Here is a 115,343-nt window from a genome sequence, read left to right as displayed (position 1 = left end):
CGGGCTGGGCAGGTCTTCCAACGTGTCGAGGGTCAGGCTGACCAGACGTCGCGACATATGGCGCATCCCCACAATAGGCTCGGTGGTGAGACCGGCATGGAACGACAGCGCCGCCTTCCTGCCCCCGACGAGCGATCGTACGCCGCCGATCGGCGATCCGGGAGGGGACGCGCAGATGCCCACCTCACCGGGGGACGCCGAGGGAGGGTCCGCCATGTGGTCGATCCGTCTCGGCGCCCCGGCAGCCGGGCCCTGAAGGATTAGGATCGACAATCGGCACCCCGCGCCGCCATGGTCACCGGCGGGTGGGGTACCCGGGGCGGGAGCCACCCGAGCAGCGATCGAGGTGAGGTCATGACCGGCACGACGCTCGACGACTACACCGACCGGTACGCCCGGCGGGTACGCGGGATGACCGCCTCGGAGATCCGAGCACTGTTCGCGGTGGCCAGCCGCCCGGAGGTCGTCTCGCTCGCCGGTGGTGCTCCCTACATCGCCGCGCTGCCGCTGGACGCGGTCGGCGAGATGCTCGGTCGGCTCGGCTCCGAGCACGGGGTGAGCACCCTTCAGTACGGCATCGGCCAGGGCACACTCGAGCTGCGCGAGCGGATCTGCGAGGTGATGGCGCTCTCCGGCATCGACGCCGCGTGTGGCGCCTCCCCGGAGGACGTGGTGGTCACCGTGGGCGGGCAGCAGGCGCTCGACCTGGTGGCCCGGCTCTTCCTCGACCCGGGTGACGTCGTGCTCGCCGAAGGGCCGACGTACGTCGGTGCGCTGGGCGTGTTCCAGGCCGCCCAGGCGCAGGTCGTGCACGTACCGATGGACGCGGACGGCCTCGTCCCCGAGGCGCTGGAAGCCGCCATCGCCGATCTCGCCCGGGCCGGACGCCGGGTGAAGTTCCTCTACACGATCCCGACCTACCAGAACCCGACCGGTGTGACGCTCAGCGAGGAGCGCCGGGAACGGGTGCTCGACATCTGCGAACGCGCCGGACTGCTCGTCGTCGAGGACGACCCGTACGGTCAGCTCGGTTTCGAGGGTGAGGCGCCGGCACCCCTGCGGGCCCGCCGCCGGGATGGTGTGTTCTACCTCAGCACCTTCTCCAAGACCTTCGCCCCCGGGCTGCGGGTCGGTTGGATCCTCGCCCCGCACGCGGTCCGCGACAAGCTGGTCATCGCCAGCGAAGCGCAGATCCTCTGCCCCAGCGGCTACGCCCAGGCGGCCGTGTCCACCTACCTGGGCACGATGCCCTGGCGGCAGCAGCTCAAGGTCTATCGCGAGGTCTACCGGGAACGCCGGGACGCCCTGCTCGACGCGATGACCGACCTGATGCCCGAGGGCACCAGCTGGACCACCCCGACCGGCGGTCTCTTCGTGTGGGCCACCCTGCCCGACGGGCTCGATTCCAAGGCCATGATGCCGCGAGCGATCGCCGCGCGGGTCGCCTACGTGCCCGGCACCGGCTTCTACGCCGACGGCACCGGCACCGGCGCGATGCGCCTCAACTTCAGCTTCCCGCCGCCGGAGCGGATCCGCGAGGGCGTCCGTCGGCTGTCCGGCGTGATGGAGCAGGAGATGGCGATGCGCCGGGTCTTCGGCGCCGTGGGCGGTGCCACCAGCCGGCGCGGCCGGGCCGGCTCCGACGCGCCAGGACCCGACTTGGCATGATGCCGGCATGGGTACGACCGCCGCTGAGCGCCTCCTCGTGACTGATTCCGCAGCCCCGCCCGACCTGCGCGTCGTGGTGCTCGCGGGCGGGCTCTCCTACGAGCGGGACGTGTCACTGCGCTCCGGCCGTCGGGTGCTCGACGCACTGCGTGCCGTCGGGTTGGAAGCCGAGTTGCGGGACGCCGACGTGGCGCTGCTACCGGCGCTCGCCGCAGATCCGCCGGACGCCGTGGTGATCGCACTGCACGGCGCGACCGGCGAGGACGGCTCGCTGCGGGGAGTCCTGGACCTCTGCGACATCCCGTACGTCGGCTGCGACGCCAGAGCCTCCCGACTCGCCTGGGACAAACCCTCGGCCAAGGCGGTGCTCCGCGAAGCCGGCATCCCCACCCCGGACTGGGTGGCACTCCCACACGATCGCTTCTCCGAACTCGGGGCGGTCGCCGTACTGGACCGGATCGTCGACCGACTCGGCCTACCTCTGATGGTGAAGCCGGCGCAGGGCGGTTCCGGGCTCGGCGGCGCGGTGGTCCGGGACGCCGCGGCGCTGCCCGCCGCGATGGTCGGATGCTTCTCGTACGACTCCACCGCGCTGGTGGAGAGGTACGTGCCCGGCATGGACGTGGCGGTCTCCGTCGTCGACCTCGGTGACGGTCCGCAGGCTCTGCCGCCGGTGGAGATCGTGCCGCGCAACGGTGTGTACGACTACGCCGCCCGCTACACGGCCGGACGCACCACCTGGCACGCTCCGGCCCGGCTCGACCCGGAGGTCTCCGCCACGGTCGCCGACGTGGCTCTCGCCGCGCACACCGCACTCGGACTGCGGGATCTCTCGCGGGTCGACGTGATCGTGGACGCGGCCGGGCAGCCACACGTGCTGGAGGTCAACGTCTCGCCGGGCATGACCGAGACCTCGCTGCTGCCACTCGCCGTGCAGGCGGCGGGGCTCGATTTCGGCCGTCTCCTCGGCACCCTGGTCAGCCGCGCGGCGACCCGCCTCGCCACGGCCTGATCGGTTCGCCACGGCCTGATCGGTTCGCCACGGCCTGATCGGTTCGCCACGGCCTGATCGGTTCGCCACCGCCTGATCGGTTCGCCACCGCCTGATCGGTTCCGCCGCCTAGTGCTCTGACCACAAACGTTGGCGGTGTTGGTGACACGCCGGCCTGAGTGAAGGGCTGGGCCGGCGTGAGGCCGTCAGGCTGTCGGGGTGGCAGAGCCGGTTCGGGTACGTCGATTAAGTGATCAAGAGGGTCAACGGCTGCAGCGTCTGGTGCGTCGGGGCACCGGCTCGGTCGTGCGGCTGCGCCGAGCGATGGTCGTGCTCGCCTCAGCTGGCGGCAACAGTGTGCCGGTCATTGCCCGGCTCGTGCAGGCCGACGAAGACTCCGTTCGGCAGGTGATCCACCGGTTCAACGAGATGGGGATGGCCAGCCTGGACCCTCAGTGGGCGGGTGGCCGTCCCCGCCGGATCAGTAGCGACGACGAGGCGTTCATCGTCGCGACGGCCAACACCCGTCCCGCCAAGCTGGGACGGCCGTTCACCTGCTGGAGCGTGCGCAAGCTCGCCGAATACCTCGCTGACAACCCCGATCGGAAGGTGATCATCGGGCGGGAACGGCTACGGCAGGTGCTGCGCCGCCACCAGATCACCTTCCAACGCACGAAGACGTGGAAGGAGTCCACGGACCCCCAGCGGGAGCAGAAGCTGGCCCGTATCGAGCATGTGATTGAGCACTTCCCGCACCGCACGTTCGCGTTCGATGAGTTCGGGCCGCTGACGATCCGCCCGCACGGTGGCGTCGGCTGGCAGCCGAAAAGCCGCCCACGCAGGCTCCCGGCGAACTACCACAAGCTGCACGGCGTGCGGCAGTTCCACGGCTGCTACTCGATCGGCGACGACACCCTCTGGGGTGTGGTCCGCACCCAGAAATCGGCGGCGAACACCCTCGCCGCACTCAAGTCGATCCGGGCCGCCCGCCCTGACGGCGCCCCGATCTACATCATCTTGGACAACCTGTCCGCCCATAAGGGCTTCGCGATCCGACGGTGGGCGGCCCGGAACAAGGTCGAGTTGTGTTTCACCCCGACCTACGCCTCCTGGGCCAACCCGATCGAGGCGCACTTCGGGCCGCTGCGCACCTTCGTTATCGCCGGCTCCGACCACCCCAACCACACCGTCCTGGCCCGCGGCCTGCACGCCTACCTGCGCTGGCGCAACGCCAACGCCCGCCACCCCGACGTCATGGCCGCCCAACGCCGCCACCGCGCCCGCATCCGCAGCGAACGACACCGCCGCTGGGGCCAACCCGCCAGCCGAGCCGCATGACCATCCCGGCCAACGTTTGTGGTCAGAGCACTAGGCGCGGATCCGCCTGGTCTGCTCGGCGGTGCAGGCGCGGATCCGTCGCCTGCTCTGTGGTCGGTCGAGGTCGCTGGGCCGTCGCACGGCCACGCGTGCCCGCCTTCCTGGGCGGGCACGCTCCCCCTTCCTGGCGGTGACCCCGTTACCGGCGACCCTCAATGGCGTCGTCGGTGGCACCGTCATCCGGGGTCTCATCCGGGTCGTCGAGGACCGAGCGTGCGTTGACTGGCGCTTCCACCGTGCCGGCGATTCCGGGTGCTGATGTGCGGGGCGTCGGGATGCCCGACGTCGGGCTGCCGAAGGCTGGAGTGGTCGGCGTCGGTGTGTCGGAGGACGCGCCCTCCGAGGCGTTGTCGGTGGATCCCGGAGCATCGGATCGGCTCGCCTGATCGATGCGGAGTGCGGCTGCGCCAGCCTCGGTGTCCCCGCCGAGCCCGGTCCTGTCGGCCTCGGTGTCCCCGCCGAGCCCGGTGGCGCGGGCCTCAGTGTCCCCGCCCAGCGCTGCCGCGTCGGGGGCTGGGCTGCTGGCGCCCTGGGCCGCCATGACGACGTCGGCGGCCGGATCCGGTGCCGGCTCGGGTATCTCCTCCGCCGCCTCGATGACCGAGGCAGCCGCTTCCGCAGCGGCCTCGACAGCAGCGGCATCCGCAGCAGCCGATTGGGCCGTCAGGCTGGACGGTGCCTGCCACTGGATGCGGGGCGGCTCGGCGAGCGGGCGGCCACCGAATTCGGCGAGCCAGGCGGCGACGAGCGCCAGATTCTCCCGCCACTGGGTCTCGGAGATCGGCGGCAGGATCGAGTCCCACAGGGACAGGAAGGTGCCTCGCAACTGAAGGCGGCCATACGGTCGGGCGAGGAACCACATGTGCAGGTGGGCTGAGCCGTCGCCCCATCGGTTGACGTGCACACGCGCCACGCCGTCGAGGGACCGGATGGCCCTCTCCAGACGGACGGTCATCACACCCAGCTCGGCAGCCAGAAGGTTCGGAAGGTCGCCCAGGTCGAGGTGAGTTCGCGATTCCAGGATGAGCACCATGGGCAGCCCGGTCGGCCGGTCCATGGCACGAACCCGCCACCGCTCTCCCACCCAGATGTAGGCGTCGTCCGGCGCGCTGCAGGCTGTGCATTCCCGGAGACCTTCGCCTTTCCGAGGCGGTTCGACCGGGACCGGGTCATCGAGTTGCTTCACGTAGAGGTCACCCTCGAAGGGGAACGACGGCCACTGGGTGAAGTCCGGCACTGAGGGAGGGGTGTCGTGCACGACGCTGACCCTAACCGAGTCTGGCACCCGTGTCCCTACCTGAACGACCGGTCCCGACAGAGCGGATCGGGACCAGCCGTAGGCCCGGTACGTCGGGCCGCCGACCTCCCGGTCGAGCGGTATCCACAGGCTGCCGAGATCACGAATACAGGCCGTCATCCACAGGCCCACACCCGCTCCCACGCGGTGTTTCACGTGAAACAACGCGTGCCTGTGGAAAACCGGTGTGGATAACTTTTCCGCCCGTGGGTCGTTGTCAGCGGACCGTCGAAGTGGGCTGCGGCGAGTGGTCGCCGCACGGCTCTGTGCTGCGTACTCCTTGCCTTGGCGGAGATTTTCGAACGCCGGCGGCACCCCTCCAACGATCATCGTCCGGACGGTCGGTGGAAGGTACGTAGAGGTCCTGCGGACGCAGTGCCCGGCATGTTTTCCACAGGGCTGGGGACGGTGGGAGCTTCCCGACGTTGGTGGCCTCTCTCTGGGGCGCATAGGGCCGGGGCGTCCCGCAGAACTGTGCGCTTCGACTGCGACCACCGTGAGATAGGTCTGTGGTGCTTGACGGGTCTGTGGTGATGACGCGGTCTTCCTAGGGAGTGGGTCGCCGCACATCCGCGTCGTGGCGGAAGCCCGGAAGGTGGAGGGCCCACCGGCGGGCCGGTCCCGCACATCCGCTTCCCTTCACAGAGTCGAGCCGCTCCAGAAGCGTCGCCGCGTACGCCCGGGCAGTCGGCGTTCCCGGCCGCGCTCATCGGCCAGATCCGCCGATGCTGTTGGGCGAGGAGTCTCGGCACTCTGTCCGCGTGGGTTGGCAGTCAGGGGGCGCTGTTTCACGTGAAACGGAGGCTGCCGACGCACGTGAGTCCTTGGGATGGTTCATTGTGTGCTTGCGCGCCGCTGAGTGGCCCGCTGCGGCCTCAAGAACGGCCAAGGGTGGCTGCGGTCGACCAGACCGCACGGCGAGCCGCTTCGGCGCTCCTGGGCGATCCGGCCACGAGAGTGCTGCGGCACTCCGAGGTGATCAACACGGTTTCCCGGAAGTAGGGGTATCGAAGGCGTCGGGATACCCCTACTTCAGCGAACTCGAGTCGATCACCCGTACCGACGAACGAGCGCAGCCAATCAGCCGGAGCGGCCACACCTGACGCACCGGAAAGCAACTGGCAGCACCCAACGGTTCCCCGCCGTTCCCGGGCAGAGGTGGCGCGGAGTCCGCCTGCAGGCCGCCCGACCGAAAACCCCGCACGCCCGCCCTCGGCCCGCCCGACTCGTAGGCCCTCTGCAGCACGGCCGAGAGTACGCGGATCGGTCTTGCGGCTAGGGCGCCACCCGCAGGCACTCCCATCGGGGGTTCCGACACTGCATGCCTTGGCAGCCGCGCACCCTCGCCACCCCGCACGCCCGCCTGCCCGGCACGCCTGTCCCGCACGCCCGCCCCCGCACGCCTGCCCGGCACGCCTGTCCCGCACGCCCGCCCCCGCACGCCCGCCCGGCACGCCCGGCACGACTGTCCCGCCCGCACGCCGTCCCCGCACGCTCCGCACGCGACTTCCGAGCCCGCAGCCCTCGCGAGGCCCGCAGCCCTCACGAGGTACACAAGCACCGCGAGGCCCACAAGCGCCGCGCAGAGCGCGCGTCGCATCCATCCCCCAGAGCAGCACCGGTACCGCTTCTGCTGTGGATCCCGCCGCCGCCCGACAAAGCCGACGGCACCGCGATCGCACGGACAGCGGCCGGTTTCACGTGAAACCGGCGATGGAAACAGAACGGCCGCGCACCCGATGGGGTGGCGCGGCCGTCAGCGAGAGGAGGGGTCAGCCCTCGCCCTCCTCCTGCTGCACACCGATGATCCCGACGATCCGCTCCAGGTCGTCCACTGTCGCGAACTCAATCGTGATTTTGCCTTTGCTCCGGCCGATGTCCACCTTCACGCGGGTGTCGAAGCGGTCGGAGAGCCGGTCAGCGAGATCGTTCAGCGCCGGCGCGTGTGCCTTGGGTCGACGCTTCGCCGCTTGGCTCTTGGCCGACCCGTCGTTGAGTGTCAGCGCCACGATCTCCTCGGTGGCCCGGACCGACAGGCCCTCGGCCACGATGCGCAGCGCCAACTGTTCCTGTGCCTCTGCCTCGTCCAGGCTCAGCAGTGCACGGGCATGGCCGGCCGACAGAATTCCCGCTGCCACTCGACGCTGCACCTGAGCCGGCAGGTTCAACAGCCGGATCGTGTTGGAGATCTGTGGGCGACTCCGACCGATCCGGCGGGCCAGCTCCTCGTGGGTCGCCCCGAACTCCTCCAGCAACTGCTGATAGGCGGCGGCCTCTTCCAACGGGTTCAGATTGGCCCGGTGGATGTTCTCGAGCAACGCGTCACGGAGCATGGCGTCGTCGCGGGTGTCCCGGACGATGGCCGGGATGTTCTCCCGCCCCACCGCCTGGGCGGCGCGCCAGCGCCGCTCACCCATGACGAGTTCGTACTTCTCGTCGTCGAGCTGACGGACGACGATGGGCTGGAGGAAACCGACCTCCTGGATCGAGGTCTTGAGTTCCTCCAGGGCCTCCTCGTCGAAGACCTGACGGGGCTGCTTCGGGTTGGGCAGGATCGCGTCGACCGGGATCTCGGCGAAGCGCGCTCCCGGCACCGGGCTGAGAGTGGGCTCCGGCTCGTGGACCGGCGCCCCGACGGGCACCGCGGGGACGGCTGCGGCAGCCACCTCCTCGTGCTCGGTGGCCGGTTCAGCCGTCCCGGCGCCGGCGGCACCCGGCTGCGGCCCGGTCGGGATCAGCGCCCCCAGGCCCCTACCCAGACCGCCCCGAGGACGGTTCTTCATGCCACGCCTCCCAGCGACTCGTCCGCACTACGCATTCCGGCCCACCGGCTCCTTGACGCCTCGCTCGGCGATCTCCTGGGCGGCCTCGAAGTAGCTCGTTGCTCCCCGCGAACCGGGATCGTAGGTCATCACCGACTGGCCGTAGCTCGGTGCCTCGGAGACCCGGACGTTGCGGGGGATGACCGCCTGGAGGACCTTGTCGCCGAAGTGGTTTCGGACATCCTGCTCGACGGCGTCGGCCAACCGGGTACGCCGGTCGTACATGGTCAGCAGGATCGTGGAGACGTCGAGCTTCGGGTTGAGGTGCTGGCGTACCAGGTTGATGTTGTTGATCAGCTGGTTGAGCCCTTCCAGGGCGTAGTACTCGCACTGGATCGGGATCAGCACCTCCTGCGCGGCCACCAGCGCGTTGACAGTGAGCAGGCCGAGCGACGGGGGGCAGTCGATGAAGACGTAGTCGAACTGGCCGGGGTAGGCGGCGATGGCACGGTCCAGACGCGACTCGCGGGCCACCACGGAGACCAGCTCGATCTCCGCACCGGCCAGGTCGATGGTGGCGGGTACGCACCACAGGTTGGGGATGCCCTCGACCGCCTGCGCCACCTCCACCAGAGGCACGCTGTTGATCAAGCAGTCGTAGACGTCCGGGATGCCGGTGTGGTGCGGGACGTTGAGCCCGGTCGAGGCGTTGCCCTGAGGGTCGAGGTCGACCACGAGCACCCGGTTGCCGTGCAGGGCGAGCGCCACCGCAAGGTTGACGGTGGTGGTGGTCTTACCCACGCCACCCTTCTGGTTGGCGACGCACATGACCCGGGTCCGGTCCGGTCGAGGCATGGTCACCTCGCCACTGGGATTCAGGATCTGCACGGCCCGCATCGCCTCCATAGCCAACGGTGGGTCATCCTCTTCGCGCGTCGGGGTTTCACGTGAAACGTACGTGGGGTCAGCGGCCACGGCTGCCAACGACTCGGTCGACGCGACAGGTGCTTCAGCGAACGTCGGCGCGGCATCCCGAGCGGCCGCTGCGGTGGGCTGCTGCGGGACCGCCGCTTCGAACCGAACCGCTGCGGCAGTGTTCCGGCGAACCACCACCTGCCGCACCTCGGCGACGTTCGCGGGTCGGCTCGACCCTTCCGCTGACCGACGGACACCCGCCGGGTCCCCGGTTTCCGGCCCGACTGGTTGATCAGCCGCAGCACCGTGCGCTGCCGGCGCAACGCCGTCGGCAGGTCGGGTGGATGGGTCGGTCGCACCGGGCGACCAGCTCGGGTAGTCGGTTTCACGTGAAACGGGATCGTTGCTCGCCCCGGTCACGTGTGGATCGTCGTACCTGCCGTCGTCATGCACCTGTCATCCCTGCCCGCTTCGGATGGTCGGTCCGCGCCCCGGTCAACTCGGCCGTGCCACGCTCGCAACCCGCGAACTGTACGGCCCTCGGGAGCGGTCGGAGACCCACGACGTCCACCGCCCGCTCCACACTATCGACGCGCGGCCAGCCTACGGCGGACGGGCGCGGCCGGTCCACGTCGGGTTCTCATCTCCTCGTCCATCCGTACCGGTACAACGAGGCAACCCGCCAGCCGGAAGCCCGATGGCGTGAAGTGTCAGCGTCGGCGGGAGCGACCGGCCCGGGTGCGCTTACCGGCCGCCGGTCGAGGGCCGATCATCCGCTCCCGCACGATCTCCACGACGGTGGTGGGGGGATCGATCACGTCCACACCGCACAGGTGCACGGTCGGCTCGCCGCCGCCGAGGCGCGTCACCACCTCGGCGTGCTCCTCGATCTCCGCGGCGGCGGACGATCCTTTGAGCGCCAGCAGACGGCCACCCCGAACGGCCAGGGGGAGACTCCAACCCGCCAGCCGGTCTAGTGGGGCGACGGCGCGTGCGGTCACCACGTCCCCGCTGATCGGGTCCCGACCGCTCGACCCGGTCGCCGCTTCGTCGGCCCGGCCGCGGAACACCCGCACCGACTTGGCCAGGCCGAGTCGCTCGACGACCTCGATCAAGAACGACGTACGTCGGGCGAGGGGCTCGATCAGGGTGACAGTGAGATCGGGGCGGGCGATGGCCAGCACCAGCCCGGGCAGACCGGCGCCGGAGCCGACGTCGAGCACCGTCGCGCCGGACGGAACCCGCTCGGCGACCGCGGCGCAGTTGAGTAGATGGCGATCCCAGATGCGGGGTGCCTCTCGGGGACCGATCAGACCACGGACGACCCCGTCGGTCGCCAGCAGTTCGGCGTACGCGGCGGCCAGGTCGAGACGGTCACCGAAGAGGGTCAGCGCGGCCGGTGCCAACCCGGGTGGCAGGGCCGCGTCGCTCGGCGAGGGGGAAGTGCCCGGTTCAGTCGCGGCGGCGTCCGAAGTAGCCGGCCGGACAGGGGACGGCCCGGACGGCGTACCGCCCGGGCCGGACACGGCGTCAGCCGTGCTGTCGTCGTGGGTCACCCGGTCAGTCCACCGGCCGTACGACGATGCGCCGGTTCGGCTCCACACCCTCGGACTCGCTGGCCACGCCGGACATGGCGTTGACCACGTCGTGCACACACTTGCGCTCGAACGCGGACATCGCCTCGAGGCGGACCGGCTCGCCGTACTCCTTGACCTTCTCGACGGCGTTCTTGGCGACGGCGGCGAGTTCCTTGCGGCGGTTGGCCCGGTAGCCACCGACGTCGAGCAGCAGGCGGCTCGGCGTGCCGGTCTGCCGGAAGACGGCGAGGCGGGTCAACTCCTGAAGCGCCTCCAGGGTGGCCCCGCGCTGGCCGACCAGATTCTGCAGACGCTCACCGACCACCTCGACCATCGGGCGGCCGGCGGCGACCAACTCGTCGATGTCGCCGTCGTAGTCGAGGATGTCGAGCAGCCCCTCGACGTAGTCGGCAGCGATCTCGCTCTGCCGGAACAGGTCGCCCTCACCGACGGCCTTCTTCGACCGGGCACCGGTAGCGGGGGCATCGGTGTCGTCGTCCTCGGTGCCGGTGTCGTCGCCGTCCACCTCGAGCGTCGCGGTCTCCTCCTCGTCCAAGGGCTGCTCGGTGCGGGGGATGCTGGTCTCGGTCACGGTCTCATCTCCGTACTCGCTCGGCCGGACCCTCGGTCCGACTGGTTTCCCGGGGCCGGCGGGAGGTCGCCGGTGCCCGCGGGCACGTCTGTACGGGCAGTGTCGCCCGTGGCCGCGCGGCGCGCGGTCGGTTCCCACCGGCGCCGACCATCCGGCGGCTGCACAGTGTGGAACGGGCCGCCGTCGGATCACCGGCGGCGGCCCTTGCGGGTCAGCCCTGCCGCTTGGCGGGGCGACCCTTCTTCGGGTTGTTCACCGGCTTGGCGCCCGGCTTCGGCCCGGCCACCTTGGGAGCGGCGGCCTTGACCGGCGCCGGCGGAGCCGTCTTACCCCGACCGAACAGGCCGCCGGTCTTGGCGGGCTGCACCGGGTTGCGGCTGGCGGCGGGTGCCACCGCCTTCTTGGCGGTCACCGGCGGCGGGAACTTGCGCAGCACCCACTGCTGCTGGCCCAGGGTGAACAGGTTGTTGGTGACCCAGTAGATGATCACACCGATCGGGAAGATCGCGCCGGAGATCAGCAGCGAAGCGGGGATGCCGTAGAGCATCAGTCGCTGGATCATCCGCTGCTGCGGGTCCTCGGCCCAACCGGTCTTGAGGATCATCTGACGGCTGGTCAGGTAGGTGGTCGCGATCATGACCAGGACCAGGACACCGGCGATGACCTTGACGGTGGTGCCGTTGGCACCGAGGCTGGCCAGCTCGTCGGCGGTGGAGCCGAACTTTCCAGCGATCGGGGCGGTGAAGAGCTTCGCCTGCGAGGCGCTCTGGAACTGGTCGGCGGTCCAGCCGTACAGCGTCTGGTTCCGCTTGTCCGGGTCGAGGCGGCGCAGCACGTGGAAGAGGCCGAGGAAGACCGGGATCTGAAGGAACATCGGAAGGCAACCCATCAGCGGGTTGGCCTTCTCCTTCTTGTACAGCTCCATCATTTCTTTCTGGAGCGTCTCCCGGTCACCCTTGTGCTTCTCCTGAAGCTCCTTGACCTTGGGCTGGAGCGCCTGCATCGCCCGCTGCGACTTGATCTGCTTGACGAAGACGGGGAACAGGATCACCCGGACGGTGACGACCAGGAAGATGATCGCCAGGATCCAGGCGAAGTTGGTGCCGATCACCGCGCCGACCGGCACCCCGATGGCGTCCCAGGCAGAGTGCCAGGTCAGCAGGATCCACGAAATCGCGTAGTAGATCCAGTCGAGACTCAATTCGGGGCTCCAGTCACATCAGCACGGCGGCGGCCGCCCGGCTCCGGTACCGGGTCATGTCCACCAGGGTGAAAGGGGTGGCAGCGCAACAGCCGCCGGACCGCCAGGACGGCTCCCCGGAGCGCGCCGTGCCGCACGACCGCCTCCTGGGCGTACGCACTGCACGACGGATAGAACCGACAGCGGGCCGGCAGTGCCGGACTTATCCACCGACGGTACGCGATGATGGGCGCGATCAGCACCTTGGCACCTGTTGTCGACGGGCGTGGGCTGGTCTGCCCGGTGCCGCTCATCGGTGCCGCCGCTCGCGGGGTGACCGGGCGACCGCGAGGGCGGCGTCCAGGTCGGTGGCGAGCCGGGGGTACGACGCCTGCGCCGCCGCGGGCAGCGCCCGGACGACGAGGGTGCTGCCGGGCGGCAGGTCGACCAGCCGTTCCCGGACCAGCGCACGCAGTCGACGACGGACCCGGTTACGGGTCACCGCGTTACCGACGGCCTTGGACACGACGAAGCCGGCACGGGACGCCACGGAGATCAGCTCCGCGTTGTCGTCCCGCACCGGCTGCGGCGAGATCGGTGTGCTGGGGTCGGCGTTCACCGGCATGGTCAGGTGGACCACGACGGCACCACGCCCGGCGCGCCGGCCACCACGGACCGCTGCGGCGAAGTCAGTGCTGCGCCGCAGTCGCTGTGCGGCGGCCAGCACGACTGCCCACGTCCCCTGGACCGGCCCGGTCGGCTCAGGCCGACAGGGTGGTGCGACCCTTGGCGCGACGGCTCGAGAGGATGGCACGGCCGGCACGGGTGCGCATGCGCAGCCGGAAGCCGTGGGTCTTCGCGCGCCGGCGGTTGTTCGGCTGGTAGGTGCGCTTGCTCACGTCAGGCTCTCCGTTTTCGTACGCGCCCCGTACGACGGAATCGCCGGGGTCGTGTGGTGGTCCAGGCCACCTCGACGGTGGCCCACGATCGGTGCTGTCCGGCGGAGCGGGACCTCGGCGGTGCGGGGATGCGACCGTGGACAGCAAGCACCCATCACCCTAGCAGAGGGCGCGAAAGCAGCCGTTCCAGCCTACGCAGGGGGGCAATGACCGTCAAACACCCCGAGCAGTACGAGAACGGGACGCGCCCGAGGCCGGAGGGTGGTTTTCGCTGATGCCGAGAACACCCCCGCCGCGTCGCCGGTTGATGGCGCAGGGACAACGCTGTTACCGTGCCCGATTGCGGTGAGCGTCGGAAGCTCCGGTCGTCGCAGAGGCAAGACCGGACAAGGTAGTGAATCGTTCGGCACGGTGAACCCGCTTCAGCGCCCGTTCAGGCAGGGGCAGGTCCCACCCGCGGCCGGCGGCGGCCACAATCGGTCGGTACACAGGCTGTGGATAACTTGTGGACGACCATCGGTCGACCGTCAGGTGGGTGTTGTTCCACCCGCGAACGCGGCGGGCCCGGGACGGCCGGCTGGCAGACAGCGGCGGCCGGGAGCAGAGGCGAGGGGGTGGCACGACGGTGGCCGGTACGACCGACCTTGCCGCAGTGTGGTTAGCGGCGACCGACGAGCTGGCCGACGAGATCATCTCCGCTCAGCAGCGTGCCTACCTCCGGTTGACCCGGCTGCGGGCGATCGTCGAGGACACTGCTCTGCTCTCCGTTCCGGACGCGTTCACCCGCGACGTGATCGAATCCCGGCTCCGACCGGCGATCACCGAGGCGCTCACCCGCCGACTGGGTCGGCCGATCCAGGTCGCGGTCACCGTCCGGGTCGCCGAGGACGCCGCGGGCCGACCCGCCGGCACCGTCTACCGCAGCACCCCGGAGACCGGGCCGTTCGACGTCGACGGCTCGTCCGTCGAGCCCTTCGGTGACGACCAGGGCGCTCGGCCGTCCGCCGACCCGATGATCCCCGAGCAGACCCACGCGGGGCGCGCGCCGGAGCCGGCCGCTCCACCGACGCCCACGGGTCCACCGCTCGCACCGGCCGTCGACGCGCACCGTCCCGGGATGATCCCCGCCAGCAGGGACGGGCAGGAGGCGTTGTTCAGCGCCGCCTTCGCGGAGCCGATGCGTACCCCCCGGCCGGGGCCCGACCGCCGTGGCTATGACGAACAGGCCGCCCGGCTGGACCCGCCGGGCCCGGACACCCGGCCCTACGAGCCCCGCTACCGGGAAGAGTCGGCGTCTCCGCGCGACCAGCACGTGATCCGCGCGCTGCCCCGGGACACCGGCACGGACAGCGGCCCGGGCCGCAGCGGCGTGGACCACCGCCCGGGTGGTCGTGACGAGCGCCGGTTGCCCGGTGCCGACGCCGGCGGCAACCGGCTGAACCCGAAGTACATGTTCGAGACGTTCGTCATCGGATCGTCCAACCGCTTCGCGCACGCGGCGAGCGTCGCGGTGGCGGAGTCACCGGCGAAGGCGTACAACCCGCTCTTCATCTACGGTCACTCCGGTCTGGGCAAGACGCACCTGCTGCACGCCATCGGGCACTACGCCACGACCCTCGGCAACGCCCGCTCGGTCCGGTACGTCTCGACCGAGGAGTTCACCAACGACTTCATCAACTCCCTGCGGGACGACAAAACCAGTGCGTTCCAGCGGCGCTACCGCGACGTCGACATCCTGTTGATCGACGACATCCAGTTCCTGGAGAACCGCGAGCGCACCCAGGAGGAGTTCTTCCACACCTTCAACACCCTGCACAACGCCAACAAGCAGATCGTGATCACCTCCGACCGGTCGCCGCGCCAGCTCGCCACCCTCGAGGACCGGATGCGAACCCGGTTCGAGTGGGGCCTGCTGGCGGACATCCAGCCGCCGGACCTGGAGACCCGCATCGCGATCCTGCAGAAGAAGGCGGCCCAGGAGCGGATGTACGCCCCGCCGGACGTGTTGGAGTTCATCGCCTCCCGGGTGTCGAACTCGATCCGGGAACTGGAGGGGGCGCTGATCCGGGTGACGGCGTTCGCCAGCCTGACCCGGTCGACGGTCGAGCTGTCCCTGGCCGAGGAGGTGCTCCGGGACTTCATGCCCGACGGCGCCGGGCCGGAGATCAACGCCGACCAGATCATGGCCTCGACGGCCGACTACTTCGGGGTGAGCCTGGAGGACCTGCGGGGCCAGTCCCGGTCCCGCGTGCTCGTCAACGCGCGCCAGGTCGCCATGTACCTGTGTCGGGAGTTGACCGAGCTGTCGCTGCCCCGGATCGGGCAGGCATTCGGGGGCCGGGACCACACCACTGTGATGCACGCCGACCGGAAGATCCGGCAGCAGATGGCGGAGCGCCGCTCGCTCTACAACCAGATCGCCGAGCTGACCAACCGGATCAAGCAGAACAGCTGAGGCGTACGCCGGCCGTCGGGACGGCGCACAGCCCGGGACACGCCCGGCCGGATCTCCGGCCGGGCGTACTTTTTCGGCTTCCGGCTGGACTCTCGACATGGTGTAGACCACAGGATCGACCCCGTGACCGTCTCGACTTCCACTCGTTGTCCACAACTCGTTGTCCACCGCCGGTGGATAACTACGGTCCGTCCCTCGCCGGTTACCCACAGGCTGTGGAGAAGCCCTGTGTACGGGGCTGTGGACGCCTGGGGACAACCGAAACGTTTTCCACCGGTGACCGACGACCTGTGTACGACCTGTTGAAGGTTCTGGGGATGACGGCAATGGTGATCTTCATCGTCGTCCACAGGCTTGGGGAGAAAGTCGGTGGATTACCGGTGGACAACCGGTGGATGACGGTGGACAACTGTGCACCGAGGGCGGGCTGTGGACACGCAGGCGGGTTGTACCAGTGGTTCTCCACAGCTAAATCACCGGTGGATAACCTGTCTGAGCTGCGCAGACCTGGCTTTTCCACAGTTTGCACAGGTGCGATGAAGACGATGAGTTATCTCTTCTAAGAGAACAAAAACCAATCATCACCGTTGGGCTTTCTGTGGATCGGGCCGAACGCTGCCGGATCAACCGGTCAGCATCGACACGATCCATGGGGTCGGGCGCACAGCCGATACCCCCGCGCCCTAAGGTGCGATGGGTACCCGCACGGTCGGGCGGGACGGTAGGCAGCGGTCGGCATGAGAGAGTTGTCGCTGACGTCGACGCGGAGGCATTGATGAAGTTCCGAGTGGAGCGCGACGCGCTCGCCGAGGCCGTGGCGTGGACCGCGAAGAGCCTGCCCAACCGGCCGTCCGTACCGGTGCTCGCCGGGGTCATGCTCCGGGTCACCGACGGCAACCTGAGGGTTTCCGGGTTCGACTACGAGGTCTCCAGCCAGGTGACCGTCGAGGTGCAGGGAGACGCCGACGGCGCCGCCCTCGTCTCCGGCCGCCTGCTCGCCGAGATCACCAAGGCGTTGCCGGCCAAGCCGGTCGACATCGCCGCGGTCGGCGCCCACCTCGAACTGGTCTGCGGCAGCGCCCGGTTCACCCTTCCCACCATGCCGGTGGAGGACTACCCGGCGCTGCCCGAGATGCCGCAGAGCGCCGGCACGGTGGACGCCGCCGCGTTCGCCACGGCGGTCTCCCAGGTGGCCATCGCGGCGGGCCGAGACGAGACCCTTCCGATGATGACCGGCGTTCGCGTCGAGCTTTCCGGCAGCACGCTGTCGATGCTCGCCACCGACCGCTACCGGTTGGCCCTGCGCGAGATCCAGTGGCGACCGGACGACCCCGACGTGAGCATCAACGCCCTGGTGCCGGCCCGCACCCTGAACGACACCGCCAAGGCGCTCGGCCCGCTGGGTGGCGAGGTCACCCTCGCGCTGGCCCAGGGTGCCGCAGGCGAGGGCATGGTCGGCCTGGCCGGTGGCACCCGACGCACCACCAGCCGTCTGCTCGACGGCGCCAACTACCCGCCGGTTCGGTCGCTCTTCCCGGCGGCCCACAACGCCGAGGCCCGGGTGCCGGTCAGCACCCTGATCGAGGTCGTCAAGCGGGTCGCGCTGGTCGCCGAGCGGACCACGCCGGTGCTGCTCAGTTTCAGCGCCGACGGTCTGGTCGTCGAGGCCGGCGGTTCCGAGGAGGCCCGAGCCAGCGAGGCCATGGAGGCCACCTTCACCGGCGACGCGCTGACCATCGGGTTCAACCCGCAGTACCTCATCGACGGCCTGGCAAACCTGGGCTCCCAGACGGCCGTCCTGTCGTTCGTCGACGCCTTCAAACCCGCCGTGATCTCCCCCGCCGGCGAGGATGGCGAGGTCATTCCCGGGTACCGGTACCTCATCATGCCGATCCGCGTCTCTCGCTGATCGCGCCCTGCAACACAGATCCACGGAGGTACAAACACATGCAGCTCGGCCTTGTAGGACTCGGCCGTATGGGCGGCAACATGCGGGAGAGGTTGCGCGCCGCTGGTCACGAAGTCGTCGGCTTCGACCACAACGCGCAGATCAGCGACGTCGCATCCCTCGCGGGCCTGGCGGAGAAGCTCGAGTCGCCGCGCGCGGTCTGGGTCATGGTGCCCGCCGGAGTCACCGACGCGACGATCGACGAGCTGGCCGCGGTGCTCGGCGAGGGCGACATCATCATCGACGGTGGCAACTCGCGGTTCAGCGACGACGCACCCCGGGCCGAGCGGCTCAACGAGCGGGGCATCGGCTACCTCGACGTCGGCGTCTCCGGCGGTGTCTGGGGTCGGCAGAACGGCTACGGGCTGATGGTCGGCGGCTCCCAGGAGCACGTCGACCGGCTGATGCCGATCTTCGACGCTCTCAAGCCGGAGGGCGAGTTCGGCTTCGTGCACGCCGGGCCGGTCGGTGCCGGGCACTACTCGAAGATGGTGCACAACGGCATCGAGTACGGCCTGATGCACGCCTACGCCGAGGGCTACGAGCTGATGGCGGCCTCCGAACTGGTGACCAACGTGCCGGGCGTGATCAAGTCCTGGCGGGAGGGCACCGTCGTCCGCTCCTGGCTGCTCGACCTGCTGGACCGGGCGCTCGACGAGGACCCGGAGCTGGCCGACCTCAGCGGCTACACCGAGGACACCGGCGAGGGCCGGTGGACGGTCGACGAGGCGGTCCGGCTGGCCGTCCCGCTGAACGTGATCACCGCTTCGCTGTTCGCCCGGTTCGCCTCACGACAGGACGACTCGCCCGCTATGAAGGCTGTCTCCGCGCTGCGTCAGCAGTTCGGTGGCCACGCCGTCCACAAGCGCTGAGCGAAATCCACACCCGGTGTACGTCCGACGGTTGGAACTGGTCGACTTCCGCTCGTACGAGCGGGTGGCCGTCGACCTCCAACCGGGGGCGAACGTCCTGATCGGCGCCAACGGCGTCGGCAAGACGAATCTCGTCGAGGCGTTGGGCTACGTGGCGACCCTGGACTCGCACCGGGTCGCCACCGACGCGCCACTCGTGCGGATGGGTGCCACGTCTGCGGTGATCCGCTGCGCGGTGGCGCACGACGGGCGGGAACTCCTGGTCGAGTTGGAGATCGTGCCCGGGAAGGCCAACCGTGCCCGGCTGGGCCGGTCTCCGGCGCGGCGGGCCCGGGACGTGCTGGGCGCCCTGCGCCTCGTGCTCTTCGCCCCGGAGGACCTTGAGCTGGTCCGGGGCGACCCGGCCGAGCGCCGCCGCTACCTGGACGACCTGCTGGTCAGCCGCCAACCCCGGTACGCGGGTGTGCGGGCCGACTACGAGCGGGTGGTCAAGCAGCGCAACGCCCTGCTGCGCACCGCGTACCTGGCTCGCAAGACCGGTGGGTCGCGGGGCGGCGACCTCGGCACCCTCGCCGTCTGGGACACCCACCTGGCCCAGCACGGCGCGGAGCTGCTCGCCGGCCGCTTGGAGCTGGTCGCCGCGCTCACCCCGCACGTCGCCAAGGCGTACGACGCGGTGGCCGCCGGTCGGGGCGCGGCCGGTATCGCCTACCGGCCCTCGATCGACCTGACCGAGCCGACCACCGACCGGGCCGCGTTGGCGGAGGCACTGGCCGCGGGGCTGGCCGCGTCCCGCTCCGCCGAGATCGAACGGGGCACCACGCTCGTCGGCCCGCACCGCGACGAGCTGGCGTTGACTCTCGGGCCGCTACCCGCCAAGGGGTACGCCAGCCACGGCGAGTCGTGGTCGTTCGCGCTCGCGCTGCGGCTGGCCGGCTACGACCTGCTGCGGGCCGACGGCATCGAGCCGGTGCTGGTACTCGACGACGTCTTCGCCGAGTTGGACACCGGCCGCCGGGAGCGGCTGGCGGAGCTGGTCGGTGGGGCGGGTCAACTGCTGGTCACCTGTGCGGTGGACGACGATGTGCCGGCTGCGCTGCGCGGCACCCGCTACCGGGTCGGCGAAGGGACGGTACGCCGTGTCGAATGAGTCAGGCGCCGACCGGCCCGAGGCGGGGCGGAGCGCGCGTACCCCGAAGGCGGAATCGGCGGGCGGTGAGCCGGCGGCGGCCGCGAGTGGGCCGGAGTTGGCTCGGGCGGTACTCGACGCGGCGTTGTCCAAGCGGCAGGCGGCGGCCCGCGCCCGGCGTACCCCCGGAGGTGCGGGCGGCGACGCTGCCGGCGGCTCGGGGCGGCGGTTGCGGGGTTACTCCGGCCCGGGCCCCGACCCCCGCGACCCGCAGCCGTTGGGTGCGGTGCTGAACCGGTTGGTGAAGGCGCGTGGCTGGCAGCAACCGGCGGCCGAGGCCACCGTGTTCGGCGCCTGGGAGCGGGTCGTCGGCGCGGAGGTGGCCCAGAACAGCCGCCCGGTCAAGCTGGAGAACGGTGAGCTGACCGTGGAGGCGCGGTCGACGGCCTGGGCCACCCAACTGCGGCTGCTGGCGGGATCGCTGCTCAAGCAGATCGCCAGCGAGGTCGGCCACAACGTGGTGCGCAAGCTGCACATCCACGGGCCGGCCGCGCCGTCGTGGTCGAAGGGGCCGCGCCGGGTACGCGGGCGGGGCCCGCGGGACACCTACGGCTGACGGGATCTCAGCTCCGTCGGGCGGCCTCGCGGGCGGCCCGCTTGAGTTCGCGTTGCTCCGCACGCGGTGCTCACCCGGTTGATAGCGGCGGCCAGCCGACCGACCGGCGGCGCTGCGGCCCAGGAGACCGGGTCGGGTCAGGCGTCGGCGTAGACGGCGAAACCGCGTTCCGCGCAGCGCCGGTAGAACGCCGCCAGCACACCCAGCTCGGCGCAGGTGAAGTTCCACTGCGGCGGGTCGCCGCGCTCGTCGCGCAGCGCGTCGAGGCGGCTCTCCAGCCACCGCAACTGCTGCTCGGCCAGCCTGCCGTCGCCGAGCAGGGAACGCAGCACCGTGCTGACCGACTCGAAGGTGACCGCCTCGCCGTACGCGCGGTGCCCCGCCACGAACCTCTCGATCCCGCTGGCGATCCAGGAGCAGCCGTCCGGATCGATCACCGGGTCCTCGTCCTCGGCGGCGGCGTCTGTGGCGTACAACACACCTTCCAGCCCCAGGAGCAGATCCACCAACTCGGTGTACGCGGTCGCCCGGATGGTGCCGGTCTTCGCGATCAGCTCGGCCAGGGCGGCAGTCGGCGCGGAGATCCGCGGCAGGTCGACGATCTCGCCGAAGTCGACGAACTCGGCCGGCGCCACCGGATCGTAGAAGCGGCCGGTCCGCGGCCAGTGCACCGCGACGTTGTCCAGCCCCATCTGTCACCTCTTAGAGAGCACGTGTCGGGTCGATCGGGTCGATCGTCCCGGTTCCAGCCCATAAAGATCAAGGGTGGGTTCCGGGGCGCCGCAAACGTACGGCACGGACGCCCGGGCCGCGACCCCCGACCCGCCCGGGCGCGGGTCAACCCGTCCGGCGGCGGCGCGTGCGATCCGAGCATGGCGTGTGGGGGGAGTCGCGGGCGACGGGGTTCTTCCGGCTACGGACTTCTCAGCCGCCTCTCCGAGGGTGCCGAGTGGTGGTTCTGTCCTCCGGGCACAGTAGGATTGACAGCGAGACGAAGACCCGGTGCGGAGGACGGGGGCCGGTGGCCCCAGGATCATTCTCCACGTCGGGTCGAGCCGATCGCGATCCGCGGGCAACCGCGGCGACCGGCGCGTTCGACCCGTGGTCCGGAGGTCTCCGGCACCGGTCCGCGCGCCGACGTCGCGTCCTGTCCGCCGAACCCGCGCCCGCTGCGCCCAACCGGCGCGGTCGACGCGAGAAAGTGGCCGAGGGTGGCAGCGCAGGAAAAGCAGGAGTACGGCGCAGAGTCGATCACCGTTCTCGAAGGGCTGGAGGCGGTCCGCAAGCGCCCCGGTATGTACATCGGGTCCACCGGCGAGCGCGGTCTGCACCACCTCGTCTGGGAGGTCGTCGACAACGCGGTCGACGAGGCGCTCGCCGGATACTGCGACACCATCGACGTGGTGCTGCTGGCCGACGGCGGCGTCCGGGTCACCGACAACGGCCGTGGCTTCCCGGTCGACCTGCACCCGAAGCTCAAGAAGCCGGGTGTCGAGGTCGCGCTGACCGTGCTGCACGCGGGTGGCAAGTTCGACGGCAAGGCGTACGCCGTCTCCGGCGGTCTGCACGGCGTCGGCGTCTCCGTGGTGAACGCGCTCTCGACCAGGATGGCCGTCGAGATCCACAAGTCCGGCTTCGTGTGGCGGCAGCAGTACACCAACTCCAAGCCCAGCCCGCTGGAGAAGGGCGAGGCCACCGACCGCAGCGGCTCGGCGGTCTCCTTCTGGCCCGACCCCGACGTCTTCGAGACCGTCGACTTCGACTTCCAGACCATCTACCGGCGTCTGCAGGAGATGGCCTTCCTCAACCGGGCGCTGCGCATTCACCTGCTCGACGAGCGGGTGGCCGAGGAGGACGGTCGGCAGCGCGAGGTCACCTTCTACTACGAGGGCGGCATCTCCGACTTCGTCCGGCACCTCAACGCCTCGAAGAACCCGATCCACAAGACCGTGGTCGAGTTCGGCGCCGAGGAGGAGGGCATGTCGGTCGAGATCGCCATGCAGTGGAACGAGTCGTACGGCGAGTCGGTCTACACCTTCGCCAACACGATCAACACGCATGAGGGCGGCACCCACGAGGAGGGCTTCCGAGCCGCGCTGACCAGCGTCGTCAACCGGTACGGCGCCGACAAGAAGCTGCTCAAGGGCGACGAGAAGCTCTCCGGCGAGGACATCCGCGAGGGGCTCGCCGCGATCATCTCGGTCAAGCTGGCCAATCCGCAGTTCGAGGGCCAGACCAAGACCAAGCTCGGCAACACCCCGGTGAAGAGCTTCGTGCAGCGGGTCTGCAACGAGTGGCTGGTCGACTGGTTCGACCGTAACCCGGCCGAAGCCAAGATGATCATCCAGAAGGCGTCCCAGGCCGCCCGGGCCCGAATCGCCGCCCAGCAGGCGCGCAAGCTGGCCCGGCGTAAGTCGCTGCTGGAGTCCGGCTCGATGCCCGGCAAGCTGGCCGACTGCCAGTCCACCGACCCGCGCGAGTCCGAGGTGTTCATCGTCGAGGGCGACTCGGCCGGCGGCTCGGCCAAGCAGGGTCGCGACCCGAGGACCCAGGCGATCCTGCCGATCCGCGGCAAGATCCTCAACGTGGAAAAGGCCCGGATCGACCGGGTCCTCAAGAACAACGAGGTCCAGGCGCTGATCACCGCGCTGGGCACCGGCATCCACGACGACTTCGACATCGAGAAGCTGCGGTACCACAAGATCGTGCTGATGGCCGATGCGGACGTCGACGGCCAGCACATCCAGACGCTGCTGCTCACCCTGCTGTTCCGCTTCATGCGTCCGCTGGTCGAGCTGGGGCACGTCTACCTGGCCGCCCCGCCGCTCTACAAGATCAAGTGGAACAAGAAGGGTGACGACGCGCAGTACGCGTACTCCGACCGGGAGCGGGACGGGCTGATCGCGCTGCGCCAGCAGAAGAAGGCCAACGCCAAGCCGGACGACATCCAGCGCTTCAAGGGCCTCGGCGAGATGAACTATCCCGAGCTGTGGGAAACCACGATGAACCCGGCAACGCGTACCCTGCGTCAGGTCACTCTCGACGACGCGGCGACCGCCGACGAGTTGTTCAGTGTGCTGATGGGTGAGGACGTCGAGGCGCGCCGGTCGTTCATCCAGCGCAACGCCAAGGACGTGCGATTCCTGGACATCTGACGGACCGCTGCGGATCGACCGGGCGCTGCCCGGTCGATCCGCCGGTCCACAGAGTTATCCACAGCATGGCCGGTATCCACAGCGGTTATCCACAGCACGAAAACGACACTGAGTCTGATAAGGGTATACAGTGACCGATTCTCCCGAGTCCACACCGAACGAGCCCGAGGTCCCCGCCGAGGCCATCGCCGCGGTGGTCGCGCACGACCGGATCGAACCGGTCGGGCTCGAGGTGGAGATGCAGCGCTCCTACCTCGACTACGCGATGAGCGTGATCGTCGGGCGTGCGCTGCCGGACGTCCGGGACGGGCTCAAGCCGGTCCACCGCAAGATCCTCTACGCCATGTTCGACTCCGGCTACCGCCCGGACCGCGGCTACGTGAAGTGCTCCCGCGTCGTCGGCGACGTGATGGGCCAGTTCCACCCGCACGGCGACTCGGCGATCTACGACGCGCTGGTCCGGATGGCGCAGCCCTGGTCGCTGCGTTACCCGCTGGTCGACGGCAACGGCAACTTCGGCTCGCCGGGTAACGACCCGGCTGCCGCCATGCGCTACACCGAGTGCAAGCTCGACCCGCTCGCCATGGAGATGCTGCGGGACATCGACGAGGACACCGTCGACCTTCAGGACAACTACGACGGCCGGGCCAAGGAGCCCACGATCCTGCCGTCGCGGATCCCGAACCTGCTGGTGAACGGCTCCGAGGGCATCGCGGTCGGCATGGCCACCAAGATCCCGCCGCACAACCTGCGCGAGATCGGCGCGGCCGTGCAGTGGTGCCTGGAGCACCCGGAGGAGGACGAGGAGACCACCCTCGAGGCGCTGCTGGGCATCGTCAAGGGCCCGGACTTCCCGACCCACGGCCTGATCGTCGGCACGACGGCGATCCAGGACGCGTACCGCACGGGTCGGGGTTCGATCCGGATGCGTGCCGTGGTGGAGGTCGAGGAGGACAAGCGGGGTCGGCCCTGCCTGGTCGTCAGCGAGCTGCCCTACCAGGTCAACCCGGACAACCTCGCCGAGCGGATCGCCGAGCTGATCAAGGAGGGCAAGCTCGCCGGCATCGCCGACATCCGCGACGAGTCCTCCGGGCGTACCGGTATGCGGATCGTGCTGGTGCTCAAGCGCGACGCGGTCGCCAAGGTCGTGCTGAACAACCTCTACAAGCACACCCAGCTCCAGGAGACGTTCGGCGCCAACATGCTGGCGCTGGTCGACGGGGTGCCGCGCACGCTCAACCTGGCCCAGTTCATCCGCTACTACGTCGAGCACCAGATCGACGTGATCCGCCGGCGGACGGCGTTCCGGCTCCGCAAGGCCGAGGAGCGGGCGCACATCCTGCGGGGTCTGTCCAAGGCGCTGGACGCCCTGGACGAGGTGATCGCGCTCATCCGGCGTTCGCCGACCGTGGAGGACGCGCGGCAGGGCCTGATCCGGCTGCTGGACATCGACGAGATCCAGGCGACCGCGATCCTGGACATGCAGCTGCGTCGTCTCGCCGCGTTGGAGCGGCAGCGGATTCTCGACGACCTGGCCAAGCTCGAGCTCGAGATCGCCGACCTGAAGGACATCCTCGCCAAGCCCGAGCGGCAGCGGAGGATCGTCTCGGAGGAGTTGGGCGAGATCGTCACCAAGTGGGGCGACGATCGGCGTACGCAGATCATCCCGTTCGACGGCGAGGTCTCGATGGAGGACCTCATCGCCCGCGAGGACGTGGTCGTGACGATCACCCGGACGGGGTACGCCAAGCGGACCAAGGTCGATCTCTACCGCTCCCAGCGGCGCGGCGGCAAGGGCGTCAGTGGCGCTACGCTGCGGCAGGACGACATCGTCAGCCACTTCTTCGTCTGCTCGACCCACGACTGGATCCTGTTCTTCACGAACAAGGGGCGGGTGTACCGGGCCAAGGCGTACGAGTTGCCGGAGGCCAGTAGGGTAGCCAAGGGCCAACACGTGGCCAACCTGCTCGCCTTCCAACCGGACGAGCAGATAGCGCAGATCATCGAGATCCCGAACTACCAGGTAGCCCCCTATCTGGTACTGGCCACGAAGAACGGCCTGGTGAAGAAGACGCGGCTCGAGGAGTTCGACTCCAACCGTTCCGGCGGCATCATCGCGATCAACCTGCGCGATGAGGACGAGCTGGTCGGTGCTGCGTTGGTTGCGCCGGAGAACGACCTGCTGCTGGTCTCCAAGAAGGCACAGGCGATCCGGTTCAACGCGTCGGACGAGGCGTTGCGGCCGATGGGCCGGGCCACCTCGGGCGTGATCGGCATGCGCTTCACGGACGACGACGTCCTGCTCGCCATGGAGGTCGTCCGAGAAGGTTTGGACGTTCTGGTGGCCACGAACGGGGGATATGCGAAGCGCACCCCGATCGAGGAATACCCGGTGCAGGGCCGGGGAGGTAAGGGCGTGTTGACTGCGAAGATCACCGAGCGGCGCGGTGGTCTGGTCGGCGCGGTGGTGATCGATCCGGACGACGAGCTGTTCGCGATCACCAGCAATGGTGGTGTCATTCGGACTCCGGTGAAGCCTGTACGCCGTACGCGTGACCGGAACACAATGGGGGTCAAGCTGATGGACCTCCCGGACGGCGTGACTATCGTGGCGATTGCTCGCAATGCCGACGAGCCTGACGAACAGGACTAGTTGAATGACGGAGACACAGGCGAAGTCGGGGAACACGGGGACCTCGGCCAACCCGGTCGACGAGGAGGCCGCCAAGGGCGGCACACCAGCGACCGGCCGCGCGGCCGTGGGCCGGGCGACGGTCCCCGCCGACGCGCCTGCCCCGAAATTCACGAGGGCTCCGGGCATGACACCCCCGCCGGAGCCGCCCGCTGAAGATGCCGGGTCGGCCGACAAGACCGAGGCCGTCAGTGCCGACGCGCCGACGTCGTCGACCGCCACCACCCCCTCGGGTTCGGCGACGGCGTCCTCCTCGGCGCGTCCGGCGACCACCCAGCCGATCAACGTCCGGTCCGGGCCGGCGGCGTCGACCGGGGCGACCGGCACCCAGCCGCGGATCACACCGGGCATGACATCGCCGCAGCCCGACACGGCCCGTACCGGCACCGCCGGCCGCCCGGCCAGCGGCGGTGGACTGCCGCCGGGCATCGGCAACGCGTCCGCCGTCGGGGCGGCGCGTGTCGGTGACGCGGTACGCGCCGCGCGTACCTCGGTCAGCTCGGCCGCCTCCCGCGGACCGCGCCGGGCCCGGCTGAACCTGAAGCGGATCGACCCGTGGTCCGTGATGAAGTTCGCGTTCGCCGTCTCGGTGGTGCTCTTCATCGTCGTGGTGGTCGCCACGTCGGTGCTCTACCTGGCGTTGGACGCGATGGGTGTGTTCCAGAGCGTCAACGAGAGCCTGAGTGACCTGGTGAACGCCGGCGGTGGCCAGAGCACCAGCGGCTTCCAGATCACCGCCAAGGGCGTGATCCTCAGCTCGGCGCTGATCGGCCTGGTCAACGTGGTGTTGTTCACCGCGCTGGCCACGCTGGGAGCGTTCGTCTACAACGTCTGCGCCGACCTGGTCGGCGGGATCGAGCTGACCCTCGCCGAGCGGGACTGAGCGACCGGGACACCGGGGCACCGCGCAATGCGGTCGCTCCGGTGTCCCGTACTCAGGTAGGTTGTGCAGGCGTCGACGGCCTGGCTCGTCCGGCTGGACCCCGATTTGGGGCTGGCTGAGCGGATGGGTTAATCTTGCTCGTCGCAACGCGGGGCTATAGCTCAGTCGGTTAGAGCGCAGAGCTGATAACTCTGAGGTCGCTGGTTCGATTCCAGCTAGCCCCACCGCATGTCGTCCGACGGTCAGTCGAGCGCAAGGGGTCGCCCGCATGTTCAAGAAGCTGCTGATTCTGGCTGGCGTCGTCGGCGTGGCCGCCGTCGTGTTCAACAAGATCAAGGCCTCGAACGACGAGCGCGCCCTGTGGCACGAGGCGACCACTGCGCCCGACCTGCGCTGACGTTCGGCCTACGGGCGATCCGACGCCCACACACGGGGCCCTAGCTCAACTGGCAGAGCACTGCCTTTGCAAGGCAGGGGTTAGGGGTTCGAGTCCCCTGGGCTCCACTCTCCCGCAAGTCAACGCCCCGTCGGTGTATTTTGCCGTGATCGAGGCCGGTGCAGCAGCAAAGTACAGCGGTAGACCGGCCAGGGTCGCAGCGGCGTGAGCGACACAGCGAAGGTGCGGACGATGGCTGACGAGTCGCTCGTGCGCAACTCACGGCTACTTGGCTTGTTCACCGAAATCGTCCAAGGCCCGGAGGCAACCCTGCGCGCCGTTGAGGCGGCCGGGCGCGGCATCGCTGCCGGGGCGCTGCTGCACGCTCGCCGTATTTGCCGACAAGCTGACCATCAGGTCCGGCAGTCGGGACGAGCTGATTGAGAACGCTCTTGCATCCGCCGATCGACTCATGGAGCTAGGGGAGATCGAGGACGACCTGAGCGAGCTGTGGTCCCGTCGCCGAAAGCGCGGTCTTGGCGACGAGGCTTTTGAGGCAAGCCTCCAGCAGATCGTCCTTCGCCTGGAGGCATGGCCCCTGTCCTGGTCGCGCCAGCCCGACTGATCGGCGGCTCGTAACAGCCGTCCGACGGCAGCCGCACTCCGATCAACGCTTGCGGATCTGATCGGCGCAGCGCTCTGGGCACTTCCACCTGTCGTACGGCGAGTCGCATGACGACGGTACGCAGCCGCCGCAGGGCGGTGTCCCTCCGCTGAGGGCGTGGTCCTCTACCTCATTCGTAGTGGTAGCGGCACTGCGCGATCTGCACTGTGTCGTCCATGATCCGGTATGCAAGGCGGTGTTCCTGGTCGATGCGTCTCGACCAGAATCCTGCCCAGTTTCCGCGGAGCTGCTCCGGTTTGCCGATGCCTTGGTGGCCGTTGCGTCGGATGTCCTCGATCAAGGTGTTCACTCGTTTGAGCATCTGACGATCTCGTTGCCAGGTCAGATAGTCTTCCCAGCCTCGGCTGGCGAACTGGACCTTCACGCTGCCGACGCCTCGCCTGAACCGGCGTCGGGGTCGATCAGGTCGTGCATCTCCCCACCCCCGTTGCGCAGCTCTTCGACGGCTTCATTCAGACGGCGCGCGTTGGCGGGGCTGGCCATCAGGTAGGCCGTCTCCTTCAACGACTCGTACTCGCGCAGCGAGATGATGACCGCGGCCTCCCGGCCGGAACGGGTGACCACCACTTCCTCGGCGTCGTCCACGACATGGTCGAGCATCTTGGCCAGGTTCTGCCGGACTTCTGAGTAGGGAACGGTGCGCATGCTGCTGCCTTCCAAGCGTTTGTCGGCTCCGCCTGAAAACTGACCCCGTGGTTCCGGCTGAATTTTGACCCCTTCCGGAAGCATCGGGAGGTGCTGAGCGTGGAGGACTGGGCGGAGATCCGTCGGTTGCACCGGGCGGAGCGGATGGCGATCAAGGCCATCTGTCGCCGGTTGGGGGTCTCGCGGAACACGGTGCGTAAGGCCTTGGCCAGTCATGAGCCGCCTCGCTATCAGCGGGCGGCGAAGGGCTCGATCGTGGACGCGGTCGAGCCGCAGATCCGGGCGTTGTTGGCGGAGTTCCCGGACATGCCGACGACGGTGATCATGGAGCGGGTTGGGTGGGCCCGCGGCAAGACGGTGTTCGCCGATCGGGTGCAGCAGTTGCGGCCGTTGTTCCGCCGCCCGGACCCGGCCCAGCGGACGGAGTATCTGCCGGGCGAGTTGGCGCAGTGTGATCTGTGGTTCCCGCCGGCGGACGTGCCGTTGGGCTTCGGGCAGGTCGGCCGGCCGCCGGTGCTGGTGATGGTGTCCGGGTATTCGCGGTGGCTGTCAGCGGTGATGATCCCGACCCGGCAGTCACCGGACTTGCTGGTCGGGCACTGGACGCTGATCTCCGGCTGGGGACGGGTGCCCAAGGCGTTGGTGTGGGACAACGAGTCCGCCGTCGGGCAGTGGCGGGCTGGCAGGCCGCAGCTGACCGAGGCGATGAACGCCTTCCGCGGCACCCTCGGCATCAAGGTGATTCAGTGCCGACCGGCGGACCCGGAGGCCAAGGGCCTGGTCGAGCGGGCCAATGGCTATCTGGAAACCTCGTTCCTGCCCGGACGCCGTTTCGCCTCGCCCGGCGACTTCAACACCCAGCTCACCGACTGGCTGGTGGGGGCGAACAACCGCCAACACCGGATGCTGGGCTGCCGCCCGCTGGACCGGTGGGACGCCGACCGGGCCGCGATGCTGTCACTGCCACCGGTCGCGCCGGTGGTCGGCTGGCGCCAGGCCACCCGGCTGCCCCGCGATCACTACGTCCGCTTGGACGGCAACGACTACTCGGTGCACCCATCCGTGGTCGGCAGGCGGGTTGAGGTCACCGCCGACTGCGACCACGTGACGGTGGTCTCCGACGGCCGGCCCGTGGCCCGACATGACCGCTGCTGGGCAAGCCATCAGAGCATCACCGACCCTGCCCACCGGCAAGCCGCCGCCGACCTGCGCGTCGCTGCCCAACACAAGCCGACGACCGCGGTCGACGCCCAGGTCGAACGCCGGCCGTTGAGCGACTACGACCGCATGTTCGGCCTGGACGTCGAGGTGGCTGCGTGATGGTCGCCAAGACCAGCCGCAACGTCGCCTCGGAGATCGCGTTCCTCACCCGCGCCCTCAAGGCGCCGTCCCTCGCTGCCTCCGTCGAACGCCTGGCGGAGCGGGCCCGGGCCGAGTCATGGACGCACGAGGAGTTCCTCGCCGCCTGCCTGCAACGCGAAGTCGCCGCCCGCGAAGCCCACGGCGGCGAGGGACGTATCCGGGCAGCCAGGTTCCCCGCCCGCAAGAGCCTGGAGGAGTTCGACTTCGAGCACCAACGCTCTCTGAAGCGGGAGACGATCGCCCACCTGGGCACCCTCGACTTCGTGGCGTCGAAGGAGAACGTCGTCTTCCTGGGCCCGCCCGGCACCGGCAAGACCCACCTGTCCATCGGCCTGGGGATCCGGGCCTGCCAGGCCGGACACCGGGTCGCGTTCGCCACCGCCGCCCAATGGGTGTCCCGCCTCGCCGACGCCCACCACGCCGGCCGACTGCAAGACGAGCTCGTGAAGCTCGGCCGGATCCCGCTGCTGATCGTCGACGAGGTCGGCTACATCCCCTTCGAAGCCGAAGCGGCGAACCTGTTCTTCCAGCTCGTCTCCAACCGCTACGAACGAGCCTCGCTGATCGTCACCAGCAACAAGCCCTTCGGCCGCTGGGGCGAAGTGTTCGGCGACGACGTCGTCGCCGCAGCCATGATCGACCGCCTCGTCCACCACGCCGAGGTCATCTCGATGAAGGGCGACAGCTACCGGCTTAAAGACCGCGACCTCGGCCGCGTTCCCGCAGCCACCAAGACCAACGACTGAACATCAACAACCAGCGAGGGGGTCAAAATTCGGCCGGAACAGAGGGGTCAAAGTTCAGCCGGCGTTGACAGCGTTACGTACAATAAATTGTACAAGCTCGCCGGGGAGCTGCTCGTCAGATGGTCCGACGTCTGGCCTTGAACTGTCGATCAGGCTCAGGAGCGGTGCGGCGTAGCGGGAGCGGATCACCGGTGATCGTGGCGACGTGGTTCGCATGGTGATACCTCCGGCCCACCAGCACTTTCCCCGGTTGATCTCGATCTGAGTACAGCCATTTGTACAGCCAAGTCGGTCATGCCGTCCCCTCCTGGCCGAGAATTCGGTCAATGGCCGAGGCAGCCTGGCGAGCCCGCGCCGGCAGAACGTGGCCGAGGCGTACCGCAGGTCGGGTAGGTGCAGCCAATCCAGCCCGGCCATGCGGCAGTGGAGGCTCGACCAGTGCGTCTTCGGCGGCACGAACGCCAACCCCTGTTCCGTGCGCCCGGAGGGTCTGCCGCACGGATCAGTGATCAAGCCGTACCGAACTCCCCTGGCTCAGCCGGATCCGGACAAGAAGGCGCGAACAGTGTCGGCGAGCCGTGTTTGAGCGTCGTGATGCACCACGTGACCGGCGGGCAGCTCGGCAAGGCGAGCGTGGCCGGCGCGACGGGCGACCATTTCGCGAGCGTGGTCGGCCGCCAGTTCATCGCTACGCGTTCCACGAATCAGGAGAGTCGGGCAGGTCACCGAAACCCAATCCTGCCAGTGGTCACCGTTGAGTGCCTTCTGGGACGCCACCGTGTCATCGATGTCGAATGAGAAGCCCCAGCCGTCGTTGCGCTGACGGAAGGAACATGCCAGGTAGGGTGCCGCCGCGCCGAGGGCCGCGGTCAGCGCGTCGCGGGATGGCGCGTGACGGGGGAGGCTGGTCGTGAACGACCAATCAACGTCTAGGACCGCGCCGGCATCCTCGACGATGAGCGCGGTGACCTGGTCGGGGTACCGCCCGGCGTACTGGTAGGCGTTCACTCCGCCGAGCGAGTGGCCCAGTACCGCCGCAGGACCGACATCCACATGCTGGTGGAACGCGGCGACATCGGATACGTAGTCGTCACGCTCATAGCTCTCGGCACGGTCCGACGCTCCGTGCCCGCGCTGGTCGAGCGCGATCACCCGCCAGCGGGGTGCCAACGCCTCGGCCAGCGGTGCGAACGCCGACGCCTCGTTGTAGTGCCCGTGCAGAGCCAGGAGCGGGGCGCCCGATCCACCGAAGTCCAGATAGGACAGCTTTCGACCCTCAACCGCGAAGAACCCACGCATGACCTGGGATGCTAGACCCGTCGTCGTCGGCGGTACGGCAGCGCCGAGCGGTCGGTCGCCGTGCCCGATGCTAGGGGCGATGGCGGTTGACGGCAGATCGAGCCGGGGTACGAACGAGGGGTCGGTCAGGCGGGGGTGAGCAGGCAGAACTCGTTGCCTTCGGGGTCGGCGAGGACCCTCCACGGGATGTCGTCCTCGCCCAGGTCGACCACGGTGGCGCCGAGGGCACTCAGTCTGGTCGCCTCGGCTTCCAGGTCGTCTCCGGGGTACGGGCGGACGTCGAGGTGGACGCGGTTCCACACGGTCTTCACGTCGGGTGTCCGGATGAACTCCAGGTATGGTCCGACGCCCTTGGCGGAGCGCAGCACCGCCTGGCGGTCGGTGACCTCGTGCACGGTCCAGTCCGTGGCCTGCCCCCAGAATCGGGCCATGGCACGCGGATCGGCGCAGTCGACGACGATCGCGGCGATCGGCCCGGTGTCCCGGTAGACCGGTCGGGGTTCCAACACGCAGAACTCGTTTCCCTCCGGGTCGGCCAGGACCGTCCAAGGAACGTCGCCCTGGCCGACGTCGGCAGGTGTCGCGCCGAGGTCGATCAGCCGGGCGACCACCTGCTGCCGATGGTCGGCCGAGGTCGTGGCGAGGTCGACGTGCACCCGGTTCTTCACCGTCTTGGGTTCCGGGGAGACGACGAGGTCGATGCAGACGGCGACGGGGTCGGGATAGACGAAGCCCTCGGGTTCGAGGTTGGTCACGCCGGGTGCCTCGCTGGAAACTCCCCAGCTCAGCGCCTTCGCCCAGAACTCGCCGAGCGCGGAGTCGTCCTGAGCCTTCATGTTGATCTGCACGAGCCGGGTCGCCATGCCGACATGCTAGGGCCCGTTCCGCATCGACGGCACCGACTATCGACCGAGTGGGGTTCTACGTTTACCTGGACCGGGGGCGGGGATCCGCGGCCGTGCGTATTGACGTGGACGAACCGGATTCGGTCGAACAATTCTGGGATGGGATGCGGGAGGCGGCGGCTGCCGCCACCCGGCACCAGGACGACGACCTGTACGAGGCGATCGTCAAGATCGGTAGGTCCGCCCTGGCGCAGGGTGTCGAACTGGTGCCGTCGAGCGGGTTCTTTCTGCTGTGTCCAGTGTGCAGTGCCCTGTCGGGTCAACGCTGCATCAACGTTCCTGGTCATCCGCTGGACGACAGCAGACTTCACCGTGAGCGGATCGACCTGGCTGAGAAGGCGATCAGGGGTGAAGTGCCGCTCCCCGATCCGCTTCGATAATGACCTGTCGCGTCGTGCGTGCCACTTGTCATGCTCCACCGATGGATGAGCAGCCAGCCCCCGTCACCGTGCACATCTACTGTCGGGTCGAGGTGCTCGTCACCGATCCGGCGGCGGTCACCGGTCACGCGATCGCCGACCTGCGGGCGGCCGACATCGACTGGTCCGCGGAGGAGGACGGTCGGGAAGCGGCCGTCGAGGAACTTCGGTCGGACCTCGTGACCTCGTTGGCGGGTGTGGTGGACATCAGCCGGCTCGGCGAGGGCATTCCAGGGGTGGAGTTCCGGGGCGGTCTGTGCTGGGCCGAGCAGGGGCCCGCCCGGAACCCGTTCCGGGTCGGTGGGCGGTGACGATACGACTTGCGGTCAGGGGCGCGAGCGCCACCAGCGGTGGTCAATCCGCGTGCTCGGCCTCAAGCGAGGGCGCGGCGGTGTCGGGCCGTGCCTCCGGCAGATGTTCCACCAGCTTGGTGAGCACGCCGTTGGCGAAGGTGGCGCCGAGCGCCGACCCGGCCCCGATGGTCCAGCCGACCGGCCCGAGCGGAGTGCAACCGAAGAACTGGCTCACCCCGGGTGTCTGCACCACCACGGCCAACACCCCCAGCGACGCCGCAGTGGACGCCAGTACGGTCGGGCTGGTGCCCCCGGCCAGGACGGTCTGACCGAGCTGGGTGCCGACCAGGGACACCAGGGCGACCGTTCCGGCCCGCTGACGGCGGCCGGTGTACCGGGCCAACGTCCAGCCCGCCGTCGCGCCCAGCGTGGTGGCTGCCGCCCGCAGCCCGATCTCCCTGGTGAGGCTCTCCCCGAGCGCCAGGTCGGGACCCTCCCGGAGCAACCTGTCGGTGCGGTCCGACGCGGGTGGCCGGACCGCGATGGCCAGCGCCGGTGCCAGGTCGGTCAGCAGGTTGACCAGCAGCAGTTGTCGCCCGGTGAGCGCGGAACGACCCGTTGCCGCGGCGGTGAGCACGCTGAACGCGATCTCGCCGAGGTTGCCGCCGACCAGGATGCTGAGTGCGTGGCGCACCGACGACCACATGGCCCGCCCCTCGACGAGGGTGGCGATGATGGTCTCCAACCGGTCGTCGGTGACCACCAGGTCGGCGGCGGCACGCGCCGCCGGGGTGCCCCGTTGACCGAGAGCGATGCCGACGTCGGCCAGCCGGATCGCCGGAGCGTCGTTGGCGCCGTCGCCGGTCATCGCGACGGTCCGCCCACACTTCTGCAACGCCTGGATGATCCGCACCTTGTGGGCGGGGGTGCAGCGGGCCACCACGTCGGTGTTCGCCAGCCGGTCCGCGAGCGCGTCGTCGTCCAGTCGGTCGAGTTCACCGGCGGTGACGACCCGCTGCTCGTCGTGTTCGCTGATGGTGGCGGCGATCGCCTCGGCGGTGGCCGGATGATCACCGGTGATCATGATGGTGTGCACACCGGCCTGCCGGATCCGGCGTACCGCCGGGGCGGCGCTCTCCCGAACCCCGTCCGCCAGGGCCAGGAAACCCACGAAGGTCAGCCCTCGCACGTCGGAGTCGGTCACCTCCGGGTCGGTCACCGGGCACTCCGCGACGGCGAGGATCCGGTTTCCCGCCCCGGCCCGGTCGGCGAGCATCCGCTCCAGCTCGGCGCGGCCGGCGTCGTCCAACGGCTGCTGGGTGCCGTCCATGCGCCGCGCCGAACAACGCGGCAGGACCGTCTCCGGAGCACCCTTGACGCTCAGCAGCAGGTGGCCGTCGGTCTCGCCGATACTCGCGTGATAGCCACGGGACGGCTCGAACGGCAGCCCTCCGGTCGCCCGCCAACCGGGAGCGCCGGTCTGCTCCACCACTCCGGCATCCCCGGCACCCCGCCGGACCGCCCGGTCGGTCTGCAACGCCAACTCCTCCGGGTTCGCCGCCGCCGGAGTAGCCCGCAACGCCGCGGCCAGCGTCAACTGGAGTCGGTCGTCCAGCCGGTCCACCGGGGCGTACCGGTCGCCGGCACTGTCGCCGACCCCGGCCAGCAGCAACTGCCCCTCGGTCAGAGTGCCGGTCTTGTCGAAGCAGAGCACGTCCACCCGGCCCAGCGCCTCGATGGTGCGCGGGTTCCGGACCAACGCGCCGTGCTCGGCGAGGCGCCGGGCGGCGGCCAGCTGCGCCGCGCTCACCAGGAACGGCAGCCCCTCCGGCACCGACGCCACGGCCAGGTTCGCGGCGGTCGCCGCCGTTTCGGCCAGGGGTACGCCCCGAAGCAGCCCCGCACCCGCCACCGCCACCGCCGAGCCGGCGGCCAACGGGATGGCGGTGCTGGTCAACGAGCCGAGCCGGGCTTCCACCCCGCTCGTCGGCGGAGCCTGCCGGACCAGAGCGAGGCTGCGGCCGGATTCGGTGTCCGATCCGGTCGCCACCACCACGGCGGTTCCGTGTCCGGCGGCGACCGTCGTTCCCTCGTACAGCATCGAGTGGCGGTCGGCGATCGCGGCGGCCACCACCGGCCGGTTGGACTTCGCGACCGGCAACGACTCCCCGGTCAGCGAGGACTCGTCCGCCTCCAGGCCCACCGATTCGAGCACCCGGCAGTCGGCGGGCACCGAGTCGCCCGGTTCGAGGGCGATGACGTCACCCAGGACCAGGTCCCCGGCGGCGACGACCTGCTCGGCGCCGTCCCGACGGACCCGTGCCGTCACCGCCGACCGGGACAGCAACTCCGCCAGCGACCGTTCCGTGTTCCGCTCGTGGACCGCGCCGATCAGGGCGGAGCCACCGACGACGCTGCCCACCAGCGCGGCGTCGACAAGCGATCCGAACGACGCGGAGAGCACCGCACCGGCGGCCAGCACCGGGGTCAACGGGTTGGACAACTCCTCCACGAAGGCGCGCATCAAACCACCGGTACCGGGCCCGGAGTCGCCGTCCCCCGCCGCTGCGTGGTGCCGGCGCTGCGCCTCCGCGCCGGTCAACCCGTCCGCCGTGCTGCGCAGCTGGTCGAGGACGGTGCCGACGGGCATCAGGTGCCAGGCGGTCGCGACGGGTGCCGGGGTGTCCGAACGGTCGTGCAGCCGACGGGCTCGCCAGACCCCGTTCGCGAAGGCCAACCCGGCCGCACCGTTGACGGCGACGAGCGCCTTGTGCGGCAACTGCGTCGGTGGGGCGGTGAACGCGCCGAGCGCACCGAGACCGCTGCCGGCCATGGACAGCCGGATGTTCTGCTTCGCCAACCGCCGGGCCACCCCGGTCGCCTCGATCACCAGGGCCACCACCCGCAGGTCGCCGCCGACCAGCAGGTGCGCCCCCCACGGCGGCAACTCGTCCGGGGCGGTGGTGAACCCGAGACCGCAGTCGGACGCGCCGAGCGCCTTGCGGTCCGCGGAGACCACCATCACCACCGCGCCGTCGCGCTGCAACGCGCGTACCGACTCGGTCAACCGGTCGCCGCCGGGCAGCAGCGCGTCGGCGAAGGCGTACCGTTGCTCGTCCCCACCGGCGACGACCAGCCGCAGGCCGGCCCTGCGGGCGGCGGCCGGGAGGCCGTCGACACCGGGCGCGGGTTCCGGCTCGACCCGCAACAGCGCGGCCAGCCGGTCCCCGTGTCGCAGACCGAGGAGCTGACCCCCGGCGGCCCGCAGCCGGTCGCCGTCCGGGATGTCAGCACCGTCGTTCGCGGGCATCTGGTCCAGCGGTCCGAGCCGCCAGTCGTCGGCGGTGCGGGACGCGGCCGGGTGGTCCGGGTCGAACAGCGCGAAGGCCCGCTCCGCCACCTGGTCGACGTCCGCTCCGGTCGCCGGGGCCAGATCGGCCAGTACGCCCCGGTCCGAGCCGAGCACTGCCGCGTCCAGCACGAGCGTGTCGATCCGGTCCAGTTCCCGCAGCACGCTGCGGTCCATGGCGATCACGCCACGCCGGGCCAGCATCCAACCGAGTTGGGCGGCGTACCCCTCGCGCCCGCTACCGGGTGCCTTGGGAAGGGCGGCCAGGCCCAGCGCGGTGGCCCGCTTGGGCCCGGCGAACGGCATCGCCGCCGCCCCGGCGGCCGCGCCCGCGGCCAGCATCTTGTTGATGTACCGCTCGACGGGGCCGTCCGGCTTCGGACGAGGGCGGTCGATCACCGGCCAGCGGGCCGTCGCGCGGTCCGGGTGGCCGGTGAGCCGTGGTTCGGCGCGCTCCCAGGCGGAGAGTTGAGCCCGCGCCTCGCCCCACTGCACCACCCGCTGGGCGCCGTCCAGGACGATCCCGGTCCAGCGACCGGTCAAACCCTGCACCACCGCCTCGGCCAGGGGGAAGAGGATGTCGGCGCGGGGGTCGGAGCGCAGCCGTTTGCCGACGAACTCGTGCAGCTTCGGCTGTAGATCCACAGCGGCCAGCAGGCCGGAAACCTCACCGGGCAGCGGCGCGAACGGCAGGATCCGGGTGGCCGCCGAGATGGTGAGGCCCAGCGCGTCCGAGGCGAGGCCGCCGAGGGTGCGCGGAGTTCGGGGCCCCTCCTCCGGTGGGTGCGGCGGAGGGATCTCCGGGTCGGGTTCGTGGTCGCAGGTCTGCTCGACCCGGCTGATCGTGGCGATCAGGTCACGCATCGCCGGTTCGGGGTTCTGGACGGCGACCACCACCCGGCCGGACGGGGCGTTGACCCGGGCCCAGGCCACTCCCGGCATCCGCTCCAGCGCGTCCTCCACCTGGCGCGCCAGCCGGTTGCCGCCGTCCTGGCACACGCCGTGGACCTCGATGTGGTGCCGGCCCGGCCGCGACCAGACCCGACGACGGCTCAGCCCGACGGTCCGGGCCAGCCTGGTCGCGGCCGAGTTGACGGTCCGCGCCGCCTCGCCGAACAGGTGCGGCACGCCGGCCATCTAGTCCTCCCACCGCCTCGCGTCCGGCGGCCTGGCTTCCCGACCTGCCGTCCGTTATGCCCCGCCAGTGGCGCAACTTTCCGCCGAGGCCGGGGCATGGACGGGGTGGGGTGTGGAATCCGACGACAATCACCGGACACGGGGAGGCCGGAATGAGCACGCTGACGCGACACCTCAACGGCTCGCGCGAGAACGTCCAGATGTATCAGCGACGGGTCGACCTGCCGATGCTGGGCGAGGTGGCGGTACCACCACCGGACAAGATCGTCTACTACGCGGGGCTCGGGGCGCTGGCCGCGCTCCAGGTCATCGAGTGGCCGATCGCCCTGGTGATCACCGCCGGTCACCTCCTGGCCGACCAACATTTTTCCGGCCTCGTGCGCGGGGTTGGGGAGGCGTTGCAGGACGCCTGACGAGAGCCGGATCACCAGGGTTTGACATGAATCAGGGTTGAGGTCGCATCCTCGCTGGATGTCGACCACACCAACAGCCGCACCCGCAGCACCGGGGCTGTTCGCGCCCCGACTGCGGGCGATGACCGTGGGCAGCGTCGCGTTGATCTCGTTGCTCGCGTTCGAGGCGTTGGCCGTCGGTACGGCGATGCCCACCGTCGCCCGCAGCCTGGACGGGCTGGCGCTGTACGGGATCGCGTTCGGAGGATCGTTCGCCACGGGTGTGCTGGCCATGGTGGTGTCCGGTATCTGGTGCGACGCACGGGGCCCTCGGGGGCCGATGTGGCACGGCGTCGCCTGGTTCGTGGTCGGTCTGCTGATCGCCGGGACCGCCCCCGTGATGAGCGCGCTGGTCGTCGGGCGGGCGGTGCAGGGTTTCGGCTCCGGGCTGCTCTCGGTGGCGCTCTACGTGATCGTGGGGCAGGCGTACCCGCAGGACCTGCATCGGAAGATCTTCGCGGCGTTCGCTGCGGCGTGGGTCGTACCGTCGCTGGTGGGACCCGCGGTCGCGGGCCTGATCGTGCAGTACCTGGGCTGGCGGTGGGTGTTCCTGGCGGTCCCGGCGGTGGCCGTGCCGGCGGTCCTGCTGATCCATCCGGGCCTTCGGTCGCTGGGCCGGAGCGTGACGACCGGTCCGCCGGCCGGCGCGGCGGCGCGGATCGTCTGGGCGTTCGGTGCCGCGGTGAGCGCCGCACTGCTGCACATCGGGGGTCAGCAGCGCGACGTCTCCGCCCTGGTGCTGATCGTGGTCGCCGTGGTGGGTCTGGTGGTCTGCTCCCCGCGTCTGCTGCCGGCCGGGTTCCTCCGAGCCGCTCGCGGGCTGCCTACCGTCGTCGGATTGCGTGGTCTGGCGTCGGCGGCGTTCGTGGGCGCCGAGGTCGTCATCCCGTTGATGCTCTCCCGGGAGCGGGGCCTCTCGCCGACCGCGGCCGGGCTGGTCCTCACGGTCGGGGCGTTGGCCTGGTCGGTGGGCTCCTGGTTGCAGGGCCGGATTCCGGTGCCGGCCTCCCGGGCCAGCCTGCCGCGCGCCGGGTTGACCTGCATCACCGTCGGCACCGCAACGGTGGCGTTGGCCGTCCGGCCGGAGCTGCCGGTGACCGTCGCGGTGATCGGCTGGGCGGTCGCCGGTCTCGGCATGGGCTTGCTCTACCCGTCGCTGTCGGTGCTCACCCTGGAGTTGTCCGCCCCGGGTGAGCAAGGCCGCAACAGCTCGTCGCTGCAACTGGGCGACTCTCTCTTCGCGGCCACCGTGCTGGCGCTGACCGGGGCCGTGCTGGCGGCGGGTAGCGCCCCCGGCCCGGCCAGTTACACGGCGACCCTGGTGGTGGCGGCGGGCCTCGCCCTGCTCGGGGCGCTGCTGGCCGGCCGCGTCGTGGTGGGCGGGAGCACCCGACCGATCGGGTGATCCGGGGAAACGGCCGCATCCGAGCCGGTCGGGCCGGAAGGATGACGGGCGATGAACCTCCTGACCATCCTGCCGCTCGCCGTGGTGATGGTCGCCGGGTCCCAACTGGTCGTGGCGGTCTTCCTCGCCTCGTCGAACCGGCCCCGGGCGGCGTCGCTGGCCTTCCTCGGCGGCGCCGGGCTGGTCGTCACGGCCGGGGTTACGGTGAGCTGGCTGTTGACCCGTTGGGTGGGCGGCCTGGCCGCCGACGCCAGCGCCGTCGCCGGCAAGATCGACCGCGGTCCCGCCATCGACCTCGTGGTCCTCGTGCTGTTGGTCTGCCTGGCCGCGGTGGTGTGGGTACGCCGTGACCGGTCCGGTCCACCGAGATGGTTGGGCAGCATCGAGCGCGCCGAGCCCCGGCAAACGATGCGGCTGGGCGCATTGCTCTTCGTGGTGACACCCACCGACGACCTGACCATGGCCGCCGTCGGCGCGAGCGTGGCCCGGCACAACCTGCCGTGGTGGCACCTGGTGCCGTTCGTGCTGGTCACCGTGCTCCTGCTCGCCGTGCCCCTGCTGGCGTTGCTGCTGCTCGGAGACAAGGCGGCACGGGTGCTGACCCGGATGCGGGAATGGGCCGAGGGGCACGCCTGGATCGTCAACGAGATCGTGATCGCGTTCTTCGCACTGCTGACCGTGCTGGACCTGGTCCGCTCCGGGTGAGCCGCCGCACACCCGGTCACGGGAGTACCGCTTGTGCCGTCGACACCGAGTGGGCCGACGGCTCATCGATCGAAACGGTGTGCCGCGGCTCGCGGCCGGAGCGAGGAGGACGAGATGAGGGTTCTGGTCACCGGAGCGGGTGGTCGTCTCGGGCGTGCGGTGCTCGCCCGGCTGCACGACGACGGCGTCACCGTCCGGGCCACCAGCCGGCAACCGCGTACCGGCTCCGACGTCGAGTGGGTGGTGGCGGACCTCGTGACCGGCGACGGGCTGGACGAGGCGGTGTCCGGGGTGGACGCCGTGCTGCACCTGGCGTCCGCTCCGCAGGGCGGGCAGACCTACCAGGTGGACGTGCTGGGCACCCGGCGGCTCGTGGTGGCCGCCGCCGCCGCCGGTGTGGGGCACCTCGTCTACATCTCGATCGTCGGGGTGGATCGGGTGCCGATCCCGTACTACCGGCACAAACTCTCCGCCGAGCAGGTGGTCGCGGCCGGACCGGTGCCGTGGTCGGTGCTGCGGGCCACCCAGTTCCCGCAGTTCCTCGACGACCTGCTCAAATCCAGCTCACGGCTGGGACCGGTGATCGGCGACCGGGCGGTGCTCGCCCAACCGGTCGACCCGGGCGAGGTGGCGGCGCGGTTGGCGGCACGGCTGGTCGCCGGTCCGCTGGGCGGCATCGAGGAGTACGGCGGCCCGCAGGTGCTTCGCTTCGACGAGGCGGTCCGCGCCTGGCGGGCGGCCCGGGGCTCGCGCCGACCCCTGCTGCCGGTACGGATCCCCGGGCGGCTCGGTCGCGAGTTGCGCGCCGGTGGTCTCGTCACCGAGGCACTGCCCCGGGGCGTCCGTACCTGGGCCGATCACCTCGCTGACACGTACGGGGGAACCGGCCGGAAATGAGAGCAACAACGGTTCACGTTCGCTTTACGGTGACGCCATGTTCGTTGTCGTCACCACGGTGATCCTCTACGTCTTCGGCTTCGTCTTCCTCTACGGCGTGATCCGGCTGGGTGTCCGGCACGCGATGGAGGACCTTGAGCTGCAACGGGCCCGGGCCCGGCGCGAGGAGGAGTTGGCGGCCGCTCGCGACCGCTCCTTCATGCGCGACAACGCGTTCCTCGCCGGCAGTTGAGCAGCGGGGCGGTCCGGCCCGGGCCGGTGGTGTCGCGGGACGGCCCGGGAGCCGTCGGGCGGTTCGGCAGCACGGATGCGAGGATCGCACCCGTGATGGGAACGCTGAAGACCGAACCGGCCCGCGCCCGCCTCGACCTGCTGGCCCCGCCGGTGGCGGAGGCCATCGCACAGTGGCCCGCCGACGCCCCGGTGGACGTCAACGACGTGCTGGTGGCGCCGATCGACGCCGACCTCGCCGACACGGCCGCGTTCTGCGAGGCGTACGAGGTGGGGCTGGACGTGTCGGCCAACTGCGTGGTGGTGGCGGGCAAGCGTGACGGCGTGGTGCGGTACGCGGCCTGCATCGTCCTGGCCACCACCCGGGCCGACGTGAACGGGGTGGCCCGCCGGACGCTCGACGTGCGGAAGGCGAGCTTCGCGCCGATGGCCGACGCGGTCGAGTTGACCGGCATGGAGTACGGCGGCATCACTCCGATCGGGCTGCCGGCGCAGTGGCCGATCCTGGTGGACTCGCGGGTGATCGCCACCCCACACGTGATCATCGGCTCCGGCGTACGGCACAGCAAGATCGCACTGCCGGGGCCGGCGTTGGGCGCGCTGCCCGGTGCCCAGGTGGTGGAAGGGCTGGCCAGGCCGGCCTGACCAGCCACCGGCATCGATGTCGTTGCACGTGAAACATCGTGATCATCGGTGCCGGGTGCCGGGTGCCGGGTGCCGGGTGCTGCGACCGCTCAGTGGGCTGCGGCCTCGCGCTGCTCGACCTCGGCGATCGCGGCGAGCAACGTCTGCACCTCCTGCGCACCGGAGACGGCGTACTTCCCGGCGAGGACGAACATCGGCACGCCGGTGATGCCGAGGTCCCGGGCGGTGGCGAGCTGGGCCTCGACGTCGGCGACGCGCTCGTCGGAGTCGAGGAACCGTCGTGCGTCGGCCGCGTCCAGGCCGATGTCACCGGCGAGCGCGGCCAGCGCCTCCCGGGAGCCGACGTCGATGCCGTTGTTGAAGTGCGCCTGGTAGAGCGCCTCCACCATCTCGGCCGCCCGACCCCGGTCGGTGGCGTACGAGACCAACCGGTGGGCGTCGAAGGTGTTCGCGATCACCGCGCGGTCGTAGTCCAGCCGCAGGCCGTCACCCGCCGCGACCTGGGTCACGTGGGCGACCATCTGCCGGGCGCGCTCCGGGCCGCCGAACTTGCCGGCCAACGCCTCCACCAGCGGGAGCGGCTCGGGTACCGGCGACGGGTCGAGCTGGAACGGCCGGTAACGGACCGTCACCTCGCCCTCATAACCGGCGAGGGCCTCGTCCAGGCGGCGCTTGCCGATGTAGCACCACGGGCAGATGACGTCCGCGTAGATCTCGATCTCCATGATCGGAAGGAACCTCGCGGTCAGCCGAGTTGTTCCCGCACCTGGCGCTTCAGCCGGCCCAGGATCGCCGTGCCGCCGCGAATCCGCAGCGGGCTGATCGCCTGCGCCAGGCCCATCCGCTGGTAGAGGTCGTCCGGCACGGCCAGCACCTGCTCGGCGCTCGAACCCGCCAGCCCTTCGGCGAGGATCCCGGCGAACGCCCGGGTGGTCGGTGCCTCCGGCGGGCAGTCGAAGATCGTCGTCACGGTGCCCTCCGGGGTGACCTTGGCCCGCAGGAAGAACGACGTCTGACACTCCGGCACCTGCTCCATGCCCTCGCGCTCGACGGTGCCCTCCGGCAGCACCGGGATGACGTCCGCGTACTCCAGGAGCATCTCCAGCACCAGGTCGCGCGGGGCGGCGGCGAACTCGTCGACGATCTCGGCCAGTCGGGCCGGCATGTCAGCCATGCGTCGAGGCTACCGCCGGCCGTTCTCACACCGTGGGTGACTGCTCGCTGATCTCGCTGAGCGCGCTGGTGGGGTCGAGCTGCATGGCCAGATCGCCGAGCGAGACGATCCCGACCAGCTTGCGATCGCTGTCACAGACCAGCACCCGTCGGATGCCCCGGTCCCGCATGAGCGCCGCCGCCTCACCCGCCGTGCAGTGCTGCTCGATCATGACGACCTCGCGGGTGACGATCGAGCCGATGGTGGTGGCCGCGGGGGAGCTGTTCTCCGCCACGGCCCGCACCACGATGTCACGGTCGGTGAGCATCCCGGCGAGGCTGGCGCCGTCGGTGACCACCACGTCGCCGATGTCCGCCTCCTTCATCACCCTGGCCGCCTCGTCCAGGGTGGTCTCGACCGGCAGGTACACGACCTGTTTGGTCATCACGTCACTGACCCGGTATTCGGTCACGAGAGCCTCCGAAGACGTTTCCACCGATCCGACAGCACTACCCTGTGACGCGGCAGCTACACCAGGTTTCCACGTTCCTGGCGTACCTCGTGGACAAGCCGCTCCACCAGCCCTTCCAGGGGTAGCTCGGAGCGTCCGTCGCCGGCCCGCTCGCGCAGCTCGACGTACCCCTCGGTGAGTCGGCGGCCGACCACGACGGCCCGGGGGATGCCGATCAGCTCGGCGTCGGTGAACTTGACCCCGGCCGAGACGTGCGTGCGGTCGTCGACGAGCACCCGAAGGTTGGCGGCGGCGAGACGTCCGCCGAGCTCCAGCGCCGCGTCGAGCTGCGGGCCCTTGCCCGCAACCACGAGGTGTACGTCACACGGCGCGATCGCTGCCGGCCAGGCCAACCCACGGTCGTCGTGGTGCTGCTCGGCGACGGCCGCCACCGCCCGGGAGACCCCGATGCCGTAGCTACCCATGGTGGGCCGGACCGGCTTGCCGGCCGGGCCGAGCACGTCGACCGCGAAGGCGTCGGTGAACCGGCGGCCGAGTTGGAAGATGTGCCCGATCTCGATGCCCCGCCGGATGGTCAGCTCGCCGTCGTCGCAGGTCGGGCAGGGGTCGCCGGCGCGCACCTCGGCCGCCTCGATCGTGCCGTCGGGCGTGAAGTCCCGCCCGCAGACCACGTCGGTCGCGTGTCGGCCCGGCTCGTTCGCCCCGGTCAGCCACGCCGAGCCGGTCACCACCCGAGGGTCGACCAGGTAACGGACGCCCAACTTGTCGAGCAGTTGCGGCCCGATGTAGCCGCGCACCAACTCGGGATGCTCGGCCCACTCCTCGAAGACGGCCACCTGGGCCGGGTGCAGTGCGGCACCGACCCGCTTGAGGTCGACCTCCCGGTCACCCGGCAGCCCGATCACCAGAAGCTCGGCCCGGTCCGCGCCCGGCTGGCTGACGGACAGCACGACGTTCTTCAGCGTGTCGGCGGCGGTCCAGCCGTCCCGGCCGCCCAACCGACGGGCGTTCGCGAACTCCACCAGGCCGGCGATCGTCGGCGTCTCCGGTGTGTCGTGCACCTCGACGGGAGGCTGCGCGCTCGGATCACCAGCGGTGGGCGCCCGGGTGGTCACCGCCTCGGTGTTCGCCGCGTAGTCGCACGCGGTGCAACCGACGTAGGTGTCCTCGCCGACCGGTGTCGTCGCCAGGAACTCCTCCGACGCGGAGCCGCCCATCGCGCCGGACATCGCGTGCACCACCGTGTAGTCCAGACCCAACCGGTCGAAGATCCGCTGATACGCAACGCGATGCCGCGCGTACGCGTCGCGCAGCCCCGCGTCGTCCAGGTCGAAGGAGTACGCGTCCTTCATCAGGAACTCCCGGCCGCGCAGCACACCGGCCCGGGGTCGGGCCTCGTCCCGGAACTTCGTCTGCACCTGGAACAGCGTCACCGGGAAGTCCCGGTACGACGTGAACAGATCCTTGACGAGCAGAGCCGCCATCTCCTCGTGGGTGGGTGCCAACAGGTGCTCGGCGCCGCGCCGGTCGGCGAGGGTGAAGATGTCGTCGCCGTACTCCGTCCACCGGCCGCTGGTCCGGTACGGCTCGGCGGGCAGCAGCGCCGGGAAGTGCACCTCCTGGTCGCCGATCGCTACCAACTCGTCGCGGACCACCTCGGTGATCCGGTCCAGCACCAGCTTGCCCAGCGGCAGCCAGGTGTAGCCGCCCGGCGCGGCGCGACGGATGTAACCGGCGCGCAGCAGCAGCCGATGACTCGGCACCTCCGCGTCGGCCGGATCCTCGCGCAGGGTCCGCAGCAACAGGGTCGACATGCGTAGCAGCATGGGCGCAGCCTAGGGCCGAGCCGACCGGCCGGGCGAACCAATTCGGACGTGCCGGGGCGATTCCGGTGACGTGAACCTGGGCGTCGCGGGCGGCAACCATCGTCGCGCCGGCTCGCGTCAGGGAAGGCAGCACATCACCCCCAGCTCACTACCCGAAGGATCGGCCCGTGTGGACCCTCTACTGAGTGAGTTCGACTCGTTCGTCCGTACTCGCACGCCGGCGTTGCTGCGCTCGGCCTACCTGCTCACCGGCGACCAGCACCTGGCGGAGGACCTCGTCCAGTCGGCGCTGGCCCGTACGCACCGGTCCTGGAACCGGCTGCACCACCGCGGCAACGCCGAGGGTGCTGATCGCGGCGGCGGCCGGCACCGCCTTCGCGATCCGACCCGACCAGTCCCCGCCCCCGCTGCCCGCCGACAGCCCGTCGGTCACGGCCAGCCCGTCGCCCACACCGGACCCGACGCCACCACCGACCAAAGACTCTCCGGTGGCCCCGCCACCGGAGGGGTCGGCGGGGACGACAGTCACCTTCGGCCGGCTGGTGTACGGGCCGGCGAGCTCCGAAGGCGAGTACCCGGCAACCGGTCATCTCCTTTCGTGGCAGCCCGGGAAGACTCCCGACCGACTGCTCGACCTTCCCTTCGTCGTGGCCCTGACCAACGCGACCGTCTCGCCGGATGGTCGACGGGCCGCGTGGGTGGAGGAGAACGGCGACCTCTGGGTCGCGGACGTCGACGGTTCGGGGCGACGGAAGCTGGGCGAAGGGGCCGACAACAACTGCGGATCGCCCGCCTGGTTGCCGAACTCCCGGCAACTGACCGTACGACTCAACCCCGCGGCCGGTGCCTCGGCTGGCGCACGGTTGCTGGACGTGTCGTCGGGGGTGTACTCAGAGCTGCCCGTCTTCGACGGTTGCCACGCCGTCTGGGCCGCCGACGGCACGTTGGCCTTCGCCGACGGCACGTCGGGCGGGGTGGTCATCACCGACCGGACCGGCGCCGACCGGCGCACCATCCCCGGCCTCGGCGGCAAGAGCAGCGAATACGTCTGCTTCGACATCGCCAGCCTGTCACCAGACGGCCGACGGCTGGCACTGTTCCGGATCGACCGTGACAGCGAGACCTACGGGGACGCCGGCCGTGACCTGATCGCGAACGCCGTCCTGGACACGCGGACCGGCAAGGCCGTCACTCTGCCGCTGGGCGGCCGGCAGATGCGACAGGTCTTCTTCCAGCCGGACGGCTCGATGGTGGTTCGGTTACGCGGCGACGACAGCTACACCCTGCTCCTCGTCGACGACAACGGGAAGAAGGTCGGTGAGCAGCCGGAGCCGGCCAGCCTCCGGAACATGCAGATCCTCACAGCGCTCGGCTGACCGGTGTGGTCGGTGGGGTGGCCGCTACCCTGGCGGCGGTCACCCCGCTGACGACCGGTCGACGGTGAGGTTGGCCAGCCAGCGCGGGATCGATGACCTGCGCCACGTCGTCGGGTTGGCGGCACTCGTCGCCGGGCACGCGGTGACAGACTGGTCGCCGCAGGCAACGAATGGCGTGAGGGGGCGCGGGTGCGCTGGCGCAGTTTTGTCGCGGTCGGGGACAGCTTCACCGAGGGGATGGACGACGCGTACCCGGACGGCACCTATCGGGGGTGGGCGGACCTGGTGGCGACCCGGCTCGCCGCCGAGGCCGGCCCCGACTTCGGGTACGCGAACCTGGCCATCCGCGGCCGGCTCTTCCCCAGCGTGGTCGCCGAGCAGGTGCCGGCGGCGGTGGCGATGAAGCCCGACCTGATCAGCTTCGCGGCCGGTGGCAACGACGTGCTGCGTCGCACCTTCGACCCGGACACCCTGGTGGCCCGCTTCGACGAGGTGGTCCGGCAACTGCGCTCCGGCGGCGCCGACGTGCTGCTGTTCCGGTTCGCCGACGTGATGGCCCGGCTGCCCGGCCAGCGCCTCGTCGCTCCCCGGGTGCAGTTGCTCAACCAGGCGGTCGGTGAGACCGCCGAGCGGCACGGCGCGATCATGGTCGACCTGTACGCCGACGACACCTTCCTCAACCCGATGCTCTGGAGCACCGACCGGCTGCACCTCTCCGCCGCCGGTCACCGGCGGGTCGCGGGGCAGGTGTTGAACGCGCTGGGGGTGGGTTGCGACGAGGAGTGGCTGATGGTTCCTCCGCACCCGGCCCCGTCGCCGTGGCTGGCCGCCCGCGCCGCCGACCTGCGGTGGGCCGGTCAGCACCTCGCGCCGTGGGTGCGGAGGCGGCTCACCGGCCGGTCATCCGGCGACACGGTGACGGCCAAGCGCCCGCTGCTCGGGCCGATCGTCGACTGATCCTCGGAACAGAACGACCGGCTCCGGGTTGGCGTTCCCGGCCACATGTGTCGTTCCCGATCCCCGATGGCGGGCCGTGCGGCCGCGACGCGGCGTAGTTTGGGGATCATGTCTGTGCCGAGCGATCCCGATCCCCGCCTCCAGTCGTACGCGGACCCGAAACGGTTGGTCACCACCGAGTGGCTGGCCGAGCACCTGGGCGACGAGGGCCTCGTCGTCGTCGAGTCCGACGAGGACGTGCTGCTCTACGAGTCGGGCCACATTCCCGGTGCCGTGAAGGTCGACTGGCACCTGGAGTTGAACGACCAGGTGACCCGGGACTACCTGGACGCCAAGAGCTTCGCCGAGCTGTGTGCCGCGAAGGGCATCGGGCGGGGCGACACCGTCGTCTTCTACGGCGACAACTTCAACTGGTGGGCCGCGTACGCCCTCTGGGTGTTCTCGCTCTTCGGCCACGCCGACGTGCGGCTGCTCGACGGCGGTCGGCAGAAGTGGATCGCCGAGGGCCGCGAGGTGACCCGCGACAAGCCGGCTCGACCGCGCGCCGACTACCCGGTGCCGCTGCGCGACGACGCGCCGCTGCGGGCCTACCGTGAGCAGGTCATGGCGCACATCGCCGCCGGTCGGCCGCTCGTCGACGTGCGATCGCCGGGCGAGTACACGGGCGAGACGCTGCACATGCCGGACTACCCGCAGGAGGGCGCGCTGCGTGGCGGGCACATCCCCGGTGCCGTTAGCAAGCCGTGGAAGTCCGCCGCCAACGACGACGGCACCTTCAAGTCCGCCGACGAGCTGCGCGCGATCTACGCCGACCAGCTCGGGCTCAGCCCGGACGACGACGTGATCGCGTACTGCCGGATCGGTGAGCGGTCCAGCCACACCTGGTTCGTGCTGCGGCACCTGCTGGGTTACCCGCAGGTGCGCAACTACGACGGGTCGTGGACCGAGTGGGGCAACCTGGTCCGGGCACCTGTGGTCAAGGGCGACCAGCCCGGCGGCCTCGCCGCCTGAGCGGGTTCGGCAGCCTCGCCGTAGGAGCCGTACGGCCGTCCCCGCGCGATTGCCCCGGTCGCGCGGGGACGGCCGTCAGCCGGCGAGTGCTATCGCCCCACGCAGGTCGCGGACGATGCCGGTGATCTCGCCGGTCTCCGGGTTCCAACGGGCCAGGGCAGCCGGCTCCAGCCGGAGGAGCACTGAGCCCTTGTTGTCCCAGCCCAGCACCTCGCAGCAGCCCTTGCCCCGATCCCGGCCCAGGTCGAGCAGATGGGACACGGCGCCGGTCCGTGCGTCCAGCACGGCCACCCCCTCGGCGCCGTCGATCTCACTGCTGGTGATCCACGCCGCGCTGGCCAACCGCTCGCCGTGCAGCCAGCCTCGGCCGTAGAACTCGTTGATCGCGTACGGCGAGGGCAGCGCACCGCGGGTGACGGGTTGCTCGGAACGGATGTCCGCCTCGCGGGCTGTCCTGCTGCGCAGCTTCAGGGCGTCCCGTTCGCCGATCATCTCGATCAGCGCCGCCTCGCGGCCGGCCTCCGGGTCGGGTGCGGCCACGACCCAGGCCGACACGTCAATCTTGTCGGCGACCCCGGTGACCCGGTCCACGGCGTACGTCCGGTCGTCGCCTCCGACCAGCACCCGGTCATGCGCCCACACGACCAACTCCAGGTATCCCTCGAGCGGTATTCGCTGGACGGCCGCCGTGGTGAGGTCGACCATGATCAGCTCGTCGTTCTGGGCGAACGCGGCCGATCGGCCGTCCGGCGACAGCACTCCCGGCTTCACGGCGAGTGCCTCGTTGCCGCTCGCGTCGCGGGTGGGCGCCAGCGTCACCACGTCGAGACTGCGCACCACGCCGTCGTCGCCGAGAACCCGGACCGGCCCGTTCGCGCGGTTCTCCTCGTCGACCGGTTGGAACAGCGCCCGTGCCCGCTGGACCGGCCGCTCGGAGAGCGGCACCGTCGCCGGGCTGCCGAGCCGGTTCAACGGGTCGGGTAGGTAGGTCAGATCGTCGGGTGGTCGCTGGACCGGGCCGGAGTGGGTGGGTTCGACGGTCGGGGCCACCGGAATGACCGGCGGAGGATCGGCGGACGAGCGCAGGGCGGCCACCGTGCCACCGCCGACGAGCGCCACGGCCAGCGCCGCCGCCGCGACGGCCCTTCGGGTACGCCGGGTGCGGCGAGCCCGCTCCCATCCGGCGGTGGCCGGTCGGCTGGGCAGCACGTCCTCGACGCTGACGGTCATCAGTCGGCGCAGGTCCTGCTCGTTCACGGGTTCACCTCCAGACCGGTGGCCACGTCGGCCGAGCCCTGGCTCGGTCGGGTGTCCCGGGCGAGGTCCGGGGCGACCTCGCGGAGTCGACGTAGCGCCGCGTGACACTGGCTCTTCACGGTGCCGACGGTCACCCCGAGTGCCTCGGCGGTGGCGACCTCGGTCAGATCCTCGTAGTAGCGCAGCACCAGCACGGCCCGCTGCCGTGGGGGCAGCAGGCCCAACGCGTCGTGCAACGTCAGCCGCAACGCGCCGTCCCGGTCGTGGGCCACCTGGTCCGGCGGTGCGGCGCTGAGCCACTCCCGCCGTCGGCGACGCCACCACGACACCGAGTCGCGGTAGAGGATGGCCCGCACGTACGCGGAGGGGTCGGCGTTACGGACCGATCCCCAGCGCAGCGCCAGCTTCAGCAGGGCGTCCTGGAGCAGGTCCTCGGCCTGGTGGCGGTTGCCGCAGATCAGGTACGCCGCGCGGAGCAGCCGGTGTTGGTGGCTCTCCACGAAGGCGAGGTAGCCGTCGCGCCCGTCGTCACCCCTGGGTGCCATCCGCCCTCCTTCCCGGCCGTCCCGATGCGCGTCACCTGCCAGACGCACGGGGGGAGGGAAAAGGTTGGGTCAGCTTCCCGATGTTCCGGTCAGGTAGCGCTGAAGAGTCGGTGCGACCCAGGAGACCAGATCTTCCGGTGGCATGTCCACCATGGGCGGCAGGCGGACGACGTACCTGGTGAAGGCGAGGCCGAGGACCTGACTGGCCACCAGCCCGGCACGGCGGGCGGTCGTGGTCGGGTCGGTGCCGAAGGCGGCCACCGCCGCGGTGAGCTGGTTGGCGAAGATGTCGCGCATCCGTTCGGCGGCACCGGGGTTGGTGCTGGCGGCCCGCAGCAGCGCCACAAGTGTCTCGTCGCCGTCCCACCGGCTGAGGAAGTGCCGGACGAGCGTCTCGCCGAGTTCGTCGGGCGGGATCGGGGTCAGGTCGGGTAGGCGCAGATCGAACTCGGCGGCCGCCGCGAAGAGCCCCTCCTTGCTGCCGTAGTAGCGCATGACCATCGACGGGTCGATCTGGGCGTCGGCGGCGACGGCTCTGATCGTGGCGCGCTCGTAGCCGTCCGCCGCGAATCGTTCCCGGGCCGCGCGCAGGATCGCCGCCCGGGTGGCGTCCGATCGGCGGGGTGGGGTCGGCGGAGCGGGCACTGTCATGTCAACGACCGTATGCCAACAACTGTTGACACGCAATGAGCAGGGTCCTAACGTCGCCAACAAGCGTTTGCCAACAAGTGTTGGCAGCGATCGTCTGGAGGTGGCGATGAACACCGACGTCCTGGTGGTGGGTGCCGGGCCCACCGGCCTCGCCGCAGCTCTGACGCTGGCTCGGCGCGGGGTCGACGTGACAGTGCTGGACCAGCTGGCCGAGCCGCCGACGACATCCCGCGCGGCGGTCGTGCACGCGTACACCCTGGAGGTGCTGGACCGGATCGGCGCGGCGGCGCCGTTGATCGCCCAGGCGGTGCGGACGCCGCGTTTCACGGTGCGCGACCGGGACCGGGTGCTGCTGACGGTGCCGTTCCACGAGCTGCCGTCCCGCTACGCCTACGCGCTGCTGGTCTCCCAGGCGGTGACCGAGGCGGTGCTCGCGGGGCAGCTCGCCGACCTCGGCGTCCGGGTGCGACGACCGAGCCGACTGACCGGGCTGCACGAGACCGGCGACGGGGTGCTCGCCCAGGTCGACGGGGAACCGGTGCGCGCCCGGTTCGTCGTCGGCGCGGACGGCCTGCACAGCACCGTGCGGCAGGCGGCCGGCATCGGCTTCACCGGCCCGACCGACGAGGAGTCCTTCGTGCTCGCCGACGTACGGGTGCGCAGCGTCCTGCCGCGCGACGAGGCGGCGCTCTTCCTCGCCCGCCCCGGCCCGCTGATCTGGGCGCCGCTGCCGGACGGGGTGGTCCGACTGGTCGCCGCCGTGGCGGCCGCCCCACCCGCCCCGGACCGGGCGTACCTTCAGGCGCTGCTCGACGAACGCGGCCCGGCGCGACGGCCCGACCTGGTCACCGAGGTGCTCTGGGGCTCCCGGTTCCGGGTGCACCACCGGATCGCCGACACGTTCCGATCCGGATCGGTGCTGCTGGCCGGGGACGCCGGGCACGTGCACAGCCCGGCCGGCGGGCAGGGCATGAACCTCGGGATCTGCGACGCGGTCGCCGTCGGCACCGCGCTGGCCGACGTGCTCGACGGTGGCCCGGATTCGCTGCTCGACGACTACACGACGCGGCAGCGACCGATGGCCGAGGACGTGATGAGCTTCGCCGCCGGGCTGACCCGGCTGGCCACCGTCTCCCCGGCCCGCCGACCGGCCCGTGACGTGCTGCTCCGGTTGATCGGTGCGATGCCACCGGTCCGTCGGCGGATCGCGTTGCGCCTGTCCGGCCTGTCCCACCGGAAGCCGGCCGCCGAGCTGAGCCGGTGACCCCGGCCGCCGAGCTGAGCCGGTGAGCTAGGCCGGTGGGACCGGCCGTAGAACCCACCACGCTGCGACGGTGACCAGCGCGAACACACCCGCGGCCGCGCCCACCACCGGCACCGTGCCGAACGCGGCGGCGGCCGACCCGGCGAGCGTCGCGCCGACCGGCGCGGTGAGCAAGCCGACCATCCGCTGGGCCGCACCGACCCGGCCGAGCAGCCCGCCCGGCACGTTCCGTTGCCCGTACGACGCCCACAGGCTGTTCCACACCACGGTGCCGGCGGCGAACACGGCCAACGCGAAGCCGCCCGGCACCGGATGTCGGGCCAGCGCGAACCCGGTCAACGCCACGGTCTCCGCGGCGAGCACCACGCCCAACGCCCGGACCGTGCCGAGTCGGGCGGCGAGCCGACCGGCCCCGAGCGCTCCCGCCAGGCCCCCGACGACGGCGGCGGCGGCGAACAGGCCGTACCCGGCCGGTGGCACCCGCAACACGTCCAGCGCGTAGAGCACCAGCACGGCCATCATCCCGCTGATCGCCAGATTGCTCGCGGCGGCGAGCACCGTGACCCGCCACAGTGTCCGGTGCCCGTGCAGCCAGCGCAGCCCCTCGACGATCTCCCCCCACACCGATTCGCGTCGTGCCCCGGGCCGCGTCGGCGGGACCGCCACCGGCGTCGGGGTCAGGGCCAGCACGAGCAGCGCGGCCACCGCGAAGGTCACGGCGTCGAGGGCGAACGGGAGGGCCGGTGCGGCGGCGAAGAGGACACCGGCGGCCGGTGCCCCGAGGAAACCCCCGGCGACCGCCGACCCCGCTTGCAGCCGACCGTTCGCCCGGGGCAACGCGTCCGGTGGTACCAGCGCGGGAAGCAGGGCGAACGAGGCCGAGTCGAAGAGAGTGCCCAGCGTGGCGAGGACGAACGCCGTCACCAGCAGCACCGGGACGTCGGCCCGGTCGAGGACGACCGCCACCGCCAGTGCCGCCACCACGGCGGCGCGTACCCCGTCGACCACTGCCATCGTCCGACGACGGTCCCAGCGGTCCGCGTACACGCCACCGAGCAGGCCGAAGAGCAGCGGTGGCACCTGACCCGCCACGGTGACCGCCGCGATGATCCGCGGATCGCGGGTCACCGTCGCGGCCAGCAGGGCCAGTGCGGGGGTACGCAGCGCGTCCCCGAACCGCGACGAGACGGCGGCGGACCAGAGCAGCCGGAAGTCCCGGCCCAGAGCTGTGGAGGTCATCCGGCGACCGTGTGGGTTCGACCGGGTCGAGGGTCAAGCCGCCGGGCGAAAGGGGGACGCGCGTGTCGGTGATCATCGGTACGGTGGGCGCCGGCATGTCGGGACCGGGGAGAGACGCACGTGGACCACACCTTCCAGGTCGACCTCCGTGGCGTGGTCGACCTGCTCAGCCACCACCTCTACGGCAGTCCGCGGGTCTACGTGCGGGAGCTGCTGCAGAACGCGGTGGACGCGATCACCGCGCGGCGTTCGATCGAGCCGGATGCGCCCGCCCTGGTCCGCATCGAGACTCCGGAGACCACCGGCGACGGCACGCTGCGGGTGCACGACACCGGCATCGGTCTGACCGAGGCGCAGGTGCACGAGTTGCTGGCCACCATCGGCCGCAGCTCCAAGAGGGACGAACTCGGCTTCTCCCGGCACGAGTTCCTCGGCCAGTTCGGCATCGGCCTGCTCTCCTGCTTCCTGGTCGCCGACGAGATCCAGGTGTCGACCCGCAACGGCGACCACCCCACCGTGCACTGGACCGGGTACGCCGACGGCCGGTACGCGGTGAGCCTCGCACCGCCGGACGCCGCCCGCGCCGAACCGGGCACCACGGTCACGCTGGTGCCCCGCCGCGACGCCGAGCAGTGGTTCACCACCCCGACCGTCACCGACCTGGCCCGCCTCTTCGGTGCGCTGCTGCCGGTCACCGTCCGGGTCGGCGACGTGGTCACCACCACCGGCGAGCCGCCCTGGCCGACCACCCCCGGCGCGCCGGTCGACCGGGCGGCACTCGTCGCGTACGCCCGGGAGACGCTCGGCGTCGACCCGTTCGACGTGCTGCCCCTGACCGTGCCGGAGGCCGGGCTGACCGGCGTCGCCGTCATCCTGCCCGCACCGGTGAACCCGGCGGCCCGTGCCGGGCACCGGGTCTACCTCAAGCGCATGCTGCTCACCGAGCACGCCGACGGGCTGCTGCCGGACTGGGCGTTCTTCGCGCACTGCGTGGTGGACGCCACCGAACTGCGCCCCACCGCCAGCCGGGAGGCCCTCTACGAGGACACCCTGCTGACCGCGACCCGGGAGGCGCTCGGCGACCAGGTACGCGGCTGGCTGGTCCGGCTGGCCCGGCACGACCCGCACCGGCTGGCCGAGTTCCTCCAGGTGCACCACCTGGGTGTGAAGGCGCTGGCGCTGCACGACGACGAGATGCTCCGGCTGGTCGACAGGTGGTGGCCGATGGACACCAACGTCGGCACGCTCACCCTCGCCGAGTTCCGGGAGCGCCACGGCGTGCTCCGCTACGCGGCGAGCCTGGACGAGTTCCGTCAGCTCGCCGCGGTGGCCGCCGCACAGGACCTGGCGGTCGTCAACGGCGGCTACACGTACGACACCGAGCTGATCGAGCGACTGCCGGCGGTGGACCGCTCGGTGCTCATCGAACGGCTGGAGCCGAGCGACCTGACCACCCGCTTCGACGCGCTCGACCCGCAGGTGGAGTTGGCGCTGCGGCCGTTCCTCGCCGCCGCGCAGCGGGCCGTCGAACGGTCCGGCTGCGAGGTGGTGATCCGGGCGTACGACCCGGTGTCGCTGCCCGCGCTCTACCTGGTCAGCAGGTCGGCGGCGTTCAACGACCAGTTGGCGGCCAGCCGGGACCGGGCCGACGAACTCTGGGGCGGGGTCCTGGACGCGCTCGCCGCCACCGCGCCACCGGACCGTCCGCAGTTGGTGCTCAACCACCGCAACCCGTTGGTCCGCCGGGTCACCGCGCTGGCCGACCCGGACCTGGTGGGGCTCGCCGTCGAGGCGCTGTACGGCCAGGCGCTGCTGCTCGGCCACCATCCGATCCGCGCCGCCGACGCGGCGCTGCTGAACGATTCCTTCCTCGGCCTGCTCGGCCGGGCCGTGCCAGGACAGGAGCGAGCATGAGCGACGAGGACCTGTGGCGGGCGCTGCGCGGCATCTCCGACATGCCGTACGGGGCGGGGCAGATCGCCGCGCTCGAGCAGTTGCTGCGCCGGGTGGACGCCGCCGACGACCGGCACCTGGCCTTCGTCACCCGGATGCAGGCCACCACCGGCTACATCTACGGCGGCGAGCCGGCGAAGTCCTTCGTGACCTTCTCCCGGTGTCTGTCCGAGTTCGACAGTGACCCGCAGCCCTACCACCAGCGGCACGCGCACAACCTGCTGTGGCACTTCAAGTACATGGTCACCGGTCTGTTGAACTTCCCGGAGGTGCCCCTCGACCGCACGTACGCGGTGTTGGACGACATGGAACGCCGCTACCGGGCCGGTGGGCACAGCCTGCAGACCGTCCACAAGCACCGCTTCCGGGTAGCCGACCACGTGGGTGACACCGAGGCGGCCGCGCACTGGTACCGGCTCTGGCAGACCACCCCGCGCGACGACCTCTCCGACTGCGCTGGTTGCGACCCCACCAGCCAGGTGGCCTACCTCGCCGACAACGGGCGGGACGCGGAGGCCGTCGCGCTGGCCGAACCGGTGCTCGCCGGTCGGCTCAGCTGCAACGAGCAGCCGCAAGCCATCCTCACCGCGCTGCTCCTGCCGTACCTGCGAACCGGGCGGGACGAGTCGGCGCGGGACGCGCACCGAGAGGCGTACCGCCGGTTGCGTGGCAACCTCGCCAACCTGTGGGACATCGGCGACCACGTCGAGTTCTGCACGGTGACGGGTAACGAGGCACGGGCGGTGGAGCTGGTCGAACGGCACCTGGACTGGCTGGACCGGGCACCGTCACCGGCCGCCGCGATGCACTTCGCCGCCACGGCCGCCGCCGCGTTGCGCCAGGCCGGTCAGAGCGGCGCGGCTACCGTCTACCGCCGCGCCGCCGACGGCCGACCGGCCGGCGAGATGTCGGCGTCGGTGCTCGCCGACGAACTGACGCGGACCGCTACCGAGTTGGCCGAGCGCTTCGACGCCCGTAACGGCAGCACCCACCAGTCGGAGTGGATCGCCCGTCGGCTCGCGGTGCGGCCGAGCGGAGAACACCTGCCGTTGTCAGCGAGTGTCCGCCGACGCCCGCCCCGCCCGAGCGCGGGTGAGTCGACCACTCCGGTCCGCGAGGGCTCTCCGGCCGGCGACGCGACGCGCGCCGGTGTCGTCGAGGCGCCCGCACCGGCGGTGCCCGCCGGCGCCGGGCCGGACGAGCTGCTGGACCTCGCCGAGCAGAGCTGGGGTCGGCACGACCAGGTCACCTTCCGGGCGGCGCTGGCCGCGTACGACGAGCGGTTCGGCTCGGTCGACCTGCCTGCGCGTACCGCCGCCCAGCGGATGGCGTTGCGGGCCGCCCAGCACGGCGACGACAACGACCTGCCCGGCGCGATCGAGTCGAACCGATCGGCTCTGGACCTGTACCTGACGGCGGGCGACGAGGTGTCCGCCCAGGTCGTCGCCGGGCGGCTCGGCGTGCTGCTGGCCCGGTCCGACGACGCCGACGAGGGGTTGGCGTTGGTCCGGAAGGCCGCGGAGGTGCTGGACCGGGACGGCGACGCCCGGCAGCGGGCCGCCGCCCACCACCGGGTGGCGTTGGCGCTGCTCCACCAGGAGCGCTGGGCCGAGGCGCTCGCGGCGCTGGACCGGGTGCCCGCCGACGCGGGTGGTGACCCGTACCTGGCGGCTCGGGTGGCACTGCACCGAGCGCACCTGTTGGAGCAGTCGGAACGTTTCGACGAGGCGCGAGCCGCCGCCGCCGAATCGCGTCGGCTCGGTCGGGAGGTGGGCGTCGGCGAGCTGGTCACGGCGGCCTCCCTGGCGTACGCCCGGACGGTGGACGACCCGGCCGAGGCGGTGGCCGCCTGCGACGAGGCGCTGGGGTCGGCACCGGCGGACGCGGAGTTGGCGGTTCGCGTCGCCCGTGCCCGCGCGTTGCTCGCCGCCGGTCGCGCCGACGACGCGGTGGACGACTTCGTCGAGGCGGTGACGCTCTGCGTGGAGCGGGGAGCCGACGGGGACGCGTTCCTGCGGTGGGAGTTGGCGAACGCGTACCGGGTGGTGGGTCGGCTGGGCGAGGCGGCCGAGGTGGCCGAGGAGGCCGTCCTGGGCCTCGACCGGCTCGGCGCCCAAGCCGAGGCGGACCGGTGCCGGCACCTGCTGGCCGGGGTGTACGCCGGGCTGGGCGAGGTCGACCCGGCGCTGAGTCTGTTGGAGCAGTTGGCCGGCAACCTTGATGGTCCGGACAACCTCCCGTATCGGGGGCAGGTGCTGGAGGAGGCCGGGGGCATCCTCTACGACGCGGACCGGGACGCGGCGGGCGCGCAGCGGTTCGCCGCAGCCGCCGAGGCGTACCGGCTCGGTGACCTGCCGCTGGACGAGTTGCGGGCCCGCCGACGGGAGGCGTACGCCTGGTTCTGGGCGGACGACCGGCCCGCGGCCACTCGTGCCGTCGAGCAGGCGGACGCGCTGGCTGCGACGCTGACCGGGCGGCCGGAGCCACCGGTCACGTACGAGTTGGCGATGGTCGCCGAGGTCGGGGCGCGGGTGCTGACCACCGAGAACCGGCCGGACGAGGCGCTGGCCCGGCTGGACGGGGTGCCCGACCGACTACGGTCGATCGAGGCTTTCGGTGAGGCCGCCCAGGTGGAGATCCTCGCCGGTGAGCTGCTGCTCCGGCTGGACCGGCCGGCGGAGGCGGAGCCGCTCCTGCGACGGGTTCTCGGTGGGCTGCCGGCCGACTCGCGGCCGGTCCGCCAGACGGCCTGGCTGCTGGCCCGTGCCCTGGATCTGCTGGACCGGCCCGCCGAGGCCGCCGCGCTGCGAACGGAACACGACCTCGACCCGGACGACGACTGAGTGCGCCGACCCGCGCCGAGGTGTGCTCAACGGCTCGCCAACCGGCGGCCCACCGTGTTCAGGTAGCGGTCTACGCTTGCCCGGTGACGGTGGAGCAGCAGGCACGGGGTGCGGCGGGCGCGGGCCGGCGCAGGTCCCGCAAGGACGAGATCCTGGAGATCGCGGTCGGTCTGTTCGCCGCGCGCGGCTACCACGGTGTGTCGATGGACGACATCGGGGCGGCGGCGGGGGTCACCGGTCCGGCGCTCTACCACCACTTCGCCGGCAAGGAGGCCATGCTGGCCGCCGCGCTGATCCCGGTCAGTGAGGGCCTGCTGGCGGGCGGGCGGGAACGCGCCGCCGGGCATCCGGACGACCCGCGCGGCGTGTTGGAGTCGCTGATCGACTTCCACGTCGAGTTCGCGCTGGCCAACCCGGCGGTGATCGCGTTGCACCTGCACGAGTTGGACCGCCTGCCGGACGAGCCGCGGCGACGGATCCGTCGTCTGCAACGGCTCTACGTCGAGGAGTGGGTGACGGTGCTCACCGCCCTGCACCCGGGCATGCCGGACGGCGAGGCGCGGGTGCTCGCGCATGCCGCCTTCGGGTTGATGAACTCGACTCCGTTCCTCGGCGGTGAGGTGGACCGGCGTCGCCGGGCCGAGCTGCTGCGCGGGGCGACACTCGCCGCGTTGCTCGCCTGAACCCGGCTCGGCAAAGGTTCGTCGGTCATGATTCCCTAACCACCGTCCCACCATCCGGACGCCGGGAGGAAACATGATCGAGTCACTGCTGGTAGCCAATCGGGGTGAGATCGCCCGCCGCATCATCCGGACCGCCAGGCGGCTCGGCATCCGCACGATCGCGGTTCACTCGGAGGCCGACGCCGACCTGCCGTTCGTGTCCGAGGCGGACGAGGCGGTTCTCGTCGGCCCGCCGAACCCGGCGCTGAGCTACCGCAACACCGAGGCGATCCTCGCCGCCGCGAAGGCGACGGGTGCGCAGGCCATCCACCCCGGCTACGGCTTCCTGTCGGAGAACGCCGAGTTCGCCCGTACCGTCGAGACCAGCGGCCTGATCTGGGTCGGCCCCGACGCGGACGCGATCAGCGCGATGGGCGACAAGATCAATGCCCGGAACCTGATGGCCGCGGCCGGTGTTCCGGTCGCGCCGGGCACCACCGACCCGGCCGCCGACCTGGACGCGGCGGTGACGGCCGCCGCCGAGATCGGCTACCCGGTGATGGTCAAGGCCGCGGCCGGCGGCGGCGGCATGGGCATGGGCGTCGCCGTCGACGAGGCCGCGCTGCGCACCGAGTACGACAAGGTGCGCGCGTTCGCCGAGCGGATGTTCGGCGACGGGTCGGTGTTGATCGAGCGGTACTTCCCCCGGGTGCGCCACGTCGAGGTGCAGATCCTCGGCCTGGCCGACGGTCGGGTGGTGGCGCTCGGCGAGCGGGAGTGCTCGGTGCAGCGACGTAACCAGAAGCTGGTCGAGGAGTCCCCGTCCCCGGCGGTCTCGCCGGAGCTGCGGGTTCGCCTGCTGGCGGCGGCGGTGCGGGCCGGTGAGGCGGTCGGCTACCGCAACGCCGGCACGGTGGAGTGCCTGTTGGTCCCGCGTCAGCGGGACTCCGAGGGCGACGTCCCCGGCTCCGAAGACTTTTTCTTTCTCGAGATGAACACGCGGCTGCAGGTGGAGCACCCGGTGACCGAGTACGTCTACGGGATCGACCTGGTCGAGGAGCAGTTGCGGGTGGCGTCCGGGCTGGCGCCGACGTTCGACCCGGAGGCGTTGATCCCGCGCGGGCACGCCATCGAGATGCGGATCAACGCCGAGGACCCGAAGCGTTTCCTGCCCGGGCCGGGAGTGGTGAAGACCTGGGTGGAGCCCACGGGTGAGGGCGTCCGGGTGGATTCCGGCTACACCGAGGGCAACACCGTCACCCCCTTCTACGACAGCCTGATGGCGAAGCTGATCATCAGCGGCGCGACCCGCGACGAGGTGCTCGGACGCGCCAAGGAGGCGGTCGCCGGGTTCCAGGTCGTCGGCCCGAAGAACAACCTGCCCTTCTTCGCCGAGTTGCTGGACAACGAGGAGTTCCGCTCCGGCGCCTACGACACGGGCATCGTCTCCCGCATGCGCTGACTCCGCCCTTCTCGCCCGCTGTTGATCAAGAGGTTTGCGTCAGGATTTCCGCACTTGATGACGCAAACCTCTTGATCAACCCGCCGCTCGGCGGGGTGGCATGCTGGGATGACCGCCACAGCACTACGTCACAGTGAGGTGACCCCTTATGACGGACCTGCCGGATTTCGTCTCCATTCGTGAGGTCGGGCCACGGGACGGGTTGCAGAACGAGGACCCGATCCCGACCGACGCCAAGGTTCGGCTGCTCGACGCACTCTCCGGCACCGGCGTACGCCGGATCGAGGCGGTGTCGTTCGTGCGTCCGTTGGCGATCCCGCAGATGGCCGACGCCGACGAGGTGTGGCAGCGGGCGGTGAAGGCCGACGGGGTGCGCTACTCGGCGCTGGTGCCGAACACCCGGGGGGCCCAGCGGGCTCTCGCCGCCGGGTTCACCGAGATCGAGGTGGTGGTCTCCGCCAGCGACACGCACAACCGTCGCAACGTCAACCGGTCGACCGAGGAGTCGCTGGACGACATCGCCGAGCTGATCGACCTGCTGCACGGAGCGTCCGCCCGGGTGGAGGTGATCGTGGCGACCAGCTTCGGCTGCCCGTACGAGGGTGACGTCGACCCGGCGCGGGTGGCCGGCATCGTGGACCGGGTGGTCCGAGACGGCGCGGACCGGGTCGCGTTCGGCGACACCACCGGCATGGGCACGCCACGCCGGGTCCGTGAGCTGCTGACCGCGGTACGCGACCGGAACGCGAACGTGCCGGTGCTCCTGCACTTCCACAACACCCGGGGGACGGCGCTGGCCAACCTGTTGACCGCCCTGGAGTTGGGGGTGACCGAGTTCGACGCCAGCGTCGGTGGCCTGGGCGGCTGCCCGTACGCGCCGGGGGCCAGCGGCAACCTGGCGACCGAGGAGGCCGTGCACATGCTGCACGACATGGGCATCGACACCGGCATCGACCTGGCGGCCCTCGTCGAGGTGGCGGAGTTGGCCGAGGAGTTGCTCGGCAAGAAGCTGCCGTCGGGGGTGCTGCGGGCCGGTCCACGGACCCGACTGACGCCGATGCCGAGCTGAGTGCCCCGAAGACGCGGGAGGGGCTGGGAACACGGGGAGGGTCGGCAACGCGGGGAGGGGCCGGCGCGAGGCCGGCCCCTCCGACGTACCCGGTCGATCAGCCCACGGAGGTGAGCATGCTCGGCCAGCTGTCGCGGAAGATGTCCGCCTCGGCACGGTCCGCGCTGCGCTCGGTGGCGATGCGGGTGCCGGCGAAGAGGTTGCTCACCCGGGTCGCCTCGGCGCTGCTCGGGTAGGGGTTGGTGCAGCTGGTGCCGGCGCTGCCACCGGACATCAGCAGCGCGCAGTTGCCGTTGTAGTTGTCCGGCAGGCCGAGGATGTGCCCGATCTCGTGGGTCATGATCCGGAGCGGGCTGTACTGCGCGGCCTGCTGGGTGTCGATGTAGACCCGGCCGTTGCCGAGGCTGGTCCGGACGGCGTACGAGCCGCCGCCGGTGATCTGGTAGATCCGCAGGTTGGAGCCGCAGTTCGCGGAGAGCGTCAGGTTGACCGTGGCGTTGTTCCAGATCGAGGCGGCCTGGTTGGCGGTGCCGGCGTAGCTGCCTGCCTGGCTGGTGTTGTAGCAGATGGTCATGGCGGCGGACGCGGGCGCGGGGTTGGCGACCGTGACGCCGAGGGTGGCGAGTGTCGTCGCGAGCACCGCGACGGCGAGCCGATTGAGTCGTGAGGTCATCGCTGACTCCAATCCGGGAGGAGGGGTGTCAGGAGCCTAGCGACATGTATTCATGTTTTTCAATGTCTTCCCCTGAGGTTTCCCGGTGGGTCGCCGAGGGTGGTGCCGATGCGCTAGCCTAACGATCGTTCAGGTCGTTAGGCGAGGGAGTCGGCGTGACGCTCGACGGTGAGGCACTGGAGCAGCTGCGCAAGCGGGCCCGGTCCGGCGGCGCGGACAAGTACCACGCGGCCAACGCGGCCAAAGGCAAGCTCTTCGCCCGGGAGCGCGTCGCGCTCCTGGTCGACGAGGGATCGTTCGTCGAGGACGGCCTCTACGCCAACTCGATGGCCGAGGGGTTGCCGGCCGACGGCGTGGTCACCGGCACCGCCACGATCGACGGCCGACAGGTCTGTCTGATGGCCAACGACTCCACGGTCAAGGCCGGCAGCTGGGGCGCCCGCACCGTCGAGAAGATCATCCGGATCATCGAGCGGGCGTACGGCGCCGGTGTGCCGATGGTCTACCTGGTCGACTCGGCCGGGGCGCGGATCACCGACCAGGTCGATCTCTTCCCCGGCCGTCGTGGCGCCGGCAGGATCTTCTGGAACCAGGTGCGCGCCTCGGGTTCGATCCCGCAGGTCTGCGCGCTGTTCGGGCCGAGCGCCGCCGGTGGGGCGTACATTCCGGCGTTCTGCGACGTGGTGGCCCTGGTCGACGGCAACGCGAGCATGTATCTCGGCTCCGACCGCATGGTCGAGATGGTCACCGGCGAGAAGACCACCCTGGAGGCGATGGGTGGGGCCAAGGTGCACACCGCCGAGTCGGGTGTCGGGCACTTCCTCTGCAAGACCGAGGCCGACGCGCTCGACGTGGTGAAGACCTATCTGTCGTACCTCCCGGCGAACTGGACCCAGGCGCCGCCGGCCGCGCCGGCCGTCGCCGCGCCCGCGAAGGCCGACCTGGCCGCGCTGGTGCCGGCCAGCGAGCGGCAGGCGTTCGACATGCGGCGGTACGCCAAGGGCCTCCTCGACGAGGGGTCCTTCTTCGAGATCCAGGCCCTCTGGGCCAAGGAGTTGACCATCGGCTTCGGCCGCCTCGACGGGCAGGTCGTCGGTGTGGTCGGCAACAACTCGATGTTCAAGGGCGGCGTGCTCTTCGTCGACTCGGCCGACAAGGCCACCCGGTTCGTGCAGCTCTGCGACGCGTTCAACGTGCCGCTGCTGTTCCTCAGCGACGTACCCGGCTTCATGGTCGGCAGCGCCGTGGAGAAGCAGGGCATCATCCGGCACGGCGCGAAGATGATCACCGCGATCTCCGAGGCGACGGTCCCGAAGATCTGCGTGGTGGTCCGCAAGGCGTACGGCGCCGGTCTCTACGCGATGGCCGGCCCCGGGTTCGAGCCGGACGCCACGATCGCCCTGCCGACCGCGAAGATCGCGGTGATGGGGGCCGAGGCCGCCGTGAACGCCGTCTACGCCAACAAGATCGCCGCCATCGAGGCCGAGGCCGAGCGGGCTGCCTTCGTGGCCGCCAAGCGGGCCGAGTACGAGCAGGACATCGACGTGGTCCGGCTCGCCAGCGAGTTGGTGGTGGACGCCATCGTCGAGCCCCACGACCTGCGTACCGAGCTGGTCCGCCGGTTCGCGGCGGCCCGTACCAAGGACCGGCACTTCTCCCGACGCCGGCACGGCGTGACCCCGGTCTGATCCTCGGCCCGGCCCGCACAGCGATCCGCCTCGGCGTCACGAGCGTCCGGCGGACCGTCCTTACAGGAGGATGAGATGGACTTCCGGCTCACCGACGAACAAGCGGCGCTGCGGGAGAGCGTGCGGGACTTCGCCCGCGAGGTGGTCGCCCCGGTCATCGCCGAGCACTACGAGCAGCACACCTTCCCGTACGAGGTGATCCGGCAGATGGGCAAGATGGGCCTGTTCGGCCTGCCCTTCGCCGAGGAGCACGGCGGCATGGGTGGCGACTACTTCGCGCTCTGCCTGGCCCTGGAGGAGTTGGCGCGGGTCGACTCCAGCGTGGCCATCACGTTGGAGGCGGCGGTCTCGTTGGGCGCGATGCCGATCTACCGCTTCGGCACCGAGGAGCAGAAGGCGACCTGGCTGCCCAAGCTGCTCAGCGGCGAGGCGCTGGCCGGTTTCGGTCTGACCGAGCCGGGCACCGGCTCCGACGCCGCCGGCACCCAGACGCGTGCGGTGCTGGACGGCGACGAGTGGGTGATCAACGGGTCGAAGGCGTTCATCACCAACTCGGGCACCGACATCACGGCCATGGTGACCGTCACGGCGGTGACCGGCACGAAACCGGACGGCTCCAAGGAGTTGTCGACGATCATCGTGCCGACCGGCACGCCCGGGTTCACCGTCGCGCCGGGCTACTCCAAGGTGGGATGGACCGCCTCGGACACCCACGAGCTGACCTTCGACGACTGCCGCGTACCGGCGGCCAACCTGCTCGGCGAGCGCGGTCGGGGCTTCGCCCAGTTCCTGCGCATCCTCGACGAGGGCCGGATCGCCATCGCCGCGCTGGCCGTCGGCCTCGCCCAGGGCTGTGTCGACGAGTCGATCAAGTATGCGAAGGAGCGGCACGCCTTCGGCCAGCCGATCGGCGCCAACCAGGCGATCCAGTTCAAGATCGCGGACATGGAGCTGAAGGCGCACACCGCCCGGTTGGCCTACTACGACGCCGCCGCCCGGATGCTGGCCGGTGAGCCGTTCAAGCGGCAGGCCGCCATCGCCAAGCTGCACGCCAGCACGATCGCCGTGGACAACGCCCGGGAGGCGACCCAGATCCACGGCGGGTACGGCTTCATGAACGAGTACCCGGTGGCCCGGTTCTGGCGGGACTCCAAGATCCTGGAGATCGGCGAGGGCACCAGCGAGGTGCAGCGCATGATCATCGCCCGGGACCTGGGCCTCTGAGACATTCCACCGTACGGACGGCCCGGACGGGCTGACCGTACGGCTGTCGGATTTCGGCGGGTGGGCGTCAATAGCCCGACGTTCGACTGCCGACCGTCAGAGTCCATCCGTACTCTTCGACCCCATGACTCCGGATCATGATGGGTCGCGGAGCCCGGTCGGCCGTACCGCCCTGCCGGAGCTGCTCCGCGAGCATCGACGCGCCGCCGGCCTGACCCAGGCCGAGCTGGCGTCGCGGGCCGGGGTGGGTGTGCGCACGGTGCGTGATCTGGAGCGGGGGCGAGCGGTCCGACCGCAGCGCACCACTGTGGATCTACTCGCCGCGGCGTTGGCGTTGACCGGGGTCGAACGGGCGGCCTTCCTGGCCGCGGCTCGCGGATCCGGTGCTGAGTCACCCCGGACGGACACCACAGCGACGGCGCTCGCGGTCAGCGGCAGAACCACCACCTCCTCCGGTCGGCCGGTCACCCTGCCGCCGCCGGTCGCGTTGACCGGTCGGGACCGCGACCTCACCGAGCTGACCGCGATGCTGACCGCCGAGCACGGACCGCGACTGGTGAGCCTGGTCGGGCTGGCCGGAGTCGGGAAGACCGCCCTGGCGACGTCGGTGGCGCACGCGGTGGCCCCGGCTCACCCGGCCGGAGTCACCGGGGTGCTGATCGGTGAGGGCTCCGACGGGCCGGACGTACTCGCCGCCTCGGTGTCCGTGCTCGGCGCGGCCCGACCCGCGGAACTCGTGGCCCAGCTCGCCGGTCGGCCCGCGCTCCTGGTGATGGACGCGGTGGAACGCGCCCCGGGTCCGGTCGCCGCGACCCTGCACCGGCTGATCGCGGCCCTGCCCTCGCTGCGGGTGCTGGTCACCGGACGGCATCCGGTCGGCCTGCCCGGCGAGCGGGTCTGGCCGGTCGCGCCGCTCGACGTGCCACCACCGGACGTCGTACACAGTGACCTGGCCACTCTCGAATCCTGGCCTGCGGTGGCGCTCTTCACCGCCCGGCTCGCGCAGGTCCGCCGCGAGACACCCACTCCCGAGGAACTGCCCGCGCTCGCCGCGCTGGTTCGCCGCCTGGGCGGGCTGCCGCTCGCCATCGAGCTGATGGCCGCCCGGGGTCGGCTCCTCGACCTCACGGAGTTGCTGGACCGGTACGGCGACCGGGTGCTCGACCTCGCCGCTCCCGCCGATGCCACCGTCCATCCCGGTTGGGAAGCCCCAGAGGTGTTCACCGGACGGTCGAGCACCCCTGCCGCGGTGGCCACCGTCACCCTGCGCGAGGCGGTGGCGACCAGCTACCGACTGCTGGCACCGGATGAGCGGTCGGCGCTGCGGCAGCTCGCCGTGTTCGGCAACCGCTGGTCGGTGGAGCTGGCCGAGGAGATGCTCACCGACGAGGCCGACCGGGACGGCACGGTGGCGATCGATCCCGTTCCGCTGCTGGACCGGTTCGTCGAGTTGGGGCTGCTGAGCGTACGTGGCACCGGATCGTTCCGGTTCCGGCTGCTGGACGCGGTCCGTGAGTACGCCGTCGAGCAGGCGGCGGGTGAGGGCGAGTTGACCGGCATCCGGCGTCGGCATGCGGAGGTGATCGCACGGTTGGTGGCGCGGACGGCTGTCGACCTGGTCGGTCCCCGGTCGGCCGACGCGGTGCACCGGTTGGACGAGATGACCAGTGACATCAGCTCGTCGCTGGCCCACGCGGCCACCGACGACCCGTTGACCGCGCTGCGGCTGGCGGCCTGCCTGACCCGATGGTGGCGGTTCCGGGGGCGTGACGTCGTCGGGCGGCAGTGGTTGCGTCGGTTGCTGGCGGACCCGCGTACCGCCGACGCCGATCCGATCCTGCGGGGCTGGGCCGCCCTCGGGGTGGCCCGGCTCGCGGCCGAACACGGCGCGGGCGCCGAGGAGCTGCCGACCGCACGTGCGGCGTTGGAGACCTTCCGGCAGGCCGGTGATGTCACAGGTGAGCTGGAGGCGCGCACCGTGCTCGGCACGCTGCTGACGGCCGTCGGCCGACAGGACGAGGCTCGCGAGCAGGCCGAGGCGGCGCTGCGGCTGGCCGCCCGGGACGGACGGACCCGGGATCTGGCGGTGGCGCAGAACAGCCTCGCCTGGCACGAGGTCCGGACCGGTGACCTTGCTGCGGCCCGACGCCGGCTCGCTGCGGCGGACCGACTCGCGGCGGAGAGCGGGGAGCAGCGGCTGCGGGTGCTCGCCTGGGCCGGTCGAGCCGAGGTCGCCCGCCTGGAGGGCTGGTACGCGGACGCCGTCGACCGTGGTCGGCTGGCGATGGCGGCGTTGTCCGAGCTGGGCGACCCGGGACGCCGTCGCCGAACACTCGGGACGATCGGGTTGGCGCTGGCCCAGGACGGGCGTGCCGCTGAGGCGACCGAGGTGCTCGCCGAGCTGCGCGCCGGGATGGCCGAGGCCGCGGCGGCCGGATCGGCGCGAGCACCGTCCCGGCGGGCCGTGCCGCGGCAGCGCTCCGGTGACTCGGCGTCGGCCTGGGAGGGGCCGGACGTCGGTCTCTGTGCGCTGATCGAGGGCAATCTCGCGCTGCACCGTGGTGACCGGGAGTTGGCTGCCGAATGGTTCGCCGCCGCTGCCGAAGCGGGCCAGGATGGCCGGGACGTGGTGGAGGCGCTGGTGGGCCTGGCGGCGAGCACCGCTGACCCGGCGGTGCTCGATCGGCTCGACCGGGTCTGTCGGGAGAGTGGTATCGCGCTGCTGCCCCACGAGTCGGGACTGCTCTACGCGCTGGCGGCGGATCGGGACGGGCCGGCCGCCGTCTAGCGAGCAGACGTCGCGGTGCGGCGGAGGACGACCGGGTCGGGAGAGCGGCGCGGGCGATGAGCCCCCTTTGGTGCTACCCCTCGCTGATCGCCCGCGCCTTCACCCCCCGGTTGATCCCCGGTGTGGGAAGCCTGCCACCGCTACGACGGCGGAAAGTCGACTTGGCCCCGAATCATCCAGCTTGCTGGGGTCAATTCTGCCGGTCTTTCTGCCGGTGCGCGTATCCCTGTCGCTCGGGGTGCTCACGGCTGGGTGGCCGCCGTCTCCTCCGCGAAGGCGGTGTCGTCGCTGCCGGCGGTGGCGCACGGGTGCGCGGCGTCGCGGACCCGTCGCAGCCCGTCGAGGAGGGCTGCCAACGCCTCGGGATCGAGTTGGCCGGTGAACCACTGCTCGATCATCTGCAGGTGACCGGGCAACGTCTCGTTGAGACGCTGCATCCCCGCGGCGGTGACCACCGCGTACGAGCTGCGCCGGTCGTTCGGGCAGGCGCGACGGGTGAGGAGGCCGTCACGTTCCATCCGGTCCACCACGCGGGTCACTCCGCTGGTCGACAGCGAGGTCTGCGCGGCGAGGTCGGTCATGCGTAGTTGGTTGCCCGGCGAGCGGGCCAGTCGGGTGATGACCTCGAACTCGACCGCGGAGAGGCCGTGCTCCTCCAGTTGGGCGTTGAACCGGGCGGACAGCCCGGCATGTGCCTCGAAGAGCAGGCCGACGGCGGTGATCCGGGGATCGTCGAAGACGTTGGTCACGGGTTCATCCTAGCAGTACTTGACAGGGGGAATGTTGTGACAGTTATAGTTGCTTGAGCAGTCGTTGGGCTACTAAACAATCTCCTGGAGGACGGCAGCATGACCAGCAGCATCGATGCGGTTACCCGCGACTGGGACGGCCTTACCATCCCGACGGCCGGCACCTACGCGCTCGACGTGGCGCACAAGCGGGTCGGCTTCGTTGCCCGGCACATGATGGTGAGCAAGGTCCGCGGTGAGTTCAACGAGGCGACCGCCACCATCACCGTCGCGGAGGACCCGCTGCAGTCGTCGGTCGTCGCGACCATTCAGGCCGCCAGCATCGACACCACCCAGGCCGACCGGGACGCGCACCTGCGCAGCCCCGAGTTCCTGGACTCCGACACGTTCCCGACGCTCGAGTTCCGCAGCACCGGGGTCAAGTCCCGCGACGGCAACGAGTTCGTGCTCGCCGGTGAGCTGACCATCAAGGACGTCACCCGCCCGGTCGAGCTGGAGGTGGAGTTCGAGGGTGTCGGCCGCAGCCCGTTCGGCCAGGACATCTTCGGCTTCTCCGCGAGCACCGAGATCGACCGCGAGGAGTTCGGCCTGACCTGGAACGTCGCCCTGGAGACCGGTGGCGTGCTGGTCAGCCGCAAGATCAAGATCGAGATCGAGGGTGAGGCCGTCCGTCAGGCCTGATCCTCCCGGATCATCGGTACGCAGGGCCCGCGCCGCGTCGGCGCGGGCCCTGCGCCGTCTGCCGCTCGGGCGACCTCGTGGTAATTGTCACGACTTGTTCGCACCGACATCCGGTCGCGTCTGCCCGCCACGGGGTACAGATGGCGCCACGAGCCGCCCGGGTCGATGTCGGATCACCGCCGTCGGCCTCTGGCCCCGGTCAGGTGGGCGCTCTTACCGTGGGTGGTTCACAGTGCGCTTCCGGGACGGCGGCGCCGGCTGTCGGGAGGACACATGGGCAGGGACGTCTCGCAGGGTGCCTTCACCCGGGACGATCGCGTCCGCTACCGGCAGAAGGTCCGGCGGTGCCTGGACGTCTTCGCCCTCATGCTCGACGACTTCGGGTTCGACGCCGACCGACCGATGACCGGCCTGGAGATCGAACTCAACCTGGTCGACTCGGCGGCCGAGCCGGCGATGCGCAACGAGGAGATCCTCGCCGACATCGCCGACCCGCTCTTCCAGACGGAGCTGGGTCAGTTCAACCTCGAACTCAACGCCGAGCCCCGGCTGATCGAGGGCACCGGCTTCGCCGACTACGAGCGTGACCTGCGCGGCAGCCTCTCCCGGGCCGACGAGCGGGCAGCCCGGTCCGACGCGAAGATCGTCCTGGTCGGCATCCTGCCCACCCTCACCGAGGGGCACCTGGTGGAGGACAACCTCTCCACCAACGAGCGCTACCGGGTGCTCAACGACCAGATCGTCGGCGCCCGTGGCGAGGACATCGAGTTGGACATCCGTGGTGTCGAGCAGTTGCGGACGCACACCGACTCGATCGCCCCCGAGGCCGCCTGCACCAGCCTCCAGTTCCACCTCCAGGTCGCGCCCGACAGCTTCGCCGACTACTGGAACGCCTCCCAGGCCATCGCCGGTGTGCAGGTGGCGGTCGGCGCGAACAGCCCCTTCCTGTACGGCCGCCAACTGTGGGCGGAGACCCGGATCGCCCTGTTCCAGCAGGCCACCGACACTCGTCCGGACGAGCTGAAGGCCCAGGGCGTACGCCCGCGGGTGTGGTTCGGGGAGCGGTGGATCACCTCGATCTTCGACCTCTTCGAGGAGAACGTCAGGTACTTTCCGCCGCTGCTGCCGATCTGTGAGGACGAGGATCCGGTGGAGGTGCTGCACGCCGGGGGCGTACCGCAGCTCGGGGAGCTCAGGCTGCACAACGGCACCGTCTACCGGTGGAACCGGCCGGTCTACGACATCATGGACGGCCGCCCGCACCTACGGGTGGAGAACCGGGTGCTGCCGGCCGGCCCGACGGTGGTGGACATGCTCGCCAACGCGGCCTTCTACTTCGGGCTGGCGCGCGGGCTGGCCGAGGCGGACCGTCCGATCTGGAGCCAACTGACCTTCAGCTCCGCCGAGGAGAACTTCCACGCCGCCGCCCGACGTGGCCTCGACGCCGTGCTGCACTGGCCCGGGCTCGGTGACGTGCCGGTCACCAAGCTGGTGCTGGAACAGTTGCTGCCCACCGCGGGGGCCGGCCTCGACGGGTTCGGTGTCGCCGCGGCCCAACGGGACCGACTGCTCGGCATCATCGAGCAGCGTTGCCGGACCGGCCGCAACGGTGCCGTCTGGCAGACCGAGGCGGTCTGGGCGGCGGAGCGGCAGCACGGCATGGACCGGAAGGCCGCGCTGCACCACATGGTCCAGCGCTACGCGGAACTCCAGCGCTCCAACGAACCGGTCCACACCTGGCCGGTCGACTGACCCAACCCGGAGAGGGCGGGCCTTCAGTCGGTGGTGGGGCGGGCCGGGCGGCGGGTGGGGCGGCGGGTGGCCGGTGTCGGGTCCTCGTCGGCCGGCCCGGTGAGGTCCGGGTCCGCCCGGGGCGCGGGCACTCTGGGCGGCGCGTCCTCTTCGGGTGTGGAACCCGCCCCGGTCGTCTCGGCGGTGGCGGCCCGGCGACGGCGGCCCGTGGTGCCGTTCGACCGACCGGAGACCGGCGGTTCCGGGTCCGCTTCCGCTGCCGTCGGAGGGGTCGGGGCCGGCCCGCCGACGGTGACCGGGGTCGGCTCGGTCGCATCGGTCGAGGTCGAGTCGGCTGCCGTCGCCGACGAGGTCGGGCCTCGGTGCGCCGCCCGGTTCCGGTCGGCCCGTTCGGCGAGAACGGCGGCCAGCACCGAGCCGCCGACACCGGCGATCACCGCGTACGGGGCGACGAGCTGGGTGGACAGCTGCGCGGGGCCCAACGTCGACCAGTGCGGCAGCGTGGTCAGGTAGGCGAGCGCGACAAGCACCGGTCCGGCGGCGCCGGAGGCCGCAGCGCCGACCCGGTGTCCGGCCGAACGTGCTGCCCGCCGGGCGGCCAACACGCCGATCAGCAGCGCGGGAACGAGTGCCAGCAGCGCGCCGGGCCAGTAGAGCTGACCACCGATCCAGTACCGGGAGTGGTCCGGGTCGAACTGCCAGGTGCCCAGTTGCGCACCGGTCAGCCCTCGTCCGACGCGTACCCCGTCGATCACCGAGACCACTGCGAGCAGCCAGAGCCAGGCGGCCGTCGTGGTCACGTTGACCGCGGCCGCTCGTGAGCGCAGCGCCCAGATCGCGATGACCACGCCCAGCAGGATGCCCAGCGTCGCCTGGACGGCGGCGGTCCGTTGCGGAGCGCCGGTGTCCGCGCCGGTGGCGACCCTTGCGGGCACGGCGATCAGCAGGACCGTCACCAGGCCGCCGACTCCGGCGCCGAGCGCGAGGGCCACCCGGCGCAGCAGACCGCCACGCTCGGCGGGCGGCTCCGGGCCGGTGGTGTCGAGTGCGGACTCAGGAGTGTCCGCCTGGGTGGCCGGCGTGGTCGCCGAGTCGGGAGAGTCCGCCTCTACCGGCCTCGGCGCGCCGCGTTGGTGTAGTCGCTGCGCGCACACCGCGCCGAGAACGGTCGAGCTGGCGGCGAGCCAGGTGGCCCAGGCGAGGCCGTCCGCCCAGGCTGTGTCGGTGGCACCGGCCTCGGTGGGCGTCCAGGCGATGACGCCGAGCCCGTAGCCGAAGCCCAGTTGGGCGGCGCCCGCGCCGGCAGCGACCCCGATCGCCGTGACGATCGATACTCCCCAGCCCTGTCTGGCCATGCCGGGCAGCGTAACGTCCCGTCGTCGGCGCGGCGAGTCGCAACGACCCGCCGGTGCGGGCGGTCGGCGCAACAGGTTGGGCGGCGGGCGGTACGGTCGCCGGTGATGAGGCGGTGGGCGGTATGACGGACACGAACACGGGCCGACAGGATGCCGTCGGTGGTCAGGGCGGTGCCGGTGCGGGCCGGGCCGGCGTGTTGCTGGGTGGCGGGTTGGCCGCTGTGCTGCTCGCCGCTGTCGGCGCGACCGGTGGTTGGCTGCTGGCCGGCGACGGCGGAACGTCCTCGGAGGAGCCTCTCGCCGTCGCGAGCACGACCGGTTCGCCGACCGACCGGGCCGTCACGCCCCGGCCGAGCACCGGCCGGGCCACACCGTCGGCCGTCCGGACCTCCGCCGGCGCCACCAAGGGGACCGGCCTGACCGTGCCTCCGGTGGTCGGCGCCGACTTCGTCGAGGCCCGGGAGATGTTGCGCAAGCAGCGGCTGGGTTGGCGGTTGGTGTTCGGTGGCGGCAGCGGCCGTACTGTCGAGAACGCCTCACCCGCCGTCGGCACCGAGGTCACCCGGGGTACGACGGTGCAGCTCCAGGTGGCCGGCCCGGCACCGGCGGCCGAGGTTCCGGACGTGGTCGGGGACAACTGCGACAGGGCCGCCAACGAGTTGATCGACGAGGGCCTCTACCCGCGGTACGTCAGCGGGCGCAGTGGGAAGGTCACCCGGCAGGAGCCGGCCGAGGACGGCAGTGCCCGGTGGAACGACGAGGTCAGCATCTGGTGTGGCACGGACGACGCCGAACAGCCGACCAGCAAACCCACCCCCTGATGGGAGCCCTTTCCCGCGCCGATGAGAGCCGCCTCCGGCGCGGCTCGGCACGCTGATCCCCGCCGATGGCGCCCTGGGCGACTAGGTTGACGGTCGAGGGCCATGACGCCCGTCCGGGTTCGGGAAGGGACGTGCGATGAGCAACGACCGCCAGGAGCCTCCCGCCGACGAGAACGACGACGACCGGACCCGACCCCTGCCACCGGCCGCCGACCGGCCGGAGTCACCGCCACCGGCCCGGCCCACCGCCGGTGCGGACGAGACGGCACCGATCGATCGCCGTCCTCCTCCGTCGCCTGACGAGACGACACCGATCGACCGGACCGTCCCGGCGCGTCCCGGTCAGTCGCCGGACGAGACGATGCCGATCGACCGATCCGGCGGCGAGCCGGCCGATCGGACGGCGCAGATACCGCCGTCGTGGTCCGGGCGGGCCGAGGTCCGGCCATCCCGACCGGCCGATTCCGCCGGTGAGTGGTACGTCGAGGAACAGGGCGGTCGGCGCTGGTGGCTGCCGATCCTCTGGGGCGTGCTCGCCCTGCTGCTCGCCGCTCTGCTCGGTGGAGCGCTCTGGTTGGTGCTCGCCGACCAGGACGACGACCGCGACGACCCGGGGCCGACCCCCTCGCTCCCCCCGGTCAGCGCGACGAGCGCCGCACCGACCAGTGAATCCCCGACCTCGGCCGCACCGACCAGCGAGTCGCCGAGCACTTCGCCGACCACCACGGCACCGGACGAGGTGCCGGTGCCACCGCTTGCCGGCCTGCCGCAGGCGACCGCCGAAGGGCTGCTGGACCGGCTCGGCCTCGCCTACCGCGTCGTGTACCGCCCGTCGGAACTGCCGCCCGGCACCGTGGTGGGCACCGAACCGGAGGCGGGCACGCCGGTGCCGACCGACGACGAGGTGTTGCTGGTCGTGTCCCAGGCTCGACCCTCCACCGGGGCGAGCCCGACCACGCCGACCCCCACGGTGACGAGCACGCCGTGACCGGCGGTCACCACATCCGTCGGCGGGTACCGACCATGCCGAGGCCGGCCAGCGAGATGGTGAGACCGAAGATCCCGGACCAGAACAGGGACCGGCGGACGTCGTCAGCGGGGTGTCCGGCCGGAGCTGCCTCGGTGAGCTCCTGACGGCCGTCGGACTGGCCGCCGGCGCCGTGGCCGGCCACCGGCCCAGGCGTCTCGAGGGTCCCGGCGTGGTTGCCCGGAGCGTCGGCGCCGATCCAGCCGGGTTCGTCGTACACCGACGGGTCGTCGCCCGACGGGGGGTCGGCGTCGATCACGGTGATCTCCGGTGCGGGCACCGGCGTGGTCAGCCGGGTGGACGACATCGCCGGGTCCCGGACGAGGACCAGCACCGTGGTCATCGCCCCGAGGAGGGCCAGTAGTCCGAATGCGTAGGCGATACGGGAGCGGTGGTGCCGCCGCAGGGCGGGCTGATTGACCATGACCATCCCAGGGTCAGGGTCCTGGACGTGCGGGTGGAACTGTGCCGGGGTGGGCGTACCAATTCTATGGCGACGGCACGCCCACCGGTGGCGGATCGAGCGGGTCAGCCAACCCGGACCGGGGTACGGGAGACCGGTCGTCGGGCCCGCACGGTGTGCGGACGGGGCTCGGGGGCGGCCTGCAGTTGTTGCAGCCCTTCCCGCTGGACGAAGATCGATCGTCGGTTGACCGCGTCGCCCGCGGCGTTCAACTCGTAGCCGTCGAGCCAGAGCCAGCCGTCATAGGTGGGCCAGTCGAGCACCCGGATCACCCGGAACTTGATCGGCCTGAGGAACTGGACACTCGCCGCGCGAGTCACGTGCAGTACGTCACCGGTGCGGGGAAGCACATGGGCTCCTGGGGAGGGTTGGCCGGCGGGCTGCCGGCGGTGCCTGAACGGGGGACGTCTCGGCCGGCGACGGGGTCGTGCCTCGTGAACCGGTGGTGCGGATGGTGGTGGTCGGGCCGTACCCGCTGGTGACGTGCCGCCACCCGACCACCACCCGGCTGCTTCCGGGAACCGCGCCCGCCGCCGCAGCTTGCCGGCTTGCAGCGGCGGGGTCATCACCCCGGAGCAGGTCTCGGTGTCGTCGGCCGGACCCGCGTCGTGCCCGACTTCCCCGGATCGGTGGGGTCACCACTCCGAGGGAGCGGACGGAGACGCTGAGTGATCCGTGCCATACGGACAGAGTGCATCAGGGACGTGCTTCATGCAAGTTGCACGTCGAGTTTTGCCGATACGTGAGCGTGTCGCGCGAACGGCCTATTGAAGCCATCCGCGTACGGACGGCACACTGGGACCGGTTTCGCCCGTCGCGGCCGGCCGAGGACCGGCACCACCCCCATCGTCGCGAACGCCCGCCGGTCGACGGTCGCGCCCCCGGCGGGTGTCGGCCAGTGGCGCGTTTACCGGAGGTAGCCCGAGTGGGGTCGAGCAGCCAGCGGCGGGGACCACTGACTCCCGGGTCGCGCCATGAGTGAGCGGCGCAGTCCGACCATCAGACGACGGCGGCTCGGTGCCGAGCTGCGCCGCCAGCGGGAGTCCGCCGGAATCACCATCGAGGTGGTCGCCGAGCAGTTGGAGTGTTCGGCGTCGAAGGTGTCCCGGATCGAGACCGGGCACACCACGGCCACCCCACGCGACGTGCGGGACATGCTGCGGATCTACGGCGTCGTCGGTGCCGAGAGCGACGAGCTCGTGCAGATCGCCCGGGAGGCCCGCCAGAAGGGCTGGTGGCATCCGTACAGCACGGTGCTCGTCGGCGCGTACGTCGGGCTGGAGGCGGCGGCGAGTTCGATCCGGGCGTACGAACAGCAGGTCGTGCCGGGCCTTCTGGAGACCGAGGAGTACGCCGGTGCCATGATCCGCGCCGCTCGGCCGGACTTCACCGCCGATCAGGTGCACCAAAGGGTGCGTGTCCGTCTGGGCCGTCAGTCGTTATTGACCCAGGACGATCCGGTCGATCTGTGGGTGGTGCTCGATGAGGCGGTGGTGAGTCGGCCGGTGGGCGGGGACGAGGTGATGCGCGGCCAGCTCAAGCGGTTGGTCGAGGTGGCCGAGTTGCCGAACGTGACGCTGCAGATCCTGCCCTTCGAGGTGGGTGCGCACGCCGGCATGGACGGCACGTTCACGATCCTCAGCTTCCCTGAGCCCGGTGATCCGGATGTTGTGTACGCGGAGAACGCCACGGGTGGGCTCTTCCTCGAGAAGAGCGACGAACTGCAGAAGTACAGCTTCATCTTCGATCACATCCGCGCTGCGGCCATACGTCCGGAGGAGTCCGTCGCACACATCGCAAAACTGGCAGAGGAGCCGTTGTGGAAATGGCGACCAAGGGGTTCCCCGTGGACCTGACGCAGGCAGCATGGTTCAAGAGCTCGAAGAGCGGGCCGAACTGTGACAACTGCGTGGAGGTGGCGTACGTGACGGGGGCGGTCGGAGTGCGGGACTCGAAGGACAAGGCGGGCCCAGCCCTGGTCTTCGCACCGGGTGACTGGCACGCCTTCGTCGCCGGCACCCGAGGTGGTGCGTTCGGCGCGGTCTGAGTGAGTGGTCAACGAGCCCCCGTCCGGCACCGCCGGGCGGGGGCTCCGCCGTCTCCGGCTAGCCGGTGAACGGCGGTGCCGGTGAGGTTCCGGGGGGAATCCCGTCGCCACATCGCGCCCGTCTCGTTGAACCGGTCGGTACGGCGCTGGTCGACGACCCGCCGCACCGACCCGCAACCGAGCGAGTAGGCGAGACGGATGACGACGATCGGTTCAGACAACCTCACCAGCGGTCCGGCCAAGCCGGAGCGATTCGGTGGCAAGTATCGCGGGGCCCGTCGGGACACCGTACTGACCGAGGTGGTCTCGACCGACCAGGAGTTGAGCGGGCGGGAGGCGGCCTCCGAGTCGGCGGATCCGCCGCTCTCGTTGCCCTCGTTGGACCCGAATCCGCTGATCGAGCCGTCGTTCCCGCCGAGCGGGTGGCCGATGGAGCCCACTGAGTCCTTCGCCGACCACCCGTTGCTGCGTGGCCTGCTGATGGAGTTGCCGCCGAAGGGTAACCTGCCCTCGCAGGACTGGCTGGACCGCTGGTTCGAGGCGACCAGGGCGATCCTGGAGTTGCTATACGTGCAGGGGGCCAGCCGCCCGCGTTGACCGGGCGGCGTCCGGCTGGGCCAGCTCGGCCAGGCGGCTGTGGCGCAGTGCGTGCCGGACCGCGATGGCGGCGACCGCAACAGCGCCCACCGTGATCGCGGGCCCGGTGACGCTGGGGTCGGCCCCGAGGTCGGTGCCGATCGCCGCGATCACCGCCGGCAGCGTGGCCAGGGCGGCCACCTGGAGAGGCAGCCCGACGAGCGGGTGGGCCGCGGCGGCACGCAGCCCGTGCGGCGCGGGCGTGGCGGGAGCGTTGGCGAAGGCGCCCGATCCGGCCCACAGTCGGCGGATCCGCCGTACCGAGCAGACCGACGCCACGAGCGCCGGACCGACGGCCAGGGTGAGCCCGGCGGCGGCCCGGTCGACCGGGGCGGAGCCGGCGCTGAGCAGACCGCCGCCGAGCACGGCAGCGGTGAGCGCCAGCCCGGTGAGGGTCAGAACCAGCAACCATCCGGTACGTCGGCGGAGCGCACGGGTGTTGCGGAGACGAGGAAGGCCGTCGGCAACGACGCCGGCGGCCAACCAGACGGCGGCGACCGGGAACAGGATGGTGAGCTGACTCTCCATGTTCGAGAGTCTTTCCCGGATCGACGTCCGGCGAATCCGGGCCTGTCCCCTGTTCGCCCCGGACGTCGGGCCCGTAGGGGGTCATCACCCGAAGGTATGGCCGTTTCGACATGTTCAAGTGCCCGACGGCTGACCTACCCTCAGCTTGATCGGCGTACGTCGATTGATTTTGGGACCGGCGTCACGTTCCGTCGCCGGTCAGAGGGAGGTAGGAGATGGGTCTTCCACGAAGGTCCGTACTGATCGGGGTGGCCACGGCGACGGTGTTGGCCGTCGGCACCCCGGCCCTGGCCGCCGAACCCGTCGGTGTGGTGCGGGCCGCGGGCGGCGCCACCGCCGTTCCGGACAGCTACATCGTCGTACTCAAGGACAGCGCCGTCGCCCGGGACAAGGTCGGCGACGCCGCGAAGCGGCTCTCCGGCCGCCACGGCGGCACGGTGGCCCGCACCTACGGCGCGGCGCTGCGCGGCTTCGAGGTGAAGGTGAGCGCGAGCGCGGCGGCGCGGATCGCGGCCGACCCGGCGGTGGCGTACGTCGAGCAGAACCACACCGTCTCGATCTTCGGCACGCAGACCAACCCGCCCTCCTGGGGCCTCGACCGGATCGACCAGCGCAACCTGCCGCTGGACAGCTCCTACACCTACCCGAACACGGCGAGCAACGTGCACGCCTACATCATCGACACCGGAATCCGGTTCTCGCACAACGACTTCGGCGGTCGGGCCACCTCCGGCTACGACGCGGTCGACGGCGGGTCGGCCGACGACTGCAACGGGCACGGCACCCACGTGGCCGGCACCGTCGGCGGAGCCGCCTACGGAGTGGCCAAGGGCGTCCAACTCGTCGGCGTCCGGGTGCTGAACTGCTCCGGTAGCGGCACCAACGCCGGGGTGATCGCCGGTGTCGACTGGGTGACCGCGAACGCGATCAAGCCGGCGGTGGCGAACATGAGCCTCGGCGGCGGGGCGAACAGCTCGCTGGACAACGCCGTCCGCAACTCGATCGCCTCGGGCGTGACATACGGCCTGGCGGCCGGCAACGACTACGGCGCGAACGCGTGCAACACCTCGCCGGCCCGTACCACCGAGGGGATCACGGTCGGCTCGACGACCAGCACGGACGCCCGCTCGTCGTTCTCCAACATCGGCACCTGCCTGGACCTCTTCGCGCCCGGCTCGTCGATCACCTCGGCCTGGTACACGAGCAACACCGCGACCAACACGATCAGCGGCACCTCGATGGCCACCCCGCACGTGGTCGGGGCGGCGGCCCTGGTGGCGAGCGCCAACCCGAGCTGGACCCCGGCTCAGGTGCGTAACCAACTGGTGTCCAACGCGACCCCGAACGTGGTGTCGAACCCCGGCTCGGGCTCGCCGAACCTGCTGCTCTACGTGGGCAGCGGCGGCACCACCCCACCGCCGCCCACCGGCTGCACCGGCACCAACGGCACCGACGTCTCGATTCCGGACGCCGGCTCGGCGGTGACCAGCTCGATCACCATCTCCGGCTGTGGCCGCAACGCCTCGTCGGCCTCCACGGTGGCGGTGAACATCGTGCACACCTACCGCGGTGACCTGGTCGTCGACCTGCTCGCCCCGGACGGCAGCTCCTACCGGCTGAAGAACAGCAGCAGCTCGGACAGCGCCGACAACGTGAACACCACGTACACGGTCAACGTGTCCGGTGAGGCCGCCGACGGCACCTGGCGCCTTCAGGCTCGCGACGTCTACTCGGTCGACACCGGCTACATCAACACCTGGACCCTGACCGTCTGACGGTCTCCCACGACCGAGGCCCCACCCGGACGTCCGGGTGGGGCCTCGTGGCGTACAGGGTCAGACCGAGAAGGTGGCCGGCCGGTCGTGGGCCGGCGCCGGCGGCCGGGCCTTCCACAGGCCGATCTTCTGAGCGGCCAGCCGGCTCAGGTAGGCCGGGTTCAGGATGACGTAGCGACGCCAGAGCCTCTTCGGCTCCAGCCCGAGCCGCCAGAACCACTCCAGGCCGGCGCGCTGCATCCACGGTGGAGGCTTGCGGAGCAGCCCGGCGTGGTAGTCGAAGGCCGCGCCGACCGCCATCAGCGGCATGTCGAGCAGCGGACGCATGGCGTACGCGAAGACCTCCTGGCGGGGGCAGCCGAGCCCGACCAGGACGAGCCGGGCGCCGCTGGACCGGATCCGGTCGGCGATCTCGGCGTCCTCGCCGGGCTCGACGGCGCGGAACTTGGAGGGCTCCACCCCGGCGATCTTCAGGGCGGGGAACATCCGCTCCAGGGCCGGGATCAACCTGGCGAGGGTCTCCTCGGTGGAGCCGTACAGGTAGACCGGCAGACCTTCGTCGGCGAAACGCGACAGCACGTGCAGGGTCAGCGTCGGCCCGTAGACCCGGTCGGTCAGCCCGGCGCCGTGCAGCAGGTTGAGTGCCCACCGCACCGGCTGCCCGTCCGGGGTGACCACGTCGAAGGAGTTGAGCCGCGCGTTGTGCGCCGGGTCCAGCACCCCGGTCATCACACCGTGTACGGCCAACGCGGTCAGTGCGAGCGGACGACGCTCGTGCGCCGCGGTCACCACCGCGTCGGTCGCCGTGGCGTAGTCGGTGGCGTCGACCAGGACGCCGAGCACATTGCGTTTGGTCCGTGGCGTGGTCACGACTGGGGAACCCACTTGTCCACGTTGGCCTCGTAGATCTCCCGCAGGATCATCGGCACGTCGTAGGTGATCTTCCAGTCCGGGTACTGCGCCTCGAACCGGGCCATGCTGCTGACGTACCACTGGTGGTCGCCGGTGCGGTTCTGCTCGACGTAGTTGATCCGCGCCTCGCGACCGGTGATCTCCTCGGCGATCCGGAACGCCTCGATGTGGGAGGTGTTGGAGTGTCGACCGCCGCCGAGGTTGTAGACCTCCGCGGACCGCGGAGCCCGGAAGAACGCCTCGAACGCGGTCAGCACGTCGCGGGAGTGGATCGCGTCACGGACCATCTTGCCCTTGTAGCCGAACAGGTTGTACGTCCGGCCCTCCATCACGCAGCGCATCAGGTAGGCCAGGAACCCGTGCAACTCGGCCGCGGAGTGGGCCGGGCCGGTCAGGGTGCCGCCCCGGAAGCAGGCCGTCTTCATGTCGAAGTAGCGCCCGTACTCCTGGACCATCACGTCGGCGGCGACCTTGGAGGCGCCGAAGATCGAGTGCAGCGAGTGGTCGATCGACATCTCTTCGGTGATGCCCTCGTACCAGCGGTGGTCCTCGGGCAGCTCGTACCGTGTCTCCAGCTCGACCAGCGGCAGACTGTTGGGCCGGTCGCCGTAGACCTTGTTTGTCGAGCAGTGGATGAACGGCGCGTCGATCGCGTGCAGGCGGGTGTTCTCCAGCATGTTGAGCGTGCCGCCGGCGTTCACGTCGAAGTCCGTGTACGGCTCCTTGGCCGCCCAGTCGTGACTCGGCTGCGCGGCGCTGTGGATCACCACGGCGATGTCCGAGCCGTACTTCTTGAACACCTGCTCCAGGCCGTCCCGGTCCCGGATGTCCACCGCGAAGTGCGTGTAGGCGTTACCCAGGTCACGGCCGAGCCGTTCCAGGCTCCACGAGGTGGAGCCGTCCTCGCCGAAGAAGTACCGGCGCATGTCGTTGTCGATGCCGACCACGTCCAGGCCGAGGCCGGCGAAGTGCCGGACCGCCTCGGAGCCGATCAGGCCACCCGACCCTGTCACCAACGCGACACTCACACGCCACTCCCGGTCCATCGGAGGCAGAATCCATCGCAGCATAGCGTGACGTCCGGCACGTCCCGATATGACGGAAGGGCCCCGCATCAAGCGGAGCCCTCGTCTGTGGTGGGGATGGGGGGAGTTGAACCCCCACGCCCTTTCGGGCACACGGACCTGAACCGTGCGCGTCTGCCATTCCGCCACATCCCCGTGGCACGACCCGGAACACTGTAGCCGCCCCGGTCCCGCTGTCTCCAACGGGCCTCGGGAATACTACGCTGTCCCTGGCGCTCGCCACGACCGGTTACCGTTCGTGGCGGACGAAAGATTAGCACGACGGTCCCGGCCCTTCCGAACGGGCCGGGAGCAGCCGGCCGAGCGGCGTGTGAGCTGCGCGCGCGCCGGCCGGATACCATCATGTCCTCGGGACCCGAGGAGGAGCCGGTGAGCGTGCTGCAACGCTTCGAGAAGCGTCTGGAAGGCCTGGTCGAAGGGGCCTTCGCCAAGGTCTTCAAAGGGGTGGTCCACCCCGTGGAGATCCTCAACGCCATGCAGCGGGAGGCCGAGGCGCACAAGGCGATCCTGGCCGGTGGGCGCACGTTGGTGCCCAACCGCTACGTGATCGATCTCTCGCCGTTCGACCACAGTCGGCTGGCGCCGTACGCCGCCGCGCTGGCCCAGGAGTTGGCCCAGTCGCAGGCGGAGTTCATCGGCGAGCAGGCGTGGACGGTCTACGGCGACGTGATCGTCGAGATCGAGCGAGGTGAGGGCCTGGACACGGGCATGTTCCGGGTCACGGCCGAGGTCTACACCGGCGGCGAGGTCGCCCCGGTGTCGGCACCCGGCTACGACGCCGGCCCGCCCGCCTACCCCGCGTACGACCAGGGCGGCGGCTACGGCCCGCCGCCGGGGCACGGTGGCGGTCGCAACGTGCGGCTGGTCTCCGGCGACGGCCGCACCTACCCGCTCCAGATGGGGTCCACGGTGATCGGTCGCGGCGACCAGGCCAACCTGCGTCTGCCCGACGTCGGCATCTCCCGGCGACACGCCCGGCTGGATTTCGACGGGGGCCAGGTCGTGCTGACCGACCTGGGCTCGACCAACGGCACCATGGTCAACGGGCAGCGGGTCTCCGCCGTCGCGCTGAACCCCGGTGACATGGTCCAGCTCGGGACGACGACGCTGACCTTCCGCGTGGACGGCTGATCCGCCTTGCCGGAACTGGTCATCACCGTTGCCCGGTTCGGTTTCCTGATCCTGCTGTGGATCTTCGTGTTCACGGTGGTCGGTGTGATCCGCCGCGATCTCTTCGCGGGCGCCCGGTCCGGTCGTCTGGTGGCCGCGCCACGCGCGGTGGGGGCCTCGACCGGGCAGGCGGCGAAGCCGGCGAAGGTGAAACGGGGCAGGGCGGCACACCAGCTGGTGGTGACCGCCGGTCAGCTGGCCGGCACCAGGATCACTCTTGGTGAAGCGCAGATCACCATCGGTCGAGCCGAGGACTCCACCCTGGTCATCACCGACGACTACGCCTCCGCGCGACACGCCCGACTCGTGCCGCGTGACGGGCAGTGGTACGTCGAGGACCTCGGCTCGACTAACGGGACGTACCTCGATCGCGCTAAGGTCACCGGACCAACCCCCGTCCCCCTCGGCGTGCCGATCCGGATCGGCCGCACTTCCCTCGAATTACGGCCATGACTCTGACCCTGCGCTATGCGGCCCACAGCGACCGCGGTCTGATCCGTGACGGCAATCAAGACTCCGTCTACGCCGGGCCGCGGCTACTTGCCGTTGCCGACGGCATGGGCGGCATGGCCGCCGGTGACGTCGCCAGCAACATCGTCATCGGTGCCATGGCGCCGCTCGACGAGGACGTCCCAGGGGACGCTCTCGTCGATGCGTTGCGTTCGGCAGTGGGCACCGCCAACCAACAGCTCCGCGACACCGTGGACGCCAACCCACAGCTGGAGGGGATGGGCACCACGCTGACGGCGACGCTCTTCACCGGCAGCAAGCTGGGCATGGTCCACATCGGTGACTCGCGGGCCTACCTGCTGCGCAACGGCGAGTTCGCGCAGATCACCAAGGACGACACGTACGTCCAGATGCTCGTCGACGAAGGTCGGATCAGCGCCGAGGAGGCGAGTAGCCACCCGCAGCGGTCGCTGCTCACCCGCGCCCTGGACGGTCGGGACATCGACCCGGAGTACTCGGTGCGTCAGGTCCTGCCCGGCGACCGCTACCTGATCTGTAGCGACGGCCTCTCGGGCGTGGTCAGCGCCGAGACCATCGGCGAGACCCTGCGGGAGTACGCCGACCCGCAGCAGTGCGTCGAGCGGCTGGTGCAGCTCGCGCTTCGCGGTGGCGGGCCGGACAACATCACGGTGATCATCGCCGACGCGACCGACCAGGACATCGTCGAGGCGACCCCGATCGTCGGCGGCGCCGCCGCCCGCGACCGGGGCATGGCGACCTCCGCCGACGACTCGACGCCGGCCGCCCGGGCCTCGGCGCTCTCCGCGCCGCGCCCACCCGCCCCTGAGGAGCCGGCCGCCTCCGACGACGAACCGGACCGGCCGAAGCGCCGCCCGGTGCGGACCGCCGCCATGGCGCTGGCCCTGCTGGTCATCGTCGGTGGCGCGGGCTTCGGCGGCTGGACATACACCCAGCGGCAGTACTACGTGGGTGCCACCGAGGAGGGGCAGGTAGCCGTCTTCCGTGGTGTCCAGGGTCAGATCGCCGGGATGGACCTCTCCACCGTGCACCGGCGCAGCGGCACCCGACTGGACGACCTCACGGTCGCCGCTCAGGACACTGTCAAGGTCGGCATCCGGGCCAAGAACGAGCCGGACGCCGAGCGGCAGCTCGCCGAGCTGACCAGTGACACCCCGAGCAATCCCAACCTGAAGCCGCTCTGCCCGCTCGACCCGACCGGCCCGGTCGGCGGCACCCCGTCGCCCCCGCAGGCCGTCACGACGCCGACTCCGAACGGCAGCCCGAGTGCCGACCCGTCGGCGACCCCCAACGGGGTCGTCAGCGCAAGCCCGACCGTCGGTGCCACCGACGCCGTCGGCGCGACCGGCACAACCACCACACCCGACGTCACGCCCTCCGACTCGGCCACGCCGGCGCTCGACCCGGCCGGTTGCCGGTCTCCTGAGTGAGCGTCGGCTGAGACACCGAGGACTCCACCCGTGACCGTAGCGGCCACACCGGCACCCTCGCCCGCCACCGCGGGCGAGCAGTCCGGCGTACGCCTGGCGCGGTCGCGCCGCAACGCCGAACTGTCCCTACTGCTGCTCGCGATGGTGCTGGTGGCCGCGTACGGGGCGACCGTCGAGGCGAACCTGCTGGACACCGTCACGGCGGACTTCTGGATGCCCGCCGCCGCGCTCGGCGCGGTCTTCCTGGGCCTGCACCTGGTCATCCGGTTCCTCGCCCCGTTCGCCGACCCGGCGCTACTGCCGGCGGTGGCCCTGCTCAACGGGCTCGGCGTGGGTTTCCTACGCCGGATCGACCTGGGCGAGGCCCCGGTCGCCGACCGGGAGAACCTGGCGATCTTCGCCGGGATCGGTGGGCGGCAGTTGGCGTGGACGCTCGTCTCGGTGATCCTCGCCGCCGGCCTGCTCGCCCTCATGCGTGACCACCGGTCGATCTCCCGGTACGCGTACACCCTGGGGTTGGCCGGCATCGTGCTGGTGATGCTCCCGGCGGTCCTGCCGTCGAGCATCTCCGAGATCAACGGCGCGAAGCTGTGGATCCGGGTGGGCAGCTTCTCCATCCAGCCGGGTGAGTTCGCGAAGTTGGCGCTGCTGGTCTTCTTCGCCTACTACCTGGTCCGCAAGCGCGAGGTGCTGTCGCTGGCCAGTCGGCGTTTCCTCGGCATCGACTTCCCGCGCGGACGGGACCTCGGCCCGGTGGTCGGCGTCTGGTTGGTCAGCCTCCTGGTGCTCGTGTTCGAGAAGGACCTGGGCACCTCGCTGCTCTACTTCGGCATGTTCGTGGTGACGCTCTACATCGCCACCGAACGGGTCAGTTGGCTGCTGATCGGTCTGGTCCTCTTCTTCGGCGGCGCCTACCTCGCGTACGTCCTCGGTTCGACGGTCGGCGGGCCGTTCGCGAACTTCTACCTGCGGGCCGAGATCTGGCTGGACCCGTTCGCCGACCCGACCGACAAGGGTTACCAGTTGGTCCAGGGGCTGCTCGCCCTGGGCACCGGCGGGCTGTTCGGCGCGGGGCCGGGTGGCGGCCAGCCGGACATCCTCCCCGAGGTGCAGAACGACTTCATCTTCGCCGGCCTCGGTGAGGAACTCGGCCTCTTCGGTCTCTCCGCACTGCTCGTCGTCTACCTGCTGATCGTGGAGCGAGGGCTGCGGGCCGCGCTCGCGGTACGGGACTCGTTCGGCAAGCTCCTCGCGGGTGGTCTCGCGTTCACCCTCGGCCTGCAGGTCTTCGTGATCGTCGGCGGCATCAGCAAGCTCATCCCGCTGACCGGTCAGACCACCCCGTTCCTGTCCGCCGGTGGCTCGTCGCTGATGGCGAACTGGCTGCTCATCGCGGTGCTGTTGCGGGTCTCCGACGGAGCCCGCCGGCCACTGGGAGCTGGTGCCGCCAAGGCTGCCCGGCCGGCCGGCGGCCCGCCGGAGCAGATTCACGGCGCTCCCACGGAGGTGATCAAGCCGTGAACGCACCACTGCGCCGGGTCGGCGTCGTCGTCATGGTCCTGTTCGGCCTGCTCTTCGCCAACCTCAACTGGGTCCAGTTCCAGAAGGCCGACGAGTACCGCACCAGTGACTACAACGGTCGGGTCCAGGTCGCCGACTACAAGCGCAAGCGGGGCAACATCGAGGCGGGCGGCACGGCGCTGGCCACCAGCAAGGAGACCAACGGCAACCTCAAGTTCCTGCGCACCTACCCGGGCGGCGCCAAGTACGCGCACGTGCTCGGTTACAAGCCGGTCAACCTGGCTGACCAGGGCATCGAGCGGGCGGAGGACGACTTCCTGGCCGGCAACAGCGACCAGTTGCTCGGCGACCGGTTGAAGGACATGTTCACCGGGGACGACAGCGGTGGCGGCAACGTGTTGCTCACGCTCTCGAAGCGGGCCCAGGACGTGGCGTACGACCAGCTGAGCAACAACGAGGTGGGGGCGCAGAAGGGCGCGGCCATCGCCATCGACCCGCGTAGCGGGGCGGTGCAGGCGTTGGTGTCCATGCCCAGCTTCGACCCGAACCCGCTGGCCAGCCACGACAGCAACGAGGCGACGGCGGCGTACAACAAGCTGGAGAAGGACCCGGGTGAACCGCTGAAGAACCGGGCGCTCTCCGAGACGCTGCCACCGGGCTCCACCTTCAAGATCGTCGTGGCCGCCGCGGCACTGGAGAACGGCGTCACCAAGACGACGCAGATCCCGGCCGGTTCCAGCTACACCCCGCCCACCTCCGGCACCCCGATCCGGAACGCCGCCCCGTCGATCTGCCCCGAGGCGAAGGTCACCCTGCTGGAGGCGGTCACCGAGTCGTGCAACACCGGCTTCGCCCAGCTCGGTGTGCAGCTCGGTGCCGAGACCCTCAAGGAGAAGGCCCAGCAGTTCGGCTTCGAGCAGGAGGACCTCACCGTCGGTCAGCTCGGCGAGGACGGTCTGCCCACGGCGGCCAGTCGGACCGGGGACATGCAGAACCCGGACGGCAGCACGGACCCGGCGGCACTGGCCCAGTCCTCGATCGGTCAGAACAACGTCCGGATGACGCCGCTCGAAGGTGCCATGATCGCCGGATCGATCGCGCACGGTGGCAAGCAGATGCGGCCGTACCTGGTCCGGCAGTTGCTCGCCCCGGACCGGACCACCAGCTACTACACCGCCAACGGTCGGGAGCTGCGTCAGCCGGTCAGCCCACAGGTCGCCACCGACCTGCGGGACATGATGGTCAGCGTGGTCCAGAAGGGCACCGGCCGGAAGGCCGCGATCAGCGGTTACACGGTCGGTGGCAAGACGGGCACCGCGCAGTCCGCCCCGGACCGACCCGACCACGGCTGGTTCATCGGCTTCGCGCTGGACAAGAACGGCAACGCGGTCTCCGCCGTCTGCGTGATGCTCGAACAGGCCGGCTCGAAGGGCAGCGCCGAGGCGGCCCGGATCGCCGGTCAGATCATGCGCGCCGCCATCACCGACCCTGGGGGTCGCTGACATGCTCAGCCCCGGCGTGCAGCTCGGCAACCGCTACCGTCTCGACGAGCGGATCGCCAGCGGCGGCATGGGCGACGTCTGGCGCGGCACCGACCAGGTGCTCGGCCGGACGGTCGCGGTGAAGAGCCTGCTCCCGGCGCTGCTCGACGACCCGGACTTCGGTGAGCGGTTCCGCGGCGAGGCCCGCACCATGGCCACCATCAACCACCCCGGCGTGGTGGACGTCTACGACTTCGGCAACGACCAGCAGATCGCGTTCCTGGTCATGGAGTACGTCGAGGGCGACGCCCTGTCATCCACGCTGAGCCGGGTCGGGCGGCTCACCCCGGCCCGGACGATGGCGCTCGTCGCGCAGGCGGCCGACGCGCTGCACGCCGCCCACGAGAAGGGCATCGTGCACCGCGACGTGAAGCCGGGCAACCTGCTCGTCCGGCCGAACGGCACGCTGGTGCTGACCGACTTCGGCATCGCCCGCTCCGACATGGTCGGTCAGCTCACCGCCGCCGGGTCGGTGCTCGGCACCGCCTCGTACATCTCGCCGGAGCAGGCGACCGGCGGCGTGGCCACCCCCGCGTCCGACGTGTACGCACTCGGCGTGGTCGCCTACCAGTGCCTCGCCGGTCGGCGACCGTTCGAGGGCGACAATCCGCTCGACATCGCGATGAAGCACGTACGGGAGAAGCCCCGGCCGTTGCCCGCCGACATCCCGCCGCAGGTGCGCGCGGTGGTGGAACGGGCCCTGGCCAAGGATCCCGCCGCCCGTTGGCCGAGCGCGGCCGCTCTCGCCGGGGTCGCTCGCCAGCTCAAGGTCACGCTCTCCCAGCAGGCCAGGGCGGGCACCAACTCCGCGCCGATCTCCGCAGCGCCGGCCTCGCCCGCCGCGCCCGGCCGGGCCCAGGTGCCGCAGGCCCACCACATGCGTCCGCCGAATGCCCGCCCGCCGGTCGCCGGGCCGAGGCCGACCGCCGTCGCGCCGGCCCAGCAGCCGCGCCCCACCGCCATCGCGCCGGCCGTCCAGCCCGGCCGCCCGCCGGTCGCGCCGAACGGCTACCCGCGCGGCGCCGCCGCGGTGCCGTCGGCACCGCCCCACCAGGAACACCCCCCGGCGTACGTCCGGCAGGCTGGCCCGTCGGTGCCGACGCCTGCTCCCCAGCGGTCCCGGCCCGGAATGGTGCTTCTCGCCATCGTGTTGGCGGTGCTGGTCCTGGTTTGCTCCGGCGTGATTTCCTACAGCTTGCGGAAGCAGTCGCAGGCCGGTGAACCCGGCGGGCCGGCTCCGCGCGCCGTGACGTCCGGCGCGCTACGACTCGACGGACGCGACGATCCGACCCCGACGTCGTACCGTCGAGAGGTACGACTCCAGCCGGACGACGGCGGGACGACGACGAGCGAAGGACGACAGACGCGATGACAGCGCAGGCCCGCCTGCTCGGTGGCAGGTACCAGGTCGGCGAGCTGCTCGGCTATGGCGGCATGGCCGAGGTGCACCGCGGTCGCGACCTCCGGCTCGGTCGGGACGTCGCGATCAAGATGCTGCGGACCGACCTCGCCCGGGACGCGACGTTCCAGATGCGGTTCCGCCGGGAGGCGCAGAACGCCGCATCGCTCAACCACCCGGCGATCGTGGCGGTCTACGACACCGGCGAGGAGACCGCGCCGACCGGCGAGACGTTGCCGTTCATCGTCATGGAGTTCGTCAACGGGCGGACGCTGAAGGAGGTCCTCGGCGCCGAGGGTCGGTTGCAGCCGCGCCGGGCGCTGGAGATCTGCGCCGACATGTGCGCGGCGCTGGAGTTCAGCCACCGGCACGGCATCATCCACCGCGACATCAAGCCCGGCAACGTCATGCTCACCCAGACCGGCCAGGTCAAGGTGATGGACTTCGGCATCGCCCGGGCCCTGGCCAGCGGCGCGACCACCATGACGCAGACCAGCGCGGTGATCGGCACGGCGCAGTACCTGTCCCCGGAGCAGGCTCGCGGCGAGGCCGTCGACGCCCGTTCCGACGTGTACGCGGCCGGCTGCGTGCTCTTCGAGCTGGTGTGCGGCCACCCGCCGTTCGTCGGGGACAGCCCGGTCAGCGTGGCCTACCAGCACGTACGGGAGACGCCGCCGACGCCGAGCGACATCAACCCGGACGTCACCCCGGCGATCGACGCGATCGTCCTGAAGGCGCTGTCGAAGAACCCGCTCAACCGCTACCAGAGCGCCGGCGAGATGCGGGCCGACCTGCTCCGCGCCGCCGCCGGTCGGCCCGTGCTGGCCACCCCGGTGATGCGTGAGGCGGAGACGGTGGCGATGGCCCCGGCCGGCGGCGGGGGCGGCTACCACCCGGCTCCCACCCGTGGGCCGCAGACCGGGCAGATGGCTCGGGTCGGCGACCCGCGCCAGCGCAAGGCGTCCTCCTGGCTGATCGCGACGTTCAGCGCGGTAGGTGTGCTGGCGGTGATCGCCCTGGTCGCCGCCCTGCTCTGGAGCCAGCAGCAGGGCAGAGCCAACAAGTCGGTGCCGAACCTGGTCGGCAAGAGTCAGGCCGCCGCGGTCGCCGAGATCCGTGGTGCCGATCTGCAACCGCAGGTGGGCGAATCCGTCCTGGACAACGACTGCACCAAGGAAACCGTCGCGAAGCAGAACCCCGCGCCGGGCACCCGGTTGAAGCAGGCCAGCACGGTGACCATCCAGCTTTGCGGCGGCAAGCCGGACGTGCGGATCCCCGGCAACCTGGTCAATGCGCAGTTCGGCAACGTCAAGACCCAACTCGAGGACCTGGGGTTGAAGGTCGAGGAGAAGAAGGTCGACAACCCCGCGCAGGAGGGCATCGTCCTCAAGCTGACCCCGCCCTCGGGGACCACCGTCGCGCAGGACAGCGAGGTTGTCGTCGAGGTCTCCAAGGGCAACGTCAACAAGGTGCCCAACGTGATCAACTCGACGCGGGACGATGCCGTCGAGGAGCTTCGCGAGGCGGGCTACAAGGTCGACGTCCGCGATGGCGACGAGGTGCCGGCCAGCCAGGCCGGCCGGGTGCAGAAGCAGAGCCCCAACCCGGGCACGTCACTGGCCAGGGACAAGACGGTGACCATCGAGATCGGCATCCCGGAGAAGGTCGTCGACCCGACGCCCACCGCGACGCCGACGGGCACACCGACGGGCACGCCGACCACTCCCGGTGGCGCGGGCGGGATCGGTCTGCCGTTCCCGCCCCCGCCGAGCCGCCCTTCCGGGGAATAGACCTCGGGGTCGGGCTTCCGGGATGACCGACGTGGGGGCCTCCGGCGTGCCGGTGCGGCGTCGCCTGCGCCGCCTGGCCGTCCTGGGCGTCGCCGTGCTGGTTCTCGCCAGCCTCCCGTGGCTGTGGACGACGCTCACCGCCCGTGGTCACCTGTATGCCGAGGCCGACGCGCCCTCCGCCGACGTGGTGATCGTCCTCGGCACGGCGGTGGCGGCGGATCGGCAGCGGCCATCCGACCGGCTCACCGGCCGCCTCGACACCGCCGCCGCGCTGCTGACCAGCGGACGAGCCAGAGTGGTCCTCGTGTCGGGCGACGGTGGCGGCACGTCAGGGAACGAGCCGGCGGTGATGACCGCGTACCTCACCGAGCGCGGCGTCGACCCGCGACGCGTCGTGGCCGACCCGTTCGGTCTGGACACCTACGACAGCTGCGCCCGAGCGCGTCAGGTGTACGGCGTCCAGCGGGCCCTGGTCGTGACCCAGTCCTACCACCTGTCCCGGGCGGTGACGCTGTGCCGACACCTCGGCCTCGACGCCGACGGGGTCATCGCCAGGTGTGCTGGCTGCTCCAGCGCCCTGCTCGCCGAGAAGTCGGTGCGGGACTACTTCGCCAGTGGCAAGGCGGCGTGGGACGCGGCCCGGGGCCGTGCGCCCGCGGTGCACTCGCCCGCTGATCCGGCGCTCCAGAACGCGCTACGCGGCTGAACCGGCCCGCGTGGCGGCAGCTCAGTTGCTGGCGAATGCGGCGAGGCGGCGGGCGTCGACCTCGGCGGCGAGCGCGGGTGCGCGCTCCAACGCCTCCTGGTGACCGCAACCGGCGAGCCAGTTCGCCAGCATCAGGTGGCCGCCCTCGGTGAGCACCGACTCCGGGTGGAACTGGACGCCCTCGACGGGCAGCGTGCGGTGCCGCATCGCCATCACCACACCGGAGCCGGTCCAGCCGGTCACCTCCAGCTCGTCGGGCAGCGTCTCGGGAAGCACGGCGAGTGAGTGGTAGCGGGTGGCGGTGAACGGGTCCGGCAGGCCGGCGAGTACGCCCACCGAATGATGCCGCACCTCGGAGGTCTTGCCGTGCAGCAGCTCCGGGGCCCGCGTCACGGTCGCCCCGAACGCCTCGCCGATCGCCTGGTGGCCCAGGCAGACCCCGAAGATCGGCAGTTCGCCGGCGTACGTCCGGATGACGTCGAGGCAGATGCCGGCCCGGTCCGGGCTGCCCGGCCCCGGCGAGAGCAGGATGCCGTCCGCCCCCAGCCTGCCCACCTCGGCGACGTCGATCTCGTCGTTACGGCGGACCTCGCAGTCCACCCCGAGCTGACCCAGGTACTGCACGATGTTGAAGACGAAAGAGTCGTAGTTGTCGATCACCAGTACGCGCATGGTCACCTGCTCGGCGAGGACGACGGAACCGGGTTGTTGCGCTCGGTGTCGTACGGCAGGTCGTGCTCGTCGCCGGCCGGGGTCTCTCCGGTGACCGGGCCGTCGTTGCCGGGCTCTGCGGGGACCCCGGACTCCACCTGCACGTCGTCGAACGGCAGCAGGGGCTCGGCCCACGGGAAGGCGACATACCAGAGGAGGGCCACCGTGGCGGCTACCAGCAGCACCGAGCCGGTCAGCTTTCCGACCAGGCCGAACGGCAGCTTGCGCCAGATGAAGGCGTACATCGGTCAGCCTCCCAGCTCCGTCGGCCGGCCCGCCGACTTGGGTTGGGTGTGGTCCAGTTCGGCGTGGATGATCAGGCGCTGGTAGTTGTCGAACTTCGGATTGCAGGTGGTCAGCGTGAGCATCCGCTTGGTTGCCTTCTTGTTCGGCTCACCGGGCACCGGCGCCACCACTTCGACCTGCGTCGGTCGGACGATCCGTGACTGCGACACCCGGTAGACGTACCAGTCGGTCTTGCTTTCGACCACGATCGGGTCGCCGTTGTTGAGCTCGTCCAGCCGCCAGAAGGTGGCTCGGTTGCGGTGGCCGGCGACGGAGAAGTTGCCCACCTGGCCGGGCAATGCGCTGGCGGGGTAGTGGCCCGGGGCGTAGCGGATGTCCTCCTGGGTGACGCCCTCGACCACTACCCAGTTCTTCTCGAGCTTCGGGATGTAGAGGCCCGCGATCGGCTTGCCGCGTACCGGTGGCGACGGTTTGACGCTCGGGCCGGCCGACGGCACCACCGTCGGATCGTCGGTCGGGCCCCACTCCTGCGCCAGTTGGTTGGTGAGGTCGTTCTGGTGGGCGTCGACGATGGCCGACTTGCCCCAGACCTCGTAGCCGGCGAAGAGCAGCACCACCAGGCCGAAGGTGATCAGGACCTCGCCGGTGACGCGGATGCCGGTGCGGATCCGGGAGCCGAGCGAGGGCCGGGTGAGCTCGGAGTAGACGCTCTTGTAACCCTCGCCGGTCTGCTCCGGCCGGAGTTGGACGACCCGCTCGCCGCGCCGAGGTCGAGGTGGCTCGTTGGAGTCGTCGCCGTCATCCGTCGACTCGTCGGGGACGGAAGCGCGGGGGACGGCGCCCATCAGCGCCGTCGAGTCCATCGCCGGCGGCCGGGCGGCGGGTGTGACGGGCACTGCCGGGATAAGCGCGGTGGCCGCCGGGTCAGCGCCGGTCGGGGGAACCTGGCCCGCCGCTGCGGAAGTGACGCGGACGGGACCACTCGGCGGGAGGCGGTCGGGCCCGGCGGGTGAGACCGGCGCGGCCGGAGAACCCGTGGGGCGCCCTGGCCTGGCGCTGACCTGGGGAATGAGCGCGGTCGGCGAGTCGGTCACCGAGGGCGTCGAGTGGGCGGGCGGGGTGGCCCGGTTCGGTGAGCCGGAGGCCGCGCCGGTGGGCGTTCCACCGGACGCAGCCGAACCGGTCGGGGTCGGACCTGCGGATCGGGTCGCGGCGGCCCCGGGCGTAGCGGCCCGGTTGGGGGTTGCTCCGGGCGGGACCGGCAGGGTGGGGGTCGCTCCGGGTGACACCGGTCGGTTGGCGGGCCCCGGTGCGATCGGCCCGGTGGGTGCGGCTCCGGGTGACACCGGTCGGTTGGCGGCGGCGCCGGGTGCCGTCGACCCGGTGGGTGCGGCTCCGGGCGGGACCGGCTGGCTGGCGGCGGCGCTGGGTGCCGTCGACCCGGTGGGGGTTGCTCCGGGGGACGCCGGCCCGGTGGGGGCGTTGGGCCAGGACGGGCGGTTCGGGGCGTTGCCGGGAACGGCGGGCCGGTCGGCGCCCTGGTTGGTCGGGCTCGTCGGCAGGCCGGTGGTCGCCGCGGCGGGGCGGCCGGATCCTGCCTGCGGGCCGAGCCCCGGTGCGGCGTTGCCCGGCCAGCGTGGCGGCGCCTCCGCGCTCGGGCGGGGCGGCTCCGGGGCGCGGGAAGGCTCGGCGGCCCGGGGAGGCTCTGGGCTGGCCGGCGGGCGCGACGCATTCGGCCGTGCGGGTAGCACCGGCTCCGGCCAGTTGCCGGCCGGAGTCGCCCGGCCAGGTGTCGGCTCAGGCCGGTCGACCTTCGGCAGGATGTCGGTCGGCTCGTCGGTCTGGTTGCGGTGTCGCCCGTCGCGGCGCTCCTCCGGCCCGCTCACTTGGGCACCGTCGCCGAGCGCAGGGAGGTCGAGTCCTCGAATGCCGGCACTCGCACCGTGGAAACCGTCTCCTTGTAACCGAGTTGGTAGTCGTCGACCGCGTCCTTGAACAACCGGACTCCCTCAGAGCCGGCGAGGGCCTGCTGGAGGGCAGCGGGGTCGCCGATTGCTACGATCTTGAACGGTGGGGAGTACACCCGCCCGTGAAGCAGCAGGGTGTTACCGACGCAGCGTACCGCGCTGGTGCTGAGCACGCGGACGTTCATGATTGCCATGGCTTCCGCCCCGCCGGCCCAGAGCGCGTTGACCACCGCCTGGACGTCCCCCTGATGCACCACCAGGTCGTCGTTGCTGGCGTCCGACTGGGTCTGGTCGAGCTGCGGCGCGTCGTTCAGCTCCACGGTGACGCCGGGACCGCCGAGGGCGGTGAACCCGGCGGCCTGGAGGCTGCCCTGGGCGCGATTCTGCTGGTTCTTGATCGGCGCATCGGAGCCGGCCAGGGTGTTCGTCCGTTGCTCGACCTCACCGCGCAGCGTGGCGGCACGTCGTTCGCTCGCCGCGACCTGCTCGCGTCGTTCCTCGATGAGCTGGTTGAGCTGGGGACGCCGGTCCTCGCGCAGGGCGGTGCCGTCGGCGGTGGTCGCGCTGGTGGTGAAGAGGAGCCCCGCCGCCGCGGCGATCAGGGGCACCCCGATCGACCAGCCCGGTCGGCGTTGGCGCGGTCGCCGGGGCAGCAGCCCGGCGGCGGCCCGCCGGAGGACCTTCTGCCAGGAGGTTGCGCCGGATGTGTACTCCACCGAGCGTTCCTTCCGCGTGTCGGGGATCGGGTCCGCCCCCGGCGGCGCCGGTGATGCGAACAGTCCCGCCTCTTTCGGTCACTCCGTGCACCGGCCTGACCCCATTCATGGTCCGGACGGGCAATCGGGACTACGCTAGCTGTCGAACATTATTGGCCATGGACCGTCGCCCCCGTGCCCGGTTGTCAGGCCGGACGAGGTCGTCACCCCTCTGGAGAGCGCCGTGCCCAAGTCTCAGGTCCGTAAGAAGAAGGTGTACACCCCGCCGACGGACGTTCGTCCGACGACGGCGGCGTCGTCGCGCAAGCCTAGCCCGGTGTGGTTGCCGGTCACCGCGGTCGCCTTGATCGTCGTCGGCATCGGCTGGCTGGTGCTCTACTACCTGTCCGAGCAGGAGTACCCGGTGATGGCGTGGGGTTACTGGAACCTCGCTGTCGGCTTCGGTGCGATGGTCGCCTCGCTGGCGCTGCTCTCCCGCTGGCGCTGAGCCGGCGCGGTGCCGCCGCCCGGCGGCCCCGCCGCATCTCACCTCACCGAGACCCTGCCCGGCAGGATCGGGTGAAGCCACCTATGGTGTGCGCAGGCAGCGCGGCCTACTGCGAGATGACTCACGTTACTGCTGGGTAACCTTCGCGTAGGCTGCATTGCATGACCGAGCGCAGCGAGGTCATCAGGCAGCAGACCGGGGAGGCCAACTCGATGGGCAGCGTCCAGATCGTCACCACGATCCTCGCGGCCGCCATCACCGCCGTGGCGGTGTGGCTTGCGGTGCGTGCGGTCCTGCAGATGGTGGCAGTCATCCGGCTCGGGCAGCCCGCGCCGGACCGGTTCGGCGACAAGGCCGCCCGGGCCAGGACCATGCTGGTGGAGACCGCCGGTCACACGCGGATGCTCAAGTGGGGCGTCGTGGGCGCCGCGCACTGGTTCGTGATGGTCGGCTTCGTCGTGCTGTCCCTGCTGGTGCTCGAGGCGTACTTCGAGGTGGTCACCCCGACCGGCGGGCTGCCGATCATCGGGCACTGGACCGTCTTCGGGTTGGTCACCGAGATCATCACCGTGCTGGGCCTGGTGGGCATCCTGGTGCTGATGGTGATCCGGCTTCGCAACCGGCCGACCCGGCCGGGCGGGCGGTCCCGGTTCACCGGCTCGACCATGTGGCAGGGCTACTTCGTCGAGTGGATCGTGCTGCTGGTCCTGATCTTCGGCCTGCTGATCCGTGGCTTCAAGGTCGCCACCGACCACTTCGAGTACCCGCTCTGGGCCACCCCGGTCAGCCACGCGGTCGGCGCGGCGCTGCCCGACTGGTCGGACGGGGCCAGCGTCGCCGCGCTGATCAAGATCGCCATCTCGATGACCTGGCTGATCGTCATCTCCCTGAACGTGACCATGGGCGTGGCCTGGCACCGCTTCCTGGCGTTCCCCAACATCTTCTTCAAGCGCGAGCCGGCCAAGCCCGCCGGCTCCGGCCTCGGCGCGCTGCGCCCGATGACGAGCCAGGGCAAGCCGCTCGACTTCGAGGAGGCCGACCCGGAGAAGGACCAGTTCGGCGTCGCCCACGTCGAGCAGTTCAGCTGGAAGGGCCTTCTGGACTTCAGCACCTGCACCGAGTGCGGTCGCTGCCAGTCGCAGTGCCCGGCCTGGAACACCGGCAAGCCGCTGTCTCCCAAGTTGCTCGTGCTGAGCCTGCGTGACCACGCGTACGCCAAGGCGCCCTACCTGCTGGCCGGTGGCGGCAAGGACCTGACCGGCGAGGAGAAGGCCACCCAGGCCCAGCTCGCCCACCTGGACGTGCTGTCGCTGGCCGAGGGCGACAAGCCGTTGATCGGCGACGCCGAGTCCGGTGGTGTCATCGACCCGGACGTGCTCTGGTCCTGCACCACCTGCGGTGCCTGCGTCGAGCAGTGCCCGGTGGACATCGAGCACGTGGACCACATCGTCGACATGCGCCGCTACCAGGTGCTCATCGAGTCGAGCTTCCCCTCCGAGGCCGGCGTGATGCTGCGCAACCTGGAGAACAAGGGCAACCCGTGGGGCGCCCCGCAGAACACCCGCGAGGACTGGACCAAGGGCCTGGACTTCGAGGTGCCCCGGGTCGGCGAGGTGGACGACTTCGAGTACCTGTTCTGGGTCGGCTGCGCGGGGGCGTTCGAGGACCGGGCCAAGAAGACCACCCGCGCGGTGGCGACGCTGCTCAACGAGGCCGGGGTGAAGTTCGCGATCCTGGGCGAGGGTGAGACCTGCTCCGGCGACCCGGCGCGGCGGATCGGCAACGAGTTCGTCTTCCAGATGCTCGCCCAGCAGAACGTGGAGACGCTCAACGAGGCGTTCGAGGGCCGGGAGAAGGCCAAGCGCAAAATCGTGGCGACCTGCCCGCACTGCTTCAACACCCTGGGCAACGAGTACGGCCAGCTCGGTGGCGAGTTCGAGGTGGTCCACCACACCCAGTTGCTGGCCCACCTGGTCGCCACCGGCAAGCTCACCCCGGTGCAGCCGGTCGACGGCGGCGTCACCTACCACGACCCCTGCTACCTGGGCCGACACAACCGGATCTTCGCGGCCCCCCGCGAGGTGCTCGGGGACGCCATCGCGGGCGACCTCACCGAGATGCCGCGTAACAGCGAGCGCTCCTTCTGCTGCGGTGCCGGCGGTGCCCGGATGTGGATGGAGGAGAAGATCGGCAAGCGGATCAACGTGGACCGGGTCGAGGAGGCCATGGCCACCGGTGCGAAGACGGTCGCGGTCGGCTGCCCGTTCTGCTCGACGATGCTCAACGACGGGGTCAACGGCAAGGGCGCCGGCGAGCAGGTCGAGGTGATCGACGTGGCGAGCGTGCTGCTCCGTTCGGTGAAGCCGGAGCAGCCGCAGGGCGGCCGGGAGACCGCGCCGATCGGCGGCTGAGACGCGTACACCTGGGATGTGAACATCGACGACGGCGGCCCCCTGCGGGCCGCCGTCGTCGTGTAAGAATCCTCGCCGAGGTGAGGCGACATCGACGGCCTACTCTGGACGATGCTGTTGCCCCTGGTCGGCTTCGTTGCGCTGACCGCGGGCAACGCGTTCTTCGTCGCGGCCGAGTTCGCGCTGGTCACGGTCGACCGCGCGGAGATCGACCGGCGGGCGGCCGGGGGTGACCAGGCCGCTCTGACGGTACGCACGGCACTGCGCGAACTCTCCTTCCAGCTCTCCGGCGCGCAGCTCGGCATCACCATCACCGCGCTGCTCACCGGTTACCTGGCCGAACCGGCCCTGGCCCGGATCTTCACCCCGCTGTTGCGCCCGATGGTCGGCGAGAACACCGGGCGGATCACCCCGTTCCTCGCGTTGGCCCTGGCCACCCTGATCTCCATGCTCTTCGGCGAGTTGGTGCCGAAGAACGCCGCCCTGGCCCGGCCGATGCCCGCGGCGCTGGCCACGGCCGGGCCGATGCACGCCTTCTCCCGGACGTTCGGGTGGCTGATCCGGGGGTTGAACGGATCGGCGAACCGGCTGGTGCGGGCGTTCGGCGTGGAGCCGCAGGAGGAGTTGGCGAGCGCCCGCTCGCCGGAGGAGCTGGGACTGCTGGCGGCCATCTCGGCCCGGGCCGGTGCGTTGCCGACGGACACCGCGATGCTGCTGCGCCGCACCATCCGGTTCGGCGACAAGCGGGCCGCGGAGGCGATGACCCCCCGGGTGGACGTCGTCGCGCTGCGCGCCACCGCCACGGTGGCCGAGCTGCTGGAGGCGTCCCGGCGCACCGGACGGACCCGCTTCCCGGTGTACGAGGAGACCCTCGACCTGGTCACCGGGGTGGCCGGTGTGCCCGACGCGCTGGGCGTTCCGCTGGCCGCCCGGGCGTCGACGATGGTCGGCGCGGTGGCCCGCGAGCCGGTGTACGTGCCGGAGAGCCTCGATCTGGACGGCGTGCTCGCCGCGTTGAAGGCCGCCGGTGCCGACCTGGCCATCGTGGTGGACGAGTACGGCGGAACGGACGGCGTGGTCACGATCGAGGACCTGGTCGAGGAGTTGGTGGGTGAGATCGCCGACGAGTTCGACCCGGCGAGCGTGGACGACCACGGTGCGGTCGAGCTGACCGTGCCCGGTGGTGAGCGCACGGTGCTCGTCGACGGGGTGCTCCGCTTCGACGAGGTGGCCGAGCAGACGGGTTTCCGGCTGCCCGACGGGCCGTACGAGACGTTGGCCGGGTTCCTGATGGCCCGGCTCGGGCACATCCCGCTGGCCGGTGAGACGGTCGAGGAGGGTGGCTGGGAGTTCACCGTGGTCGAGGTGGAACGTCACCGGATCGAGCAGGTCCGGGTGTTGCGCCCGGCGGAGCCCGACGACGATGACTGAGCTGCTGGTGACCGCGGTGCTGCTGCTCGGCAACGGGTTCTTCGTGGGCAGCGAGTTCGCGCTCATCGCCTCCCGGCGGACGGTGATCGAGCCGCTGGCCGCGGGGTCGAAGCGGGCCCGCTGGGCGCTGTCGGCGATGAACCAGATCCCGCTGATGATCGCGGGCGCGCAGCTCGGCATCACGGTCTGCTCGTTGGGTCTGGGCGCGATCGCCGAGCCGGCCCTGGCGCACCTGCTGGAGCCGCCGTTCCACGCGGCCGGTCTGCCCGAGGGCGCGGTACACCCGGTGGCGTTCGTGCTGGCCCTGGGCGTGGTGGTCTTCCTGCACACGGTCGTCGGCGAGATGGTGCCGAAGAACATCACGTTGGCCGGGCCGGAGGTGTCCGCGCTCTGGCTCGGCCCGGCGATGCTGGCGTTCTGCGTGGCCACCAAACCGCTGCTGCTCGCGATGAAGTGGGCGGCCCGCCGGGTGCTCGCTTTCTGGCGGATCGAGGCGTCCGAGGCGGTGAAGACGGTGTTCACCGCCGAGGAGTTGGCCGGGCTCGTCGCGCAGGCGCGTACGGAGGGCCTGCTCGACGAGGAGCAGCACGTCCGGATCACCGGTGCGCTGGCCCTGCACAGTCGAACGGCGGCGGACGCGCTGCAGCCGTGGTCGACGGTGGTCACGGTGGCCGAGGACGTGTCGCCGGCGTCACTGGAGGTGCTGGCGATGCGGACCGGCCGGTCCCGGTTTCCGGTGGTACAGCGGTCGACCCGCCGGGTGCTCGGGTTCGTGCACGTCAAGGACGTGCTCGGGTACTCCGGGCGAGGTCGCCGGTCGCCGGTGCCGGCCGAGGTCTACCGGCCGCTGGCGGTGGTGCCGCCGGAGCGTACGCTGGCCGACCTGCTGCTGGCCATGCGCCGGGAGCGGCGGCACATGGTGCTGGTCAGCGACGGCCGGCGCCCTCTCGGTGTGGTCACCCTCGACGATGTATTGACCGCAATCGTTGGGTGAATGACCAATACCCTTGGTGTGCAAGCAGTTGCACGACAGTGATGGTTCCTATGCCCGCCTTGATTACCGCTGCGAGCTTCCCTAATGTGAGGCACCGACCGCTGTGGGTCGTCTGCCTCGGCCCTTCCCTCACGCGAGGCGCCCGGCGGTCGGTTGCAAAGGAGTCGGTGCCGGTGGCAACCATGCCCCCTCATCGTCACGACCTGAAAACGTCTGCTCGACCAGGGCGCCTCCGCCGTGGCGCCCACCGCCTGCTTGTCCTGGTCGCCGCCGCCGCAGTCGGCGCCGGTCTGCTCGCCGCGCCGGCGCACGCCGAGCCCACGGTCGACGAGATCGAGGCGCAGATCGACAAGAAGTGGGAGCAGTTGGAGCCCACGATCGAGCAGTACAACAAGGTTCGGGCGCAGCTGAAGGTCAATCGACAGAAGTCGGCGGACCTGCAGAAGAAGATCGAGCCGCTCGCGTTGCAGAGCGAGCTGGCGCTCAACCGGGTCGGCGACCTCGCCTCCCGCTACTACATCTCCGGCCCGTCGCACGACATCGGGTCGCTGCTGGTCAGCGTCAAGCCGGACACGCTCACCGAGCAGCTCACCGTCCTCGACCGCCTGGCCGCGCAGGAGCGCAAGGAGGTCGAGGGCGTGCTGGCCGTGCGGGCCAAGTACGACGGTGAGAAGCAGAAGCTGGACACCCTGATCGCCACCCAGACCAAGCAGCAGAACGATCTGGCGGCCAAGAAGAAGCAGATCGACGCCGAGATCAAGCAGCTTGAGGCGTCAATGCCCAAGACCACTGTCAAGACCGCGGGCTGCCCGACCATCAACGGTGTGACCAGCTCGGCCGCCCAGAAGGCGATCCGGACCGCCTGCCAGCAGGTCGGTGATCCGTACGTCTGGGGCGCCACCGGTCCGAACTCGTTCGACTGCTCGGGGCTGACCCAGTACGCCTACAAGTCGGCCGGGATCTACCTCACCCACCACACCGGTGACCAGTGGAACGAGGGCAAGGCCATCTCGCGAGCTGACGCCCGACCCGGTGACCTGGTCTTCTTCTACTCCGGCCTGACGCATGTCGGCCTGTACCTGGGTAACAACCAGATGGTGCACGCGCCACGTGCCGGTAAACCGGTGCAGGTGTCCAGCATCAACACGATGCCGGTCGCCGGGTTCCGCAGACCCGGCTGATCCACCAGCGTGCAGAGGGCCCCCGGTCGTCCGACCGGGGGCCCTCTGTCGTCGACGGACCCCTCCCCACCCTCCGTGGCTCCGTCCAACCGGTACGGAGTGTCACCGTCGCACGGGTTGCGGATCGGTAACAGGCGTCTCTACTCTGGTCATTCGTCGGCCCGATAGCAGCTCCGCCCAGCCCGGGCGGTAACGGACCGACACCGCCGAGTCGTTTCCGAGCGAACCGGGGACCCAGGTCCCTCGGGGTGAATCCGCAGCCACTGCGGTAGGGCGCCGACTTCCCGCCCGAACCCGTCAGCTAACCCGGTAGGCGGTCAGGAAGAAGGAGTACGGAACCCCGGTGGCACTCCATGCCCCGCGGCCGTCGTCCGAGCGGTCGGCAGCAGCCGACCCGACGCCGATCGTGCCGCGCCCACGCTGGTCCCGCTTCACCACCGCTCTCGCCGCCCTGGTCGGCGTCGCCGTCGTCCTGACCGGCAGCGCCACGGCGGCCCACGCCGACCCGTCCGTCGCCGAGATCGAGCGCCAGATCGACGAGGACTGGAACAAGCTCGAACCGATCATCGAACGGCACAACGCCACCCGGGCCGACCTCGCCGTCAAGCGCAAGCAGGCGGACGCCCTGGCCACCCGCATCGCCCCACTCGAACAGCAGGTCGACGCGGCGATGAACAAGGTCAGCGCGCTGGCCGTGCGGGCGTACAAGGGCGAAACCGTCTCGACGGTCAACGCGATGTTGGGCAGCCGGTCACCCAGCGAGGTGGTCAGTCAGCTCGAGATGCTCGACCGGTTCGCGCACAACCAGCAGCGGGACGTACGCGAGGTGGCCGACCTGCGTGACGAGCTGGCCGCGCAGAAGGCGCCGTTGGACGAGATGGTGGCCCAGCTGACGCGCACCGAGGCGCAGTTGGCGGCGAAGAAGAAGCAGATCAACGAAGAGATCGACCGGCTGCAGAAGCTGCGCCTCAAGGTGTACGGCAGCGGCGGCGGCGGTCCGTTGCGCCCGGCGCCCTGCCCCGGCAGTTATCCCGGCGGTGCTGCGGGTGTCGCGGTGAAGTTCGCCTGCGCCCAGATCGGCAAGCCCTACGTGTGGGGCGCCGAGGGCCCGAACTCGTACGACTGTTCCGGGCTCATGCTGGCCGCCTGGGCGAAGGCCGGTGTGTCGTTGCCCCACAACGCCGCCGCACAGAGTCGCGTCACCAAGGACGTCAGCAAGGGCGACCTGCGCCCCGGTGACCTCGTCTTCTACTACAGCGACATCCACCACGTCGGCATGTACGTCGGCGAGGGCTGGGTGGTGCACGCCTCACAGGCCGGCCAGCCGGTCAAGATGAAGAAGGTCGACGACGGCCCGATCCACAGCTACGGCCGTCCCGGCTGATCGTCCAGTGATCGAAGGGCCCGTCGCGATCCGTCGCGGCGGGCCCTCGTCGTCACGGGTTCAGCGGGTCGGCCAGGTGCGCCAGTGCTGCCAGGCGCGGCTCGGCGTCGGGCCCCGCTGGCCCTGGTAGCGGGATCCGTAGACCACCGACCCGTACGGGTGCTCGGCCGGCGAGGAGAGCCGGAAGATGCACAGCTGCCCGATCTTCATGCCCGGCCAGAGGGTGATCGGCAGGTTCGCGACGTTGGAGAGCTCCAGCGTCACGTGACCGGAGAAGCCCGGGTCGATGAAACCGGCGGTGGAGTGCGTGAGCAACCCGAGTCGGCCCAGCGAGCTCTTGCCTTCGAGTCGGCCGGCGAGCTGGTCGCCCAGGGAGATGACCTCCAGCGTCGAGGCGAGCACGAACTCCCCCGGGTGCAGCACGAACGGCTCGCCGTCGGGCACCTCGACCGCCGAGGTGAGGTCGTCCTGCTGCATCGCCGGATCGATGTGCGTGTAGAGGTGGTTGTTGAAGACCCGGAACAGCCGGTCGAGTCGGACGTCGATGCTGGAGGGTTGGACCAAAGTGGGCTCGAACGGCTCCAGGCCCAGCGTGCCGGCCTTGATCTCGGAGACCAGGTCGCGGTCGGAGAGCAGCATCGGACCACCATAGCCGCGTTGTCGAAACCGGCCGGATTCGGTGCCGGTGACCAGCGCGTCGAGGTCGCTCCTCGTACATTTGTTCGATAGAATGTCGGCATGGCATCCTGGTCCGATTTCGCCGCCGACGAGCCCCGACTCGCCGACGGGATCCGCGTTCTCCTCCAGCAATACGGGCCGGGCTTCGGCTACCTGGCCACGGTCCGCGCCGACGGTGGGCCCCGGGTTCATCCGGTCTCCCCGGTCATCACGGACGAAGGTCTGTTCTGCTTCATCATCGACTCCCCGAAGCGCCGTGACCTCGAACGCGACGGCCGTTACGCGCTGCACTCGTTCCCCCCGGAGGAGAGCGACGACGAGGCTTACCTGGCGGGGCGGGCGCGTCCGGTGACCGATCCGGTCCGGGTGGCACGCCTGGCACAGGGCTCCCGGGCAGAGCCGCAGGCCGACTGGCGGCTGTTCGAGTTCACCGTCGACGTCGCCATGCTGACCCGCCGCGAGCAGCACACCGCCGGTGTTCCGGGGGTCACGCCGACCCGACCGGCGGTCCGGGTCTGGCTCGACCCGCACGCCTCGTCGGCGGCGGCCGCGCCGGTCGCCGTGTCGCAGGCCCGCCCGACCCGCATCAGCCGCGACGTCCAGTGCACGGCCGCCTGACCAGGGCCGGAGACGACCCCAGGTGTACGCCCACCCCAGCCCACCCCCTCTCGTGATCCACTCGGCTTCGGTGAAGTCGTGGTGTCCCGGCGGCCCGGATGCCCCGACTTCCAGGAAGCCGAGTGGATCAGTGGCGGGCTGGGGAGCCTGGGTGCGCCGTCCCCGCGTCTCGGGTACAGTGGTGCCGCTTGCGGGTGTAGTTCAATGGCAGAACATCAGCTTCCCAAGCTGACAGTGCGGGTTCGATTCCCGTCACCCGCTCCACGATCAAGGCCCAGGTCAGGACATGTTCCCGACCTGGGCCTCATTCGTTCCGGTCACTTTTTCGGCTTGGCGTGCCCGTTACGTGCCCGATCCCGGTCTTTCTTGATCTGCTCGCTGAGGCCGTCAGCGATGTGCTGGTCGCGTTCCTGGGCGGTGTGCTGGTAGATCAGCGCAGCTCGGGTGGAGGCATGGCCCATCCTGGCCATGAGGTCGGCAAGGCTCGCGCCTGTCCGTGACGCGAGGGTGTTCCCGGTGTGCCGCAGGTCATGAAAGTGGAAGCCGGGCAGACCGACTGCCGTCACGGACGCCCGCCAGTTGCAGGTGCGCTGGAAGTTGGAGCGGCGAAGGACTGCGCCGGCAGCACCAGTGAAGACGAGTGCGTCTTGGTCTTCGGCAACGAAGTCGGCCAGGTGCGTCCGCACGTCGCGACGGATGGCCGCAGGGATGGTGACCGTTCGCAGGCCGGCATCGGTCTTGGGCGGGCCGAAAGTCAGGGTGCCGTCCTGGCGCTCGACCAGAGTCGCGCGGACCGTCAGGGTCCGACAGCGCGGGTCGAAGTCGCGGCGGCGCAAGGCTGCCAGCTCTCCGTAGCGGAGGCTGGCGAAGGCGGCCAGCAGGATGAGGACGCGAAGGCGTCCGGGAACGATGTCGGAGAGTTGAAAGACCTGGGCGACGGTGGCGGTCGGCCGCTCGCTAGGCCGTTCGATGCCCGCACCTTGGATGCGGCAGGGGTTGCGCCGGATCAGTTCGTCGTCAACGGCGGTGTTCAGCACGGCGCGAAGAAGGCGGTATGCCTTAGCCGTCATGGTGGCGCTCACTCCGTCAGCGAGGAGATCAGCGCGCCATGCCCGGATAGCACCGGGCGTCAGGTCGGTGAGGAAGCAGTCGCCCAGGCTCGGCGCGATGTACTTCCGGTGCAGCCAGCGGTAGAGGTCGAGGGTCCGAGGACGCAGCCCCGGCCGGTGGTCAACCCACTCGGTGAGGTAGTCCCCGAGAGCAACACGGCCGACATCGGGGTTACGCCAGGTACCCCGGTTCAAGTCCGTCTCGACACCAGAGAGCCACCGGTCGGCGTCGGTCTTGCTGGCGAAGGTGTGCGGTGCCGGTCGGTCAACGCCGTCCGGACCTGGATAGCGAGCTTGATACCGGCCCGACGGCAGCTTGCGGACGCGGCCAAAGCGGCGCTTGCTAGCCACCGCCGACTGTTGGAATCGTTGCCTTATCCGGAGGACACCGATCATCACTTCGTGGTCGATCCGGCGAAGTTCGACTTCTACGCGATGGACTGCTATCGGATCGTGGGCGAGGACCGCTTGGCCGAGATGTACGCCAATGAGGTCATCAACTCGTCAACGGACCAGAACGGAATTCCCCGGAAGCCGATGCGAATCGCAGAGGCACGAGTGACACTCGGCGTCACTGCTGCCCGCAGAGGAGATGTCGAGGCGGCAGTGTCTCACGGGCGGCAGGCTCTCATCGGCGACCGGAAGTCGCTGCCGTCTTTGCTGATGTGCTCGCGAGAACTCACCGGGGTCTTGGACAAGAACTATCGCAAGCAAGCCGAGGTAGCTTCCTACCTGGAGGAAGTCCGCACTCTGGCAGCGTGACGACGATGCTGTCTAGCTCGCATCTCGCTTGTCAGACTGACGACGACCGCCGACGCCAGGTCTTGGACGACCCTGCTGCCATGACCTGATGCGGGCGGGACGCCACATGTGGGTACGGCCAACCGTCAAGTCGGGTGCTGGCATCTTCTGGCGTTTCCGGTAGTTCGTGATCGTAGAAACCTGCACGCCAAGGAAGGTCGCAACGTCGGACGTGGTCCACCACTCCGCGTCGCCAACCTCATCCGTGTCATCACGAGCCACGCCTACATTGTTGCTGTCCGTTGAACGTTCAGCGCAAGGGCATTGCGGAAGAGATGCGCTGGGCAGCCGGCTGCCGGCCGGGTGGTGAGAACTTTCTGTACGTCTTCAAGGCGGCCCTGAACGGGCCGCACGCGCCGCCGCCTGGGCGCGCGTCCGTCGCTGCGCTGGCGCTCCGACTCCGGCCACGCAACACGCCCGGCGGCTGGCGCGGAAGCGGGAAGCCCAAGGGGCCGCCGCAGAACGACAGGCGGTGTTTGACCGGGTGGGGGTGGGCCGGCAGCCGGCCGGGCCGCGCGGCCACGAGCCCGCGCGGCGTAGGGGGACGCACGCCGGCCGCGTCGGCGAACTGGCGGCCGGTGGCGGGGTTGCGGTGACTGCGCCTCCGGCGGGGGCGCTCCTGCTCTGGGATGGGAGGGGGTCCGTCGGCGGGTGCCGGGCCGTGGGTGGTTGCGGTAGGCAATCCCGCCTGCCATCGACCCGGGCAAGCCGAGCAGACCACCGCCCGACCCGCCAGCGTCCGACCGTGCGTCAAGGCCGCCTTGACGTGGCGGGCCGGGCGGAGGCCCGCTCCCCAAGAGGGCGGGTCGACGGCAGACGGGATGGAATGTGTGCTTCCTCGCTATGCTGCAAAGTGCCTGCAAGGAAGATCAGCGATGTGTCGTTATGCATTCCTAAAGACGCAACACTGGTAGGAGGCTTTGAGAATGAGCGACGAAACTCCGTTCATGCACCTCTCCTTGGATGACATTGTGTCCGAAGATGGGAAGCTTCTGCTACGTCGGCAGGTAACAGAGGCGCCACTTCCCCAGCACACGTACAGTTCGCCAGACAACCTCGTCTACGCGTCAACTATGTGGATACTTGCGGCTGCAAGCGCCGGCGTGGTCGGGAATCTGACCTACGATGTAGTCAAACTTTCATACGACCGCGCCCTAGCCATTGCCAAAAAAAGAGCGCGACCTAAAATTGACCCTACGAAGCGACAGTTGAATGCGCGGGATCTAAGCCTACAAGAGCTAGAGCAATTGCTGGACATCGCACTAAAGGCCGTGGCGCTGTACAGCTCCCTTAGGGGGCGCACAGGGGATCTCTCCCGATTGCTGCCTCGCAGGATGTATCAGGGTCGCCGCAACGAATGGCGAGTTGAGCTGGCTTCAGTAGATGATTGGATAGTGGTCGAATTGGGCGGGGTGGCGCGCAATGAAAACAAGGGCGAAACCGTAATCGTATACACGAGACTATCAGAGGCCGAGAAGTTGGTTTATTGGAATGGGTTGGGGCTGCTGGAAGACACCGATGACTGACCCGGCCCCAGCGGGCAGGTTGCTGGCCGGTGTCAACGAGGTGTGCACACGTACTGATGTACCTGCACGACTCCGATCATGACAGCGGCCGACAAACAGTCAGCAACAGCGCTTCGTGCCCGATACGTGCCCGATGCAGCGGTTAACACGGGGCGACGATTGACACTCAGATGGGCCTTGACTCGAACGCTTCGTGCTCCTTTACCAGTTGTCCTGGCCCACTCAGGGTGTGAATCAACGTGATTCCCAAGCTGACAGTGCGGGTTCGATTCCCGTCACCCGCTCCACCGCGAAGGCCCTGACCAGGACGACAGCCCCGGTCAGGGCCTTCGACGTCAGGCCGGCCGCGCAGGAGAGGTTCGTCCTGGCCCATCCGGGTCGCCCGGACCGCGATCGTCGTGCCTCGGTAGAGCAGACACGGTGAATCCATACACCTTCGGGGGCGGGCCGCCGAGTGGGTCGGTCGCCGGACCTCGGCAACGCGGGTCGCTCTCACGTCCATGGCAAGATCTGCCACGTGCAGGTCGGGTTACTTGGTCCATTCGAGGTTCGCACCGACGACGGCACCGTCACCGACGTGCCCGGCGTGCGGCTGCGCGGGCTGTTGACCGCCCTCGCGCTGAGCCCGGGCCACGTGGTCCCGAAGGCGACTCTCGTGGACTGGATCTGGGGTGAGAACCCGCCCACCGATGCGGCGAACGCCCTGCACCGCTTGGTGTCGCGGTTGCGGAAGCTGCTGCCGGACGGTGCTATCGAGGGGCTGACGGACGGCTACCAGTTGACTGTGGCACCCGATCTCGTCGACGCCGTACGGTTCGAGCGCCTCGTCGGTCAGGCGCGCGACGACGATGGGCCGCGGCGGGTCCGTCGGCTCCGCGAGGCCCTCGCCCTGTGGCGGGGTACGGCCATGCAGGACGTCGGTGTGACCGACAGCGCGGCGTTCGAGGCGGCGGTCACCCGGCTGGAGAGGCTGCGCCTGACCGCCGTGGAGGATCGCTTCGACGGGGAGATCGACCTGGGGCACGGTCCGGAGCTGGTCGAGGAGTTGACCGATCTGGTGGCCGCGCATCCGGTGCGGGAACGGCTCGTCATGTTGTTGATGCGTGCGCTCGCCGCGAGCGGTCGGGACAACGAGGCGCTGCTGGTGTACCAGCGTACGAGCGATGCCCTGGCCGACGCGTTGGGCGTCGATCCGTCGCCGGAGCTGTCGGCGGTGCACGTGGCGTTGCTGCGGGGCGAGCTGGGGCGGCGGGAGGAGAACCGCAAGACCAACCTCCGGGCCGAGTTGAGCAGTTTCGTCGGCAAGGACGACGCTGTCGCCCAGGTGGGTGCGCTCGTCGCCGAACACCGGCTCACGACGCTGATCGGACCGGGCGGCTCGGGGAAGACCCGACTGGCCACGGAGACCGCGCGCCTGATGCTCGGCGACCTGCCGGACGGGGTCTGGTTGGTCGAGCTTGCGGCGATCGGTGCGGACGGTGACGTGGTGCAGGCGACGGTCGCCGGGCTCGGGCTCCGGGATGCTCTGCTCGGCGAGGCACCGAGCATGGAGCTGATCGATCGACTCGTCGCCGCGATCCGGGAGCGGGAGGCGCTGCTGATCCTGGACAACTGCGAGCACGTGATCGAGTCGGCGGCGGTGGTCGCCCATCGGCTTCTCGGAGAGTGTCGGCGGCTGCGGATCCTGGCGACGAGCCGGGAGCCGCTGGGCATTACGGGTGAGGCGTTGTGGCCGGTCGCGCCGCTGGCCCTGCCGGCCCTCGACGCCGACCCGGCCGAGATCGAGTCCTCTCCCGCGGTCCGGTTGCTGCGGGACCGGGCGGGGGCGGTGCGCAGGGACCTGGCGGTCGACGCCCACACGTCGGCGACGATGGCGCGGGTGTGTCGGGCGCTGGACGGGATGCCGCTGGCGATCGAACTGGCGGCGGCCCGGTTGCGCACGATGTCCGTCGACCAGCTCGCCAGGCGGCTCGACGACCGCTTCCGACTGTTGACCGGCGGCAGCCGCACCGCGTTGCCCCGGCATCGAACGCTGCGCGCCGTCGTGGACTGGAGTTGGGAGCTGCTGACCGACGCCGAGCGGGCGGTCCTGCGCCGGCTGTCGGTGTTCTCCGGCGGGGTCGGTCTGGAAGCTGCCGAACGGGTCTGCGCCGACGACGTGGTCGAGCGGGAGGAGATGCTCGAACTGCTCACCGCGCTCGCCGAGAAGTCACTGCTGATCGCCGAGGGCGACGAGGCTCCGCGCTACCGGATGCTCGGCACGATCAGGGAGTACGCCGCGCAGCGGCTCGCCGAGGCCGGTGAATCGGATCGCGCGCGCCACGCACATCTGGCCTACTTCACCGCCCTCACCGAGGCGGCGGAGCCGCACCTTCGCCGCGCCGACCAGGTGAGCTGGCTTGCCACCCTCGAACCCGAACACGACAACATCGCTTCCGCGATGCGCGGCGCGCTCGCCGCCGGTGAGGCGGACGCGGCGATGCGGCTGGCCGCGGGCGCCGGCTGGTACTGGTGGCTCGGCGGTCACCGGACCGAGGGCATGGAGCTGGTCACGGCGGCCACCGAGGTGCCCGGCGAGGTGAGCGACGAGATCCGGGCCACCGTGTACGCACTCGTCGTGCTCTTCCTGAACTCCGGGCCGGGCGACGAGCGCCAGGCCGCGGAGTGGATTCACCGGGCGTACGAGGTCAGCCGAGGCAGTCGCGGCAGCCACCCGGGCGTGGCGCTCGTCGTTCCGCTGGAACGGATGCTGCGGGCTCCGGACGCGATCCTGGCCGCGTGGGAGCCACTGCTCGACGAGCAGGATCCCTGGGTACGCGCGCTGGCGCGGCTGCAACTGGGCAAGATGCGGATCCTTCTCGGCCGGCACGGGCCGGAGGTGGACGCGTGTTTCGAGTCGGCGCTCGCCGAGTTCCAGGCCCTCGGCGACCGGTTCGGGATCTCGTTCGCCCTGACCGAGTTGGCGGAGCTGATCGCCGTACGCGGCGAGTTCGCCAGTGCCTGTGGTTACTACGACGAGGCGATCGCGGTGGTGACCGAGGTCGGCACCGTCGAGGACGTCATCCGGATGCGCTCGCGACAGGCTCAGCTGTACTGGCTGTTGGGCGACGAGGAGGCCAGCGCGTCGGCGCTGGCCGAGGCGCGGCGGTACGCGAGACGGGTCACCTGGCCCGGCGCGCTGGCCATGTTGGCGCTGTCGCAGGCGGAACTCGCCCGTTGGCGTGGCGATGCCGAGGAGGTGGTCCGGCAGATCGACGTCGCGGCCGGCCTGTTGCGCGACGAGGCCGGACAGGCACACATCCGGGTGGTGACGTACGACCTGCTCGGGTACGTCGCCGACGACCTCGACGAGGTCCGCCGGCAGCGCTCCTCGGCCTGCGCGGCGGCGGCCGAGACGGGGCACGCGCCGACGATCGCGCAGGTGCTCGTCGGAGTCGCGGACCTGGCCCTGCGGCGTGACCAGGTCGACCAGGCCGCGCGGCTGCTCGCGGCGAGCACCGCCGTACGCGGACGGCCGGATCGTTCCCACCCGGACGCGGTCCGGATCGAGCAGACAGTGCGGCGCCGCCTCGGCGATGGGGGTTTCGCAGAGGCGGCGCTGGAGGGCACTCGGTCGCACTGGAAAGAGTTGGTCGCGGTCACGCTCGCTTCGTGAACGTGGACCGCGCCCACAGGTAGCCGACGAGCGCGATGGCGACGCACCAGACGAGGGCGGGGATCACGTCGCCGGCGGACGGCGTGCCGTTCAGGAAACCGCGCAGGGTCTCGATGATCGGCGTGAAGGGCTGGTATTCGGCGAATTCCCGAAGCCCGGGACCCATCTTGTCGGCGGGCACGATCGCGCTGCTGAAGAACGGCAGCATGACCAGCGGTACGGAGGCCAGCCCGGCGGTCTCCGGCGACTTCGCCGACAGGCCCAGCGCGACGGTGAGCCAGCCTGCGGCGAAGCCGAGCAGCACGATGACGCCGATCGCGCCGAGCCAGCCGAGGAGAGTCGCCGACGGGCTGAATCCGAGCAGGAACGCCACCCCGACGAGGGCTGCGATGGCGACCAGGTTGGTCAGCACACTGGCGACGACGTGACCGGTCAGCACCGCGCCCCGGGAGACGTGCATGACCTTGAACCGGTTGATGATGCCCTTCGTCATGTCGGAGTTCACCGCGGTCGCGGTGGCTCCCAGCCCGTAGCAGACCGCCAGCAGCATCAGGCCGGGAGTCGCGTAGTCGATGTAGTCGACACCGACGCTGAAGGCGTCGCCGAACATGTACACGAACATCAGCATGATGACGATGGGCATCAGCACCGCGTTGAACACCGAGGTCGGGTTGCGGGCGATGTGCTTGAAGTTGCGGCGCAACATGACGATCGAGTGGGACTTGGCGCTCATTTCGCTGCTACCTCCTGGGTGCGGGTGCCCGTCAGGGCGAGGAAGACGTCATCGAGGTCCGGCGTCTGCACGGAGAACCCCTCGGCACTGATCGCGTACTCGTCGAGTCGGTCCAGCAGGGCGCGCAGCGAGGCCGTCCCGCCGTCGCTGGGCACCCTCAGGGCCAGTGCCTCGTCGTCCCGAGTGGAGTCGCCGAGCACCCGGGCGGCCGCGTCGAGTTCCGCGACGGTGGCGAACCGGAGCCGGACGTGGGTGCCGGGGATCTGGCGCTTGAGTTCGTCGGGCGTGCCCTGGGCGACCAGACGACCCTGGTCGAGTACGGCGATCCGGTCGGCGAGCTGGTCGGCCTCTTCGAGGTACTGCGTGGTGAGGAAGATCGTCACCCCGTCGGCGACGAGGTCGCGGATGATCGACCACATCGTGCGTCGGCTGCGCGGGTCCAGACCCGTCGTCGGCTCGTCGAGGAAGATGATCCGTGGGTCGCCGACGAGGGTCATCGCCAGATCCAACTTGCGGCGCATCCCCCCGGAGTAGGTCGACGCCGGCTTCTGCGCCGACTCCGTCAGGTCGAACCGTTCCAGTAGCTCAGTGACGATCCGCTTGCCGTCCTTGGCCGGTACCGGGCTGAGATCCACCATCAGTTGGAGGTTCTCCCGACCGGTCAGCAACTCGTCCACCGCCGCGAACTGGCCGGTGACTCCGATCGCCGCACGGACGGCCTTGGCCTGGGTGGCGGCGTCGTGTCCGGCGACGCGTACGGTCCCACCGTCGGCTTTCACCAACGTGGTGAGCACGTTCACCGTCGTCGTCTTGCCGGCCCCGTTCGGGCCGAGTAGGGAGAAGATGGTGCCCGTCGGGACGTCCAGGTCGATGCCGTCGAGCACGACCTTGTCCTTGTAGGCCTTCCGCAGTCCGGAGACCGCAATCGCTGAACTCGTCATGCGGTCTACCATCGGCGGCCGGTCTGTCACCCCCCTGACGCGGCTCTGACACGACCACTGACACGGATATCCGACCAGGTGACGACAGCGCCGGGATCGACCGTGGTGGTTCCACCCCGGCTCCGACGCGGCTACTGTCCGGCGTGGAGGTGGTCCGTGTTCACCGAGGCGTTTCCGATCGTGACGACACCTGACCTGCCACGACTGATCGGGTTCTACCGCGACGTGGTCGGCTTCGAGCTGACCTACCGGTTCCCCGAGGACGGCGAACCGGAGTTCGTCGCGCTGCGCCTGGGCAACAGCGAGTTGGGCCTGGCCGCCGACCCGGACGCCGGCGATCCGGCGCACTCGCACCGGTGGGAGCTGTGCGTCTACGCCGACGACTGCGACGCCGCCGTGACCGCCCTGCGATCGGGTGGTGCGACGGTCACCGAGGAGCCTGTCGACCAGCCGTGGGGCGAACGGTCCGCCCGAGTCATGGACCCCGACGGCAATCGCATGCTGGTGCTGTCCCGCCTGCCCTAGGATGGTGGACAGTTTCCGTCACGACGTGACGGAAACTTCCACGATCTTTGGCGATCAACCCGCGTCGCCGATCATCGTCGCCAGAAGAGGAGATGGGTGACTCCGCTGGCGCTGGGCACCGACTCCCGGTGGAAGCGGTCGAGGAGATCGTCGGGGCTGTCCCACAACCGCTCGCCCCGCTCGAGGTCGACGGGCGCGACGGCGATGTGCATCGTGTCGACCAGGTCCGCGTCGAGGAAATCGCGGATGGTGGCCACCCCACCACCGAGGCGTACGTCCCGGCCGTCGGCTGCCTGCTTCGCCCGGGCCAGTGCCTCGGCCGGGCTGGCGTCGAGGAAGTGGAACGTGGTGTCGGCCAGGGTGAACGACGGACGTACGTGGTGGGTGAGCACGAAGACCGGCGTGTGGAACGGCGGGTCGTCCCCCCACCAGCCCTGCCAGTCGTGGTTCTCCCAGGGGCCACGCTGTGGGCCGAACTTGTTGCGACCCATGATCTCCGCACCGATGTTGCACTCGGCGTCCCGGGTCAGGTAGTCGTCCAGGCCCCGGGTGCCACCGGGCTCGGTGCGGTACACGAAGCTGGCGGTGGCGGACCGCCAGGAGAACAGCGGAGTCGGGTCGGCGTGGCCGAAGGGCCGTTCCAGGCTCTGCCCCTCTCCGGTGCCGAACCCGTCCCGCGA

Annotated in this window: 103 protein-coding genes, 4 tRNA genes, 1 pseudogene and 1 riboswitch (2 of these 109 only partly in view); of the genes and pseudogenes, 66 read left to right on the top strand and 42 right to left on the bottom strand. The window is 70.5% G+C overall.

The features are described 5' to 3' along the window. A protein-coding gene (locus tag O7617_RS12085) for a GNAT family N-acetyltransferase (RefSeq protein WP_088987047.1) crosses the window boundary here: on the bottom strand, positions 1–57 show its 5' portion. Its footprint begins 609 nt before the window's first position; the window shows 57 of its 666 coding nt (coding positions 1–57); the start codon lies at positions 55–57; its stop codon lies off the left edge, out of view. A gap of 297 nt (positions 58–354) precedes the next feature. Between O7617_RS12085 and O7617_RS12080 the strand changes: the two genes are divergently transcribed. The 3 genes from O7617_RS12080 (at position 355) to O7617_RS12070 (ending at position 3,997) form a co-directional block, all read left to right on the top strand. Further along, positions 355–1,668, top strand: a complete 1,314-nt coding sequence (locus O7617_RS12080; protein WP_282263543.1) for a PLP-dependent aminotransferase family protein — start codon at positions 355–357, stop codon at positions 1,666–1,668. 7 nt (positions 1,669–1,675) lie between these two features. After that, entirely contained in the window at positions 1,676–2,680 is a 1,005-nt protein-coding gene (locus O7617_RS12075; protein WP_282263542.1) for a D-alanine--D-alanine ligase, read from the top strand. Between the two features lie 198 nt (positions 2,681–2,878). Beyond that, positions 2,879–3,997, top strand: a complete 1,119-nt coding sequence (locus O7617_RS12070; RefSeq protein WP_282258217.1) for an IS630 family transposase — start codon at positions 2,879–2,881, stop codon at positions 3,995–3,997. 178 nt (positions 3,998–4,175) lie between these two features. Here the strand turns inward: O7617_RS12070 and O7617_RS12065 are convergent, their stop codons facing one another. The 9 genes from O7617_RS12065 to rpmH all read right to left on the bottom strand — a co-directional run bounded on the left by O7617_RS12065 (position 4,176) and on the right by rpmH (position 13,258). Next, complete coding sequence (locus O7617_RS12065) at positions 4,176–5,273, bottom strand: hypothetical protein (RefSeq protein WP_348774192.1); 1,098 nt, start codon at positions 5,271–5,273, stop codon at positions 4,176–4,178. 1,832 nt (positions 5,274–7,105) lie between these two features. Beyond that, the gene (locus O7617_RS12060) at positions 7,106–8,116 is read right to left on the bottom strand and encodes a ParB/RepB/Spo0J family partition protein (RefSeq protein ID WP_282263541.1); all 1,011 of its coding nucleotides are present in this window, start codon (positions 8,114–8,116) and stop codon (positions 7,106–7,108) included. A 27-nt stretch (positions 8,117–8,143) separates the two neighbouring features. After that, entirely contained in the window at positions 8,144–9,463 is a 1,320-nt protein-coding gene (locus O7617_RS12055; protein ID WP_282263540.1) for a ParA family protein, read from the bottom strand. A 257-nt stretch (positions 9,464–9,720) separates the two neighbouring features. Continuing rightward, complete coding sequence (gene rsmG / locus O7617_RS12050) at positions 9,721–10,566, bottom strand: 16S rRNA (guanine(527)-N(7))-methyltransferase RsmG (protein ID WP_282263539.1); 846 nt, start codon at positions 10,564–10,566, stop codon at positions 9,721–9,723. A gap of 4 nt (positions 10,567–10,570) precedes the next feature. After that, positions 10,571–11,179 carry a R3H domain-containing nucleic acid-binding protein gene (locus O7617_RS12045; RefSeq protein WP_282263537.1) on the bottom strand — a complete coding sequence of 203 codons (609 nt, stop codon included), beginning with the start codon at positions 11,177–11,179 and terminating at the stop codon, positions 10,571–10,573. Between the two features lie 211 nt (positions 11,180–11,390). Next, the gene (gene yidC, locus O7617_RS12040) at positions 11,391–12,380 is read right to left on the bottom strand and encodes a membrane protein insertase YidC (protein WP_282263536.1); all 990 of its coding nucleotides are present in this window, start codon (positions 12,378–12,380) and stop codon (positions 11,391–11,393) included. Beyond that, positions 12,377–12,673 carry a membrane protein insertion efficiency factor YidD gene (yidD, locus tag O7617_RS12035; protein ID WP_282263533.1) on the bottom strand — a complete coding sequence of 99 codons (297 nt, stop codon included), beginning with the start codon at positions 12,671–12,673 and terminating at the stop codon, positions 12,377–12,379. Before yidD ends, yidC begins: the two co-directional genes overlap by 4 nt. Next, complete coding sequence (gene rnpA, locus O7617_RS12030; RefSeq protein WP_282263532.1) at positions 12,670–13,086, bottom strand: ribonuclease P protein component; 417 nt, start codon at positions 13,084–13,086, stop codon at positions 12,670–12,672. Before rnpA ends, yidD begins: the two co-directional genes overlap by 4 nt. A gap of 34 nt (positions 13,087–13,120) precedes the next feature. Continuing rightward, on the bottom strand, positions 13,121–13,258 hold the full coding sequence (rpmH, locus tag O7617_RS12025) for a 50S ribosomal protein L34 (protein ID WP_007453904.1): 138 nt from the start codon (positions 13,256–13,258) through the stop codon (positions 13,121–13,123). Positions 13,259–13,883: 625 nt separating this feature from the next. Between rpmH and dnaA the strand changes: the two genes are divergently transcribed. The 5 genes from dnaA (at position 13,884) to O7617_RS12000 (ending at position 20,278) form a co-directional block, all read left to right on the top strand. Beyond that, positions 13,884–15,713 (top strand): chromosomal replication initiator protein DnaA, encoded by a 1,830-nt coding sequence (dnaA, locus tag O7617_RS12020; protein ID WP_282263530.1) that lies wholly within the window; start codon positions 13,884–13,886, stop codon positions 15,711–15,713. A gap of 775 nt (positions 15,714–16,488) precedes the next feature. After that, the gene (dnaN, locus tag O7617_RS12015) at positions 16,489–17,622 is read left to right on the top strand and encodes a DNA polymerase III subunit beta (protein WP_282263529.1); all 1,134 of its coding nucleotides are present in this window, start codon (positions 16,489–16,491) and stop codon (positions 17,620–17,622) included. Between the two features lie 38 nt (positions 17,623–17,660). Continuing rightward, positions 17,661–18,533 (top strand): phosphogluconate dehydrogenase (NAD(+)-dependent, decarboxylating), encoded by an 873-nt coding sequence (gnd, locus tag O7617_RS12010; RefSeq protein ID WP_282263528.1) that lies wholly within the window; start codon positions 17,661–17,663, stop codon positions 18,531–18,533. A 16-nt stretch (positions 18,534–18,549) separates the two neighbouring features. Next, the gene (gene recF / locus O7617_RS12005) at positions 18,550–19,683 is read left to right on the top strand and encodes a DNA replication/repair protein RecF (RefSeq protein ID WP_282263527.1); all 1,134 of its coding nucleotides are present in this window, start codon (positions 18,550–18,552) and stop codon (positions 19,681–19,683) included. Next, on the top strand, positions 19,673–20,278 hold the full coding sequence (locus O7617_RS12000; protein ID WP_282263525.1) for a DciA family protein: 606 nt from the start codon (positions 19,673–19,675) through the stop codon (positions 20,276–20,278). The genes recF and O7617_RS12000 overlap by 11 nt, the downstream gene beginning before the upstream one ends. A 137-nt stretch (positions 20,279–20,415) precedes the next feature. On the opposite strand, the gene O7617_RS11995 is transcribed toward O7617_RS12000, so the two are convergent. After that, the gene (locus O7617_RS11995) at positions 20,416–20,970 is read right to left on the bottom strand and encodes a hypothetical protein (RefSeq protein WP_269681771.1); all 555 of its coding nucleotides are present in this window, start codon (positions 20,968–20,970) and stop codon (positions 20,416–20,418) included. A gap of 519 nt (positions 20,971–21,489) precedes the next feature. Here O7617_RS11995 and gyrB point away from each other — a divergent pair. The 7 genes from gyrB to O7617_RS11960 all read left to right on the top strand — a co-directional run bounded on the left by gyrB (position 21,490) and on the right by O7617_RS11960 (position 27,828). Continuing rightward, complete coding sequence (gyrB, locus tag O7617_RS11990) at positions 21,490–23,433, top strand: DNA topoisomerase (ATP-hydrolyzing) subunit B (RefSeq protein ID WP_282263524.1); 1,944 nt, start codon at positions 21,490–21,492, stop codon at positions 23,431–23,433. A gap of 130 nt (positions 23,434–23,563) precedes the next feature. Next, positions 23,564–26,086 carry a DNA gyrase subunit A gene (gyrA, locus tag O7617_RS11985; RefSeq protein ID WP_282263523.1) on the top strand — a complete coding sequence of 841 codons (2,523 nt, stop codon included), beginning with the start codon at positions 23,564–23,566 and terminating at the stop codon, positions 26,084–26,086. Between the two features lie 4 nt (positions 26,087–26,090). Continuing rightward, positions 26,091–27,008 carry a DUF3566 domain-containing protein gene (locus O7617_RS11980; protein WP_282263522.1) on the top strand — a complete coding sequence of 306 codons (918 nt, stop codon included), beginning with the start codon at positions 26,091–26,093 and terminating at the stop codon, positions 27,006–27,008. Between the two features lie 150 nt (positions 27,009–27,158). Further along, positions 27,159–27,232: transfer RNA gene (locus O7617_RS11975), tRNA-Ile, on the top strand. A gap of 44 nt (positions 27,233–27,276) precedes the next feature. Further along, positions 27,277–27,405 carry a DLW-39 family protein gene (locus O7617_RS11970; protein WP_209444550.1) on the top strand — a complete coding sequence of 43 codons (129 nt, stop codon included), beginning with the start codon at positions 27,277–27,279 and terminating at the stop codon, positions 27,403–27,405. A gap of 34 nt (positions 27,406–27,439) precedes the next feature. Further along, a tRNA-Ala gene (locus tag O7617_RS11965) sits at positions 27,440–27,512 on the top strand. A 124-nt stretch (positions 27,513–27,636) separates the two neighbouring features. Further along, positions 27,637–27,828 carry a hypothetical protein gene (locus tag O7617_RS11960; RefSeq protein WP_282263520.1) on the top strand — a complete coding sequence of 64 codons (192 nt, stop codon included), beginning with the start codon at positions 27,637–27,639 and terminating at the stop codon, positions 27,826–27,828. A 350-nt stretch (positions 27,829–28,178) separates the two neighbouring features. Here the strand turns inward: O7617_RS11960 and O7617_RS11955 are convergent, their stop codons facing one another. Together O7617_RS11955 and O7617_RS11950 are read right to left on the bottom strand one after the other, a co-directional pair. Continuing rightward, the gene (locus tag O7617_RS11955) at positions 28,179–28,433 is read right to left on the bottom strand and encodes a Txe/YoeB family addiction module toxin (protein ID WP_282263518.1); all 255 of its coding nucleotides are present in this window, start codon (positions 28,431–28,433) and stop codon (positions 28,179–28,181) included. Next, positions 28,430–28,714 (bottom strand): type II toxin-antitoxin system prevent-host-death family antitoxin, encoded by a 285-nt coding sequence (locus tag O7617_RS11950; protein ID WP_282263517.1) that lies wholly within the window; start codon positions 28,712–28,714, stop codon positions 28,430–28,432. Before O7617_RS11950 ends, O7617_RS11955 begins: the two co-directional genes overlap by 4 nt. Before the next feature lie 90 nt (positions 28,715–28,804). Here O7617_RS11950 and istA point away from each other — a divergent pair, with 90 nt between their 5' ends. Both istA and istB read left to right on the top strand, forming a co-directional pair. Beyond that, positions 28,805–30,034, top strand: coding sequence for an IS21 family transposase (gene istA, locus O7617_RS11945; RefSeq protein ID WP_282258131.1), 1,230 nt, complete (start codon positions 28,805–28,807; stop codon positions 30,032–30,034). Then, positions 30,034–30,822, top strand: a complete 789-nt coding sequence (gene istB, locus O7617_RS11940) for an IS21-like element helper ATPase IstB (RefSeq protein ID WP_282263516.1) — start codon at positions 30,034–30,036, stop codon at positions 30,820–30,822. Before istA ends, istB begins: the two co-directional genes overlap by 1 nt. Positions 30,823–31,356: 534 nt before the next feature. Here the strand turns inward: istB and O7617_RS11935 are convergent. Beyond that, positions 31,357–32,121 carry an alpha/beta hydrolase gene (locus O7617_RS11935; protein WP_282263514.1) on the bottom strand — a complete coding sequence of 255 codons (765 nt, stop codon included), beginning with the start codon at positions 32,119–32,121 and terminating at the stop codon, positions 31,357–31,359. Positions 32,122–32,246: 125 nt separating this feature from the next. Beyond that, positions 32,247–32,984: a VOC family protein gene (locus O7617_RS11930; protein WP_282263513.1), complete on the bottom strand. Its 738-nt coding sequence runs from the start codon at positions 32,982–32,984 to the stop codon at positions 32,247–32,249. A gap of 95 nt (positions 32,985–33,079) precedes the next feature. Here O7617_RS11930 and O7617_RS11925 point away from each other — a divergent pair, with 95 nt between their 5' ends. Next, a complete protein-coding gene (locus O7617_RS11925; protein WP_282263512.1) occupies positions 33,080–33,406 on the top strand; it encodes a hypothetical protein in 327 nt (108 codons plus the stop codon). A gap of 41 nt (positions 33,407–33,447) precedes the next feature. Further along, on the top strand, positions 33,448–33,756 hold the full coding sequence (locus O7617_RS11920; RefSeq protein ID WP_282263510.1) for a hypothetical protein: 309 nt from the start codon (positions 33,448–33,450) through the stop codon (positions 33,754–33,756). A gap of 43 nt (positions 33,757–33,799) precedes the next feature. On the opposite strand, the gene O7617_RS11915 is transcribed toward O7617_RS11920, so the two are convergent. After that, positions 33,800–38,224, bottom strand: a complete 4,425-nt coding sequence (locus tag O7617_RS11915) for an HAD-IC family P-type ATPase (protein WP_282263509.1) — start codon at positions 38,222–38,224, stop codon at positions 33,800–33,802. Positions 38,225–38,376: 152 nt separating this feature from the next. Between O7617_RS11915 and O7617_RS11910 the strand changes: the two genes are divergently transcribed. From O7617_RS11910 to O7617_RS11885, 6 genes are all read left to right on the top strand, one after another. Beyond that, on the top strand, positions 38,377–38,637 hold the full coding sequence (locus tag O7617_RS11910) for a hypothetical protein (RefSeq protein ID WP_282263507.1): 261 nt from the start codon (positions 38,377–38,379) through the stop codon (positions 38,635–38,637). A gap of 58 nt (positions 38,638–38,695) precedes the next feature. After that, entirely contained in the window at positions 38,696–40,081 is a 1,386-nt protein-coding gene (locus O7617_RS11905; protein WP_282263505.1) for an MFS transporter, read from the top strand. A gap of 51 nt (positions 40,082–40,132) precedes the next feature. Beyond that, complete coding sequence (locus O7617_RS11900; RefSeq protein ID WP_282263504.1) at positions 40,133–40,786, top strand: GAP family protein; 654 nt, start codon at positions 40,133–40,135, stop codon at positions 40,784–40,786. A gap of 114 nt (positions 40,787–40,900) precedes the next feature. Next, positions 40,901–41,683, top strand: coding sequence for an NAD(P)H-binding protein (locus O7617_RS11895; protein WP_282263503.1), 783 nt, complete (start codon positions 40,901–40,903; stop codon positions 41,681–41,683). 37 nt (positions 41,684–41,720) lie between these two features. Next, positions 41,721–41,915: a hypothetical protein gene (locus tag O7617_RS11890; RefSeq protein ID WP_282263502.1), complete on the top strand. Its 195-nt coding sequence runs from the start codon at positions 41,721–41,723 to the stop codon at positions 41,913–41,915. A 95-nt stretch (positions 41,916–42,010) separates the two neighbouring features. Next, a complete protein-coding gene (locus O7617_RS11885; protein ID WP_145778307.1) occupies positions 42,011–42,559 on the top strand; it encodes a YbaK/EbsC family protein in 549 nt (182 codons plus the stop codon). A gap of 89 nt (positions 42,560–42,648) precedes the next feature. Here the strand turns inward: O7617_RS11885 and O7617_RS11880 are convergent, their stop codons facing one another. From O7617_RS11880 to O7617_RS11865, 4 genes are read right to left on the bottom strand one after another with little or no spacing between them, the layout of a single operon-like run. Further along, a complete protein-coding gene (locus O7617_RS11880; protein WP_282263498.1) occupies positions 42,649–43,284 on the bottom strand; it encodes a DsbA family oxidoreductase in 636 nt (211 codons plus the stop codon). Positions 43,285–43,304: 20 nt separating this feature from the next. Further along, complete coding sequence (locus O7617_RS11875; RefSeq protein ID WP_282263497.1) at positions 43,305–43,733, bottom strand: SufE family protein; 429 nt, start codon at positions 43,731–43,733, stop codon at positions 43,305–43,307. A 25-nt stretch (positions 43,734–43,758) separates the two neighbouring features. Then, entirely contained in the window at positions 43,759–44,184 is a 426-nt protein-coding gene (locus tag O7617_RS11870; protein ID WP_282263496.1) for a CBS domain-containing protein, read from the bottom strand. 56 nt (positions 44,185–44,240) lie between these two features. Further along, entirely contained in the window at positions 44,241–46,010 is a 1,770-nt protein-coding gene (locus O7617_RS11865; RefSeq protein WP_282263495.1) for a proline--tRNA ligase, read from the bottom strand. Between the two features lie 169 nt (positions 46,011–46,179). Here O7617_RS11865 and O7617_RS11860 point away from each other — a divergent pair. The 4 genes and pseudogenes from O7617_RS11860 to O7617_RS11845 all read left to right on the top strand — a co-directional run. Beyond that, a pseudogene (locus O7617_RS11860) lies at positions 46,180–46,353 on the top strand (sigma factor); the annotation flags it as partial. 304 nt (positions 46,354–46,657) lie between these two features. Then, on the top strand, positions 46,658–47,386 hold the full coding sequence (locus O7617_RS11855; protein WP_282263494.1) for a hypothetical protein: 729 nt from the start codon (positions 46,658–46,660) through the stop codon (positions 47,384–47,386). A gap of 189 nt (positions 47,387–47,575) precedes the next feature. Beyond that, on the top strand, positions 47,576–48,343 hold the full coding sequence (locus O7617_RS11850; RefSeq protein WP_282263493.1) for an SGNH/GDSL hydrolase family protein: 768 nt from the start codon (positions 47,576–47,578) through the stop codon (positions 48,341–48,343). A gap of 108 nt (positions 48,344–48,451) precedes the next feature. Then, positions 48,452–49,354, top strand: a complete 903-nt coding sequence (locus O7617_RS11845) for a sulfurtransferase (protein WP_282263491.1) — start codon at positions 48,452–48,454, stop codon at positions 49,352–49,354. A gap of 75 nt (positions 49,355–49,429) precedes the next feature. Here O7617_RS11845 and O7617_RS11840 read toward each other — a convergent pair whose 3' ends face one another. The 3 genes from O7617_RS11840 to O7617_RS11830 form a co-directional block, all read right to left on the bottom strand. After that, positions 49,430–50,611, bottom strand: a complete 1,182-nt coding sequence (locus O7617_RS11840) for a hypothetical protein (RefSeq protein WP_282263489.1) — start codon at positions 50,609–50,611, stop codon at positions 49,430–49,432. After that, positions 50,608–51,156, bottom strand: a complete 549-nt coding sequence (locus O7617_RS11835; protein WP_282263486.1) for a SigE family RNA polymerase sigma factor — start codon at positions 51,154–51,156, stop codon at positions 50,608–50,610. The genes O7617_RS11840 and O7617_RS11835 overlap by 4 nt, the downstream gene beginning before the upstream one ends. 69 nt (positions 51,157–51,225) lie before the next feature. Further along, entirely contained in the window at positions 51,226–51,807 is a 582-nt protein-coding gene (locus tag O7617_RS11830) for a TetR family transcriptional regulator (RefSeq protein ID WP_282263485.1), read from the bottom strand. Between the two features lie 106 nt (positions 51,808–51,913). On the opposite strand from O7617_RS11830, the gene O7617_RS11825 reads away from it, so the two are divergent. After that, complete coding sequence (locus tag O7617_RS11825) at positions 51,914–53,071, top strand: FAD-dependent oxidoreductase (protein WP_282263484.1); 1,158 nt, start codon at positions 51,914–51,916, stop codon at positions 53,069–53,071. Between the two features lie 27 nt (positions 53,072–53,098). Here the strand turns inward: O7617_RS11825 and O7617_RS11820 are convergent, their stop codons facing one another. Beyond that, positions 53,099–54,310, bottom strand: coding sequence for an MFS transporter (locus tag O7617_RS11820; protein WP_282263483.1), 1,212 nt, complete (start codon positions 54,308–54,310; stop codon positions 53,099–53,101). Positions 54,311–54,430: 120 nt separating this feature from the next. Between O7617_RS11820 and O7617_RS11815 the strand changes: the two genes are divergently transcribed. The 5 genes from O7617_RS11815 (at position 54,431) to O7617_RS11795 (ending at position 62,299) form a co-directional block, all read left to right on the top strand. After that, complete coding sequence (locus tag O7617_RS11815) at positions 54,431–56,224, top strand: HSP90 family protein (RefSeq protein ID WP_282263482.1); 1,794 nt, start codon at positions 54,431–54,433, stop codon at positions 56,222–56,224. Further along, positions 56,221–59,106: a hypothetical protein gene (locus O7617_RS11810; protein WP_282263481.1), complete on the top strand. Its 2,886-nt coding sequence runs from the start codon at positions 56,221–56,223 to the stop codon at positions 59,104–59,106. The genes O7617_RS11815 and O7617_RS11810 overlap by 4 nt, the downstream gene beginning before the upstream one ends. A gap of 83 nt (positions 59,107–59,189) precedes the next feature. Then, positions 59,190–59,789: a TetR/AcrR family transcriptional regulator gene (locus O7617_RS11805; RefSeq protein WP_278149742.1), complete on the top strand. Its 600-nt coding sequence runs from the start codon at positions 59,190–59,192 to the stop codon at positions 59,787–59,789. Positions 59,790–59,862: 73 nt separating this feature from the next. After that, complete coding sequence (locus O7617_RS11800; protein WP_282263480.1) at positions 59,863–61,230, top strand: biotin carboxylase N-terminal domain-containing protein; 1,368 nt, start codon at positions 59,863–59,865, stop codon at positions 61,228–61,230. Between the two features lie 148 nt (positions 61,231–61,378). Beyond that, positions 61,379–62,299 carry a hydroxymethylglutaryl-CoA lyase gene (locus O7617_RS11795; protein ID WP_282263479.1) on the top strand — a complete coding sequence of 307 codons (921 nt, stop codon included), beginning with the start codon at positions 61,379–61,381 and terminating at the stop codon, positions 62,297–62,299. A gap of 97 nt (positions 62,300–62,396) precedes the next feature. Here O7617_RS11795 and O7617_RS11790 read toward each other — a convergent pair whose 3' ends face one another. Beyond that, positions 62,397–62,972 carry a snapalysin family zinc-dependent metalloprotease gene (locus tag O7617_RS11790; protein ID WP_282263478.1) on the bottom strand — a complete coding sequence of 192 codons (576 nt, stop codon included), beginning with the start codon at positions 62,970–62,972 and terminating at the stop codon, positions 62,397–62,399. A gap of 155 nt (positions 62,973–63,127) precedes the next feature. On the opposite strand from O7617_RS11790, the gene O7617_RS11785 reads away from it, so the two are divergent. The 3 genes from O7617_RS11785 (at position 63,128) to O7617_RS11775 (ending at position 68,672) form a co-directional block, all read left to right on the top strand. Then, complete coding sequence (locus tag O7617_RS11785; protein WP_282263477.1) at positions 63,128–64,660, top strand: acyl-CoA carboxylase subunit beta; 1,533 nt, start codon at positions 63,128–63,130, stop codon at positions 64,658–64,660. Between the two features lie 75 nt (positions 64,661–64,735). After that, positions 64,736–65,884, top strand: coding sequence for an acyl-CoA dehydrogenase family protein (locus O7617_RS11780; RefSeq protein ID WP_282263476.1), 1,149 nt, complete (start codon positions 64,736–64,738; stop codon positions 65,882–65,884). A 124-nt stretch (positions 65,885–66,008) separates the two neighbouring features. Further along, positions 66,009–68,672, top strand: coding sequence for a helix-turn-helix domain-containing protein (locus O7617_RS11775; protein ID WP_282263475.1), 2,664 nt, complete (start codon positions 66,009–66,011; stop codon positions 68,670–68,672). 242 nt (positions 68,673–68,914) lie between these two features. Here the strand turns inward: O7617_RS11775 and O7617_RS11770 are convergent, their stop codons facing one another. Continuing rightward, positions 68,915–69,421: a MarR family transcriptional regulator gene (locus O7617_RS11770; protein ID WP_282263474.1), complete on the bottom strand. Its 507-nt coding sequence runs from the start codon at positions 69,419–69,421 to the stop codon at positions 68,915–68,917. A gap of 99 nt (positions 69,422–69,520) precedes the next feature. Between O7617_RS11770 and O7617_RS11765 the strand changes: the two genes are divergently transcribed. Together O7617_RS11765 and O7617_RS11760 are read left to right on the top strand one after the other, a co-directional pair. After that, on the top strand, positions 69,521–70,102 hold the full coding sequence (locus O7617_RS11765; RefSeq protein WP_282263473.1) for a YceI family protein: 582 nt from the start codon (positions 69,521–69,523) through the stop codon (positions 70,100–70,102). A 273-nt stretch (positions 70,103–70,375) separates the two neighbouring features. Further along, positions 70,376–71,854, top strand: coding sequence for a glutamate--cysteine ligase (locus O7617_RS11760; RefSeq protein WP_282263471.1), 1,479 nt, complete (start codon positions 70,376–70,378; stop codon positions 71,852–71,854). 23 nt (positions 71,855–71,877) lie between these two features. On the opposite strand, the gene O7617_RS11755 is transcribed toward O7617_RS11760, so the two are convergent. Next, positions 71,878–73,209: a hypothetical protein gene (locus O7617_RS11755; protein ID WP_282263469.1), complete on the bottom strand. Its 1,332-nt coding sequence runs from the start codon at positions 73,207–73,209 to the stop codon at positions 71,878–71,880. 122 nt (positions 73,210–73,331) lie between these two features. On the opposite strand from O7617_RS11755, the gene O7617_RS11750 reads away from it, so the two are divergent. After that, on the top strand, positions 73,332–74,030 hold the full coding sequence (locus O7617_RS11750) for a PASTA domain-containing protein (RefSeq protein WP_282263467.1): 699 nt from the start codon (positions 73,332–73,334) through the stop codon (positions 74,028–74,030). 136 nt (positions 74,031–74,166) lie between these two features. Beyond that, positions 74,167–75,018 (top strand): PASTA domain-containing protein, encoded by an 852-nt coding sequence (locus O7617_RS11745; RefSeq protein WP_282263466.1) that lies wholly within the window; start codon positions 74,167–74,169, stop codon positions 75,016–75,018. A gap of 7 nt (positions 75,019–75,025) precedes the next feature. Here the strand turns inward: O7617_RS11745 and O7617_RS11740 are convergent, their stop codons facing one another. Continuing rightward, positions 75,026–75,487: a hypothetical protein gene (locus O7617_RS11740; RefSeq protein WP_282263464.1), complete on the bottom strand. Its 462-nt coding sequence runs from the start codon at positions 75,485–75,487 to the stop codon at positions 75,026–75,028. Positions 75,488–75,585: 98 nt separating this feature from the next. Then, on the bottom strand, positions 75,586–75,870 hold the full coding sequence (locus O7617_RS11735) for a hypothetical protein (protein WP_282263462.1): 285 nt from the start codon (positions 75,868–75,870) through the stop codon (positions 75,586–75,588). Between the two features lie 624 nt (positions 75,871–76,494). On the opposite strand from O7617_RS11735, the gene O7617_RS11730 reads away from it, so the two are divergent. The 3 genes from O7617_RS11730 to O7617_RS11720 all read left to right on the top strand — a co-directional run bounded on the left by O7617_RS11730 (position 76,495) and on the right by O7617_RS11720 (position 78,164). Further along, positions 76,495–77,376: a helix-turn-helix transcriptional regulator gene (locus O7617_RS11730; RefSeq protein WP_030487606.1), complete on the top strand. Its 882-nt coding sequence runs from the start codon at positions 76,495–76,497 to the stop codon at positions 77,374–77,376. Further along, positions 77,346–77,567: a DUF397 domain-containing protein gene (locus O7617_RS11725; RefSeq protein ID WP_278136761.1), complete on the top strand. Its 222-nt coding sequence runs from the start codon at positions 77,346–77,348 to the stop codon at positions 77,565–77,567. The genes O7617_RS11730 and O7617_RS11725 overlap by 31 nt, the downstream gene beginning before the upstream one ends. 198 nt (positions 77,568–77,765) lie before the next feature. Continuing rightward, positions 77,766–78,164 (top strand): hypothetical protein, encoded by a 399-nt coding sequence (locus O7617_RS11720; RefSeq protein WP_282263459.1) that lies wholly within the window; start codon positions 77,766–77,768, stop codon positions 78,162–78,164. On the opposite strand, the gene O7617_RS11715 is transcribed toward O7617_RS11720, so the two are convergent. Next, positions 78,132–78,731 (bottom strand): hypothetical protein, encoded by a 600-nt coding sequence (locus tag O7617_RS11715; RefSeq protein WP_282263457.1) that lies wholly within the window; start codon positions 78,729–78,731, stop codon positions 78,132–78,134. The two genes, O7617_RS11720 and O7617_RS11715, sit on opposite strands and share 33 nt — an antisense overlap. A 215-nt stretch (positions 78,732–78,946) precedes the next feature. On the opposite strand from O7617_RS11715, the gene O7617_RS11710 reads away from it, so the two are divergent. Then, positions 78,947–80,506 carry a S8 family serine peptidase gene (locus O7617_RS11710; protein WP_282263456.1) on the top strand — a complete coding sequence of 520 codons (1,560 nt, stop codon included), beginning with the start codon at positions 78,947–78,949 and terminating at the stop codon, positions 80,504–80,506. 60 nt (positions 80,507–80,566) lie between these two features. On the opposite strand, the gene O7617_RS11705 is transcribed toward O7617_RS11710, so the two are convergent. The 3 genes from O7617_RS11705 to O7617_RS11695 form a co-directional block, all read right to left on the bottom strand. Beyond that, positions 80,567–81,391 (bottom strand): WecB/TagA/CpsF family glycosyltransferase, encoded by an 825-nt coding sequence (locus O7617_RS11705; RefSeq protein ID WP_282263455.1) that lies wholly within the window; start codon positions 81,389–81,391, stop codon positions 80,567–80,569. Next, complete coding sequence (locus O7617_RS11700; RefSeq protein WP_282263454.1) at positions 81,373–82,488, bottom strand: NAD-dependent epimerase/dehydratase family protein; 1,116 nt, start codon at positions 82,486–82,488, stop codon at positions 81,373–81,375. The genes O7617_RS11705 and O7617_RS11700 overlap by 19 nt, the downstream gene beginning before the upstream one ends. 64 nt (positions 82,489–82,552) lie before the next feature. Then, a tRNA-Leu gene (locus tag O7617_RS11695) sits at positions 82,553–82,638 on the bottom strand. 207 nt (positions 82,639–82,845) lie between these two features. On the opposite strand from O7617_RS11695, the gene O7617_RS11690 reads away from it, so the two are divergent. Genes O7617_RS11690 through O7617_RS11655 form a run of 8 tightly spaced genes read left to right on the top strand, consistent with a single transcriptional unit; the run spans position 82,846 to position 92,549 of the window. Beyond that, the gene (locus O7617_RS11690; RefSeq protein ID WP_007454122.1) at positions 82,846–83,634 is read left to right on the top strand and encodes a DUF3662 and FHA domain-containing protein; all 789 of its coding nucleotides are present in this window, start codon (positions 82,846–82,848) and stop codon (positions 83,632–83,634) included. A 6-nt stretch (positions 83,635–83,640) separates the two neighbouring features. After that, the gene (locus O7617_RS11685; RefSeq protein WP_088986981.1) at positions 83,641–84,126 is read left to right on the top strand and encodes an FHA domain-containing protein; all 486 of its coding nucleotides are present in this window, start codon (positions 83,641–83,643) and stop codon (positions 84,124–84,126) included. Beyond that, positions 84,123–85,592: a protein phosphatase 2C domain-containing protein gene (locus tag O7617_RS11680; RefSeq protein WP_282263449.1), complete on the top strand. Its 1,470-nt coding sequence runs from the start codon at positions 84,123–84,125 to the stop codon at positions 85,590–85,592. Before O7617_RS11685 ends, O7617_RS11680 begins: the two co-directional genes overlap by 4 nt. A 30-nt stretch (positions 85,593–85,622) precedes the next feature. Next, the gene (locus tag O7617_RS11675) at positions 85,623–87,113 is read left to right on the top strand and encodes an FtsW/RodA/SpoVE family cell cycle protein (protein ID WP_282263447.1); all 1,491 of its coding nucleotides are present in this window, start codon (positions 85,623–85,625) and stop codon (positions 87,111–87,113) included. Continuing rightward, positions 87,110–88,615: a penicillin-binding protein 2 gene (locus tag O7617_RS11670; protein ID WP_282263446.1), complete on the top strand. Its 1,506-nt coding sequence runs from the start codon at positions 87,110–87,112 to the stop codon at positions 88,613–88,615. Before O7617_RS11675 ends, O7617_RS11670 begins: the two co-directional genes overlap by 4 nt. Before the next feature lies 1 nt (position 88,616). Then, positions 88,617–90,026 (top strand): serine/threonine-protein kinase, encoded by a 1,410-nt coding sequence (locus O7617_RS11665; protein ID WP_282263445.1) that lies wholly within the window; start codon positions 88,617–88,619, stop codon positions 90,024–90,026. After that, positions 90,023–91,843, top strand: coding sequence for a Stk1 family PASTA domain-containing Ser/Thr kinase (gene pknB / locus O7617_RS11660; RefSeq protein WP_282263444.1), 1,821 nt, complete (start codon positions 90,023–90,025; stop codon positions 91,841–91,843). Before O7617_RS11665 ends, pknB begins: the two co-directional genes overlap by 4 nt. A gap of 22 nt (positions 91,844–91,865) precedes the next feature. Further along, positions 91,866–92,549 carry an ElyC/SanA/YdcF family protein gene (locus tag O7617_RS11655; RefSeq protein WP_282263442.1) on the top strand — a complete coding sequence of 228 codons (684 nt, stop codon included), beginning with the start codon at positions 91,866–91,868 and terminating at the stop codon, positions 92,547–92,549. Between the two features lie 21 nt (positions 92,550–92,570). On the opposite strand, the gene O7617_RS11650 is transcribed toward O7617_RS11655, so the two are convergent. The 4 genes from O7617_RS11650 to O7617_RS11635 are packed head-to-tail and all read right to left on the bottom strand — an operon-like array spanning position 92,571 to position 96,189. Beyond that, positions 92,571–93,221 carry an aminodeoxychorismate/anthranilate synthase component II gene (locus O7617_RS11650; RefSeq protein ID WP_282263441.1) on the bottom strand — a complete coding sequence of 217 codons (651 nt, stop codon included), beginning with the start codon at positions 93,219–93,221 and terminating at the stop codon, positions 92,571–92,573. A gap of 2 nt (positions 93,222–93,223) precedes the next feature. Next, entirely contained in the window at positions 93,224–93,505 is a 282-nt protein-coding gene (locus O7617_RS11645; RefSeq protein ID WP_282263440.1) for a hypothetical protein, read from the bottom strand. 3 nt (positions 93,506–93,508) lie between these two features. Continuing rightward, positions 93,509–95,392 carry a class E sortase gene (locus O7617_RS11640; protein ID WP_282263439.1) on the bottom strand — a complete coding sequence of 628 codons (1,884 nt, stop codon included), beginning with the start codon at positions 95,390–95,392 and terminating at the stop codon, positions 93,509–93,511. Beyond that, on the bottom strand, positions 95,389–96,189 hold the full coding sequence (locus O7617_RS11635) for a DUF881 domain-containing protein (RefSeq protein ID WP_282263437.1): 801 nt from the start codon (positions 96,187–96,189) through the stop codon (positions 95,389–95,391). Before O7617_RS11635 ends, O7617_RS11640 begins: the two co-directional genes overlap by 4 nt. 223 nt (positions 96,190–96,412) lie before the next feature. On the opposite strand from O7617_RS11635, the gene O7617_RS11630 reads away from it, so the two are divergent. From O7617_RS11630 to O7617_RS11605, 6 genes are all read left to right on the top strand, one after another. Beyond that, positions 96,413–96,676 carry a cell division protein CrgA gene (locus tag O7617_RS11630; RefSeq protein WP_145778259.1) on the top strand — a complete coding sequence of 88 codons (264 nt, stop codon included), beginning with the start codon at positions 96,413–96,415 and terminating at the stop codon, positions 96,674–96,676. A gap of 212 nt (positions 96,677–96,888) precedes the next feature. After that, positions 96,889–99,087 (top strand): (Fe-S)-binding protein, encoded by a 2,199-nt coding sequence (locus O7617_RS11625; protein WP_282264709.1) that lies wholly within the window; start codon positions 96,889–96,891, stop codon positions 99,085–99,087. A gap of 111 nt (positions 99,088–99,198) precedes the next feature. After that, complete coding sequence (locus O7617_RS11620; RefSeq protein ID WP_282263434.1) at positions 99,199–100,518, top strand: hemolysin family protein; 1,320 nt, start codon at positions 99,199–99,201, stop codon at positions 100,516–100,518. Beyond that, positions 100,511–101,512, top strand: coding sequence for a hemolysin family protein (locus O7617_RS11615; RefSeq protein ID WP_282263433.1), 1,002 nt, complete (start codon positions 100,511–100,513; stop codon positions 101,510–101,512). The genes O7617_RS11620 and O7617_RS11615 overlap by 8 nt, the downstream gene beginning before the upstream one ends. A 167-nt stretch (positions 101,513–101,679) precedes the next feature. After that, positions 101,680–102,693, top strand: a complete 1,014-nt coding sequence (locus O7617_RS11610; RefSeq protein ID WP_282263422.1) for a C40 family peptidase — start codon at positions 101,680–101,682, stop codon at positions 102,691–102,693. Positions 102,694–102,887: 194 nt separating this feature from the next. Further along, a riboswitch (cyclic di-AMP (ydaO/yuaA leader) is annotated at positions 102,888–103,023 on the top strand. Between the two features lie 13 nt (positions 103,024–103,036). Next, the gene (locus tag O7617_RS11605; protein ID WP_282263420.1) at positions 103,037–104,077 is read left to right on the top strand and encodes an NlpC/P60 family protein; all 1,041 of its coding nucleotides are present in this window, start codon (positions 103,037–103,039) and stop codon (positions 104,075–104,077) included. A 60-nt stretch (positions 104,078–104,137) separates the two neighbouring features. Here the strand turns inward: O7617_RS11605 and dcd are convergent, their stop codons facing one another. Further along, positions 104,138–104,716: a dCTP deaminase gene (gene dcd, locus O7617_RS11600; protein WP_030332009.1), complete on the bottom strand. Its 579-nt coding sequence runs from the start codon at positions 104,714–104,716 to the stop codon at positions 104,138–104,140. Between the two features lie 99 nt (positions 104,717–104,815). Between dcd and O7617_RS11595 the strand changes: the two genes are divergently transcribed. Continuing rightward, positions 104,816–105,373 carry a pyridoxamine 5'-phosphate oxidase family protein gene (locus tag O7617_RS11595; protein WP_282263418.1) on the top strand — a complete coding sequence of 186 codons (558 nt, stop codon included), beginning with the start codon at positions 104,816–104,818 and terminating at the stop codon, positions 105,371–105,373. Positions 105,374–105,563: 190 nt separating this feature from the next. Then, positions 105,564–105,637 (top strand) — tRNA-Gly (locus O7617_RS11590). A gap of 53 nt (positions 105,638–105,690) precedes the next feature. Here O7617_RS11590 and O7617_RS11585 read toward each other — a convergent pair. Beyond that, positions 105,691–106,833, bottom strand: a complete 1,143-nt coding sequence (locus tag O7617_RS11585) for a site-specific integrase (protein ID WP_282263416.1) — start codon at positions 106,831–106,833, stop codon at positions 105,691–105,693. A 51-nt stretch (positions 106,834–106,884) separates the two neighbouring features. Between O7617_RS11585 and O7617_RS11580 the strand changes: the two genes are divergently transcribed. The 3 genes from O7617_RS11580 (at position 106,885) to O7617_RS11570 (ending at position 112,464) form a co-directional block, all read left to right on the top strand. Next, positions 106,885–107,244, top strand: a complete 360-nt coding sequence (locus O7617_RS11580; protein WP_282263415.1) for a tetratricopeptide repeat protein — start codon at positions 106,885–106,887, stop codon at positions 107,242–107,244. A 965-nt stretch (positions 107,245–108,209) separates the two neighbouring features. Beyond that, a complete protein-coding gene (locus O7617_RS11575; protein WP_282263413.1) occupies positions 108,210–108,809 on the top strand; it encodes a hypothetical protein in 600 nt (199 codons plus the stop codon). 517 nt (positions 108,810–109,326) lie between these two features. Then, positions 109,327–112,464: a BTAD domain-containing putative transcriptional regulator gene (locus tag O7617_RS11570; RefSeq protein ID WP_282263412.1), complete on the top strand. Its 3,138-nt coding sequence runs from the start codon at positions 109,327–109,329 to the stop codon at positions 112,462–112,464. On the opposite strand, the gene O7617_RS11565 is transcribed toward O7617_RS11570, so the two are convergent. Continuing rightward, positions 112,448–113,197, bottom strand: coding sequence for an ABC transporter permease (locus O7617_RS11565; protein ID WP_282263410.1), 750 nt, complete (start codon positions 113,195–113,197; stop codon positions 112,448–112,450). The genes O7617_RS11570 and O7617_RS11565 overlap by 17 nt on opposite strands. Further along, a complete protein-coding gene (locus O7617_RS11560) occupies positions 113,194–114,138 on the bottom strand; it encodes an ATP-binding cassette domain-containing protein (protein WP_282263409.1) in 945 nt (314 codons plus the stop codon). Before O7617_RS11560 ends, O7617_RS11565 begins: the two co-directional genes overlap by 4 nt. Before the next feature lie 156 nt (positions 114,139–114,294). On the opposite strand from O7617_RS11560, the gene O7617_RS11555 reads away from it, so the two are divergent. Further along, a complete protein-coding gene (locus O7617_RS11555) occupies positions 114,295–114,663 on the top strand; it encodes a VOC family protein (protein ID WP_282263407.1) in 369 nt (122 codons plus the stop codon). A 71-nt stretch (positions 114,664–114,734) separates the two neighbouring features. Here the strand turns inward: O7617_RS11555 and O7617_RS11550 are convergent, their stop codons facing one another. Continuing rightward, positions 114,735–115,343 carry the 3' portion of a dihydrofolate reductase family protein gene (locus tag O7617_RS11550; protein ID WP_282263406.1) on the bottom strand. Its footprint extends 66 nt past the window's final position, so 609 of the gene's 675 nt are visible here — the last part of the coding sequence; its start codon lies beyond the right edge, outside the window; its stop codon occupies positions 114,735–114,737.

Source organism: Micromonospora sp. WMMD1155, from assembly GCF_029581275.1.
GTDB lineage: Bacteria > Actinomycetota > Actinomycetes > Mycobacteriales > Micromonosporaceae > Micromonospora.
Note: the sequence above shows the minus strand (reverse complement) of the source record. Positions and strands in the feature narration are given on the sequence as shown.

Excerpts from the sequence above, each read along its gene's own strand:
- O7617_RS11560 (WP_282263409.1), bottom strand. The coding sequence starts at position 114,138 with ATGACGAGTTCAGCGATTGCGGTCTCCGGACTGCGGAAGGCCTACAAG.
- gnd (WP_282263528.1), top strand. The coding sequence starts at position 17,661 with ATGCAGCTCGGCCTTGTAGGACTCGGCCGTATGGGCGGCAACATGCGG.
- O7617_RS11720 (WP_282263459.1), top strand. The coding sequence starts at position 77,766 with ATGACGACGATCGGTTCAGACAACCTCACCAGCGGTCCGGCCAAGCCG.
- pknB (WP_282263444.1), top strand. The coding sequence starts at position 90,023 with ATGACAGCGCAGGCCCGCCTGCTCGGTGGCAGGTACCAGGTCGGCGAG.
- O7617_RS11595 (WP_282263418.1), top strand. The coding sequence starts at position 104,816 with ATGGCATCCTGGTCCGATTTCGCCGCCGACGAGCCCCGACTCGCCGAC.
- O7617_RS11780 (WP_282263476.1), top strand. The coding sequence starts at position 64,736 with ATGGACTTCCGGCTCACCGACGAACAAGCGGCGCTGCGGGAGAGCGTG.
- O7617_RS11980 (WP_282263522.1), top strand. The coding sequence starts at position 26,091 with ATGACGGAGACACAGGCGAAGTCGGGGAACACGGGGACCTCGGCCAAC.
- O7617_RS11845 (WP_282263491.1), top strand. The coding sequence starts at position 48,452 with ATGTCTGTGCCGAGCGATCCCGATCCCCGCCTCCAGTCGTACGCGGAC.
- O7617_RS12075 (WP_282263542.1), top strand. The coding sequence starts at position 1,676 with ATGGGTACGACCGCCGCTGAGCGCCTCCTCGTGACTGATTCCGCAGCC.
- istB (WP_282263516.1), top strand. The coding sequence starts at position 30,034 with ATGGTCGCCAAGACCAGCCGCAACGTCGCCTCGGAGATCGCGTTCCTC.
- O7617_RS11715 (WP_282263457.1), bottom strand. The coding sequence starts at position 78,731 with ATGGAGAGTCAGCTCACCATCCTGTTCCCGGTCGCCGCCGTCTGGTTG.
- O7617_RS11680 (WP_282263449.1), top strand. The coding sequence starts at position 84,123 with ATGACTCTGACCCTGCGCTATGCGGCCCACAGCGACCGCGGTCTGATC.
- O7617_RS12060 (WP_282263541.1), bottom strand. The coding sequence starts at position 8,116 with ATGAAGAACCGTCCTCGGGGCGGTCTGGGTAGGGGCCTGGGGGCGCTG.
- O7617_RS11565 (WP_282263410.1), bottom strand. The coding sequence starts at position 113,197 with ATGAGCGCCAAGTCCCACTCGATCGTCATGTTGCGCCGCAACTTCAAG.
- O7617_RS11935 (WP_282263514.1), bottom strand. The coding sequence starts at position 32,121 with ATGCGTGGGTTCTTCGCGGTTGAGGGTCGAAAGCTGTCCTATCTGGAC.
- yidD (WP_282263533.1), bottom strand. The coding sequence starts at position 12,673 with ATGAGCGGCACCGGGCAGACCAGCCCACGCCCGTCGACAACAGGTGCC.
- O7617_RS11885 (WP_145778307.1), top strand. The coding sequence starts at position 42,011 with ATGGGAACGCTGAAGACCGAACCGGCCCGCGCCCGCCTCGACCTGCTG.
- O7617_RS11835 (WP_282263486.1), bottom strand. The coding sequence starts at position 51,156 with ATGGCACCCAGGGGTGACGACGGGCGCGACGGCTACCTCGCCTTCGTG.
- O7617_RS11875 (WP_282263497.1), bottom strand. The coding sequence starts at position 43,733 with ATGGCTGACATGCCGGCCCGACTGGCCGAGATCGTCGACGAGTTCGCC.
- O7617_RS11650 (WP_282263441.1), bottom strand. The coding sequence starts at position 93,221 with ATGCGCGTACTGGTGATCGACAACTACGACTCTTTCGTCTTCAACATC.
- O7617_RS11700 (WP_282263454.1), bottom strand. The coding sequence starts at position 82,488 with ATGCTGCGATGGATTCTGCCTCCGATGGACCGGGAGTGGCGTGTGAGT.
- O7617_RS11910 (WP_282263507.1), top strand. The coding sequence starts at position 38,377 with ATGAGCACGCTGACGCGACACCTCAACGGCTCGCGCGAGAACGTCCAG.
- O7617_RS11960 (WP_282263520.1), top strand. The coding sequence starts at position 27,637 with ATGGCTGACGAGTCGCTCGTGCGCAACTCACGGCTACTTGGCTTGTTC.
- O7617_RS11970 (WP_209444550.1), top strand. The coding sequence starts at position 27,277 with ATGTTCAAGAAGCTGCTGATTCTGGCTGGCGTCGTCGGCGTGGCCGCC.
- O7617_RS11655 (WP_282263442.1), top strand. The coding sequence starts at position 91,866 with ATGACCGACGTGGGGGCCTCCGGCGTGCCGGTGCGGCGTCGCCTGCGC.
- O7617_RS12080 (WP_282263543.1), top strand. The coding sequence starts at position 355 with ATGACCGGCACGACGCTCGACGACTACACCGACCGGTACGCCCGGCGG.
- O7617_RS11900 (WP_282263504.1), top strand. The coding sequence starts at position 40,133 with ATGAACCTCCTGACCATCCTGCCGCTCGCCGTGGTGATGGTCGCCGGG.
- O7617_RS11725 (WP_278136761.1), top strand. The coding sequence starts at position 77,346 with ATGGCGACCAAGGGGTTCCCCGTGGACCTGACGCAGGCAGCATGGTTC.
- O7617_RS11880 (WP_282263498.1), bottom strand. The coding sequence starts at position 43,284 with ATGGAGATCGAGATCTACGCGGACGTCATCTGCCCGTGGTGCTACATC.
- O7617_RS11865 (WP_282263495.1), bottom strand. The coding sequence starts at position 46,010 with ATGCTGCTACGCATGTCGACCCTGTTGCTGCGGACCCTGCGCGAGGAT.
- O7617_RS11730 (WP_030487606.1), top strand. The coding sequence starts at position 76,495 with ATGAGTGAGCGGCGCAGTCCGACCATCAGACGACGGCGGCTCGGTGCC.
- dnaN (WP_282263529.1), top strand. The coding sequence starts at position 16,489 with ATGAAGTTCCGAGTGGAGCGCGACGCGCTCGCCGAGGCCGTGGCGTGG.
- O7617_RS11690 (WP_007454122.1), top strand. The coding sequence starts at position 82,846 with ATGTCCTCGGGACCCGAGGAGGAGCCGGTGAGCGTGCTGCAACGCTTC.
- O7617_RS11750 (WP_282263467.1), top strand. The coding sequence starts at position 73,332 with ATGACGGACACGAACACGGGCCGACAGGATGCCGTCGGTGGTCAGGGC.
- O7617_RS11620 (WP_282263434.1), top strand. The coding sequence starts at position 99,199 with ATGCTGTTGCCCCTGGTCGGCTTCGTTGCGCTGACCGCGGGCAACGCG.
- O7617_RS11915 (WP_282263509.1), bottom strand. The coding sequence starts at position 38,224 with ATGGCCGGCGTGCCGCACCTGTTCGGCGAGGCGGCGCGGACCGTCAAC.
- O7617_RS11890 (WP_282263502.1), top strand. The coding sequence starts at position 41,721 with ATGTTCGTTGTCGTCACCACGGTGATCCTCTACGTCTTCGGCTTCGTC.
- dcd (WP_030332009.1), bottom strand. The coding sequence starts at position 104,716 with ATGCTGCTCTCCGACCGCGACCTGGTCTCCGAGATCAAGGCCGGCACG.
- O7617_RS11775 (WP_282263475.1), top strand. The coding sequence starts at position 66,009 with ATGACTCCGGATCATGATGGGTCGCGGAGCCCGGTCGGCCGTACCGCC.
- O7617_RS11745 (WP_282263466.1), top strand. The coding sequence starts at position 74,167 with ATGAGCAACGACCGCCAGGAGCCTCCCGCCGACGAGAACGACGACGAC.
- O7617_RS11950 (WP_282263517.1), bottom strand. The coding sequence starts at position 28,714 with ATGCGCACCGTTCCCTACTCAGAAGTCCGGCAGAACCTGGCCAAGATG.
- O7617_RS11800 (WP_282263480.1), top strand. The coding sequence starts at position 59,863 with ATGATCGAGTCACTGCTGGTAGCCAATCGGGGTGAGATCGCCCGCCGC.
- O7617_RS11625 (WP_282264709.1), top strand. The coding sequence starts at position 96,889 with ATGGGCAGCGTCCAGATCGTCACCACGATCCTCGCGGCCGCCATCACC.
- O7617_RS11740 (WP_282263464.1), bottom strand. The coding sequence starts at position 75,487 with ATGGTCATGGTCAATCAGCCCGCCCTGCGGCGGCACCACCGCTCCCGT.
- O7617_RS11645 (WP_282263440.1), bottom strand. The coding sequence starts at position 93,505 with ATGTACGCCTTCATCTGGCGCAAGCTGCCGTTCGGCCTGGTCGGAAAG.
- O7617_RS11920 (WP_282263510.1), top strand. The coding sequence starts at position 33,448 with ATGGATGAGCAGCCAGCCCCCGTCACCGTGCACATCTACTGTCGGGTC.
- O7617_RS11755 (WP_282263469.1), bottom strand. The coding sequence starts at position 73,209 with ATGGCCAGACAGGGCTGGGGAGTATCGATCGTCACGGCGATCGGGGTC.
- O7617_RS11760 (WP_282263471.1), top strand. The coding sequence starts at position 70,376 with ATGGGCAGGGACGTCTCGCAGGGTGCCTTCACCCGGGACGATCGCGTC.
- O7617_RS11830 (WP_282263485.1), bottom strand. The coding sequence starts at position 51,807 with ATGACAGTGCCCGCTCCGCCGACCCCACCCCGCCGATCGGACGCCACC.
- O7617_RS11825 (WP_282263484.1), top strand. The coding sequence starts at position 51,914 with ATGAACACCGACGTCCTGGTGGTGGGTGCCGGGCCCACCGGCCTCGCC.
- O7617_RS11665 (WP_282263445.1), top strand. The coding sequence starts at position 88,617 with ATGCTCAGCCCCGGCGTGCAGCTCGGCAACCGCTACCGTCTCGACGAG.
- O7617_RS11615 (WP_282263433.1), top strand. The coding sequence starts at position 100,511 with ATGACTGAGCTGCTGGTGACCGCGGTGCTGCTGCTCGGCAACGGGTTC.
- O7617_RS11810 (WP_282263481.1), top strand. The coding sequence starts at position 56,221 with ATGAGCGACGAGGACCTGTGGCGGGCGCTGCGCGGCATCTCCGACATG.
- O7617_RS11895 (WP_282263503.1), top strand. The coding sequence starts at position 40,901 with ATGAGGGTTCTGGTCACCGGAGCGGGTGGTCGTCTCGGGCGTGCGGTG.
- O7617_RS11710 (WP_282263456.1), top strand. The coding sequence starts at position 78,947 with ATGGGTCTTCCACGAAGGTCCGTACTGATCGGGGTGGCCACGGCGACG.
- O7617_RS11905 (WP_282263505.1), top strand. The coding sequence starts at position 38,696 with ATGTCGACCACACCAACAGCCGCACCCGCAGCACCGGGGCTGTTCGCG.
- O7617_RS11765 (WP_282263473.1), top strand. The coding sequence starts at position 69,521 with ATGACCAGCAGCATCGATGCGGTTACCCGCGACTGGGACGGCCTTACC.
- O7617_RS11930 (WP_282263513.1), bottom strand. The coding sequence starts at position 32,984 with ATGGCGACCCGGCTCGTGCAGATCAACATGAAGGCTCAGGACGACTCC.
- O7617_RS11790 (WP_282263478.1), bottom strand. The coding sequence starts at position 62,972 with ATGACCTCACGACTCAATCGGCTCGCCGTCGCGGTGCTCGCGACGACA.
- O7617_RS11995 (WP_269681771.1), bottom strand. The coding sequence starts at position 20,970 with ATGGGGCTGGACAACGTCGCGGTGCACTGGCCGCGGACCGGCCGCTTC.
- O7617_RS11795 (WP_282263479.1), top strand. The coding sequence starts at position 61,379 with ATGACGGACCTGCCGGATTTCGTCTCCATTCGTGAGGTCGGGCCACGG.
- O7617_RS11575 (WP_282263413.1), top strand. The coding sequence starts at position 108,210 with ATGAGCGACGAAACTCCGTTCATGCACCTCTCCTTGGATGACATTGTG.
- O7617_RS11820 (WP_282263483.1), bottom strand. The coding sequence starts at position 54,310 with ATGACCTCCACAGCTCTGGGCCGGGACTTCCGGCTGCTCTGGTCCGCC.